Origin of the sequence: Janthinobacterium sp. NKUCC06_STL (assembly GCF_019345455.1) — a bacterium.
GTDB classification, from domain to species: Bacteria; Pseudomonadota; Gammaproteobacteria; order Burkholderiales; family Burkholderiaceae_D; genus Janthinobacterium; species Janthinobacterium rivuli.
The window spans coordinates 113999-228076 of record NZ_JAHKQY010000001.1 but is presented as its reverse complement, the minus strand read 5'-3'; the positions used below and the strand labels follow the sequence as shown (position 1 = coordinate 228076).

The 114078-nt window shown below is 63.6% G+C and carries 104 protein-coding genes and 4 tRNA genes (2 of these 108 only partly in view); 66 read left to right on the top strand and 42 right to left on the bottom strand.

Annotation, left to right across the window (positions count from 1 at the left end):
• The 3 genes in view from KO539_RS01050 to KO539_RS01040 are tightly spaced (at most 2 nt apart) and all read right to left on the bottom strand, a layout consistent with a single transcriptional unit that may run on beyond the window.
• On the bottom strand, window positions 1–1248 hold the 5' portion of the coding sequence (locus tag KO539_RS01050) for an Hsp70 family protein (RefSeq protein WP_219306958.1). 1524 nt of this gene lie to the left of the window's left edge; 1248 of the gene's 2772 nt are visible here — the first part of the coding sequence; it begins with the start codon at window positions 1246–1248; its stop codon lies off the left edge, out of view.
• Between the two features lie 2 nt (window positions 1249–1250).
• Entirely contained in the window at window positions 1251–3122 is a 1872-nt protein-coding gene (locus tag KO539_RS01045) for an Hsp70 family protein (RefSeq protein ID WP_219306957.1), read from the bottom strand.
• Window positions 3119–3706, bottom strand: coding sequence for a DUF2760 domain-containing protein (locus tag KO539_RS01040; RefSeq protein ID WP_219306956.1), 588 nt, complete (start codon window positions 3704–3706; stop codon window positions 3119–3121). The genes KO539_RS01045 and KO539_RS01040 overlap by 4 nt, the downstream gene beginning before the upstream one ends.
• A gap of 265 nt (window positions 3707–3971) precedes the next feature.
• Here KO539_RS01040 and KO539_RS01035 point away from each other — a divergent pair, with 265 nt between their 5' ends.
• The 7 genes from KO539_RS01035 to urtE all read left to right on the top strand — a co-directional run bounded on the left by KO539_RS01035 (window position 3972) and on the right by urtE (window position 11253).
• The gene (locus KO539_RS01035) at window positions 3972–4583 is read left to right on the top strand and encodes a transglutaminase family protein (RefSeq protein ID WP_219306955.1); all 612 of its coding nucleotides are present in this window, start codon (window positions 3972–3974) and stop codon (window positions 4581–4583) included.
• A 16-nt stretch (window positions 4584–4599) separates the two neighbouring features.
• Window positions 4600–5388, top strand: coding sequence for a DUF4349 domain-containing protein (locus tag KO539_RS01030; protein ID WP_219306954.1), 789 nt, complete (start codon window positions 4600–4602; stop codon window positions 5386–5388).
• Window positions 5389–5586: 198 nt separating this feature from the next.
• Entirely contained in the window at window positions 5587–6840 is a 1254-nt protein-coding gene (gene urtA / locus KO539_RS01025) for an urea ABC transporter substrate-binding protein (protein WP_070305111.1), read from the top strand.
• 176 nt (window positions 6841–7016) lie between these two features.
• The gene (urtB, locus tag KO539_RS01020; protein WP_219306953.1) at window positions 7017–8603 is read left to right on the top strand and encodes an urea ABC transporter permease subunit UrtB; all 1587 of its coding nucleotides are present in this window, start codon (window positions 7017–7019) and stop codon (window positions 8601–8603) included.
• The gene (gene urtC / locus KO539_RS01015; RefSeq protein ID WP_219306952.1) at window positions 8600–9721 is read left to right on the top strand and encodes an urea ABC transporter permease subunit UrtC; all 1122 of its coding nucleotides are present in this window, start codon (window positions 8600–8602) and stop codon (window positions 9719–9721) included. The genes urtB and urtC overlap by 4 nt, the downstream gene beginning before the upstream one ends.
• Window positions 9718–10548, top strand: coding sequence for an urea ABC transporter ATP-binding protein UrtD (urtD, locus tag KO539_RS01010; RefSeq protein WP_219306951.1), 831 nt, complete (start codon window positions 9718–9720; stop codon window positions 10546–10548). Before urtC ends, urtD begins: the two co-directional genes overlap by 4 nt.
• A gap of 6 nt (window positions 10549–10554) precedes the next feature.
• The gene (gene urtE / locus KO539_RS01005) at window positions 10555–11253 is read left to right on the top strand and encodes an urea ABC transporter ATP-binding subunit UrtE (protein ID WP_219306950.1); all 699 of its coding nucleotides are present in this window, start codon (window positions 10555–10557) and stop codon (window positions 11251–11253) included.
• A gap of 1 nt (window position 11254) precedes the next feature.
• Here urtE and KO539_RS01000 read toward each other — a convergent pair whose 3' ends face one another.
• Both KO539_RS01000 and KO539_RS00995 read right to left on the bottom strand, forming a co-directional pair.
• The gene (locus KO539_RS01000; RefSeq protein ID WP_219306949.1) at window positions 11255–11839 is read right to left on the bottom strand and encodes a chromate transporter; all 585 of its coding nucleotides are present in this window, start codon (window positions 11837–11839) and stop codon (window positions 11255–11257) included.
• Complete coding sequence (locus KO539_RS00995) at window positions 11836–12423, bottom strand: chromate transporter (RefSeq protein ID WP_219306948.1); 588 nt, start codon at window positions 12421–12423, stop codon at window positions 11836–11838. The genes KO539_RS01000 and KO539_RS00995 overlap by 4 nt, the downstream gene beginning before the upstream one ends.
• Before the next feature lie 245 nt (window positions 12424–12668).
• Here KO539_RS00995 and KO539_RS00990 point away from each other — a divergent pair, with 245 nt between their 5' ends.
• Complete coding sequence (locus tag KO539_RS00990; protein WP_255206156.1) at window positions 12669–12863, top strand: hypothetical protein; 195 nt, start codon at window positions 12669–12671, stop codon at window positions 12861–12863.
• Between the two features lie 418 nt (window positions 12864–13281).
• Here the strand turns inward: KO539_RS00990 and KO539_RS00985 are convergent, their stop codons facing one another.
• Entirely contained in the window at window positions 13282–13881 is a 600-nt protein-coding gene (locus KO539_RS00985) for a response regulator (protein WP_225241816.1), read from the bottom strand.
• Window positions 13882–14243: 362 nt separating this feature from the next.
• Window positions 14244–14792: a phosphohydrolase gene (locus tag KO539_RS00980; protein WP_099400530.1), complete on the bottom strand. Its 549-nt coding sequence runs from the start codon at window positions 14790–14792 to the stop codon at window positions 14244–14246.
• A gap of 199 nt (window positions 14793–14991) precedes the next feature.
• Here KO539_RS00980 and KO539_RS00975 point away from each other — a divergent pair, with 199 nt between their 5' ends.
• The gene (locus KO539_RS00975) at window positions 14992–18147 is read left to right on the top strand and encodes an NAD(P)-binding protein (protein WP_257626073.1); all 3156 of its coding nucleotides are present in this window, start codon (window positions 14992–14994) and stop codon (window positions 18145–18147) included.
• The gene (locus tag KO539_RS00970; protein ID WP_219306947.1) at window positions 18144–19055 is read left to right on the top strand and encodes an alpha/beta hydrolase; all 912 of its coding nucleotides are present in this window, start codon (window positions 18144–18146) and stop codon (window positions 19053–19055) included. Before KO539_RS00975 ends, KO539_RS00970 begins: the two co-directional genes overlap by 4 nt.
• Here KO539_RS00970 and KO539_RS00965 read toward each other — a convergent pair.
• Window positions 19040–21931 carry a hybrid sensor histidine kinase/response regulator gene (locus KO539_RS00965; RefSeq protein ID WP_257626072.1) on the bottom strand — a complete coding sequence of 964 codons (2892 nt, stop codon included), beginning with the start codon at window positions 21929–21931 and terminating at the stop codon, window positions 19040–19042. The two genes, KO539_RS00970 and KO539_RS00965, sit on opposite strands and share 16 nt — an antisense overlap.
• A gap of 155 nt (window positions 21932–22086) precedes the next feature.
• Here KO539_RS00965 and KO539_RS00960 point away from each other — a divergent pair, with 155 nt between their 5' ends.
• On the top strand, window positions 22087–22716 hold the full coding sequence (locus KO539_RS00960) for a LysE family translocator (protein WP_034754929.1): 630 nt from the start codon (window positions 22087–22089) through the stop codon (window positions 22714–22716).
• On the opposite strand, the gene KO539_RS00955 is transcribed toward KO539_RS00960, so the two are convergent.
• Window positions 22679–23401, bottom strand: a complete 723-nt coding sequence (locus KO539_RS00955) for a YceI family protein (protein ID WP_257626071.1) — start codon at window positions 23399–23401, stop codon at window positions 22679–22681. The two genes, KO539_RS00960 and KO539_RS00955, sit on opposite strands and share 38 nt — an antisense overlap.
• A gap of 550 nt (window positions 23402–23951) precedes the next feature.
• Window positions 23952–26645, bottom strand: coding sequence for a M1 family metallopeptidase (locus KO539_RS00950; RefSeq protein ID WP_219306946.1), 2694 nt, complete (start codon window positions 26643–26645; stop codon window positions 23952–23954).
• A 253-nt stretch (window positions 26646–26898) separates the two neighbouring features.
• Between KO539_RS00950 and KO539_RS00945 the strand changes: the two genes are divergently transcribed.
• Window positions 26899–27522 (top strand): glutathione S-transferase family protein, encoded by a 624-nt coding sequence (locus KO539_RS00945; RefSeq protein WP_035827701.1) that lies wholly within the window; start codon window positions 26899–26901, stop codon window positions 27520–27522.
• A gap of 270 nt (window positions 27523–27792) precedes the next feature.
• On the opposite strand, the gene KO539_RS00940 is transcribed toward KO539_RS00945, so the two are convergent.
• From KO539_RS00940 to KO539_RS00925, 4 genes are all read right to left on the bottom strand, one after another.
• Window positions 27793–29904, bottom strand: a complete 2112-nt coding sequence (locus KO539_RS00940; protein ID WP_257626070.1) for a prolyl oligopeptidase family protein — start codon at window positions 29902–29904, stop codon at window positions 27793–27795.
• Between the two features lie 178 nt (window positions 29905–30082).
• The gene (locus tag KO539_RS00935) at window positions 30083–30742 is read right to left on the bottom strand and encodes a hypothetical protein (RefSeq protein WP_219306944.1); all 660 of its coding nucleotides are present in this window, start codon (window positions 30740–30742) and stop codon (window positions 30083–30085) included.
• A complete protein-coding gene (locus tag KO539_RS00930; protein ID WP_219306943.1) occupies window positions 30735–31370 on the bottom strand; it encodes a DUF4304 domain-containing protein in 636 nt (211 codons plus the stop codon). The genes KO539_RS00935 and KO539_RS00930 overlap by 8 nt, the downstream gene beginning before the upstream one ends.
• A gap of 126 nt (window positions 31371–31496) precedes the next feature.
• Entirely contained in the window at window positions 31497–31892 is a 396-nt protein-coding gene (locus KO539_RS00925) for a RidA family protein (RefSeq protein WP_099400537.1), read from the bottom strand.
• Between the two features lie 127 nt (window positions 31893–32019).
• Here KO539_RS00925 and KO539_RS00920 point away from each other — a divergent pair, with 127 nt between their 5' ends.
• Window positions 32020–32952 carry a LysR family transcriptional regulator gene (locus KO539_RS00920; RefSeq protein WP_219306942.1) on the top strand — a complete coding sequence of 311 codons (933 nt, stop codon included), beginning with the start codon at window positions 32020–32022 and terminating at the stop codon, window positions 32950–32952.
• Here KO539_RS00920 and KO539_RS00915 read toward each other — a convergent pair.
• Window positions 32936–34558 (bottom strand): CehA/McbA family metallohydrolase, encoded by a 1623-nt coding sequence (locus KO539_RS00915; protein ID WP_257626069.1) that lies wholly within the window; start codon window positions 34556–34558, stop codon window positions 32936–32938. The genes KO539_RS00920 and KO539_RS00915 overlap by 17 nt on opposite strands.
• Before the next feature lie 420 nt (window positions 34559–34978).
• On the opposite strand from KO539_RS00915, the gene KO539_RS00910 reads away from it, so the two are divergent.
• The 7 genes from KO539_RS00910 to KO539_RS00880 all read left to right on the top strand — a co-directional run bounded on the left by KO539_RS00910 (window position 34979) and on the right by KO539_RS00880 (window position 45710).
• Complete coding sequence (locus KO539_RS00910) at window positions 34979–36289, top strand: MFS transporter (protein ID WP_219306940.1); 1311 nt, start codon at window positions 34979–34981, stop codon at window positions 36287–36289.
• A 10-nt stretch (window positions 36290–36299) separates the two neighbouring features.
• Entirely contained in the window at window positions 36300–38852 is a 2553-nt protein-coding gene (nirB, locus tag KO539_RS00905) for a nitrite reductase large subunit NirB (protein WP_219306939.1), read from the top strand.
• A 12-nt stretch (window positions 38853–38864) separates the two neighbouring features.
• Entirely contained in the window at window positions 38865–39218 is a 354-nt protein-coding gene (nirD, locus tag KO539_RS00900) for a nitrite reductase small subunit NirD (protein WP_219308525.1), read from the top strand.
• Window positions 39215–40441: an NAD(P)/FAD-dependent oxidoreductase gene (locus tag KO539_RS00895; protein ID WP_219306938.1), complete on the top strand. Its 1227-nt coding sequence runs from the start codon at window positions 39215–39217 to the stop codon at window positions 40439–40441. Before nirD ends, KO539_RS00895 begins: the two co-directional genes overlap by 4 nt.
• Before the next feature lie 12 nt (window positions 40442–40453).
• On the top strand, window positions 40454–43123 hold the full coding sequence (locus tag KO539_RS00890; RefSeq protein WP_219306937.1) for a nitrate reductase: 2670 nt from the start codon (window positions 40454–40456) through the stop codon (window positions 43121–43123).
• A 62-nt stretch (window positions 43124–43185) separates the two neighbouring features.
• The gene (gene cysC, locus KO539_RS00885) at window positions 43186–43716 is read left to right on the top strand and encodes an adenylyl-sulfate kinase (protein ID WP_219306936.1); all 531 of its coding nucleotides are present in this window, start codon (window positions 43186–43188) and stop codon (window positions 43714–43716) included.
• Window positions 43713–45710 (top strand): diguanylate cyclase domain-containing protein, encoded by a 1998-nt coding sequence (locus KO539_RS00880; RefSeq protein WP_219306935.1) that lies wholly within the window; start codon window positions 43713–43715, stop codon window positions 45708–45710. The genes cysC and KO539_RS00880 overlap by 4 nt, the downstream gene beginning before the upstream one ends.
• Here the strand turns inward: KO539_RS00880 and KO539_RS00875 are convergent, their stop codons facing one another.
• From KO539_RS00875 to KO539_RS00865, 3 genes are all read right to left on the bottom strand, one after another.
• Window positions 45711–46628 carry a pyridoxal-phosphate dependent enzyme gene (locus KO539_RS00875; RefSeq protein WP_219306934.1) on the bottom strand — a complete coding sequence of 306 codons (918 nt, stop codon included), beginning with the start codon at window positions 46626–46628 and terminating at the stop codon, window positions 45711–45713.
• A gap of 78 nt (window positions 46629–46706) precedes the next feature.
• Window positions 46707–47210, bottom strand: a complete 504-nt coding sequence (locus tag KO539_RS00870; RefSeq protein ID WP_051958782.1) for a MarR family winged helix-turn-helix transcriptional regulator — start codon at window positions 47208–47210, stop codon at window positions 46707–46709.
• A 355-nt stretch (window positions 47211–47565) separates the two neighbouring features.
• Window positions 47566–48324, bottom strand: coding sequence for a DeoR/GlpR family DNA-binding transcription regulator (locus KO539_RS00865; protein ID WP_219306933.1), 759 nt, complete (start codon window positions 48322–48324; stop codon window positions 47566–47568).
• Between the two features lie 191 nt (window positions 48325–48515).
• Here KO539_RS00865 and glpD point away from each other — a divergent pair, with 191 nt between their 5' ends.
• The 8 genes from glpD to glpK all read left to right on the top strand — a co-directional run bounded on the left by glpD (window position 48516) and on the right by glpK (window position 57828).
• Complete coding sequence (gene glpD, locus KO539_RS00860; protein WP_257626067.1) at window positions 48516–50072, top strand: glycerol-3-phosphate dehydrogenase; 1557 nt, start codon at window positions 48516–48518, stop codon at window positions 50070–50072.
• 74 nt (window positions 50073–50146) lie between these two features.
• Window positions 50147–51241, top strand: coding sequence for an ABC transporter ATP-binding protein (locus KO539_RS00855; protein WP_219306932.1), 1095 nt, complete (start codon window positions 50147–50149; stop codon window positions 51239–51241).
• A 1-nt stretch (window position 51242) separates the two neighbouring features.
• The gene (locus tag KO539_RS00850; protein ID WP_219306931.1) at window positions 51243–52334 is read left to right on the top strand and encodes an ABC transporter ATP-binding protein; all 1092 of its coding nucleotides are present in this window, start codon (window positions 51243–51245) and stop codon (window positions 52332–52334) included.
• Complete coding sequence (locus KO539_RS00845; RefSeq protein ID WP_034754965.1) at window positions 52334–53218, top strand: carbohydrate ABC transporter permease; 885 nt, start codon at window positions 52334–52336, stop codon at window positions 53216–53218. The genes KO539_RS00850 and KO539_RS00845 overlap by 1 nt, the downstream gene beginning before the upstream one ends.
• Window positions 53215–54021 carry a carbohydrate ABC transporter permease gene (locus KO539_RS00840; RefSeq protein WP_099400550.1) on the top strand — a complete coding sequence of 269 codons (807 nt, stop codon included), beginning with the start codon at window positions 53215–53217 and terminating at the stop codon, window positions 54019–54021. The genes KO539_RS00845 and KO539_RS00840 overlap by 4 nt, the downstream gene beginning before the upstream one ends.
• A 1-nt stretch (window position 54022) precedes the next feature.
• Window positions 54023–54325, top strand: coding sequence for a DUF2160 domain-containing protein (locus KO539_RS00835; protein ID WP_369811512.1), 303 nt, complete (start codon window positions 54023–54025; stop codon window positions 54323–54325).
• A gap of 206 nt (window positions 54326–54531) precedes the next feature.
• Entirely contained in the window at window positions 54532–56259 is a 1728-nt protein-coding gene (locus KO539_RS00830; RefSeq protein ID WP_034779106.1) for an ABC transporter substrate-binding protein, read from the top strand.
• A gap of 75 nt (window positions 56260–56334) precedes the next feature.
• Window positions 56335–57828 (top strand): glycerol kinase GlpK, encoded by a 1494-nt coding sequence (glpK, locus tag KO539_RS00825; protein WP_219306930.1) that lies wholly within the window; start codon window positions 56335–56337, stop codon window positions 57826–57828.
• Between the two features lie 7 nt (window positions 57829–57835).
• Here the strand turns inward: glpK and KO539_RS00820 are convergent, their stop codons facing one another.
• Both KO539_RS00820 and KO539_RS00815 read right to left on the bottom strand, forming a co-directional pair.
• Window positions 57836–58396 carry a YdcF family protein gene (locus KO539_RS00820; RefSeq protein ID WP_219306929.1) on the bottom strand — a complete coding sequence of 187 codons (561 nt, stop codon included), beginning with the start codon at window positions 58394–58396 and terminating at the stop codon, window positions 57836–57838.
• Between the two features lie 54 nt (window positions 58397–58450).
• A complete protein-coding gene (locus KO539_RS00815; RefSeq protein WP_219306928.1) occupies window positions 58451–59089 on the bottom strand; it encodes a cysteine hydrolase family protein in 639 nt (212 codons plus the stop codon).
• Window positions 59090–59201: 112 nt separating this feature from the next.
• On the opposite strand from KO539_RS00815, the gene KO539_RS00810 reads away from it, so the two are divergent.
• Complete coding sequence (locus KO539_RS00810) at window positions 59202–60194, top strand: GlxA family transcriptional regulator (protein WP_219306927.1); 993 nt, start codon at window positions 59202–59204, stop codon at window positions 60192–60194.
• Here KO539_RS00810 and KO539_RS00805 read toward each other — a convergent pair.
• The 3 genes from KO539_RS00805 to KO539_RS00795 all read right to left on the bottom strand — a co-directional run bounded on the left by KO539_RS00805 (window position 60177) and on the right by KO539_RS00795 (window position 62099).
• Window positions 60177–61037 (bottom strand): tetratricopeptide repeat protein, encoded by an 861-nt coding sequence (locus KO539_RS00805; RefSeq protein ID WP_219306926.1) that lies wholly within the window; start codon window positions 61035–61037, stop codon window positions 60177–60179. The genes KO539_RS00810 and KO539_RS00805 overlap by 18 nt on opposite strands.
• A 65-nt stretch (window positions 61038–61102) precedes the next feature.
• Window positions 61103–61450: a hypothetical protein gene (locus KO539_RS00800; protein ID WP_035820081.1), complete on the bottom strand. Its 348-nt coding sequence runs from the start codon at window positions 61448–61450 to the stop codon at window positions 61103–61105.
• A 148-nt stretch (window positions 61451–61598) separates the two neighbouring features.
• Window positions 61599–62099 (bottom strand): Lrp/AsnC ligand binding domain-containing protein, encoded by a 501-nt coding sequence (locus KO539_RS00795; RefSeq protein ID WP_034754979.1) that lies wholly within the window; start codon window positions 62097–62099, stop codon window positions 61599–61601.
• Window positions 62100–62204: 105 nt separating this feature from the next.
• On the opposite strand from KO539_RS00795, the gene KO539_RS00790 reads away from it, so the two are divergent.
• The 15 genes from KO539_RS00790 (at window position 62205) to KO539_RS00720 (ending at window position 77219) form a co-directional block, all read left to right on the top strand.
• Window positions 62205–63494 (top strand): D-amino acid dehydrogenase, encoded by a 1290-nt coding sequence (locus KO539_RS00790; RefSeq protein ID WP_219306925.1) that lies wholly within the window; start codon window positions 62205–62207, stop codon window positions 63492–63494.
• A gap of 13 nt (window positions 63495–63507) precedes the next feature.
• Window positions 63508–64623, top strand: a complete 1116-nt coding sequence (alr, locus tag KO539_RS00785) for an alanine racemase (RefSeq protein WP_257626066.1) — start codon at window positions 63508–63510, stop codon at window positions 64621–64623.
• 88 nt (window positions 64624–64711) lie between these two features.
• Window positions 64712–65269, top strand: a complete 558-nt coding sequence (locus KO539_RS00780; RefSeq protein WP_219306923.1) for an NADPH-dependent FMN reductase — start codon at window positions 64712–64714, stop codon at window positions 65267–65269.
• A 142-nt stretch (window positions 65270–65411) separates the two neighbouring features.
• Window positions 65412–66995: a sensor domain-containing diguanylate cyclase gene (locus KO539_RS00775; protein ID WP_219306922.1), complete on the top strand. Its 1584-nt coding sequence runs from the start codon at window positions 65412–65414 to the stop codon at window positions 66993–66995.
• A gap of 117 nt (window positions 66996–67112) precedes the next feature.
• A complete protein-coding gene (locus KO539_RS00770) occupies window positions 67113–67649 on the top strand; it encodes a hypothetical protein (RefSeq protein ID WP_219306921.1) in 537 nt (178 codons plus the stop codon).
• Between the two features lie 41 nt (window positions 67650–67690).
• Window positions 67691–68107, top strand: a complete 417-nt coding sequence (locus KO539_RS00765) for a hypothetical protein (protein WP_219306920.1) — start codon at window positions 67691–67693, stop codon at window positions 68105–68107.
• Window positions 68108–68227: 120 nt separating this feature from the next.
• On the top strand, window positions 68228–68572 hold the full coding sequence (locus KO539_RS00760) for a hypothetical protein (RefSeq protein ID WP_219306919.1): 345 nt from the start codon (window positions 68228–68230) through the stop codon (window positions 68570–68572).
• Between the two features lies 1 nt (window position 68573).
• Window positions 68574–69932, top strand: a complete 1359-nt coding sequence (locus KO539_RS00755; protein ID WP_257626065.1) for a TolC family protein — start codon at window positions 68574–68576, stop codon at window positions 69930–69932.
• Window positions 69933–69934: 2 nt separating this feature from the next.
• Window positions 69935–71317 carry a multicopper oxidase family protein gene (locus tag KO539_RS00750; RefSeq protein WP_219306917.1) on the top strand — a complete coding sequence of 461 codons (1383 nt, stop codon included), beginning with the start codon at window positions 69935–69937 and terminating at the stop codon, window positions 71315–71317.
• Between the two features lie 173 nt (window positions 71318–71490).
• The gene (locus KO539_RS30550) at window positions 71491–73146 is read left to right on the top strand and encodes a methyl-accepting chemotaxis protein (RefSeq protein ID WP_176388480.1); all 1656 of its coding nucleotides are present in this window, start codon (window positions 71491–71493) and stop codon (window positions 73144–73146) included.
• A 78-nt stretch (window positions 73147–73224) separates the two neighbouring features.
• Window positions 73225–73989 carry a transporter gene (locus KO539_RS00740; RefSeq protein ID WP_257626064.1) on the top strand — a complete coding sequence of 255 codons (765 nt, stop codon included), beginning with the start codon at window positions 73225–73227 and terminating at the stop codon, window positions 73987–73989.
• A gap of 93 nt (window positions 73990–74082) precedes the next feature.
• Complete coding sequence (locus KO539_RS00735; RefSeq protein WP_219306916.1) at window positions 74083–74586, top strand: hypothetical protein; 504 nt, start codon at window positions 74083–74085, stop codon at window positions 74584–74586.
• 15 nt (window positions 74587–74601) lie between these two features.
• Window positions 74602–75900, top strand: coding sequence for an NAD(P)/FAD-dependent oxidoreductase (locus KO539_RS00730; RefSeq protein ID WP_219306915.1), 1299 nt, complete (start codon window positions 74602–74604; stop codon window positions 75898–75900).
• A 138-nt stretch (window positions 75901–76038) separates the two neighbouring features.
• Window positions 76039–76599: a peptidase inhibitor family I36 protein gene (locus KO539_RS00725; protein WP_176388482.1), complete on the top strand. Its 561-nt coding sequence runs from the start codon at window positions 76039–76041 to the stop codon at window positions 76597–76599.
• A gap of 125 nt (window positions 76600–76724) precedes the next feature.
• Window positions 76725–77219 carry a hypothetical protein gene (locus tag KO539_RS00720; protein WP_219306914.1) on the top strand — a complete coding sequence of 165 codons (495 nt, stop codon included), beginning with the start codon at window positions 76725–76727 and terminating at the stop codon, window positions 77217–77219.
• 51 nt (window positions 77220–77270) lie between these two features.
• Here KO539_RS00720 and KO539_RS00715 read toward each other — a convergent pair whose 3' ends face one another.
• Together KO539_RS00715 and KO539_RS00710 are read right to left on the bottom strand one after the other, a co-directional pair.
• On the bottom strand, window positions 77271–77786 hold the full coding sequence (locus KO539_RS00715; RefSeq protein WP_176388484.1) for a DUF6265 family protein: 516 nt from the start codon (window positions 77784–77786) through the stop codon (window positions 77271–77273).
• A 77-nt stretch (window positions 77787–77863) separates the two neighbouring features.
• On the bottom strand, window positions 77864–78577 hold the full coding sequence (locus tag KO539_RS00710) for a sensor histidine kinase (RefSeq protein ID WP_219306913.1): 714 nt from the start codon (window positions 78575–78577) through the stop codon (window positions 77864–77866).
• A 282-nt stretch (window positions 78578–78859) separates the two neighbouring features.
• Here KO539_RS00710 and KO539_RS00705 point away from each other — a divergent pair, with 282 nt between their 5' ends.
• Entirely contained in the window at window positions 78860–79255 is a 396-nt protein-coding gene (locus tag KO539_RS00705; RefSeq protein WP_219306912.1) for a hypothetical protein, read from the top strand.
• Window positions 79256–79329: 74 nt separating this feature from the next.
• Here KO539_RS00705 and KO539_RS00700 read toward each other — a convergent pair whose 3' ends face one another.
• Both KO539_RS00700 and KO539_RS00695 read right to left on the bottom strand, forming a co-directional pair.
• A complete protein-coding gene (locus tag KO539_RS00700; protein WP_035820059.1) occupies window positions 79330–80313 on the bottom strand; it encodes a diguanylate cyclase domain-containing protein in 984 nt (327 codons plus the stop codon).
• 316 nt (window positions 80314–80629) lie between these two features.
• Window positions 80630–83122 (bottom strand): ATP-binding protein, encoded by a 2493-nt coding sequence (locus tag KO539_RS00695; protein ID WP_219306911.1) that lies wholly within the window; start codon window positions 83120–83122, stop codon window positions 80630–80632.
• Window positions 83123–83551: 429 nt separating this feature from the next.
• On the opposite strand from KO539_RS00695, the gene KO539_RS00690 reads away from it, so the two are divergent.
• From KO539_RS00690 to KO539_RS00680, 3 genes are all read left to right on the top strand, one after another.
• A tRNA-Arg gene (locus tag KO539_RS00690) sits at window positions 83552–83628 on the top strand.
• Between the two features lie 82 nt (window positions 83629–83710).
• Window positions 83711–83787, top strand: a tRNA-Arg gene (locus KO539_RS00685).
• Between the two features lie 78 nt (window positions 83788–83865).
• A tRNA-Arg gene (locus tag KO539_RS00680) sits at window positions 83866–83942 on the top strand.
• Between the two features lie 69 nt (window positions 83943–84011).
• On the opposite strand, the gene KO539_RS00675 is transcribed toward KO539_RS00680, so the two are convergent.
• A complete protein-coding gene (locus KO539_RS00675; protein WP_219306910.1) occupies window positions 84012–85157 on the bottom strand; it encodes a NosD domain-containing protein in 1146 nt (381 codons plus the stop codon).
• Between the two features lie 344 nt (window positions 85158–85501).
• Between KO539_RS00675 and KO539_RS00670 the strand changes: the two genes are divergently transcribed.
• Window positions 85502–85578: transfer RNA gene (locus tag KO539_RS00670), tRNA-Arg, on the top strand.
• Between the two features lie 55 nt (window positions 85579–85633).
• Here KO539_RS00670 and KO539_RS00665 read toward each other — a convergent pair.
• Window positions 85634–86509: an AraC family transcriptional regulator gene (locus KO539_RS00665; RefSeq protein WP_219306909.1), complete on the bottom strand. Its 876-nt coding sequence runs from the start codon at window positions 86507–86509 to the stop codon at window positions 85634–85636.
• Between the two features lie 115 nt (window positions 86510–86624).
• On the opposite strand from KO539_RS00665, the gene KO539_RS00660 reads away from it, so the two are divergent.
• Both KO539_RS00660 and KO539_RS00655 read left to right on the top strand, forming a co-directional pair.
• Complete coding sequence (locus tag KO539_RS00660) at window positions 86625–87584, top strand: phytanoyl-CoA dioxygenase family protein (RefSeq protein WP_219306908.1); 960 nt, start codon at window positions 86625–86627, stop codon at window positions 87582–87584.
• Window positions 87585–87666: 82 nt separating this feature from the next.
• Window positions 87667–88812 (top strand): alpha-hydroxy acid oxidase, encoded by a 1146-nt coding sequence (locus tag KO539_RS00655; RefSeq protein WP_176376047.1) that lies wholly within the window; start codon window positions 87667–87669, stop codon window positions 88810–88812.
• Here KO539_RS00655 and KO539_RS00650 read toward each other — a convergent pair.
• From KO539_RS00650 to KO539_RS00635, 4 genes are all read right to left on the bottom strand, one after another.
• Window positions 88809–89315 (bottom strand): ATP-binding protein, encoded by a 507-nt coding sequence (locus KO539_RS00650; RefSeq protein WP_219306907.1) that lies wholly within the window; start codon window positions 89313–89315, stop codon window positions 88809–88811. The genes KO539_RS00655 and KO539_RS00650 overlap by 4 nt on opposite strands.
• A gap of 191 nt (window positions 89316–89506) precedes the next feature.
• Window positions 89507–90154 (bottom strand): hypothetical protein, encoded by a 648-nt coding sequence (locus tag KO539_RS00645; protein WP_219306906.1) that lies wholly within the window; start codon window positions 90152–90154, stop codon window positions 89507–89509.
• Window positions 90155–90163: 9 nt separating this feature from the next.
• On the bottom strand, window positions 90164–90925 hold the full coding sequence (locus KO539_RS00640; protein WP_219306905.1) for a CPBP family intramembrane glutamic endopeptidase: 762 nt from the start codon (window positions 90923–90925) through the stop codon (window positions 90164–90166).
• 8 nt (window positions 90926–90933) lie between these two features.
• Window positions 90934–92517, bottom strand: coding sequence for a sensor domain-containing diguanylate cyclase (locus tag KO539_RS00635; RefSeq protein WP_219306904.1), 1584 nt, complete (start codon window positions 92515–92517; stop codon window positions 90934–90936).
• 141 nt (window positions 92518–92658) lie between these two features.
• On the opposite strand from KO539_RS00635, the gene KO539_RS00630 reads away from it, so the two are divergent.
• The 8 genes from KO539_RS00630 (at window position 92659) to KO539_RS00595 (ending at window position 98046) form a co-directional block, all read left to right on the top strand.
• Complete coding sequence (locus KO539_RS00630) at window positions 92659–93222, top strand: GNAT family N-acetyltransferase (RefSeq protein WP_219306903.1); 564 nt, start codon at window positions 92659–92661, stop codon at window positions 93220–93222.
• The gene (locus KO539_RS00625) at window positions 93219–93563 is read left to right on the top strand and encodes an SMI1/KNR4 family protein (protein WP_219306902.1); all 345 of its coding nucleotides are present in this window, start codon (window positions 93219–93221) and stop codon (window positions 93561–93563) included. Before KO539_RS00630 ends, KO539_RS00625 begins: the two co-directional genes overlap by 4 nt.
• Before the next feature lie 15 nt (window positions 93564–93578).
• Window positions 93579–94115 (top strand): GNAT family N-acetyltransferase, encoded by a 537-nt coding sequence (locus KO539_RS00620; RefSeq protein ID WP_219306901.1) that lies wholly within the window; start codon window positions 93579–93581, stop codon window positions 94113–94115.
• The gene (locus tag KO539_RS00615) at window positions 94115–94819 is read left to right on the top strand and encodes a response regulator transcription factor (protein WP_219306900.1); all 705 of its coding nucleotides are present in this window, start codon (window positions 94115–94117) and stop codon (window positions 94817–94819) included. The genes KO539_RS00620 and KO539_RS00615 overlap by 1 nt, the downstream gene beginning before the upstream one ends.
• Window positions 94812–96035 (top strand): HAMP domain-containing sensor histidine kinase, encoded by a 1224-nt coding sequence (locus KO539_RS00610; protein WP_219306899.1) that lies wholly within the window; start codon window positions 94812–94814, stop codon window positions 96033–96035. Before KO539_RS00615 ends, KO539_RS00610 begins: the two co-directional genes overlap by 8 nt.
• Before the next feature lie 72 nt (window positions 96036–96107).
• Window positions 96108–96983, top strand: coding sequence for a PHB depolymerase family esterase (locus KO539_RS00605; protein ID WP_219306898.1), 876 nt, complete (start codon window positions 96108–96110; stop codon window positions 96981–96983).
• Window positions 96984–97072: 89 nt separating this feature from the next.
• Entirely contained in the window at window positions 97073–97537 is a 465-nt protein-coding gene (locus KO539_RS00600; protein WP_219306897.1) for a hypothetical protein, read from the top strand.
• The gene (locus KO539_RS00595) at window positions 97534–98046 is read left to right on the top strand and encodes a DUF1993 domain-containing protein (RefSeq protein WP_257626062.1); all 513 of its coding nucleotides are present in this window, start codon (window positions 97534–97536) and stop codon (window positions 98044–98046) included. Before KO539_RS00600 ends, KO539_RS00595 begins: the two co-directional genes overlap by 4 nt.
• Window positions 98047–98049: 3 nt before the next feature.
• Here the strand turns inward: KO539_RS00595 and KO539_RS00590 are convergent, their stop codons facing one another.
• Genes KO539_RS00590 through KO539_RS00580 form a run of 3 tightly spaced genes read right to left on the bottom strand, consistent with a single transcriptional unit; the run spans window position 98050 to window position 100438 of the window.
• Entirely contained in the window at window positions 98050–98505 is a 456-nt protein-coding gene (locus KO539_RS00590) for a hypothetical protein (RefSeq protein ID WP_219306896.1), read from the bottom strand.
• Window positions 98502–99479 (bottom strand): D-2-hydroxyacid dehydrogenase, encoded by a 978-nt coding sequence (locus tag KO539_RS00585; RefSeq protein WP_219306895.1) that lies wholly within the window; start codon window positions 99477–99479, stop codon window positions 98502–98504. The genes KO539_RS00590 and KO539_RS00585 overlap by 4 nt, the downstream gene beginning before the upstream one ends.
• Window positions 99476–100438 carry a LysR family transcriptional regulator gene (locus tag KO539_RS00580; protein WP_219306894.1) on the bottom strand — a complete coding sequence of 321 codons (963 nt, stop codon included), beginning with the start codon at window positions 100436–100438 and terminating at the stop codon, window positions 99476–99478. The genes KO539_RS00585 and KO539_RS00580 overlap by 4 nt, the downstream gene beginning before the upstream one ends.
• 175 nt (window positions 100439–100613) lie before the next feature.
• On the opposite strand from KO539_RS00580, the gene KO539_RS00575 reads away from it, so the two are divergent.
• The 6 genes from KO539_RS00575 (at window position 100614) to KO539_RS00550 (ending at window position 108573) form a co-directional block, all read left to right on the top strand.
• The gene (locus tag KO539_RS00575) at window positions 100614–100799 is read left to right on the top strand and encodes a hypothetical protein (RefSeq protein WP_219306893.1); all 186 of its coding nucleotides are present in this window, start codon (window positions 100614–100616) and stop codon (window positions 100797–100799) included.
• Window positions 100796–101656: an alpha/beta hydrolase gene (locus tag KO539_RS00570; RefSeq protein ID WP_219306892.1), complete on the top strand. Its 861-nt coding sequence runs from the start codon at window positions 100796–100798 to the stop codon at window positions 101654–101656. The genes KO539_RS00575 and KO539_RS00570 overlap by 4 nt, the downstream gene beginning before the upstream one ends.
• 271 nt (window positions 101657–101927) lie before the next feature.
• Window positions 101928–103172 (top strand): efflux RND transporter periplasmic adaptor subunit, encoded by a 1245-nt coding sequence (locus KO539_RS00565; RefSeq protein WP_176388503.1) that lies wholly within the window; start codon window positions 101928–101930, stop codon window positions 103170–103172.
• 2 nt (window positions 103173–103174) lie between these two features.
• Complete coding sequence (locus tag KO539_RS00560; RefSeq protein WP_035820025.1) at window positions 103175–106375, top strand: efflux RND transporter permease subunit; 3201 nt, start codon at window positions 103175–103177, stop codon at window positions 106373–106375.
• A 44-nt stretch (window positions 106376–106419) separates the two neighbouring features.
• Window positions 106420–107865 carry an efflux transporter outer membrane subunit gene (locus KO539_RS00555; protein WP_219308521.1) on the top strand — a complete coding sequence of 482 codons (1446 nt, stop codon included), beginning with the start codon at window positions 106420–106422 and terminating at the stop codon, window positions 107863–107865.
• Between the two features lie 150 nt (window positions 107866–108015).
• Window positions 108016–108573, top strand: a complete 558-nt coding sequence (locus KO539_RS00550; RefSeq protein ID WP_219306891.1) for a fasciclin domain-containing protein — start codon at window positions 108016–108018, stop codon at window positions 108571–108573.
• Window positions 108574–108634: 61 nt separating this feature from the next.
• Here the strand turns inward: KO539_RS00550 and KO539_RS00545 are convergent, their stop codons facing one another.
• From KO539_RS00545 to KO539_RS00520, 6 genes are all read right to left on the bottom strand, one after another.
• Window positions 108635–108889, bottom strand: a complete 255-nt coding sequence (locus KO539_RS00545; RefSeq protein WP_219306890.1) for a hypothetical protein — start codon at window positions 108887–108889, stop codon at window positions 108635–108637.
• A 45-nt stretch (window positions 108890–108934) separates the two neighbouring features.
• A complete protein-coding gene (locus KO539_RS00540) occupies window positions 108935–109276 on the bottom strand; it encodes a hypothetical protein (RefSeq protein ID WP_035820017.1) in 342 nt (113 codons plus the stop codon).
• Between the two features lie 115 nt (window positions 109277–109391).
• Window positions 109392–110405 carry a serine hydrolase gene (locus KO539_RS00535; protein WP_219306889.1) on the bottom strand — a complete coding sequence of 338 codons (1014 nt, stop codon included), beginning with the start codon at window positions 110403–110405 and terminating at the stop codon, window positions 109392–109394.
• 201 nt (window positions 110406–110606) lie between these two features.
• A complete protein-coding gene (locus tag KO539_RS00530; RefSeq protein ID WP_219306888.1) occupies window positions 110607–110948 on the bottom strand; it encodes a hypothetical protein in 342 nt (113 codons plus the stop codon).
• A gap of 39 nt (window positions 110949–110987) precedes the next feature.
• A complete protein-coding gene (locus tag KO539_RS00525; protein ID WP_219306887.1) occupies window positions 110988–111350 on the bottom strand; it encodes a hypothetical protein in 363 nt (120 codons plus the stop codon).
• A 222-nt stretch (window positions 111351–111572) separates the two neighbouring features.
• Window positions 111573–111896 carry a hypothetical protein gene (locus KO539_RS00520; protein ID WP_219306886.1) on the bottom strand — a complete coding sequence of 108 codons (324 nt, stop codon included), beginning with the start codon at window positions 111894–111896 and terminating at the stop codon, window positions 111573–111575.
• A gap of 213 nt (window positions 111897–112109) precedes the next feature.
• Here KO539_RS00520 and ligD point away from each other — a divergent pair, with 213 nt between their 5' ends.
• Window positions 112110–114078 carry the 5' portion of a DNA ligase D gene (gene ligD / locus KO539_RS00515; protein ID WP_219306885.1) on the top strand. Its footprint extends 521 nt past the window's final position, so the window shows 1969 of its 2490 coding nt (coding positions 1–1969); it begins with the start codon at window positions 112110–112112; the stop codon falls past the right edge of the window.

The window sequence follows — 114078 nt, the reverse complement described above, 5'->3', positions numbered from 1 at the left end:
CAGGCGGCGCGCCAGCGCGTCGGCGCGGAACACGCCGCCGTTCAGCAGCAGGGTATCGGGCAGTGCCCCTTGATGCTGTTGTAAAAAGCTGGCCAGGTGGCGCGTGATGGCCGCATCCTGTGCATACGGCAGGCCGAATTCGACGATGCCGGCACGCCCCTTTTTTGCTACATCGTTCAGTTCCACCTTCGGGAAGAAGCCGTCGACCACCATGGCCGCCACTTCCTCGCGCGTGACGTCGGCGGAACGGCTGGCGCCAATCAGGCGCGAGCCTGCACCCAGCAGGGTGACGGCAGCCTTGTCGGGTGCGTCGCTGGAGAGCAGCAATTCCTTGGCGGCGCGGCAGCGCTCCATCAGCTGCGACAAGCGCGCGGCCGATAGCTTCATGCCGCCTTCGCTGCCAGCGGCCATGCGCGTTTCCACCAGGTGGGCCAGCGCCAGGTCCATATTGTCGCCGCCCAGTATCAAATGGTTGCCCACGCTGCTGCGCGTGAGCTGCGGTTCGCGGTCGTCATCGAAGGCCACGTCGATCAGGCTGAAATCGGTGGTGCCGCCGCCCACGTCGCAGACTAAAATGCGGCGCGTGTCGGCCAGGTCGTCGCGCAGGGTGGCGCGCCGGCGCTGCAGGAAATCGTAGAAGGCCGCCTGCGGTTCTTCCACCAGCCGCACCGTGGGCAATCCCGCCATGCGCGCCGCTTCCAAAGTAAGTGCGCGCGCACCCTCGTCGAACGAGGCGGGGATGGTCAGCACCAGTTCCTGCTCTTCGAGCGGAGCATGCGGGAAGCGGTGATGCCACGCGGCGCGCACGTAGGCCAGGTAGCTGGCGCTGGCCGCCACGGGCGACACCTTGGCCACGTCGGCATCGGCGCCCCACGGCAAAATCGGCGCCTGGCGGTCCACGTTCGCGTGCGACAGCCAGCTCTTCGCGCTGGAAACGAGCCGGCCCGGCACCTGGGCACCGAGCTGGCGCGCCAGGGCGCCCAGTACTGCATGGTCGACGCTCGCTACGTCTTGCTGCGGCCAAGGCAACTGCAAGTCGCCCGCCGCCAGTTCGCCGGCGGCAGGGTGGTAGCGCAGGGAGGGCAGCAAGGGGCGTGCGCCCACTTCGCCTGGCGCGACCAGCTGCTCGATGGGGAGCAGGTTTATTTCAGTCTGCGCATCGCCAGCCGCCGCATACGCCACCACCGTGTTGGTGGTGCCCAGGTCGATGCCGACCAGGAAGGCCGGCTGCACCTTCGCGCCGCGCATGCTTATGGCTGCGGCGTGCCGCGCACGTCGAATTCCACTTTCCAGCGCTCGGCGCCGTCAGGGGACACGGCCAGCAGTTCCAGGGTGCCCGCTTCCGTCACGCGCGCGTGCAGTTTGACCTGCACCACGTCGCCGGCCGACCGGCCTTCGGCAGATAACGTCGCCTGGATTTCGCTCAGCTCCTGCAATTCATCGGGGCCCCAGAAGTCGAGCAAGTCGCCGATCTGGTCGTTGCGGCGCGTGGACGAGGCGAAGAAGCGGAAGTGCACGGGCTCGCCCACGACGAGGCCGAATTGCTGGCCCGGCAGTTCCAGTTCGCTGCCTTCTTCCATGCCGAACGGCGCCACGCACAGGGCCTGGATCGGCGGTTCCATGCCGGGGATGGCCGGCATGGCCGATTCGATGGCGACATAAAAGGCGCTGGCCGTGCCGCCGCGGATGCGCACACCATGGCCGCGCCGCACGTAGCTGTAGTAGGCCGCACCGCGCGCCACGGCCAGGTCCAGGTCGGCCCCGGCCAGCATGCGGGCCGGTTCCGCGCCTTCCATGTACAGCCAGTCGTTGACGGTCGCCATGATGCGCTGGACCAGCAAGTCCGACTTGAAGACACCGCCGTTGAACAGCACGGCCGTCGGGTGCAAAAAGCTGGCGCCGTCCGCCTGGCGGCCGGCAAAGCCTTCCAGCTCGCTGGTGGCCGCCACTTGCCGGCCCAAAAACGCCGCCAGGTGGCGCGTGATGGCCGCGTCCTGCGCATACGGCAAGCCCAGTTGCGTCAGGCCCGCGCGCGTGCGCACGGCAGGGCGGCTCGATGCTTCCACCTGCGGGAAGAAGCCGTCGAGGATGAAGGTGGATACTTCCGCGCGCGTCAGTTCCGTGCGGATGGAGCCGCCGATCAGTTTCGAGCCGCGGCTCGGCACGACGATCGGCGCCGTTTCCATGCCGCTGTCGGCCAGCAGGCTTTCTTTGGCGCTGCGGCAGCCATAGGTCAGCGCACGCATCTGCCAGGCGTCGAGCTGGGTGCCGTTGGCGGCCAGCTTGCGGGCCACCAGGTGGGCCAAGGCGAGGTCCATATTGTCGCCACCGAGCAGGATGTGTTCACCGACTGCCACGCGATGCGGTTCCAGCACGCCGTCGCGTTCGAGCACGGCGATCAGCGAAAAGTCGCTGGTGCCGCCGCCCACGTCGACCACCAGGATGATGTCGCCCGGCTTGACTTCCTTGCGCCAGCGTCCTTCGCTCGTCTGGATCCAGCTGTACAGGGCCGCTTGCGGCTCTTCCAGCAAGGTCAATGAGGTGTAGCCGGCCGCCTGCGCCGCTTCCATCGTCAGCTCGCGCGCGGCCGGGTCGAAGGATGCCGGAATCGTGACCGTGATTTCCTGCTGCGCGAACGGCGCTTGCGGGTGGGCGTTGTCCCAGGCCTGGCGCAAGTGCGTCAGGTAGCGCGTGGCGGCCGTGATGGGCGAAATGCGCGCGACTTCGGCCGGCGCATCGTTCGGCAGGATGGCTGCGCGGCGGTCCACGCCCGGGTGGCACAGCCAGCTTTTCGCGCTCGACACCAGACGGATCGGCGTGGTGGCGCCGCGGCTGCGGGCCATTTCGCCAACGACGAACGGCGCTTGCGCTTCCTCGGTGACCCAGGGTAGGGCCAGGTCGCCGGCCGCCACTTCATCGGCGTGCGGCAGGTAGACGAACGACGGCAGCAAGGAAAGCTCTTCGACGGTGCCCGGCGCTGACAGTTGCGGCACTTTCAGCACGCCGTGGCTGGATTGCTCGCCGTCGCTCTCGACCAGGTTCACATACGACAGGGCGCTGTGGGTGGTGCCCAGGTCGATGCCGATGGCGTAGCGCGGGGTGTTGTTCGTTGTGTCGTTCACAGTTCCACCTCGGCCGGTGCCAGGATGGTGGCGTCGTGCTGCTCGCTCAGTTTCGGCAGGCGCACGCTGGACGCCCGCCAGCCGCGATGGCTGAGGGTACCCGTGAAGGGCGCGGAACCGACGACGTTGCCCGTCAGGCGTACTTGCGCGCTGTCAAAACCTTCCTGCAGCACGATGCGGCTGCCCTCGGCTTCCTGGCGCACGGCGTCGATGGTGAAGTATTCGCGCATGACCTTGGCGCAGCCTTCATGCACGACTCGGGCGGCCGCGCCGATGTCGGCATCGGCATGGCTGCCCAGGTTTTCCTGGGTGAAGTCGATCAGGCGCGCTTCGCGTTGCAGCAGGGCCAGCAATTGCAGGGCGGCGTCTGGCGTCGCTTCTTTCAAAATGACGGGTGCGGCGGCCGGCGTCGGCACGGGGGCTGGCGCCGGGGCCGCGGCCACTGGCGCGACGGGAGCGGCCTCGGGCAGGGACAGCTTTTCCACGCGGGCCGCATAGGCGGCGTCCGACAGGGTGCTGAAGAAGGCGCCGAAGGCCAGCGGGACACGGCGCCAGAACGATGGGTGGGACGATGATGTGCTCATAGGGAACTCGTTTCTCTGATCTGTAGGGTGGCGTCGGCGGCGCGCCCGGTGGCGGGGCCGCTTCGCAGGGTAGTGCTTGTGCCGGGCCTATGTGGCCGGCTGCGTTTGCCCGCATGATACCAGCTACCGGGCCGGCGCCAAAGTCGCCGCCCCCCGCGCAGAGAGCCTGACGCGTGGATTTTCTTTGTTCCTGCGCAAGGAAACGCTCGATTTCATGCTGTTTCGTCTAGAATCGCGCATTATCTTTTTGCATGACCTGGATGCCATGTCTACCGACTTTTCCCCCGACTTTTCCATATATCTAGCCAGCAGCCTGTATATCGACAGCGACCATCCGGCCGTGCGCGCCAAGGCAGCCGCATTGGCGGCAGGCGCGGTGGGCGACGCCGCCATCGCTGCCCGCTGCTTTGCCTTTGTGCGCGACGAGGTGGCCCACAGCTGGGACTACCAGCGCAATCCCGTCACTTGCCGCGCTTCCGATGTCTTGCAGCATGGCACGGGATACTGTTATGCGAAGAGCCATTTGCTGGCCGCATTGCTGCGCGCCAACGGCATTCCTGCCGGCCTGTGCTACCAGCGCCTGGCCGTCGGCGAAGTGGGGCCGCCGTTTTGTCTGCATGGCTTGAATGCCGTGTATCTGCAGGAGTTTGGCTGGTACCGCATCGATGCGCGCGGCAACAAGCCCGGCGTCGATGCCGCCTTCACGCCGCCACGCGAGCAGCTGGCCTTTCCCGTGCTGGCGCCCGAGGAACGCGACTTGCCGGAAATCTGGCCGGCACCGTTGCCGCAGGTGGTGGCGTCCCTGACCGGCCATGCGACGGTGCAGGACGTGGCGGCGAACTTGCCCGATATTGAATTATTGCCTCTGCAAAAATAATCCAAAGAAAGAAACCATGAAAAAAATCTGTATTGGCCTGATCGGCCTGATGTTGCTGGCCGGTTGCGGCAGCAAGGGCGAGAGCGGTGGGCAGTCGAGCGCCGCGCGCCTTGAGGGCAAGGAAAAGGGCAGCGAGTTTCTTGCCTATGAGCATAATGTCAGCGTCGATACGCACGAGGCGCAAGTGCGGCCCCTGTATGAAAAAGTGGTCGCCGCCTGCAAGGCCGACACGGAAAACGGCTGCCTGCTGCTCGACTCCAGCGTCGACAGCGGCCGCTACGTGCATGCGCGCATCAGCATGCGCGCCAAGCCGGCCGGCATCAAGAAGCTCGTCGCGCTGGTCGCGGCCGAAGGCGACGTCACCAGCCAGGGCACCAAGGTGGAAGACCTGGGCCGTCCCGTGCTCGACAGCAAGAAACGCCTGGAGATGCTCAAGCAATACCAGGCGCAATTGCAAGACCTGGAAAAGCGTTCGGGTACGAACGTCGATGCTCTCATCAAGGTGAGCAAGGAACTGGCCACCGTGCAAGTGGAGCTGGAACAGGCGACGGCGGCCAACGCGCTGTTGATGCAGCGCATCGATACGGACTTGCTGAACGTCGTCATCAGTGCCGAAGGCAAGCAATCGTTCTGGCGGCCCGTCAAGCGTGCGCTGGGCAATTTCACGGAAAACCTGTCGGAAGGCGTGGCCAACGCCATCACGGCCATGGCCTATATCCTGCCGTGGCTGATCGCTTTCGTGCTGCTGTTCCCGCTGGGACGCAAGGGCTGGCGCCGCCTGCGTGGAGTTCCTCGCAAGGATTGATGCCGGGATTGTTGCGTCCGGCGCACCGTTTTACGGCAATTTGAAACCTGGCTGCACAGTCCTTGTGCAGCCAGGTTTTTTTTCGTGCGGCAAAAGCCGCGTGCACCATGGCGGACACCTGCTGGTGCTGGCATGCATTCTGCTTTAACAACATCGCAGGCCCAGCTCGATCCCCACGAACCCATCACAGGAGTCCCCATGTCACGACGCATCATCCTGAAAGCGGCCGCCGCCGGCGCACTGGCCCTGGCCACGTCCACTTATATGCAGGCAGCCCTGGCCGCCGATACGATCAAGGTGGGCATTTTGCACTCCCTGTCGGGCACCATGGCCATTTCCGAAACGTCGCTCAAGGATGTGGCGCTGATGACGATTGCCGAGATCAATGCCAAGGGTGGCGTGCTGGGCAAGAAGCTGGAAGCCGTCGTCGTCGACCCCGCATCGAACTGGCCTTTGTTCGCGGAAAAAGCGCGCCAGCTGGTGGCGCAGGATAAAGTAGCTGTCGTGTTTGGCTGCTGGACATCCGTGTCGCGCAAGTCGGTTTTACCCGTGTTCAAGGAACTCAACAGTCTGCTGTTTTACCCGGTGCAATACGAGGGCGAGGAACTGGAAAAGAATGTGTTTTATACGGGTGCGGCACCGAACCAGCAGGCGATTCCCGCCGTCGAATACCTGATGAGCAAGGATGGCGGCGGCGCCAAGCGCTTCGTGCTGCTGGGCACGGATTACGTGTATCCGCGCACCACCAACAAGATCCTGCGCGCCTTCCTGAAAAGCAAGGGAGTCAAGGATAGCGATATCAGCGAGGTCTACACGCCGTTCGGCCATGCCGATTATCAAACCATCGTCGCCAACATCAAGAAGTTTTCCACGGGCGGCAAGACGGCCGTCATTTCCACCATTAATGGCGATTCGAACGTGCCGTTCTACAAGGAACTGGGCAATGCCGGCTTGAAAGCCACGGACGTGCCCGTCGTTGCGTTTTCCGTGGGCGAGGAAGAGTTGCGCGGTATCGATACCAAGCCCTTGCTGGGCCATCTGGCGGCATGGAATTACTTTGAATCCGTCAAGAACCCCGTGAATACCGCCTTCATCAAGCAGTGGAAGGCCTATGCCGTGGCGCAAAAGCTGCCGAACGCGGGTTCGGTCGTGACGAACGACCCGATGGAAGCGACCTATGTCGGCATCCACATGTGGGCGCAAGCCGTGGAAAAGGCGAAATCGACGGACACGGACAAGGTGATCGCCGCCATGGCCGGCCAGAGCGTCAAGGCGCCGTCGGGCTTCACCCTGACCATGGATGCGACCAATCACCACCTGCACAAGCCCGTGATGATCGGCGAGATCAAGGCCGATGGGCAATTCAATGTCGTGTGGAAAACAAAGGAACCGATACGTGCACAGCCGTGGAGCCCGTTTATCAAGGGGAATGAGGGCAAGCAGAAGTTGTAGAAGCTTGCGCGTCGAATCGTCATCGCAACCCCAGGCAAAGAGCTGGGGTCAGTAGCCTCGCGATCGGAATGCGGCCCCATTGGGGCGCATTCCCCCGCCGGGTCTGACCCCTGTCCTTGTCTTTGGGGGAAGGATACCTATCAAGACATCGGCTTTACTACATGGAATCCATGCACATGCAGCTTTTCCCCAAACTGCTGGTCCTCGCCTGCCTGCTGTTCTCCCCGTTGGCGCAGGCAGCCATCCCTGTCGATCTGCTGAAGCCCCTCTCCGGCGACGACCCCGACGCCAGGGTCGCCGCCGTCGCCCAGATCGCCGCCCTGGCCACGCCCGAGGCTGCCAAGGTGCTGCAAGCCTTGCAGGACGATCAGTTATATGCCGCGCCCGACGGCAAGGTGTATATCGTCGATGGCGAGCAGGCGGTTGACCCGGCAAGCGGCCAGAACGTGCCGATGCCGGAAGGCATCGATGGCGTGATGGTCAACAACCGCTTGCGCTCGGCCGTGGCGGGCGCCTTGTCGGGCTTGCAGCTGCTGGCGCCGGAGCGGGCCACGCGCCTGGCTGCCGCGCAAGCCTTGCAAAAGGCGGTCGATCCCGCGCAAATCCCCTTGATCCGCACGGCGCTGGGGCGGGAAAACGATGCTGAAATTAAACAACTATTGCAAGTGCTGATCGCCAGCGCCAACCTGCATGCGCCCGATGCGGCCACACGCAAGCAAGCTGTGCAGGCGCTGGCCGGCAGCAGCGATGCGCGCTTGCTGCCCGTGCTGCAAGCCATGCTGGAGAAAGGGGGCGAGCCGGACGAAGCCGTGCAACTGGCCGCCATCGAGACCATGCGCCAGATCAAGGGACGGGTGGCGCGCATGGAGTTCGCCGGCAATGTGTTCTACGGCATCTCGCTGGGCAGTGTGCTGCTGCTGGCCGCGCTGGGGCTGGCCATCACCTTTGGCTTGATGGGCATCATCAACATGGCGCACGGCGAATTGCTGATGATAGGCGCTTACACGACCTATCTGTGCCAGCTGTTCTTCCGCAACTTCCTGCCTGGCCTGCAGGATGCGTACCTGCTGGCGGCGCTACCGGCCGCCTTCCTCGTCGCCGGGCTGGTGGGCGTGGCGCTCGAGCGCACGGTGATCCGCTGGCTGTATGGCCGGCCGCTGGAAACCCTGCTGGCCACCTGGGGCATCAGCCTGATCCTCATGCAGGCCGTGCGCACGATCTTTGGCGCGCAAAACGTGGAAGTGGCCAATCCGGCCTGGATGTCGGGCGGCGTCACCGTGCTGGGCGGCCTCGTGCTGCCGTATAACCGCCTCGCCATCATCGGCTTTGCCGTCGTTGTCGTGGTGGCCGTGTGGTTGATTTTGAACAAGACACGGCTGGGCCTGTTCGTGCGGGCCGTCACGCAAAACCGCCGCATGGCCGATTGCGTGGGCGTGGCTACGGGCAAGGTCGACATGCTGACCTTCGGCCTCGGTTGCGGCATCGCCGGGCTCGGCGGCGTGGCCCTGTCGCAGCTGGGCAACGTGGGGCCGGACCTCGGCCAAAGCTACATCGTCGATTCCTTCATGGTGGTGGTGCTCGGTGGCGTGGGCCAGCTGGCCGGCACCGTGATCGCCGCGCTGGGCCTGGGTGAAGTGAACAAATTCCTCGAACCGGTGGCGGGCGCCGTGCTGGCGAAGATCGCCATTCTCGTGTTCATCATCATTTTCATCCAGCGCCGGCCGCAGGGCCTGTTTGCCATGAAGGGACGCAGCGTCGAATGACTTCCTCCTATCCAATAAAGCAGGGCCTGTTCACGCGGCCCGTCTGGCTGGCCATTGCCGCCTGCACGCTGCTGGCGGCGCTATTGCCGATGTTTAACCTGGCGTTTGCCGAAGGCCATGCCTTGCACGTGTCCGCCTATACGGTGGCGCTGGTGGGCAAGTTCATGTGCTACGCGTTGGCCGCGCTGGCGCTGGACCTCGTCTGGGGCTACACGGGGATCTTGTCCCTGGGCCATGGCGTGTTCTTTGCGCTGGGCGCGTATGCCCACGGCATGTATCTGATGCGCGCCATCGGCGACCAGGGCCAGTACCACAGCAGCTTGCCCGACTTCATGGTCTTTCTCGACTGGAAAACCTATCCCTGGTACTGGGCATTTACGGAACACTTCTGGTATTGCATGGCCCTCGTTGTGCTGGTTCCCGGCGTGCTGGCTTTTGTCTTCGGCTATTTTGCGTTTCGCTCGCGCATCAAGGGCGTGTATTTTTCCATCATCACGCAAGCGATGACGTATGCCTTCATGCTCTTGTTCTTCCGCAATGACACCGGCTTTGGCGGCAACAACGGGTTCACGGATTTCAAGACCATCCTTGGCCATGACATCACGGCGCCCGCCACCCGGGCCGTGCTGTTCCTGCTGACCCTGGCCTTCCTGCTGGCCGCCTTGATCGGCGCGCGCGCCATCGTCCGCTCGAAACTGGGCCGGGTGCTGCAGGGCGTGCGTGACAGCGAAGCGAGGCTGATGTTCCTCGGCTACAACCCGCTGTGGTTCAAGCTGTTCGTCTGGACCTTGTCTGCCATGCTGTGCGGCATCGCCGGCGCCCTGTACGTGCCGCAGGTGGGCATCATCAACCCGTCCGAAATGTCGCCGGCCAATTCCATCGAAATGGTCGTATGGGTGGCCGTCGGTGGACGCGGTACCTTGCTCGGCCCCATCCTGGGCGCGTTCACCGTCAACGGCTTGAAAAGCTGGTTCACGGCCGCCTTGCCGGAACTGTGGTTGTTCGCGCTGGGCTTGCTGTTCATCGTCGTGACCCTGTTCATGCAGCAGGGCATGCTCGGTGTGTTGAGCAAGCTTAAACGCAAAAAAATGGCCGTCGTGGCAGAGGAGGCCGCATGAGCATCCGCATGTTGCCCGGCATGGCCGGCACGGAGACTGGCGCCGGCTATGCGCGCGTCAAAGGCGAGGGCGTCGATACGACGCATGGCGCCATCCTCTACCTGGAAGACATCAGCGTGTCGTTCGACGGCTTCAAGGCCATCAACAAGCTCAGTCTCGATATTTCCGTCGGTGAATTGCGCTGCATCATTGGTCCGAATGGCGCGGGCAAGACGACGATGATGGATGTGATCACCGGCAAGACGCGGCCCACGTCCGGCACGGCCTGGTTTGGCCAAACCATGAATCTGGCCACCATGACGGAAGCGCAGATTGCCCACGCGGGCATCGGCCGCAAGTTCCAGCGCCCCACCGTGTTCGAGCAGCACACGGTGTTCGACAACCTGGAACTGGCGATGAAAATGGACAAGCGCGTGGCGCCCACCCTGTTTGCACGTTTAAGCTCGGAGCAGGCAGGCAAGATCGAAGCCATCTTGCGCCTGATACGCCTGAATGGCCACGAGGCGCGGCCGGCCGGTTTGCTGTCGCACGGGCAAAAGCAGTGGCTGGAAATCGGCATGCTCTTGATGCAGGAGCCGCAGCTGATTCTATTGGACGAACCGGTGGCCGGCATGTCGGATGCGGAAACGGCGCGCACGGCGGAATTGCTCAATGAATTGCGCGGCAAGCATTCCATCATGGTGGTCGAGCACGACATGGGTTTCGTCACGGACATTGCCCAGCAAGGCATCGTCACCGTGCTGCATGAAGGGTCCGTGCTGGCGCAGGGCCGCATGGACGAAGTGCAGGCCGACGAGCGGGTCATCGAAGTCTATCTGGGAAGGTGAACACATATGCTGGAAGTCGAGCAATTGAATCAATACTATGGCTCCTCGCACACCTTGCGCGGCATCAGTTTGTCGGCGCGCAAGGGCGAATGCCTGGCCTTGCTGGGCAGGAATGGCGTGGGCAAGACGACCTTGTTGAAATGCCTGATGGGCGTGCTGCCCGTGGCGCAGGGCACGGTGGTGTTCCAAGGGCGCGACATCACGCGATTGACGCCGCACGCGCGCGCCAAGCTGGGCATCGCTTACGTGCCGCAGGGGCGCGACATCTTTGCGCGCCTGACGGTCGAGGAAAACTTGCTGATGGGCATGGCGGTGAAGCGGGGCAAACAAGCGTCGCGCATCGATCCCCACGTGTATGAATTGTTTCCGGTGCTTAAAGAGATGCTGCAGCGGCGCGGCGGCGATTTGTCCGGCGGGCAACAGCAGCAACTGGCCATCGCCCGCGCCCTGCTGGCCGAGCCGCAATTAATCATCTTTGACGAGCCGACGGAGGGTATTCAGCCCTCCGTCATCAAGGATATCGGCAGGGTCATTTCCTTGCTGAAACAGCGCGGCGACATGGCCATCGTGCTATGCGAACAATATTTCGATTTTGCCCGCGAGCTGGCCGACGAATTCATCGTCCTGTCGCGCGGCAGCGTCGTCGCCAGCGGACTGGCTGCGCAGATGGATGGCGACGACGTGAAGCGGCACCTGGCCGTGTAGCTTAAACCAGCTGGAGCCAGCCCAGCACGGCGCCGGCCGCCAGCAGCCACAATAAATGGATCTTCGTGCGCCAGATGATGAGGCCAGCCACGATGGACAGGCTCCACAGGGGCCAGTCCATGCGGAGGTCATGGTTGGCGCCGCCCAAAATCATGCCCGTGGAAATCAGCAGGGCGACGACGATGGGCGCCATGCCTTGCTTGAAGGCGCGCACGGGGAGCAGGTCGCGGTTGCGGTAGCCCCACTGGGCCGCCACGTAGGTAAGGGTGGTGCTGGGCAGCATGATGCCCACCATCGTGATGAACACGCCCAGGTAGGCGGCCGTGTAGCTGCCCGCGTTCATGCCCACGTTCCAGCCCATCAGGGCGACGAACAGCACGTTCGGGCCGGGCGCGGCCTGGGCGATGGCGATCGATTCATTGAATTGCGCCTGCGTCAGCCAGCCGTGCTGCTCGACGAGGAAACGGTGCATTTCGGAGGTGGTGGAAATGGCGCCGCCGATCGACATCAGCGACAGCATCAGGTAGTGGCCGAACAGGTTCAGCCAGTCGCCCGTGCTCAACACCAGTTGCAGGGGCGGATTCATGCGGACAGCTTTCGATAGGTGAGCAGGCAGCCGATGCCGCCCAGGCCCAGCAGGATATACAGCAGGGGCCAGCGCAAGATCGCCACCATCAGCACGCCCAGCACGGTGATGGACAAGGTCAGCCACAGCGGCAGCGGATGCTTGGTCAGCGCGGTCGCCAGTTTCACGCCCGTGGCGGCGATCATGCCGGCCGACACGGCCGCCATGCCGCGCAAAGCGCCCGCCATCTGCGGATTGTCGCCAAAGCGCGTGTACAGCACACCCAGCACCAGCACGATGATGAGGGGCGCGGCCAGCATGCCGGCCAGCGCCGTCAGCGCGCCCTTCAAGCCGAAATAGCGCCCGCCCACCATCAGCGACAGGTTGACGACATTTGGCCCGGGCATGATTTGCGCCACGGCCCAGTCTTCCAGGAATTCCTCCTGCGTCAGCCAGCGCTTGCGCTCGACCATCTCGCGCTGGATCACGGCCAGCACGCCGCCAAAGCCTTGCAGGGCCAGCCAGGTGAACGAGAAGAACAGGTCGGCAAGCGAGGCGGGCTGTGGACGGGGCAGGTCGGGCGGAAGGGAGGACGGTGAGGGCATAGCTGATTATCGCCGTGGCCGTTCGCGCTTGTCCATCGCTTTCGGCAGCGCTTGTGCCTGCAAGAAAAAAACCGTGGCTCATGTTTCCCTGCCATTGACATCGAGAGTTTATCGGCAATACTTTTAGCGGCAACACGAGCACTGTCCCTTTCCGCGCTGTCGCGGTTCGCACCGCTACGCCGTCTCCCCCTCCGTCCCCTTCGCAGGAGTTGTCCATCATGCCTCATTCCACAGAAACGCTGCATATGCCTGCCATACCAGTGGTGCGCCATGTGCGCATCGACCAGAAGATGTGCGATATCGTCAATCTGGGCATCGCCGTGCAGGCCGCCTTCAGCACCTTGTGCGCGCTGGAATACCTGAAGTCATACAATGTCGCCCCCGAACTGATCGAGCGCGTACTGCTGCACCCGGAGCAGCGCCGCCAGAGCCTGCATTGAATATCCGCACGGCAACTGTGTTGCCGGCAGCGTTAGCCTGGTGTTGTCGCTTTGATCATTACGGCTCAGTTATGCACAAATGATGGGATAACGAAATTGACGAAATAATTTTCCTGTGATTATGTGTGAGTTTGTAAGTGTTTGATTTTAATGGATTTTATTTTTGCTGTTTGATTGGGCAGTTTATTGAAAGCCGCATGGGCTGTGGCTTTGAAGGCTGTCAATAGGCCCTTATCCACAAAGATATCCACAGTCCGTGTGGATATCTGAAAAAGCGCTTAACAATCCGCCACTTAGGAAATTGGCGCCGCTCGGCACACGCCATCGGCGGGAAAAAGGGGCCAAAATGGGGCATGCCGCAAGCCTGTATGCCTATCCAGTGTTCTTGTTTTTTATGACTGAAAGTAGCGGCCGATGCTCAGGGCGTGCCGCCGGCTGGCGCCGCTGGCGTGTCACCGCACTGGGCCAGGGCGGCGGCCAGCTCGGCGACCTGCTGCTGTGCTTCGCGCAAGGTGGCATAGGTGCGCAGCGAGGCGATCACGGTGGTGAACAACTTGCGCGTGGTGAGGTCGGTCTTGCACCAGAAATCGTTGATGTCGTAGTCGATGATGATGCGGTGCTCGAGCGCCTGGCCGGGCTGGCCCGTGCGCAGGATGATGCGCACGGCGCTGTTGTGCAATTCTTCGCGGACCTGGCGCGCCACTTGCAGGCCGGCATCCTGGGTTTCCATGATCACATCGAGCAGCACGACGGCGATATCGGGCGTGCCGCGCAGCAAAGCCAGCGCCTCGGCACCTGAATACGCGTGCAAAAAGCTCAGCCGGCGCCCCTGGAAGCTGGCCTGGCTGAGGGCGAACTTGGTGACCACATGCACGTCGACATCGTCATCGACGATCAGCACGCGCCATGGCGCCGCGGTGGCAGGCTCTGCCGTCGCGTCTGTCCGTCCCAGTGGCTCATCGACCAGCCAGTCCGGTTCGTCCGCCCCCTTGGCGGCGCTATCGCTATCCATGTTCATGCGTTTATCCACCGTTGATCGTGCTCGCCACTCCACACTATGCCAGTCTGCGGGGTTTGTCAAAACAATGCGGTTCAAGCAAGACGCCGTGTCGCCAGGAATGCTTATGCACAGAAAAATATATTTTCATGGGGGCAGAGCAAGTTTGCTCAAGCGCAAATTCATGATTGCAAGTCATTGATTTCATTGGGGTAAAAAATTGCCTGTGAAATCAGCAAATTGTTGAAACCCGCATCAATGCTGGTGTTGCGGCTTGTCAAGAGGGGCTTATCAACAACTTTATCCACAGTTGCTGTGGATATCTAAAAAAGCCGTGCAAAAACCGGAGCTTAGCGCCCGTCCGTGCGGCAGGGTGCAGGGCTTCAGGCAGCGAGGCCAAGCCCGCCCAGCTGGGCAAACGCATGCAGGAAGCGCTGCTTGGCTTCGGCCGGACCCATGGCTTCGATTATACCGGGCAAGGGGGCGATGCCGTCAAGGTAAGCCCAGCGCTCGGCCGAGTGCGGCATCAGGTCGCGCTTTTCTGTCGCCAGCGCGATCAGGTCGGCCTGCTTGATGGGCGCGTAATCGGAAAAGTCCAGGCCATAGGTGGCGGCGATGATGGCGCTGACCTTGTCTTCCAGCACGGCAAACTCCGGCAGCAGCACTTTCAAGGGCTTGACCATGTCGCCCAGGTAGGCTTCGGCCGCGTCGTGCAGCAGGGCGGCCAGGCGCAAATGGGGGGGCACAAGTTCGGCGACGATCAGGCTGTGCTGGGCGACCGAGTAAAACACTTGCGTCTGTCCATTGAAGCGGCACTGGTAAGCGAGGCCGTGGGCGATGTCCTCGATGGCGACCTTGTCGATATGCGGGCGCAAGGGATAAAAACGGTTGCCTGAATAAGTGGAAACGTAGTCGGTGGTAATCATTGCCATGGCATGGTGCTCGTAACGCTCAAGATGCTTCATCGTACACCCGATGGCATGGACTTGCCCCGGCCGTCGTGCGCAGGCAGCTTTCCGGATGAGCCTATGCATCTTGGCAAATCCTTTAATTTATTTCATATCATTCATTGATCTTTCTCAAATACACTGTAGAAATCTTGTTTGACTGAAACTTAAAGGGGACAGGGCAATGACGGCGACACCTTCGGCAAGACCTTCGTATATCTATCAGGGCGGTTCGGTGATGATGCATGCGCCGCTGCAATTGAAACAGTCGGAAATGTACGGCTATTTCGTCCGGGGCGACCTGGCGAAACTGCAAGCGACCGTGAATACCACCCTGAACCAGGTGGCGGGCAGCAAGATGACCCTGAAAGCCCTGTCGCCGTATGTGATGCTGACCTTTACGCGCGTCAACCATGCGGACTCCGCCAATCCCGTCGACCAGGCCAAGGGCTGGATCACGGAAGTCGACATCGTCACCTGGATCATGGTCGGCCAGATGGATGACGCGGGCAAGCTCGCGCATGTCTATTGGTACCCGTGCCATATTTTCGTCGATGACGCGATGGCCCTGATTAACGGGCGCGAACTGTTTGGCTATCCGAAATACCTGTGCGACTACGAAATTCCCGCCGCCGGCAGCGAGCCGCTGCGCTGCTCCGTGGCCGCCAAGGGCTTCCAGCATTTTTCGCCGGAAACAAAACTGGCGCTGCACCCGTTGCTGGAAGTCAACGCTACCGTGCAGACGGGGCCGCACAAACCCGTCAACAGTTTCCTGGAACTCATCGAGCAGGCGTTCCAGATTTTCCTCTCCATCCCGGATTTCTTCGACATGGACCAGGCCGGTTGGGCCGATATTCTGTCCTTGCTGCGCAACCCGCGCATCGACCAGATTTTCCTTAAACAATTCCCCGACAGCGCGGGCGTGAAAGCCGTGTACCAGGCCCTCGTGGCCGCGCCGGCCGAGATCAACCGCCTGCACAGCGCGCGCCTGCTCGGCTATGAATACGAATGTACCTTGCACGCGTTCGACAGCTTCCCGCTGGACCAGACCCTGGGATTGCAACTGGGGCCGCAGGCGGCGATTTTGCCGTTCAATGTGAACTTCGATTTCACGGCCATGCCGGGCGAGGAACTGGTCGACAATTCCCGCATCGCACCGGAAAAGATCGCCATCCTCGGCGGCGGCGTGGCGGCCATGACCACCGCGTATTATTTGACGAACCAGCCGGGCTGGCAAAACCGGCACGCCATCACCGTCTACCAGCTGGGCTGGCGCCTGGGCGGCAAGGGCGCCAGCGGGCGCAATGCGCAAGTGGGCCAGCGCATCGAGGAGCACGGCTTGCACATCTGGTTCGGCTTCTACGCGAACGCTTTCAAGATGATCAAGGAAGCGTATGCCAGCCTGGAGCGTCCGCCCGGTGCGCCGCTGGCCACCTGGCGCGACGCTTTCAAGCAACACGATTACGTGGCCTTGTCGGAAGACGTCAAGGGCAAGTGGCGCAACTGGTCCATCGTCTTTCCCACCTTGCCGGGCGAGCCGGGCGAGGGCGGCGAAGACGTCACCCTGTGGCAGATGGCCATCGCCATGGTGGGCTGGATCGAGCAGTGGATACGCCAGATCCGGCAAGTGGCGGACGCCGACGCGCGCATCGAGCGTGCCAGTGCCAGCGCCAGCGCCTCGCAGGGAGAGGGCGTGTGGCCGGGCTGGCTGCGCCGCCTGGCCGATGAAGTGGTGGGGCAGGCCGATGAACTGGGGCTGGACGTGGGCTTGTCCGTGGGCGCCCTGGCGGCCTTGGTGGCGGACCTGGCGCCCGACTCCACGCGCCACGACCAGGCGCGCCACCAGCTGCTGGCCAGCACCCTGAACGGCATTCGCGCGTGGCTGCGCCTGCGCTACCGTGCCCTGATCGATGGCGACGATGAATTGCGCCGCCTGTTCATTTGCCTGGACCTGGGCATCACGGTCATGAAGGGCATGTTCGAGGATGGCGTGTTCAAGCACGGCTTTGACGTCATCAACGACATCGATTTCCGCGCCTGGCTGAAAAAGCATGGCGGCGACGAGCAGTTCAGCGTCAACTCGGCGCCCGTGCGTGGCTTTTACGACCTGGTGTTTGCCTACGAGGGCGGCGATTTCTCCAAACCGAACATCGAGGCGGGGACGCTCTTGCGCTCGATGGCGCGCATCGGCCTGGCCTACAAGGGCGGCATCATGTTCAAGATGCAGGCCGGCATGGGCGACACGATTTTTACGCCGCTGTACCAAGTGCTCGCCAAGCGGGGCGTGGAATTCAAATTCTTCCAGCGCGTGGAAGAACTGGTGCCGGGCGCGGGCGACATAGCCAGCATCCGCATCACGCAGCAGGTGCAATTGAAGGACCCGGCCGCCGGCTACGCGCCGCTGGTGGACGTCAAGGGCCTGGCTTGCTGGCCCAGCGCGCCCGATTACGCGCAGATCGAACCGGCCCAGGCCGCGCTGCTGCAGGCGCAGGACGTCAACCTGGAATCGTACTGGAGCGGCTGGCCGCAGCAGTACCAGCAGGCGTTCGGCCGCGCGCTGCCCGCCACGGTGTTGAAGAAGGGCGTCGATTTCGACAAGGTGGTGTTCGGTATTTCCATCGGTTCGCTGCAAGCCCTGTGCCCGCAACTGCTGGCGCAAAGCCCGGCCCTGCAACTGGCGGCCGACAAGGTGAAAACCGTCGCCACGCAGGCCTATCAGGTGTGGCTCAACAAGAACCTGGCGCAGATGGGCTGGACCACGCAGCCCAAGGGCCAGCAGCCGGTGCTGTCGGCTTTTACTGAGCCGTACGACACCTGGGCGCCGATGGACCAGTTATTGGCGCACGAGGACTGGCCGGCGGGGCTGGAGCCAAAAAACGTCTCCTACTTTTGCAGCGCCTTCCCCGTCGACAGCTACCCGCCCGTCACCGACACGGATTTCCCCGCCCGCTGCGCGGCCAGGGCGAAACAGGGCGCGCTGCACCAACTGGAACGCGAAATTGGCGCGCTGTGGCCCGAGGCGGGCGCGCCGGGCGCGTTTCCGTGGCAATGGCTGGTCGACGCGAAGGAGGGGGCGGGGCCGGCCCGCTTCGACAGCCAGTACTGGCGCGCCAACGTCGACCCGTCCGAGCGTTACGTGATGTCGGTGGTGGGTAGCACGCAGTACCGGCTGGCCACCGACCAGTCGGGCTTTTCCAACCTGTTCCTGACGGGCGACTGGATCAGGACGGGCCTCAACGCGGGCTGCGTGGAAGCGGCCGTGATGGCCGGCATGCAGACGTCGCGCGCGATGACCGGGTATCCGGCCGTGATCCAGGGCGAGACGGATTTCAAGGCATGAAACGCCTGATGCTGGTGTGCCTGGTCCTGCTCCACCTGCACGCGGGCGCCGCGCCTGCCGGCGCACTATTCCTGTGGCCCGGCGCGCCGCCCGGTGGCGCGGCGCCGGGGCCGCAGCACGACAGCGCCAAAGGCTCCATCACGCAGGTGGAACAACCGTATCTGATCGCGCATCGCCCGGCGCAGCCGAACGGTATCGCCATGCTCGTGGTCAGCGGCGGCGGCTATGCGCATATCGAGGCGGGCAAGGAGAGCGGCCCCACGGCCAACTGGCTGCAGGCGCACGGCGTCACGGCGTTTGAACTCGTGTACCGCTTGCCGCAGGAGGGCGGTGGCGTCAGCGCGCCATTCCAGGATGGCCAGCGGGCCATGCGCGTGATCCGTGCGCGCGCGGCTGAATGGGGCATCGACCCGGCGCGCATCGGCATGCTGGGCTTTTCCGCCGGCGCGCACCTGGCCGGCATGACGGCCGTCCTGCGGGACGCGCCCCGCTATGCGCCCGTCGATGCGATTGATGGCATATCGGCGCGGCCCGATTTTGCCGTGCTGCTGTACCCCGTGCTGACCATGCAAGCGCCATTCGACACGACGCATGCGAAAAAGCAGCTGCTGGGCGCCCACCCCGCGCAGGCGGCCCGTGACGCCTTGTCGGTGGAATTGCACGTCGATGCGCGCACGCCGCCCACCTTCATCGCGCAGGCGCTCGACGACCGCGTGTCGCCGCCCGAAAACAGTACATTGATGGCGGCCGCCCTGCGCCGCGCGGGCGTGCCCGTCGAGCTGCACCAGTTCCAGAGCGGCGGCCATGGCTGGGGACTGGGCAAGCCGGGCAGCGAACCGGCCGCCTGGCCGCAACTGCTGTTGGCGTGGCTGCAAGCGCAGGGCTGGATGGCTCAGCCGGCGGGCTGAGCTTCCAGGTCGCGCCGCGCCGAATCGAGCGCTGCCTGCAGCTGCGGCAGGAACTGCTCCACGTTGTCGAGCTGGCCGTTCGACGCCAGGGTTTCCATCTGGTGGCACAGGCCGTGCAGGGTGGGGCGGCTCAGGTAGCCGGCGCTGCCCTTCAAGGCGTGGAAGGCGGCAGCGGCCGCGCTGGCGTTCCCATCGCGCACGGCGTGGCAGGCCAGGTCCAGGCGCCGCGGTGCTTCCGTCAGGAACGCTTGCGCGATGCGTTGCAAGTGCTGCGGCGACAGGCCTGCCAGCGGCACAATGTGCACGGGCGCCGTCATGGGATCGGCCGGCGCGGGCGGCTCGTCGTTGGCGTCGTCCAGGCCGAACTGGCGCGCCAGGGCGTCATCTTCGACGGGCGCTGCCCGCGGCAGCGCTTGGCCGCGCGCCAGCAGCAGGTCGATGAGGGCGTCGATTTTTTCGAACAGCAGCGCTTCGTCGACGGGTTTGCTGAGGAAATCGTCCATGCCGCAAGCGAGGTAGCGTTGCCGGTCATGTTCGCTGGCGTTGGCCGTCAGCGCGAGGATGGGGATGTGCGCGTCGGGAATGGGGAATTGCGCGTTGCCGCCGTCGCGGATCAGGCGCGCGGCCTGTTCGCCATCCATCAGCGGCATGCGGCCATCCATCAGCACGCAATCGTAGGGTTCCGTGCCCAGCGCGCGCAGCGCCTGTTCTCCGTTTTCCACGATGGTCACGGCATGCCCCATGCTTTCGAGCAGGGTGCCGATGATGATCTGGTTGGTGCGCACGTCTTCGGCGCACAGGATGCGCAGGCGGCAGGCGTGGCGCGCGTGGCGTGCCGGCCGGCGCGCGTCGGCCGCCGGCGCGCTGCCCGGCGTCAGCGGCAAGGTGAAATGGAAGCGCGAGCCGATGCCGATCCGGCTTTCCACGCCGATCGTGCCTTGCATCAGTTCGACCAGTTCCTTGCAGATGGCCAGGCCCAGGCCCGTGCCGCCGTAGCGGCGCGTGGTGGAGTGGTCGGCCTGTTCGAATTTCTGGAACAGGCGCGGCAAGGTGTCCGCGTCGATGCCGGGGCCCGTATCGCTGATGATGAATTCAATCTCGCTGCAGCCGTCGCGGCGCGGCGGCGTGCGGGCGCGCCGCACTTCCAGCAGCACTTCGCCATTTGCCGTGAATTTCAGCGCGTTCCCCAGCAGGTTGATGAGGATTTGCCGCAGGCGCGTGGGGTCGGCACGCACGTAGCGCGGCAGGTCCAGCGCCAGTTCGCGGCGCAGCAGCAGGCTCTTGGCGTCGGCCTGGCCCTGCACGATGCCGGCCGCGTCGCCGATCAGCGCCAGCAGGTCGAAGTCCACGGTTTCCAGGGTCAGCTTGCCCGCGTCGATCTTCGAGAAATCGAGGATGTCATTGAGAATGGTCAACAGCGATACGCCATTGTGCAGGCCGATGCGCAGGTACTCCTGCGTGCGGCCCTTGACTGACTGGTCGCGCAAGGCGAATTTCAGCATGCCGATCACGCCGGCCAGCGGCGTGCGGATGTCGTGGCTCATGGCGGACAGAAAATCGATGCGGTGGCGGCTGACCACTTCCGCGTGCTCCTTGGCCTTCAGCAGGGCGTCGTTGCTGAGGGTGAGCGCCAGGGTGCGTTCCTGCACGCGCTGTTCCAGGTTGTTGCGCAGCAATCGGATCTGGTCGGCCAGGGCAAATGCCAGCAGCAAGCCGTCGAGCGTGCCGCCCAGCAGTGTCACCAGCTGGGCGTTGGCCACCATGGCCGGCATCAGGCCCAGGTTGGCCGGCAGGATCAGAAAGCCTGGCAGCATCAGGGCGACGAAGGCCAGCACGAAGAAGCGCGCCGGCTGGTAGCCGCGGCGCCAGACGACGATGCCGCAGACGAGCGCCAGCAGCATCCAGATGCTGATGACGATGGTGGCCAGGGTGTGCGCATACGACAGGGCGAAGAAGCAGCTGGGTAGCAGCAGCAGGGGCAGCGCCAGGTTGACCTGGCTGATGCGGTACAGCCGGGGCGAATAGTCGCGCAGGCGCAGGAAGTGCATGTAGAACAGGGTGCTGAAGACGGGCAGCAGGAAAAACGGCACGTAATGCAGCTGCAGCAGATGCCAGTCGAACAGGTCGGCAAAGACGTGGAAAGTCATGGCCCAGGCCAGGCCATAGGTCAGCACGTACAGCGCGTAATAGGCCGAGGCTTTTTCCAGGGTGATGGAAAAGATGAAGAAATTGAACAGGCCCAGCGCCAGCAGGGCGCCGATGGAAGCGACCATCAGGAAGTTTTCCTTGCCTACCAGCTTGCGGTAGTCTTGCTGCGTCTTCACGCCGAACAGGGGCGCGCGCGCGTAATACGGGCTGGAAAAGCGGATCAGGATGTCATACGTGGCGCCTGGCGCCAGTTGTACGTTCCTGCCGTAGTGCAACAAATATTCGTGCGGACGCTGGTAGCCCGTCAGCAAGGTTTGCGGCGCCGCGTGCGGCCCGGGGCCGTACACGTGCAGGTCGACCAGGTCGATCAGGGTGTCGTTCGGGTCAATGACCCAGGCCGTTTCGCTGCTGTCGTTGCGCACCTGCGCATGCAGCCAGTAGGCGCCGCCGAACAGGTCGACTTGTGCGGCTGGACGCTGGCGTGCCAGCCAGGCGGGCAGGGCGGCCGCATCGGCAGGCGCGGCCTCATTTCCGGCGAGAAATAGTTGCCCGCCCTTGCCCAGGTGCTGGATGCCTTGCGTGCTCAGGGGCAAGGGCGCCGCCTGCGCCGCGCCCGCCAGCCCCAGCAGGCCAAACAGCAGACTGAGCAGGAGCGGCCAGCCGCATAGCCAGGCGCAGACGCGGGAGCTGGAAGCGCGGTGGCGGGAAGGGGGCGGGTGGGCTGGCATCGATGGGTTGGGTGATGGTCGCGCGGGAACCGGCGGCAACGCCGTTTGCTGTGGAGTGCCCATTTTAATCGACTCTCGGTGACATACGGCAATTTCATGTCCTGCAGGCATGGCGCCCGCTCCGGTATCATGGCGCCTTTGCCCGCGAGATCTTCATGCTCAGTCCCGACCAGTTCCTGGCCTTCCTGGCCGCCGCCGTCCTCATTACCGCCAGTCCCGGCCCCGACAACCTGATGGTGCTGGGCGTGGGCATGTCGCGCGGGCGCCGCCAGGGCATGGCGTTCGGCCTGGGCTGCGCCCTTGGCTGCCTCACGCACACCGTGCTGGCGACCATCGGCGTGTCCGCCCTGCTGGCCGCCTCGCCCACCGCATTTACCGCGCTGAAAGTGGCTGGCGGGCTATATCTGGTGTGGCTGGGCATCGGCGCCTTGCGCAGCCGTGGCGGCGCCAGAGTCGATGGCGCGGCCGCCTTGCCGGACGAGTCCTTGCTGCGCCTGTTCGGCAAGGGCTTGTTTGCCAACAGTATCAATCCGAAAGTCGTGCTGTTTTTTCTCTCGTTCCTGCCGCAGTTCATCGTCGCGGGCCAGGGCAATGCCAGCTGGCAGACGGCGCAACTGGGCCTGGTCTTCACGGCGCAGGCTTGCGTGCTGTTCGGCCTGCTCGGCTATTTTTCCGGCGCCGTCGGCCTGTGGCTCAACCGCCGCCCGCGCGCCGGCCTGTGGCTGGACCGGGTGGCCGGCACCATTTTCATCGGCCTGGGCTTGCGCCTGATCCTGGCGCGCTGACCTCCTGCCGGGCGGTGATGCGAAATGCCAGTTCCATCTGATCCTGCACGGCCATGGCGCCGCCCAGGACGGCAAACGGCACGATGCCGAAGTCGCTCTGTTTCAGCAGCAGGCTGCCGCTGGCCTGCAGGCGGCGTCCATCGGCCGCTTGCTCGATCCGCACCGGCAGCTGCACCGTGCGCGTCACGCCATGCAGGGTGATGTCGGCGTCAAACACCTCCTTGTCGCCCGTGCGGCGCGCGTCGATGCTCACCCACGGATAGCGTTCCGCCTCGAGCACGCGCACCAGCATGTTGTGGCGCGTGCCAGCGATGGCGTCGGCCGACGGCGTCGTCGTCAGGCCGGCGGCCTGGCGCAGGCTTGCTTCATCCACACGCAGCTCGTCGAGCCGGAAGCGGAACTGCGCACGTCCCAGCGCGGGCGCCACCACGCCTTGCAGGCTGCGGCTGGCCACCACGTGGTCATGCCCGAGCCGCGCCAGCGCGCCGCCGCGGCGCACGGTGATGGTCAGCAGGGATTCTTCGGGCGCGATGTGCAGCAGGTGCACGCCTTGCCGCTGCCACGCTGGCGCGGGGATGGTGGCAGGAGCGGCCGGTGCAGGAGTTGGTGTGTGCGGCAAGGGCGTGCAAGCGGCCAGCACGGCGCAGGCAAGCAGAAAAACGGTGCGAAGGTTCTGGCTGAACATGGGGCAGACGGGGCAAGGGCGATGGGGGAATAGTACGCGATCCGCACGGCGGCGCGCGTGCAATGTTAGAGCTGCGTCATAAGGCGGTCATATGGCGCTGTTATGATGCTTTTGTTGGCACACAGCATGCGGTGCGCAAATCACTACGTTCCGGGAGCGATAGGATGCAGGCATGACTCAACAGCTTAGCCGGTGAGCTCAACCATCGGCACCAGACAGGCTGGCGCGGCAGGAAATATTGCCACGCGGGCAAGCAAAGCGGGGAAAAACAGGAAACGGCCAGCGATTTAATGAAGTCCTAAGCCTGCCCGAGGGAAGGACTGGCATAGTGGATACATGGCGCACGGAAACCCCGGGCGCAAGGTTGCCGGACACCTCAATGACCGGCACGATTTCCACTTTTTCATGTGTTTTCCGTTTTATCCCTGCGCTCTGAAACAGCGTTTCAACCGGCTACCGCACTTTGCGAAGCCGGTTTTTTTTGCCCGGATTTTCGTACTGGGCTGGAAAATGCCCGGCGGCGCCGTCCTGCGGCGCCGGGCGCGGGCGCTTAGCCCGTTTGCTTGGCCAGCCACGCATCGACGGCCGGCAGGCGCTCGGCGCGCACCTTGATGCGGTACTTGATGCCGGCCACGGAACTGTCGGCGTCGCCGCGCGCGCTGGCCGGCAGGTTGGCCTGCGCATATGCTTCCAGCTTGGCGATCATGTCCGGCTGCGCCGAACCGGCCGCCAGGCGCGGGAAGTAGCGGCTGCGCGAACTGGCGTCGACGCGCGCATTGACTTGCTCCAGGTGCGCCAGCGCGAAGTCGAAGGCCAGTTCCGGATGCCTGCGCGACACGCGCGAGATCATGGCCGGGCTGTTGGTCACGCCTGGTTCATCTGTCAGCGCCAGCGCCAGCGCGCGCTGCGCCAGGGCGGCATCGTCGGTCGACGCCAGCAGGTCGTACAGCTGGTTCTTGACCAGCGGCGTCTTTTCCTGCTGCGCCTTGGCGTGCAGCTGCTCCCAGGTGGCGGCATCCGCATGCTGGGCCACGACGCCCAGGATGGTGCGGCGCAGCGGCGCGGGCATGGCGGAGGGATCCTGTTCGCTGGCCGCGTAGCGGCGGCGCGCTTCCGCGATCACGCCCGGTTCGCCCATGTCGCCAAGGATGGCAATCAGGCGCCCGCGCAGGGTCGCCACGCTGGACGCTTCGCCGGCACGCGCTTCCCAGCCCGTCTGCGCCATCATCGGTGCCAGGCGGGCCATGGCGAAGCGGCCAAAAGCCTGCTGGCGCGCAGGGTCGCCCGCGTACTGCTCATACAGGCCGTTCAGCGATGCGGCCACCCGGCCCAGCACTTGCGGGTCGGCCGACAGCGGCGTGGCCTTCACCAGTTCCAGGAAGCCGGCCGGGTCCTGCAAGCCCGCCATGCCCAGCGACTGGCTGTCCGCCAGCAAGCCCAGTTGGTCGATCGGCGCCAGGCGCGCGAAGCTGCCCGCCAGCGCGCGCGTGCCGGTGGGCGCATACAGGGTGCGGTAGTAGCCGCTCTGGCCCGCGTTCACCAGCAAGGCGCCGCAACCGGGCACGTTCAGGGTCGCTTTGCCATCCTTGAGCACCACCTTGGCCAGCTTGCCGTTGCCGACCGTCGAGGCGATCACCGGCACTTTCCACGACAGCGGCTTCTTGTCCGGCTGGTCCTTGGAAAACTCCGTCTGCGTCAAGGTCACGCGCGTATTGCCCTTGCTGCATACGGCGTCGCTCACGGTGATCATCGGCACGCCCGGCTGCAGGGTGAAATCATGGGCGATGGCGCTGACGGGCTTGCCGGCGGCCGCATCGACTTCGCGCCACAGGTCGTCCGACACCGTATTGCCATACGCATGCTTGCGCATGTAGTTGCGCACGGCCGTGCGCCACGTGTCGGCGCCGACATACGCTTCGAGCATGCGGATCACCGCTTCGCCTTTTTGATAGGTGATGCCGTCGAAGGCCTGGCTGGCCTGTTCCACGGTGGCGATGCGCTGCACCACCGGGTGCGTGGTGCGCAGCGCATCCTGGCTCATGGCCGATTCGCGCCCGCCGACGTTGGACAGGGCCGTGTTCCACTCGGGGTGCAGACGCTCCGTCGTGCGGCTTTCCATCCACGACGCAAAGCCTTCGTTGAGCCACAGGTCGTCCCACCAGCGCATGGTGACCAGGTCGCCGAACCACTGGTGCGCCATTTCATGCGACAGGGTGGTGTAGATGTTTTCCTTGTCGGTCTGCGTCGAGATGGTCGGGTCGAGCAGCAGGCCGTATTCGAAGGTGAAGACGGCGCCCCAGTTTTCCATGGCGCCGAAGAACTGGCTGCGGCCCGGCGCGGCGATGTTGTCGAGCTTGGGCAGCGGGTAGCGCACGCCGAAATAATCGTTGTATTCGCGCAGCAGGGCGGCTGATTCGTCGAGCGCGAAGCGGCTTTGCGCCAGCGCGCCCTTCTTCGTGATGACGCCTATTTCCGTGCCGTCGCTCATGGCCGTGGCGCGCTCGAAGTCGCCCAGGCCGAAGAACAGCAGATACGTCGACATGCGCGGCGTGGTGGCGAAGCGCACGTGCTTGGTGCCATTGCCCAGGTCTTCGCTGCTGGCGACCGGCATGTTGCCGACGGCCATCTGGCTGCTCGGGACGATCACGTCCAGCGCGAAGGTGGCCTTGTAGTCCGGTTCATCCCACGACGGCAGCATGCTGCGCGCGTCCGAATTTTCGAACTGCGTGTACAGCGCGCGCTGGCGTCCTTGCGGCGTATCGTAGTCGAGCGAGAACAGGCCCGTGGCCTGCGTGCCGATCTTGCCGCTGTAGTCGATGCGCAACAGGTACTCGCCCTTGGCCAGCGGCTGGGCGAAATGCACGGTGGCCGTCTGCTTGTCCGCATCGATATCGATCTTGCGCATCACCTGCTTGCTGCCGCCCGCGCCTTCGATGGCGGCGCCGGAAAACGCCAGGTTCAGGGCATTGAAGGTGATGCTGCTGGTCGGCGCGTCGACGGCGACCTTGATGGCGGCTGCGCCCTTGAAGGTCGAGGCGGCGGCATCCGGCGTGATCGACAGCGCATAGTGCAAGGGCGTGACGCCGCGCGGCAGCTGCGTGGTGGTGCCGAGGGCGTGGCTGGCCGAGGCGTATTTGGCGGCGGGGGCGGCGTGGCCCGTGGTAAAGGCGGTAACGGCGGTCAGTGCCAGGACGGCGGCGGCCAGTTGGCTGCGGCGGAAACGCGGAGTCGGTGTGCGATGCATGGTATGCCCTTCGTTCATGGGTAAAACGCCCGCCAGCCAGGTAGGCCGCGAGCGTGGATGGCGGTAGCGGGACATCGCTGAACTGACAGCCAGCGTTCCCGTACAGCAATCTAAGTGGAAACGGGGGCAAAGTCAACGCGCCAGGGATGCCGCACCATGGCGGTGCGCTGGTATGATGGGCGCCTGGCTGCATTGCCACAGGCTGGTGCCGCAGCCGATAGTCCAACACCATAACGAGACGAGACCCAAGCACATGAAACTGACCATCAGCCCCCGCACGCCCAATCCGCGCCGCGTCACCATGTTCATCGCCGAGAAGGGCATCACCGGCATCGAGGAAGTGGCGCTCGACCTGATGGCGGGCCAGCACCGCGATCCCGCCTTCCTGGCGAAAAACCCGCTGGGCCGCGTGCCCGTGCTGGAACTGGACGATGGGCGCGTGCTGACCGAGACGCGCGCCATCTGCACTTACCTGGAAGGCTTGCAGCCGCAGCCGAATCTGATGGGCGAAGGCTTCGAGGAGCGCGCGTTTATCGAGATGGCCGACCGCCGCGTGGAGCTGCATTTGTTCAGCGCCGCCGCCAACTGGGTGCGCCACGGCCATCCGGCCCTGGTGGCGCTGGAAAACCCGCAGTTTCCCGATTTCGCCACGGCGCAAGCGGGCAAGCTGCGCGAGACGGCGCAATGGCTGGACCAGGTGCTGGCGCAACAGCCGTACATCGCCGGCGAGCGTTTCACGATTGCCGACATCACGGCCTTCTGCGCGCTGGAATTCGCGCGCGGCCTGATGAAGTACCGGCCCGGCGCGGAAGGCTTGCAGAACTTGCAGGCCTACCGCGACCGCATCGCGGAACGCCCCAGCGCGCAGGCGAAGTAAGGATATTTTGGCACCGGCCCAAGTCAACAATGTTTGTCGGGTTACGCCCGGTGGGCTAACCCGACCTACGGCTTTGACGGCCGATATGCCGGGTAGGTCGGATTAGAGCGTGAGCGCGTAATCCGACACCACCACGGACGCAAGCCAACAATGTTGTCGGCTTACGCCCTTTGGGCTAACCCGACCTACGGCTTTGACGGCCGATATGCCGGGCAGGTCGGATTAGCGGGGCCGCCGAGGCGCGTGAGCGCGTAATCCGACACCACCACTTTACTTCAGCTGCTCCAGCAGGAAGGTGTAGGTCAGCGCCCACATCAGTGCCTGCTGGTCGTTGTTGGCCGCGCCCGCATGGCCGCCTTCCGTGTTTTCCCAGTACAGCACGTCGTGGCCTTGCTCTTCCATCTTCGCCACCATCTTGCGCGCATGGCCGGGGTGGACCCGGTCGTCACGCGTCGAGGTGGTAAACAGCACGCGCGGATATTTCTTGTCCTTGAAGACGTTCTGGTACGGCGAGTACTTGCTGATGTAGGCCCATTGCTCCGCCACGTCCGGGTCGCCGTATTCTCCCATCCACGAGGCGCCCGCCAGCATCTTGTTATAGCGGCGCATGTCAAGCAGCGGCACCTGGCTGACGACGGCGTTGAACAGGTCGGGACGCTGCACCAGCACGGCGCCCGTCAGCAGGCCGCCATTGCTGCCGCCCATGATGCCCAGGTGGCGAGGGCTGGTGACCTTGCGCTTGATCAGATCCTGCGCCACCGAGATGAAATCGTCATACGCGCGCTGGCGGTTTTCCTTCAATGCTGCCTGGTGCCAGCGGGGACCGAACTCGCCGCCGCCGCGGATATTCGCCAGCACGTACACGCCGCCTTTTTCCAGCCACGCCACGCCCGTGGTGCCGCTGTAGCTCGGTTTCAGCGACACTTCGAAGCCGCCATAGCCATACAGCACGGTGGGGTTGCTGCCATCGAACTTGGTCTTCTTGCCCATGATGGCGAAATACGGCACCTTCGTGCCATCCTTCGACGTCGATTCGAACTGCTCCACCTTGTATGGCGCCGCGTCGTAGTAGGCGGGCAGCGACTTGATTTTCGTGCGCTTGTCGCTTTGCGCCGTGGCCAGGTAGAGGGTGGTCGGGTTGAGGAAGTCGGTCACCGTCAGGAAGTACTGGTCCGATTCGACCGGGTCGAGCGCGCTGACGGCCAGGGTGCCCAGCTTCGGCGCATCGACGGCGCGGCGCTGCCACTTGCCGTTCACGTGGCGCAGTTCCGTCAGGCGGTTTTTCACTTTGTCCAGGGTGGTCACGAGGATGGCCGACTTGGTCGCCGTGACATTGTCCAGCGACGACGTGGCCGTGGGCGCGTACAGCACTTCCAGTTCCTGCTTGCCTTGCATGAAGGCCTTGAAATCCGTGGCCAGCAAGGAGCCTTGCACATAGGTCTTGCCATTGACCTTCCAGTCCGAGCGCAGGGTGATGACCAGCTGGTCGCGCACGGTGAAGGCCGTGGAGTCGTCCGGTTTCGGCACTTTTCTCAATTCGGCGCCGTCGCGCAGGAACATTTCGCCGCTGTAGAAATCGATTTGCCGCTCGATGAACTGGTGTTCGTGGCCGGGCGTGAAATCCTTGTAGGCGCCGGCGCTCAGGTCGTCGGGCTTGGCTTCATACAGCGTTTGCGCCTGCGCCAGCGGCGTGCCGCGCTGCCACTGCTTGATGATGCGCGGGTAGCCGGAGCTGGTCATCGAGCCGGGGCCGAAATCGGTGGAGACGAACAGGGTATCCTGGTCAATCCAGCTGGCGCTGCCCTTCGCTTCGGGCAGGGTGAAGCCGCCGTCGACAAAGGCGCGCTTGGCCACGTCGTATTCGCGCACCACCTTGGCGTCGCCGCCGCCGCGCGACAGGGAAATGAGGCAGCGTTCGCCTTTCGGATACAGGCAGGAGGCGCCGCCCCAGACCCAGTTTTCACTCTCGCCGGCGGCCAGCTGGTCGAGGTCGATCACGGTTTCCCAGGCGGGTTCGGCCAGCTGGTACTGCGCCAGCGTGGTGCGGCGCCAGATGCCGCGCACGTGCTGGGCATCGCGCCAGAAGTTGTAGTAAAACTCGCCTTCCTTGCTGACGTAGGGAATGCGTTCCTTCGAGTTGAGGATGGTTTTCAGGCGCGCCTGCAGGGCCGGGAAGCCGGGCTGGGCCTCCAGCTCTTTGGTGGCGACGGCGTTGTGCTGCCTGACCCAGGCCAGCGGCTTGTCGCCGAGGACTTCTTCCAGCCACAAATGGGGATCGGCCGGAGCAGCGGCGGCGGCGGGGGAAGGAGCTTGCGCATGGGCAATGCCCGCTGCGGCCAGGCCGAGCAGCATGCTGCCGGCGAGAGTGCGATATGACGACATAGAGGGTTCCTGGTTGGTCCGATGGAGGCCGCGTTGCAGGCAAAGCGGCGCATCCATGGTGCCATGGATTGCTGCGGGGAACCAGTGTCTATGAACGACTATTTAAAAAATAACATGTTTTTCAAATATTGTTTGCTGGAATGGAGGCAGGCCGCAGAATCTGCGGCGTGTTGCGCCCTCAAGGGGCGCCAGGCCCGAGCAATGCACTCACTGTGAGCCGCGTCCTGTCGACATCGCCGCCGTCAGGGTGATAAATCCACAATGTATCGTTGTCGCGGCTGTCGATGAACAGGATGCGCGTGGCTTCCTCGCCGATGGCCAGGCAAGCCGCCAGCTCGGCAGGACTGAATGGTGCCGCCTGCTTCGAAGCCGTTCCCGCCGCTTGCGCCAGGGCCAGCGCAAAGCCTGCCAGCTGCCGGACTGCCAGATACTTGGTTCCATCCACCTCGACGTCCTGACACAGCTGGTCCAGTCTGTACAGCGTGAAGTGATCTTCATCCGTGAAAATCGCCACATCGGAACGCGATTTTCCACTGCGCAGGTGCTCGAGATAGGCCAGGGGCAGGGCCACTTTTTCCCTTGCCAGCAATTTTTCCAGCTGCTTGCCGCTTTTCTTCGCTACCCGCGCGGCCTTCGGCGCGACCGCCTCGCAAGCCTGCGCCGTCCAGGCGACGGGATTGAACTGGAACATCCTTGCACATGCGGGGCAGTGCAGGAACATGAAGGTCATTTTTTTGGCGATGGCCGTTGTTAAAAACGCGCCATCCGCGGCATCCATTGCGCTGGGGGCGAAGCGGCGCCCGCAGTCGCCGTCGTAGGGGCACGTGATTTCAGGCATGGACGTATTTCTCCATCCGCAAAGCGATCTCCTCTTTTTCTTGCGGATAAGATGCCTTGGGGTTTCTTTCCCAGTAGGCAATGCCTTCGTTCAAGGCCCACAAGGCTTGTTCCTGCTTGCCGGCCATCAGATAAAAATCGCAGGCTCTGGCATGCGAGTCATGCGCTTCGACCAGGGCCAGGGCGGCATTTTCCCAGTTGGAATGGTGGTCTAGCCAGGGAAGGGCCAACTCCAGCAGATTGTCCCGCAGGCAGGCCATGACTGTTGCCCGATGGGCCGGATCGACGAGCTGGTGTTCTTTGTCCTGTTTGCCATCGATGACAGGGAATTGCCAGTTTTTGATATTCCAGTCCGCCACCTCGCCAACGATATTGTTGACAGGTTCATAGCCGTAACGCGCCTTGTGCCAGCTTGTACAGGCTCTGGACGAGACCTGATAGTGGCTCCAGAATGCTGCGCAGACATCCTCTTCGTTATGGCGGTTGGCCTGGAAATGGATGGCCTGGACGAATTCGTCCTGTGCTCGCTTGAAGGTCAGCTGGCTAGGCGAGAACTTGAAGCCAGCTGCGCTCAGCGGCTCCAGCAAGTACGCTTCAATATTGGCGATGATCAGCGCTTTTGGTTTCATTCCATTTCCTGGCATGGGGCGGTTGCGCAATGTTGCCATAGATCAGTGCCAGCGCACCTTGCGGCGGGCAATCGTGCGAGCGAAAACCTGCCGCTATTTCTCCTGCGCGCCTCCGGACGCAGAGTGCTAGCCAGGCAGCTTTGCCACCACCTTGATCTCGAACTGGAAACCATACAGCCACGTCACGCCCACAGCCGTGACCGTCGGGTGCGGCGCCTGGCCCCAATACTCTGCCTGCACGATATCCCAGATGCGCTGGAAGTTAGCTTGCGGGTCGACGATAAAAATGGTCACGTCCTGCACGTCGTCGAAAGTGCAGCCGGCGGCTTGCAAGATGGCGTTCAGGTTGTCGAAGGCGCGCCGGACCTGGGCCTCGAGTCCGGGTTCGGGCGAGCCGTCTTCGCGGCTGCCGACCTGGCCGGAGACAAACAGCAGGCCGTTGGCGCGCACGGCGGGCGAATAACGGTTCTGTTCATACAGGGCTTGGCGGCCCGGAGGGAATACGACGTCGCGTTTCATCAGCTTTCCTTTTTGATGCAGCGAAGTTGCTGCCTGGAGAACACTTTATCTGCTGCCGGCCTGCTGATAAAGCGGCCAGAATCGTCTGCACTGTTTGTATAATCCAAACAATCGAATGGCGGAGGTGCGGATGGACAGGTTTGATGCGATGAAGGCGTTCGTGCGGGTGGTCGAGACAGGCAGTTTTACGCGGGCTGCCGCGACCTTGCACATGAGTCGCACCACGGTGACGCAGCTGGTGCAGCAGCTCGAGGCGCGGCTGCGCCTGAAACTGCTGAACCGCACCACGCGCAAGGTCAATGTGACGGCCGATGGCGCCGCCTACTACGAGCGCATCGTGCAGGTGCTCGATACCCTGGAAGAAATTGAAACGAGCTTGCCGCACGCCGCCGCCTTGCCGCAGGGCCAGTTACGGGTGGACGTGCCCAGTCCGCTCGCCGCCTTGCTGCTGGTGCCGGCGCTGCCCGGGTTTCATGCGCTGTATCCCGATATCGTGCTCGACATGGGCGCCAGCGACCGCATGGTCGACGTGATCGCCGACAATGTCGATTGCGTGATACGCGGCGGTGACATCACCGACCAGTCGCTGATGGCGCGCAAGCTCGCCGACTTGCCGCTGGGCGTGTATGCGGCGCCGGCCTACCTGCAACGGGTGGGCACGCCCTTGCATCCGCTGGACTTGCAGGACAGCGCGCACCGCATCGTGCGCTTTCGCTGGGGGCGCAGCGGCAACGGCTTTCCCTACGTGATGCACCGCGAGGGCCAGAGCGTCAAGATCCATGGCCAGTACGTGCTGTCGATCGACGACGGCAACGCCTACCTGGCGGCCGGGGTGGCGGGGATGGGCGTGCTGTGGCTGCCCGATTATATGGCGCGCCCGCACGTGGCCAGGGGCGAGCTGCTGCCGCTGTTCCCGGCATGGACGGTCGATCCCATGCCGCTATATCTCGCCTATCCGCCGAACCGCCATGTCAGCAAGAAACTGCGCGTCTTTATCGACTGGGTGGCCGAACTGATGGCCCGGCATGCCGCCCGCCCTGCCGCCATCACGGCAACTGATTGACCCACACGGGCGCCGACCAGACGATGTTGCCATCGTCCTGCGTCAGGCGTGCGTAATAGAAATGGGGGCCGGGCGCGGGCGTGACGGTGAGCTCGGCCTGGTCCGAGATGGGGGTAACGGAACCGTTGCCGCCCGGTACGCCGTGGAAGATTGCGACATCGGCCGCTTGCCGTCCCGCGCTGTTGCTGAAATGGATGGCCAGGCGCAAGGGGCCGTGGTTGTCGAAGCGCTCGCCCATCAGCTTGCCGTTGGCCGTGAACAGCAGTTGCGCGTGCTTGTCCATGGTGGCGTAGACGCGGCGCGCGTGCAGCGCGTCGAGGAAGCTGTCGCGTGAAACGGGCATGCCGGCGGCCGGGCTGGCCACCAGCACGGCCGTGCGGTTGCCATACGACGCGCCCCAGTTGGCGCAGTGGTTGTCCTGGTTGCTGCTGAAGGCCACGTGGTAGCCGGCCGCCAGGGCACGGTTGCAGGCCGCCTCGTAATTGCTGCGCCGGTTTTCCGTTTCCTCGTCATTCGTGGAAAACGCGGAGGTGTTCATCACTTCGCACAGCACCATGGCCGCGTCGCCGTCCGGCGTGTAGCCGAGCGGCTGGCCGTTGACGAGAAACTGGCCCGCTGGCGCCGGGTGGTTGAACTGGCCGATCCAGCCCCGTTCGCGCATCAAACGGTACAGGCCCGCGTAATCGCCCTTCGGCGTTTCCACGTCGGCCAGCAATTCGCCGCTGGCATTTTTTTCCCAGCCCAGCAATTGCTCGCTATTGAAAATGTTCAGGTGGCCGCCCTTGTTGATGACGCCCCATTCCATGCCGTACAGGGCCAGAAAGCCGGGGTGGGCGGCCGAATACGCGGCCGCTTCGGCCAGGCCCGTCTGGTACAGGGCTGTCGCTTCGGCAGCAGTGGCAGCGGCGTTGGTGCCGTCGGAACCGTCGTACATATGGTTGTGCTCGGATGTCAGCAGGGCGTCGAGTCCGTGTTCTTGCGCATATTTATAGGCATCGATGGGGCCGAAGGGCGCCGTTTGCGGGTCTTGCGCGCCACGGCAGGCGTCGAGCGCCGCGCCGCCGTCGCTGTGGCGCGTCTGGCTATGCAGGTTGGCGTAGACGATGCGGTAGGCGGGCTGGCCTTCCAGGCTGGGCAGTTGTTGCAGGCCGGCCTGGAAGGCGCTCACCCTGGGCGCCGTGCTGGCGCCACGCTTCACCTGGACGGGCCATTGCTGTTCCACCTGCGCCTCCTGCGGCGTGCCGGCATCGGCCACGGCCAGCAGGCGCAGTTCGTACAAGCCGTCCGGCGCCAGCACCCTGCGTTCGCGCGCATCGGCGTCGGCGCGGCCATCCCAGGGCAAGTTCACGCTTTTGCCTTTGGTCCCCACCTGTTCCGTGCCCGACCAGCGCCGCAGCACGGCCCCTTGAGGGCCGGGGCCGAACAGGGTCAGGCTCCAGCGCACGGCATGGGTGCGGCCTGCGTCAGGATAGGCGAGGCGCAGGACAAATGTGCGCGCCTGCGTGACCCGCTCGCCGCGCGCGGCCTGAAAGGGCGCGACGACGGTGGCATCGAGCTCGCTGTGTTCCTTAGTCTCTTGCGCGGCGGCAGTGTTACTCCACGCCATCAGTAACAGTCCGGCGCACGCACATGCCAGCCATGACGGCCAGGGTGGCCAAGGGAGCGATAAACGACGCCGCAGTGTCTTGACCATCGTGGCCTCCCGCTACTGCTTCAGATAGTACTTAGACAAGAGTTGCCACTTGCTGGTTCCCGCATGCACCAGCAAGTGGCGCGTTTGCACCGTGATTGGCCATGATCTGGCGCAAACCTCGTATCGATAAGGGCGTCTGCCCGTGCGGCAAGCTGGCACGGCGCTTGCTACACAAGAGTTACGGATCAACGGCGATCCCCTGAATAAACGCACAACGGTCCAACGACGGACCACATGGACAACGGCGTCCGCCCAGGCTGATTTTTCATCGGCGGGGGCGGGCGCCGTTTTTGTTTGCATTTTTGTTATTTTCGGGATACTTCGGGAACCTATATGGCCAGCCAAAAAGCAACGCGCATCGCGCTCTTCTCCCTCGCCACGCCGCCCATGCGCGCATTCCACCTGACGTGGATGGCATTCTTCGTGTGTTTCTTCGCCTGGTTCGCCTGCGCTCCCCTGATGCCGGTCATCAAGGGCGAGTTCGGCCTTTCCTTGGCGCAAGTGGCGAACATCAATATCGCGGCCGTCGCCATCACCATCCTCGTGCGTCTGATCGTCGGGCCCTTGTGCGACCGCTACGGCCCGCGCAAGACCTACACGGGCTTGCTGCTGCTGGGCGCCATTCCCGTGCTGGGCGTGGCCGCTTCGCAAAGCTATGAAAGCTTTCTGTTCTTCCGCCTGGGCATCGGCGCCGTCGGCGCCAGCTTTGTCATCACGCAATATCACACCTCCGTGATGTTCGCCCCGCGTGTTGTCGGCACGGCCAACGCGGCCGCCGCCGGCTGGGGCAATGCGGGCGGCGGTGCGGCGCAGGCGCTGATGCCGCTGCTGCTCGGTGCCGTAGTCATGCTGGGCGTGTCCGAATCGCTGGGCTGGCGCGTGGCCCTGCTGGTGCCGGGCGTGCTGATGCTGGTGATGGCCGTTCTCTACTGGCGCTATACGCAGGATTGCCCTGAAGGTAATTACTCGGACTTGCGCGCCGCAGGCGTGGCCATCGAAGGTGGCAAGGCCGGACATGCTCCGGCCGGCGGCTGGGACAGTTTCAAGGCGGCCAGTTCCAACTACCGCGTCTGGCTGCTGTTCGTCACCTACGGCGCCTGCTTCGGCATCGAAATCTTCATCCACAACATCGCCGCCGTGTATTACGTCGACCATTTCGGCCTGTCCCTGAAATCGGCCGGCCTGGCCGCCGGCAGCTTCGGCTTGCTGGCCCTGTTTGCCCGTGCCTTGGGCGGCTGGATGTCCGACAAGCTGGCCTTGCGCGGCAACCTGAACAGCCGCGTCACCCTGCTGTTCATGCTGATGATCGGCGAAGGCGTGGGCCTGCTGTGGTTTGCCAAGGTTGACAGCGTCACCTGGGCCGTCATCGCCATGCTGGTCTTCGGCCTGTTCACCCACATGGCGTGCGGCGCGACCTACGCGCTGGTGCCTTTCATCGACAGCAAGGCACTGGGCGGCGTGGCCGGCATCATCGGCGCCGGCGGCAACGTGGGCGCAGTGGCGGCCGGATTCCTGATGAAGGGCACGGGCGACATCCGCCAGACCCTGATCATCCTGAGCGCCTTGGTCGTGATCTCGGCCCTGTGCGCCATCGCCGTGCGCTTTACCCGTGTAGCGGCCGAACCGAACATGGCCGCGGCCTGAGGAGACAAGCATGAACCACCCCTTGAACATCGTCGTCCTTGGCCATGGCATGGTCGGACATAAATTCCTTGAACGGCTGGCGCTGGAAAACAATACGCGCCTGTCCGTGACGGTCTTGTGCGAAGAGCCGCGCCCCGCCTACGACAGGGTGCATTTGTCCGAATTTTTCAGCGGCAAATCGGCCGAGGACCTGTCCCTGGTGGCGCCCGGCTTTTTCGACAAGGGCAACGTTGTCCTGAAACTCAATGCGCGCGCCGTGTCCATCGACCGCGTGGCGAAAACCGTCACCGTCAGCACCGGTGAAGTGCTGGCCTACGACAAACTGGTGTTCGCCACCGGCTCGACGCCGTTCGTGCCGCCGCTGCCCGGCAAGGAGAGGGATGGCTGCTTCGTCTACCGCACCATCGAAGACCTGGAAGCCATGCTGGCCTGGGGTGGAAAGTCCAAAACGGGCGTGGTGATCGGCGGGGGATTGCTGGGCCTTGAATGCGCGAAAGCCTTGCGCGATTTGAAGCTGGACACCCACGTGGTGGAATTCGCGCCGCGCCTGATGGCCGTGCAGGTCGACGAGGGCGGCGCGCGTGTCCTGCGCCGCAAGATCGAAGAGCTGGGCGTGACCGTGCACACGCAAAAAAATACCCTGGCCATCGTCGATGGCGAGGCGGCCACGCACCGCATGCAGTTCGCCGACGGCAGCCACCTGGAAGCGGACATGATCGTCTTCTCGGCAGGCATCCGCCCGCGCGACGAACTGGCGCGCGCCTGCGGCCTGGAGGTGGGACCGCGCGGCGGCATCGCCATTGACGACAGCTGCGTCACCTCCGACCCCGATATCTATGCGATCGGTGAATGCGCGCTGTGGGGCGGCCTGGTCTTCGGCCTGGTGGCGCCCGGCTACGAAATGGCCCGCATCGCGGCGCGCCATGTGCTCCAGGAAGAGGGTGAAGCCACGTTCAAGGGCGCCGACATGAGCACCAAGCTCAAACTGATGGGTGTGGACGTGGCCAGCCTGGGCGACCCGCACGGCAATGCGCCGGGCAGCCGCTCCTACCAGTTCATGGATGAACGCAAGCAGATCTACAAGAAAATCGTCGTCTCCGATTGCGGCAAATACCTGCTCGGCGGCGTGATGGTGGGCGACGCCAGCGAATACGGCACCTTGCTGCAGATGATGCTGAATAAAATCGAGCTGCCCGAGTTCCCCGAATTTCTCATTCTGCCGCAGGCCGATGGCCAGCAAAAGGTGGGCCTGGGCGTGGACGCCTTGCCCGAGTCGGCGCAAATCTGCTCGTGCAACGACGTGTCAAAGGGCGCGCTGTGCGCGGCCGTCGCCGATGGCGCCACGACCATAGCCGCCTTGAAAAGCTGCACGAAAGCGGGCACCGCGTGCGGCGGCTGCGTGCCTTTGGTCACGCAGATCATGAAGGCGGAAATGCAGAAGCAGGGCCTGATGGTGAACAATCACGTGTGCGAGCACTTTGCGTACTCGCGCCAGGAATTGCACCACCTGGTACGCGTCGGCAAAATCCGCAGCTTCGGCGAACTCCTGGGCGCGCATGGCCAGGGCCTTGGTTGCGACGTGTGCAAGCCCGTGGCGGCGAATATCCTCGCTTCGTGCTGGAACGATTTCGTGCTGTCGCCCGTACACGCCAGCCTGCAGGACAGTAACGATTACTTCCTCGGCAATATCCAGAAGGATGGCACGTACTCGGTGGTGCCGCGCATGCCGGGCGGCGAAGTGACGGCCGACGGCTTGATCGCCGTGGGCATGGTGGCGAAAAAATATGGTCTCTATACGAAGATCACGGGCGGCCAGCGGGTCGACCTGTTCGGCGCAAGAGTCGATCAGTTGCCGGCCATATGGGAAGAGCTGATCGCGGCCGGTTTCGAGTCGGGCCACGCTTACGGCAAGTCGCTGCGCACGGTCAAATCGTGCGTCGGCTCCACCTGGTGCCGCTATGGCGTGGCCGACAGCGTGGGTTTTGCCATCCAGCTGGAAAACCGCTACAAGGGCTTGCGCACGCCGCACAAGATCAAGTTCGGCGTCTCCGGCTGCACGCGCGAATGCGCCGAGGCGCAGGGCAAGGACATCGGCCTGATCGCCACGGAAAAGGGCTGGAATTTGTACGTCTGCGGCAATGGCGGCATGAAGCCGCGCCATGCGGAGCTGCTGGCGTCCGATCTTGATGAAGCCACCCTGGTGCGCTATGTCGACCGCTTCCTGATGTTTTACGTGCGCACGGCCGACCGCCTGCAGCGCACCAGCGTGTGGCGCGACAATCTGGAAGGCGGTCTCGATTATCTCAAGCGCGTCATCATCGACGACAGCCTGGGCATGGCGGCGGAACTGGAAGCGGACATGCAGCACGTGGTCGACACCTACGCCTGCGAATGGAAGGAAGCCGTGTCCAACCCCGCCGTGCGCCAGCGCTTCCGCCATTTCGTCAACAGCGAGAAGAACGATGAAAACGTGGTGTTCGTCGAAGAGCGGGGCCAGATCCGGCCCGCTACCGAGATGGAACGCCGCAGCACCGTGATCCCCATCCTTGCCGTGGAGGCGTGAAGCATGAACGCGATGAATGAACTTTCCGGCGCCAGCGCCGACAACTGGGTCTCCATCTGCCCCTTGGCTGACATCGTGCCCGACACGGGTGTGTGTGCGCTGCTGAATGGGCGCCACGTGGCCGTCTTCCGCGTCGGCGATGCCGCGCCGCGCGTGTACGCCATCGACAATGTCGACCCGAACGCGGGTGCTTCCGTGCTGTCGCGCGGCCTGGTCGGCAGCATCGGCGAGCGCGTCGTCGTGGCCTCGCCCATCTACAAGCAGCACTTCGACCTGGCCAGCGGCGAGTGCATCGAAGCGCCTGAACACTCGGTTGCCGCCTGGCCCGCGCGCGTGTTTGCCGACATGGTGTGGGTGGCCATATGAACACCGCCGCGCGGCCGTCTTTAGTCGTGGTTGGCAACGGCATGGCCGGCATGCGCACGGTCGAGGAACTGTTGAAACTCGCGCCGGACCTGTACGACATCACCGTATTCGGCGCCGAACCGCACGGCAATTACAACCGCATCCTGCTCTCCCCGGTGCTGGCCGGCGAAAAGTCGGTGGACGACATCATGCTGCACACGCGCGACTGGTATGCGCACAACGGCATCACCCTGCATGCGGGCGACCCCGTGGTGCGCATCGACCGCCAGGCGCGCACCGTGCAAGCGCTGTCCGGCATTACGGTCGCCTATGACCGCCTGCTGCTGGCCACCGGCTCCACGCCCTTCATCGTGCCCGTGCCGGGCCATGCGCTGCCAGGCGTGATCGGTTTTCGCGATATCAGCGACGTCGATACCATGCTGCAGGCGGCGCGCACGCACCGCCATGCGGTGGTCATCGGCGGCGGCTTGCTGGGACTGGAAGCGGCCAACGGCTTGCAGCGCCAGGGCATGGACGTCACCGTCGTGCACATGAGCGGCGCCCTGATGAACCAGCAGCTGGACGCACCCGCGTCGATGCTGCTAAAAACGGCGCTGGAAGCGCGCGGCCTGCGTTTTTTGATGCACGCGCAAACGGCGGAAATCCTCGGCAGCGACCGCGTGCGGGGCGTGCGTTTTGCCGATGGCACGTCGATCCCCGCCGACCTGGTGGTGATGACGGCCGGCGTGCGCCCCAATATCGCGCTGGCGCAAGCGGCCGGCCTGCACTGCGAACGGGCCATCGTCGTTGACGATTGTCTGCAAAGCTACGACCCGCGCGTGTACGCGGTGGGCGAATGCGTGCAGCACCGGCGCGCCACGTTTGGCCTGGTCGCGCCGATCTGGGAGCAGGCGCGCGTGTGCGGCGCCCACCTGGCCGGCGCGGGCCACCGCCGCTACGTGCAGCAGGCCAGCGCCACCAAATTGAAAGTGACGGGCATCGACCTGTACTCGGCCGGCGACATCATCGGCGGCGAGGGCAGCGAAGACCTGGTGCTGCGCGATCCGCGCCGCGGCGTCTACAAGCGCCTGGTGGTGCAGGGCAGCCGCCTGGCTGGCGCCGTGCTGTATGGCGACGTGCAGGACGGTCCCTGGTATTTCGACCTGATCCAGCAGCGCCGCGACATCAGCAAGCTGCGCGCCCATTTATTGTTTGGCCAGGCGCTGTGCGCCCAGGCCGCCTGACAGGACCTCCCCATGACAAGCTGCACGCCCGTAAAAACCACTTGCCCGTATTGCGGCGTCGGCTGCGGCGTGGAAGCGACACGCCTGCCCGACGGCGCCATCCGCATCGCCGGCGACACCAACCATCCAGCCAACGAGGGCCGCCTGTGCGTGAAAGGCTCGGCCCTCGGCGACACCCTGGACCTCGACAAACGCCTGCTGCAGCCGCAGGTGCGCGTCGATGGCGTCCTGCGGCGCGCTTCCTGGGATGCCGCGCTGGACAAGGTGGCCGGCGGCTTGCGCGCCATCATCGCCGAGCATGGCCCCGACGCCGTCGCCCTGTACGTCTCGGGCCAGCTGCTGACGGAAGACTATTACGTCGCCAATAAATTCATGAAGGGCTATGTGGGTAGCGCGAATATCGACACCAATTCGCGCCTGTGCATGTCGTCGGCCGTGGCGGGCCACAAGCGCGCGTTCGGCGAGGATATCGTGCCGGGCTGCTATGAAGACCTGGAACTGGCCGACATGGTCGTGCTGGTGGGCTCGAACACGGCCTGGTGCCACCCGATCCTGTTCCAGCGCATCACGCGTATCAAGGAAAGCCGGCCGCACATGAAACTGGTGGTGATCGACCCGCGCCGCACGGCCACCTGCGAGCTGGCCGATTTGCACCTGCCCGTGAAACCGGGCACCGACGTGTGGCTGTTCAACGGCTTGCTGTGCTATCTGGCGAAGGAAGGCGTGATCGCCGATGATTTCGTCACGCGTCACAGCTCGGGACTGGACGAAGCGCTGGCCGCCGCCCATGTGGATTGCAGCGATCCCTTGCAGGTGGCGGCCATCTGCAAGGTTGACCCGCAAGCCTTGCTGGCGTTTTACCAGGCATTTGCCGCCACGCGCAAGGTCGTCACGGCCTTTTCGCAGGGCGTGAACCAGTCGTCTTCCGGCACGGACAAGGTCAACAGCATCATCAACTGCCATCTGGCGACGGGGCGCATCGGCCAGCCCGGCATGGGACCGTTTTCCCTCACGGGCCAGCCGAACGCCATGGGCGGGCGCGAAGTGGGCGGCCTGGCCAATATGCTGGCGGCGCACCTGGATCTCGAAAAACCGCTGCACCGCGAGGCCGTGCAAACCTTCTGGGACTCGCCGCGCATCGCCAGCCAGCCCGGCTTGAAGGCGGTCGACCTGTTCCACGCCATCGAGGTGGGTAAAGTCAAAGCCGTGTGGATCATCGCCACCAATCCGCTGGTCAGCATGCCGGACGCCGACCAGGTGCGCCGCGCGCTGGCCAGGTGCGAACTGGTGGTGGTGTCGGACATCAGCGCCGGGTCGGACACGAACGCGCATGCCGACGTGCTGCTGCCAGCCCTGGGCTGGGGTGAAAAGGATGGCACGGTGACCAATTCCGAGCGCCGCATCTCGCGCCAGCGGGCCTTTTTGCCGGCGCCCGGCGAAGCGCGCGCCGACTGGGACGTGCTGTGCGACGTGGCGCGGCGCATGGGGTATGCCGGCTTCGATTTCACGTCGCCGCAAGCCATCTTCGATGAACATGTGCGCCTGTCCGCCTTCCGCAACGGCGGGGACACAAAGCGCCTGTTCAATCTGGGCCACCTGGCCGGCCTGGATGCGGCGCGCTACGATGCCCTGGCGCCGCAGCAGTGGCCGCAGGGCCAGGCGCGCCTGTTCAGCGATGGTCGCTTCGCGCATGCCGATGGGCGCGCGCGTTTCGTGCCGACGGCGCCGCGCGCGCCGCGCAACATGCCCGACGAGGACTATCCGCTCATCCTCAATACGGGCCGGGTGCGCGACCAGTGGCATACTATGACGCGCACGGGCAAGGCGGCGAAACTGTCGGGCCATATCGCCGAAGCATTCATCGACCTCCACCCGCAGGATGCGCTGCTGTACAGCGTGCGCGAAGGCGAGCTGGCGCGCATTTCCAGCGCCTGGGGCGCGATGGTGGCGCGGGTCGTGCATGGCGGCGGCATCGCGCGCGGCCAGGTCTTCGTGCCGATCCACTGGAGCGACGCGAATGCGTCCGACGCGCGCGTTGGCGCCGTCGTCAACCCCGTCGTCGACCCCGTCTCGGGCGAACCGGAATTCAAGCACACGCCCGTGCGCATCGAGCAGTTCCGCGTGCACTGGCATGCGTTTGTGCTCAGCCGCACGCCCTTGAATCTGGACGGCGTGGCGCACTGGACGCGCATCCAGGGCGAGCAGTTCCTGCGCTACGAGCTGGCCGGCCGCCAGCGTATCGGGGATCTGGGCGCCTGGGCACGCGCGCTGCTCGGCGTCACGGACGACAATGCCGACTGGCTCGATTACGCGGACGCCAGCGCCGGCGTGTACCGCGCCGTGCACCTGGACGAGGGGCGCATCGCGCAATGCGTGTATGTCTCGCCGCGTCCCGACCTGCCGTCGCGCAGCTGGCTGGCGGGCCTGTTCGCGCACGCGCAAATGGATACGGCGGACCGCGCCGGCGTGCTGCTGGGCCAGCCCATCGGCAAGGGCATGGACGCCGGTCCCACCGTGTGTTCGTGCTTTGGCGTGGGGCGCAACACCATTTGCGCCGCCATTCAGGCGCAAAAACTGACGACGACGGCGCAGGTGACGGCCTGCGTCAAGGCGGGCGGCAATTGCGGCTCCTGCGTGCCCGAGATACGACAGTTGCTGCTGGAGGCGCGCAGCGCAGCCTGATAATCTGTCCTTTCCTGCGCGGCTTTGTTATATTGCCAGCTCTACAAAAGAGAGGCAGTGTGATGACAGCAGGACAACACCCCACGGTCTGGCTGACGGGCTTGAGCGGCGCCGGCAAGACCAGTATCGCCCTGTCGCTGGCGCAGGCGCTCAAGGCGCAGGGCCGCGCCGTGACGGTGCTCGACGGCGATCAGCTGCGCCATGGCTTGAACCGCGACCTCGGTTTTACGCCCGAAGACCGGCATGAAAACATCCGCCGCACGGCCGAAGTGGCGCGCCTGATGAACGGGGCGGGCTTGATCGTCATCGCCGCCTTCATCTCGCCCAGCCGCGCCGACCGGGCCATGGCCGCCGCCATCATCGGTGCGGCGCATTTCATCGAAGTCCACGTCAGCACGCCGCTGGCCGTGTGCGAGGCGCGCGACGTCAAGGGCCTGTACGCGAAGGCGCGCGCGGGGCGGATCGCCGAATTCACGGGCGTGTCGGCCCCCTATGAAGCGCCGCTGGCGGCTGCGCTGACCCTGGACACTGGCACCCTGGCGCTGGAAGAATCGGTCGAGCGCCTGTGCCGGCATTTGCAGCAGCTGCCGTGACGACCTGGCGCACATGGCTGCGCCGGCACCTGCCCGCCAGTCTGAAGGCGCGCATGAGCGTGGTCGTCTTCCTGCTCGTGCTGGGCGCGGTGGCCTCGCTGGCGCTGGCCACCCTGGCCGTGGCCGAGCGCGGCATGCGTGACGTGACGGGGCGCCAGCAGTACGTATCGCTGTCCAGCGCCGCCGTCTTCATCGATGAAGAACTTGACGCCAAGCGCAATGTGCTGCGCGCGATGGCGGACAGCCTGGCGGCCGGCGGCGCGCACGACGGCGCCAGCCTGCAGCGTTTCCTGGCCGCGCAAACGGTGCTGGGCACGGAGTTTTATTCGGCCGGCGTGGTCGGCCTCGACGGCGTCGTCCTGGCCAGCGTGAGTCCCTTCAAGCCGCAGGCGGGGCTGAACGTGAAGGGCCGTCCTTACTTTGAACAGACGCTGAAGACGCGGCGCTCGGTGATTTCCGCGCCGCTCAACGGCAGCATTTCCGGCATGCCCATCGTGGTGGTGACGCAGCCCGTGTTCGACGCGCAGGGCGCCGTGCGCTATGTGCTGGCGGCCAGCGTCAACCTGCGCCAGCCCGATTTCCTGGGCCGTCTGGGCGCCCTCAAGCCGGGCCCGGGCGGCTACCTGTACATCATGACCAGCACCGGCGTGATCGTCGAGCACCCCGACAAGTCGCGCATCATGCAGCATATCGAAGCGCATGGCCCCGTCAGCGTGCCCACGCGGCGCGCCATGCAGGGCTACGAGGGCTGGCTGACGGGCACCACCACGCAAGGCGTCGACGCGCTGTTTGCCTATCACCGCATCGCCTCGACGGGCTGGATACTGGCGTCCGTGTATCCGATGAGCGACGCGTTCGCGCCGCTGCACGCCATCCGCAGCAAGATCCTGCTGGCCGCCGTGCTGCTGGCGGCGCTGGCGGGCCTGGCCGGCTGGCGCGTGGTGCTGCGCCTGTTGCAGCCTTTGGCGCGCTTGCGCCACCAGGTGCATGAGATTCGCCGTCATCGCCTGGGTATCGATGTGCTGCAAATCGGGCGGCGCGACGAGATCGGCGACTTGAGCCGCGATTTCCATTCGCTGGTGGCCGAGCGTGAAATCGCCGAGGCGCAGACACGCGACAGCGAGCGGCGCTTGAAACTGCTGACGGACCATGTGCCCGTGGTGATCGTCTACATCGACCGCGAGCACCGCTACCAGTTCATCAACGCGACGTTTGAAAAGTGGTTCGGCGTTTCGGCCAAGGAGAGCCTGATGCATTCCATGCGCGAAGTGCTGGGCGAGGAAGCCTACCAGCTGCGCGAGCAACACCTGCTGCGCGCCTTCGCGGGCGAGGAAGTCGACTATGAATTCACGGTCGACAACGAGGCGGGGGAGCGCACTTTCCATACCAGCTACGTGCCCGATGTGGGCGAGAGCGGCGCGGTGGAAGGCGTGTATGGCCTGATCCACGAAATCACCAAGACCAAGGCGGTGCACACGGCGCTGCAGTTTGCCGCCGCCACCGACACCCTGACGGGCATCGCCAACCGGCGCCGCTTCGACGAACAGCTGGCGCAAAGCATGCAGCGCACGCGGGCCGCGCGCGCGCCGATGGCGCTGGCCTATCTCGACATCGACCGCTTCAAGGCCATCAACGACAGCCTGGGACACAAGGCGGGCGACGAGGTGCTGAAGGAGTTCGCCGCGCGCCTGGTGCGCAGCGTGCGCGCCAGCGATCTGGTGGCGCGCCTGGCCGGCGATGAATTCGTGATCATTCTCGAAGGCGTGAACGGCGCGGCCGAAGTGCGCCAGGTCGGCGCCAAGATCATCGACGCCATCCGCCAGCCGTTCGCGCTGGCCAGCGGCCCGTTGGCCGTGACGACCAGCATCGGCATCGCCATCTTCCGCGAAGGCGCGCTGACGCCGGCGCAGCTGCTGGACCTGGCCGACCAGGCTTTGTATGCCGCCAAGGGGCAGGGCCGCGATGGCGTGGCCCTGCTCGAGGCGGCGCCCTAGCTACAGGGTGGCGCTCCAGTGGTCGAGCTGCTGCGTGGTGGCTGTCACGCCGCCGCAGACGATGACGAGTACATTGCGGTAGGGCGCCAGTGCCGGTACTTTGCCGTAGACGGCGGCCAGCGCCGCGCCGCAGGCCGGCTCCACCACCAGGCGCTGGTCGGTAATAAAACGCTGGCAGGCGTCGACGGCGGCCCGGTCCGACACCACCACGCTGTGCAGCAGGCGCGTCTGGCTGATGGCAAACGCCTGCGCGCACACCTGGCGCGCGGCCAGCGAGGTGGCGATGCTCGTCACGGCCGGCAGGGCCACGTGTTCATGCGCGGCCACGGCGGCCGCCAGCGAGGCCGCGCCTTGCGTTTCCACGGCCACGATGGCCACGTCATCCCAGCCGTTGCGCTGCAAGCCTTCGGCCACGCCGGCCAGCAGGCCGCCGCCACCCACCGACAGCACCACGGCGTCCGGCTTCAGGCCCGCGCTGGCCACTTCATCGATCATGCCGGCGTGGCCCTGCCACAGCAGCGGATCGTCGAATGGGTGCAAAAAGGCGTCTTGCGGCGTGAGCATCGATTGCGCCAGCGCGTTCGCTTCCTGCCACGCGGCGCCGTGCACGATCACTTCGGCGCCTTCCTGCGCGATCAGGGCCCTGGCCCGTTCGCTGGTCGTTTCCGGTACGACGACGATGACGGGAATGCCCAGCTGGCGTCCCGCATAGGCGACGGCGATGCCGGCATTGCCGCCGGAAGAGGAGATGAAACGGCTGGCGCCGCGCCGCGCGTATTCTTCGCAGGCGAGGCCGATGCCGCGGATCTTGAAGGAGCCGGGCGGTTGCAAGGCTTCGAGCTTGAGCCAGATGGCGCGTTCGCTGTGCAGGCTCAGGGCGCGCGAGTTGAGCAAGGGAGTTTCGATGTGCAGGGCCATGCGTGTTCCTGGTAAACAGTCAGGCCAGCATCATAGCCGAAGCGCCCGCGCCAGCGTGTCACCCTTGCCAGGATTGCCTTAGTTCAGGGGCGCGCTCTTGAGCTGATGCGTGCGCGCCACTTCCTTCATCGCTTCGAGCAGGTCGTCGCGCAGCTGGCGCGGCAGCTTGCCGAAGAATTCCTCATCGTTCTGGTCTGCCATCCCGGCCAGCACGGGCACCAGCGCCTCGCCTTCCGTGGTCAGCTCGATCGAATGCTGGCGGCGGTCGGCCAGCAGGATCGATTTGCTGACCATGCCCTTGCTTTCCAGACGGTCGATCAGTTTCGAGACGGCGCCCTTGCTCATGCCGGACACTTGCGCCAGTACCGTGGGCGAGGTGCAGCCCAGGCGGAACATTTCGCGCAGCACCACCCATTCGGAGACCGTCACGCCATTGGCTTCGGCTTTTTTCTGGAAGCTGTGGGAAACGTGGTTGGAAACGAAACGCAGCCAGTAACCGAGGTGGGCTTCCAGCTCGCTGACGGGGACGCTGTTGGGATGGGCGGCTTGCGGCATGGCGGCCGTTTCAAAATTATGGCTCATTTCTTTTCCTTCACTGGGCGGCGTTGCCGGCATGGTTAAGGCCTTCACGCTTGCTGTCGAGTGGTTTGTTTGGGAACTATCATCGTGCTTGAGGTAGTTTTAACACTGTTTTCACAGGAAATCACTTACCGGCAAAGAGTTTTTCCTTTTTTCTTGCTCTGGATAGATAAAAAGCAATAACAAGCCAATAATCGTATTGCCGGAGAGGAAGATTAAAAAAATAACTCTTGTTGCATCAATGGTAACAGCATTTTTGCCGAATTGATAAATATTTCATATCATTGCGTGTGCTTGCCCACACACGGCGTATTGCCCGCGCGACAGTGCGAGGTTTTCATGCAGAAACGTGGTCCGCTCAGGCCAGCACCACCTTCACGCCCGCTTCGCGCAATACTTCGGCAAAGCGGGGCGGTGGCGGCGCATCCGTAAACAAGACGTCGATTTGCGACAAGTCGGCCAGCCGCACCAGCGCCTTGCGGCCGAACTTATGCTGGTCGGCCACCAGCCACACTTCGCGCGACTGCTCGATGATGGCTTGCGCCACCTTCACTTCGCGCGCATCGAAGTCGCGCAGGCTGCCGTCTTCGTCGATGCTGGAAATGCCGATGATGCCGATGTCGACCTTGAACTGGCGGATGAAGTCGATCGTCGCTTCGCCGACGATGCCGCGATCGCGCCCGCGCACCACGCCGCCGGCCACGATGACTTCGCAGGCGGCGTTGTCGGCCAGGATGGCGGCCACGTTCAGGTTGTTCGTCACCACGTGCAAGCCCGTGTGCCGGCCCAGCGCGCGCGCCACTTCCTCGGTCGTCGTGCCGATATTGATCAGCAGCGAACAGCCGTGCGGCACTTGCGCGGCGACGGCGGCGGCGATGCGCCGCTTGGCGTCGCTGTTGAACACTTGGCGCTGGCTGTAATCGATGTTTTCCACGGACGAGGGCAAGCCGACGCCGCCGTGGTAGCGGGCCAGCAGGCGCGCTTCCTCCATCTGCTTGACGTCGCGGCGCACGGTTTGCGGCGTCACGTCCAGCTGCTGGGCCAGCTCTTCGACGGACATGGTGACCTTCTGGCGCACCACTTCGAGCAGGCGGCGCTGGCGGGGATTCAGGATCATGGTGCTCTCTTTAAAAATCAAAACGAACAGAAACGAACAAATAGTACTAAAAATATGTTGCTATGAGTTCGTATTCTGGCGTAACCTTATTCATATTGTATTCGTATTAGCTAAGTATTGATCTTAACGACAGTCGCCGGCGATGCCTAGTCTTTCCTCGCCGGCGTGTCCCCGACAGACACGGAGTCCCGATGACCGTAGCACAGCAGGGTGTGGAGACAGCGATGGCATGCGACGTGCTGGTGGTGGGCGGCGGCATCAATGGCGCCGGCATCGCGCGCGACGCGGCGGGCCGCGGCCTGTCCGTGCTGCTGTGCGAAAAGGACGACCTTGCCGCGCACACTTCATCGGCATCGACCAAGCTGATACATGGCGGCCTGCGCTATCTCGAATACTATGAATTCGGCCTCGTGCGCAAGGCGCTGATCGAGCGCGAAGTGCTGCTGCGCTCGGCGCCGCACATCATGTGGCCCTTGCGCTTCGTCATGCCGCACGCCAAGGGCCAGCGCCCGGCCTGGCTGATACGCGCCGGCTTGTTCCTCTACGATATGCTGGCGAAGCGGGAAATCCTGCCGGCCTCCAGCGGCATCGACCTGACCCGCCACGCTGCCGGACAACCGTTAAAACCCGAGTTCAAGCGCGGCTTCGTGTATTCCGACGGCTGGGTTGACGACGCGCGCCTGGTGGTGCTGAACGCCATCGATGCGGCGGACAAGGGCGCGCACGTGCTGACGCGCACGCGCTGCACGATGCTGGCGCGCGAAGGCGAGGGGGAGGGCGCTTCCTGGCTGGCCACCTTGCAGCACGCCAGCGGCAGGCAGACGACCGTGCGGGCGCGCAGCGTCGTCAATGCGGCCGGGCCGTGGACGGCCGAGTTCCTGCAGCAGGCGGCGCCCGGTGGACAGGGACGCCATTTGCGCCTGATCAAGGGTAGCCATATCGTCGTCAAGCGTCTGTTCGAGCATGATCACGCGTATATCTTCCAGCATCCGGACGGGCGCATCGTGTTTGCCATTCCGTATGAGCACGATTTCACCCTGATCGGCACCACCGACCTCGACTACCAAGGCGACCGTGGCAAGGTGGAAATCGATGACGAGGAAATTCGTTACTTGTGCGAGCTTTCCAGTTACTATTTCAGCAAGCCCATCGTGCCGGCCGACGTGGTGTGGACGTATGCGGGCGTGCGTCCGCTGGTGGAAGACGCGGCGGCCGACGCCAAGGCCGTCACGCGCGATTACCGTTTCGAGCTGGACCGGGAAGGTGCGCCGCTGCTGAGTGTTTTCGGCGGCAAGATCACCACGTTTCGCAAGCTGGCCGAGGAAGCGATGGACATGCTGGCGCCCTTGCTGGGCAATACGCTACCGGCCTGGACAGCCAGTGCCTGCCTGCCTGGCGGCGACGTGTACGGCAGCGCACCGCAGAACCGGTCCGTGCGCGAGTTCGGCCAGTTCGTGCAAGGCTTGCAGCGTGAGTATGCGTGGCTGCCGGCGGCGCTGGTGGCGCGCTATGCACGCGCCTACGGCACGCGCATCCACGTGCTGCTCGCCGGGCGGGCGGACGTGGCGGCCATGGGCGAGGAAATCGCCGCCGGCCTGTACGCGGCGGAAGTTGACTATGTGCGGCGCCATGAATGGGCCGTCAGCGCGGCCGACATCCTGTGGCGGCGCTCGAAGCTGGGCCTGCACCTGCCGCGCGAGACGGCGGACAGGCTCGATGCCTGGCTGTTGCAGCATCCGTTGTCATAAGTAGCACACGTTGGCGACCGCACCCCGCAGAGGGTGCGGCGAAAAATAAGAAACCATCACTGGAGGAGAAGCGCGTGCAACTGGTACTGGACAAGATCAGCAGGAAGCAGGGGGCTGACGACTTTTTATATCCGATGTCGCTGGCCCTCGTGCCGGGCGCCATCAACGTCTTGCTGGGCACCACGCGTGCCGGCAAGACGACCCTGATGCGCGTGATGGCGGGCCTGGACAAGCCCAGCGGGGGCACCGTGACGGCCGATGGCGTCGACGTGACGGGCGTGCCCGTCAGCAAACGCAACCTGGCCATGGTGTACCAGCAATTCATCAACTATCCGGCCTTCACCGTCTACGACAATATCGCTTCGCCCTTGCGCCTGCGCAAGGAACCCGAGGAACAGATACGTACCAAGGTGCTGGCGCTGGCCGAGCGCCTGCACATCACGCCGTATCTGCAGCGCACGCCCGGAGAATTGTCCGGCGGACAGCAGCAGCGTACGGCGCTGGGGCGCGCGCTGATCAAGGATGCGTCCTTGCTGCTGCTCGACGAGCCATTGGTGAATCTCGACTACAAACTGCGTGAGGAATTGCGCCGCGAATTGACGGAACTGTTTTCCAGCGGCAGCACGACGGTCGTGTACGCCACCACGGAACCGCTGGAAGCGCTGCAGCTGGGCGGCCACGTGGCCGTGCTGCACGAGGGACGTTTGCTGCAGCAGGGGCCGACCCTGGACGTCTTCAACGCGCCCAATTCCATCGACGTGGCGCGCACCTTCAGCGACCCGCCCATCAACCTGATCCCCGCCCGCGTCGATGCTGCCGGCGTGGCGCAGGCGGCCGATGGCCTGGCCATCCGCCTGAGCGGCGCACAGCGCGCCCGCCTGGGTGGCAGCACGGAGGTGATCCTCGGCGTGCGCGCGCACAGCCTGCATTTGTCACCGCAGTCCGATGGCGACGTGGCCATCGCAGCTACGGTGGACCTGGCCGAAATCAGCGGCTCGGAAACCTATGTGCATGCGCGCCGCGGCGACCTGGCCCTGGTGGCGCAGCTCGGTGGCGTGCACAACCTGGAGATCGGCAGCGCCTGTACCGTGTATTGCCAGCCGCATGCCTTGCTAATCTTCGCGCAAGACGGTGGGCTGCTGTTTGCTCCTGCGCAAGGAGGGGTGTGACATGGCGCGCATCGAACTGGTCGACCTGGCCCACGCCTACAAACCCAATCCTTCCGCACCCGCCGACTATGCGCTGCGGCCCATGAGCATGGAATGGCATGACGGCGGCGCCTACGCCTTGCTGGGGCCGTCCGGCTGCGGCAAGACGACCTTGCTCAACATTATCTCCGGCCTGGTAAAACCGTCGCATGGCAAGGTGCTGTTCGATGGCAGGGACGTGACGCAGCTGCCCACGGAAGCACGCAATATCGCGCAAGTGTTCCAGTTTCCCGTCATTTACGACACCATGACCGTGCACGACAACCTGGCGTTTCCGCTGCGTAATCGCGGCTGGAAAGAGATCGAGGTGAAAAAGCGCGTGCAGCAAGTGGCGCAGATGCTGGAATTGACGGGCGACCTGAAGCTGCGCGCCAGCGGCTTGTCCGTGGACGCCAAGCAAAAGATTTCGCTGGGCCGCGGCCTCGTGCGTCCCGACGTGGCGGCCGTGCTGTTCGACGAACCGCTGACGGTGATCGACCCGCATCTGAAATGGCTGCTGCGCAGAAAGTTGAAGGAAATCCACCACGAACTGAAATTGTCCCTGATCTACGTCACCCACGACCAAGTGGAAGCGTTGACCTTTGCCGACCAGGTGGTCGTCATGACGCAGGGCGAAGTGGTGCAGACGGGCAGCGCGCAAGCGCTGTTCGAGGAACCGGAACACACGTTTGTCGGCTACTTCATTGGCAATCCGGGCATGAACTTGCTCGATTGCACCCTGGACGATGGCGGCGTGCGCGTGGCGGGACAGCTGCTGGCCGTGTCCGCTGCCGCGCGCGCGGCGCTGTCTGGTGCGCAAGGGAAAATTACGGTGGGCGTGCGGCCGGAATTCGTCGAATGCGTGAAAGCGGGCGAGGGTGGCGACCATTGCCTGGACGCCACGGTCACGGCCGTGCGCAACATGGGCACGCATTACCTGGCGGAATTCCAGCTGGGCGGCGCGACGGTGGCGGCCAAGCTGCGCGCCATCGATGCCGTCGCCGGGAATGCTGTGCGGCTGCGCTTTCCGCCGCAACGCACCTTGTTCTATGTCAACGATAAGCGGGTGGCCTGATGATACATAACGGTAAAACCGACAACAACCGCCGCGCCTGGCTATTGATCCTGCCCGTGCTGCTGTGCGTGGCCTTTTCCGCCATCCTGCCCCTGATGACGGTGGTGAACTATTCCGTGCAGGATATCCTGAGCCCCACGCAAAAGGTCTTCGTGGGTACCGAATGGTTCCGCATGGTCATGCTGGACGGCGACTTGCATAGCGCCTTGCTGCGCCAGCTGCTGTTTTCCGGCTCCGTGCTGGCGATCCAGATTCCGCTGGGCATCTTGATTGCCCTGTGCATGCCGGCCGATGGCTGGAAGGCGTCCCTCGCCTTGGTGCTGATCGCGCTGCCCCTTTTGATTCCCTGGAACGTGGTGGGCACCATCTGGCAAATCTTTGGCCGCGGCGATATCGGCCTGATGGGCTACACCTTGAACCAGCTGGGCTTTGACTACAACTACAACGGCAATTCGCTCGACGCCTGGCTGACGGTGATGGTGATGGATATCTGGCACTGGACGCCCCTCGTCGTGCTGCTGTGCTATGCGGGTTTGCGTGCCATTCCCGACGCGTATTACCAGGCGGCCCGCATCGACGGCGCCTCGCGCCTGGCCGTGTTCCGCTACATCCAGCTGCCGAAACTGCGCAATGTGCTGATGATCGCTGTCTTGCTGCGCTTCATGGACAGTTTCATGATCTATACGGAACCGTTCGTGCTGACGGGCGGCGGACCGGGCAATGCCACCACGTTCCTGTCGCAATACCTGACGCAAAAGGCCGTGGGCCAGTTCGACCTGGGGCCGGCGTCCGCGTTTTCCCTGATCTATTTCCTCATCATCCTGCTGTTCTGCTTTGTGCTGTACACGTGGATGCAGCGCGTTGGCACGGGAGACCAGAAATGATGCACAAGAAAATGAGCAGCGCCATCCTCGTCGTCTTCCTGCTCGCGTCATTGTTGCCCATCTACTGGATGCTCAACATGTCGCTCAAGACCAACGAGGAAATCGTCGGGGTCCTGAGCCTGTGGCCGCAGCAACTGACGTTTGCCAATTACCACACGATTTTTACGGACCGCTCCTGGTACAGCGGCTACATCAATTCCATGATTTATGTGGCCTTGAACATGGTGATGTCGGTCACGGTCGCCTTGCCGGCCGCGTATGCTTTCTCGCGCTACAACTTCGTCGGCGACAAGCACTTGTTCTTCTGGCTCTTGACCAACCGCATGACGCCGCCCGCCGTCTTCCTCGTGCCGTTCTTCCAGCTGTATTCCACCGTTGGTCTGATGGATACGCATCTGGCCGTGGCGCTGGCGCACATGGTTTTCAACGTGCCGCTGGCCGTGTGGATACTGGAAGGCTTCATGTCCGGCGTGCCGAAGGAAATCGACGAGACGGCGTATATCGACGGCTACAGTTTCCCGCGTTTCTTCATCCGCATCTTCTTGCCGATGATCAAGTCAGGCGTGGGCGTGACGGCGTTCTTTTGCTTCATGTTCAGCTGGGTCGAATTGCTGCTGGCGCGCACCTTGACTTCCGTCAATGCCAAGCCGATTGCCGCCACCATGACGCGCACGGTGTCGGCGGCCGGCATGGACTGGGGCGTGCTGGCGGCCGCCGGGGTGCTGACCATCGTGCCCGGCGCGCTGGTGATCTGGTTCGTGCGGCATTACATTGCCAAGGGTTTCGCGATGGGGAGGGTGTGACATGGAAAATACCGATAGCACAGCCAGCCTGTTCGGCTGGATGGCTTGGACGCCGGAAGTGGCCATCTTCTTCATTTGCATCGGCTTGATGCTCGCTGGCATGACGGTGTGGCAAATCCGTTCGCCCAGCATCGAGCGCAAGGGTTTCCTGCCCATGCCGACCACGCGCGGCGACCGCCTGTTCATTGGTTTACTGACGGCCGCGTATGTCAACCTGGCGTGGGCGGGGTTTACGGAAATGCAGCAGGCGATAGGTGCCGGCATCAGTTTTGTAGTGTTGTTAGTGGTAATGCGTTGGGGGTGAGAGCATCTGACATAAGCTACTGCGCGGCGCGCTTTGCGGCCGGCGATGCTCACCGTACTAAAGTACGGTTGCGCTTCTCGGCCACAAATCACTGCCGCTCGCTACGCTTCTGTCAGGTGCGTTAAGTTAGTTGGGTGTGTTAAATCGTAGATGAAAAAGCGGCCAGCCTCCGGCAGGCCGGATGACAACTATAAGGGAGATTCACGATGAAATTGAAGTTCACGGTCTTCGCGGCTGCGGCCATGCTCGTGTCGAATGCGGCCCTGGCCGACGCCAAGCAGGCGCAAACCTGGATCGACAAGGAATTCCAGCCATCCAGCCTGAGCAAGCAGCAACAGCTTGCTGAAATGAAATGGTTCATCGATGCGGCGGCCAAGCTGAAAGCCAAGGGCATCAAGGAAATTTCCGTTGTCTCGGAAACCATCGACACCCACGTCTACGAATCGAAGACCCTGGCCAAGGCCTTCGAGGAAATCACGGGCATCAAGGTGCGCCACGACATCATCCAGGAAGGCGACGTGGTGGAAAAGCTGCAGACCTCCATGCAGTCCGGCAAGAGCATCTATGACGGCTGGATTTCCGACTCCGACCTGATCGGCACCCACTACCGCTATGGCGCCGTCGAGCCGCTGTCCGACTACATGGCCGCCAAGGGCAAGGAATTTACGAATCCCGGCCTGGACCTGAAAGATTTCATCGGCATCAGTTTTACCACGGCGCCGGATGGCAAGGTGTATCAGCTGCCCGACCAGCAGTTCGCCAACCTGTACTGGTTCCGCGCCGACTGGTTCGCGCGCAAGGATTTGCAAGCCAAGTTCAAGGCCAAGTATGGCTACGAGCTGGGCGTGCCGCAGAACTGGTCCGCCTATGAAGACATCGCCGATTTCTTCACGAATGACGTGAAGGAACTGGACGGCAAGAAAGTCTATGGCCACATGGATTACGGCAAGAAAGATCCGTCGCTGGGCTGGCGCTTCACGGATGCGTGGCTGTCGATGGCTGGCGCGGCCGACAAGGGTATTCCGAACGGCATGCCTGTCGACGAATGGGGCATCAAGGTGGCGGCCGACAAGTGCACGCCAGTGGGCGCCTCGATGTCGCGTGGCGGCGCCACCAATTCGCCGGCGGCCGTCTTTGCGCTGACGAAATATATCGACTGGATGAAGAAATACGCGCCGCCGCAGGCGAACGGCATGAATTTCTCGGAATCGGGCCCCGTGCCGGCGCAGGGCGAAATCGCCCAGCAAATCTTCTGGTACACGGCGTTTACGGCCGGCATGACGAAACCGGGCTTGCCAGTGGTCAACAAGGATGGCACGCCAAAATGGCGCATGGCGCCGTCGCCGCACGGCCCGTACTGGAAAGAGGGCATGCAGAACGGCTACCAGGACGTCGGTTCCTGGTTCCTGTTCAAGTCCACGCCGGACGACCGCAAGGCCGCCGCTTGGCTGTACGCGCAATTCGTTACGTCGAAAACCGTGTCGCTGAAGAAATCGATCGTCGGCCTGACCTTCATCCGCGATTCCGACATCCGCCACGATTATTTTACGAAACACGCGAACGAATACGGCGGCTTGATCGAGTTCTACCGCAGCCCCGCCCGCGTGGCGTGGACGCCGACCGGCAACAACGTGCCCGACTATCCGAAGCTGGCGCAGTTGTGGTGGAAGAACGTGGCCACGGCCATCACGGCGGAAAAAACGCCGCAAGCCGCCATGGATAACCTGGCCGAGGAAATGGACCAGGTCATGGCTCGCTTGCAGCGGGCCGGCATGAAGGCCTGCGCACCCAAGCTCAATCCGAAGGTCGATCCGAACCAGTATCTGTCGGACCAGCACGCTCCATGGAAAAAGCTGGCGAATGAAAAACCGAAGGGTGAAACGATTGCCTACGACAAGTTGCTGCAAGCCTGGAAAGAAGGCAAGGTAAGGTAAACTGCCGCCGCAGTTCTGAGGGCACGGAGCTTGATGGCTCCGTGCCTGTTTTTACCCGATTTGCACCACCAGACAATGACCAAATACATACTTGCTTTAGATCAGGGCACCACCAGTTCGCGCGCCATCCTGTTCGACCATGCGGGCCGGCCGCACGCCAGCGCGCAGCGCGAGTTCCGCCAGATTTTCCCGCAGCCGGGCTGGGTCGAGCATGACGCGAACGAAATCTGGGCCTCGCAAGAGGGCGTGCTGCAGCAGGTGCTGCACGACAGCGGCGTGGCGGCAAGCGATGTGGCCGCCATCGGCGTGACCAATCAGCGCGAAACGACGGTGCTGTGGGACCGCGCCACGGGCGAACCCGTCGCCAACGCCATCGTCTGGCAAGACCGCAGAAATGCCGCCTATTGCGAGCAACTGGTCGAGCAGGGCAAGGCGGACTTGATCCAGCAAAAGACGGGCCTCGTGCTGGACGCCTATTTTTCCGCCACCAAACTCAAATGGCTGCTCGACAACGTTGCCGGCGCCCGCGCGCGCGCCGAACGGGGCGAGCTGGCCTTCGGCACCGTCGACAGCTGGCTGATCTACAAGATGAGCGGCGCCCACTTGACGGACACGAGCAACGCGTCGCGCACCATGCTGTTCAATATCCACACCCTGCAATGGGACACGGACCTGCTGGCGCTGCTCGACATCCCCGCTTCCTTGCTGCCCGATGTCGTACCATCGAGCGGCGTGGCCGCGCACACGCACGCTGACCTGCTGGGCGTGTCCGTGCCGATCGCCGGCATCGCGGGCGACCAGCAGGCCGCCACGTTCGGCCAGGCGTGCCTGAAACCGGGTATGGCGAAGAATACCTACGGCACGGGTTGCTTCATGCTGATGAACGTGGGCAAGCGCCCCTTGCCATCGAAAAACCGGCTGTTGACGACAGTGGGCTGGAGCCTGGGCGCCGGCAGCGACAAGACCGATTATTTGCTCGAAGGCAGCGCCTTTATCGCCGGCGCGGCCGTGCAGTGGATGCGCGACGGCATCGGCATCATCCGCGACTCGTCCGAAGTGGAAGCGCTGGCCACCAGCGTGCCCGATTCGGGCGGCCTGGTCTTCGTGCCCGCGTTCGCGGGTCTGGGCGCGCCGTACTGGGACCCATATGCGCGCGGCACCCTGATCGGCATCACGCGCGGCACGGGCAAGGCGCACATCGCGCGCGCGGCGCTGGAGGGCGTGGCGTACCAGAACGTCGATGTGTTGTCCGCCATGCAGGACGACGCGGGCATCGCGCTTTCCGAATTGCGCGTGGACGGTGGCGCGGCCCGCAACGACATGCTGATGCAGTTCCAGGCCGACATATTGAATGTGCCCGTGGTGCGTCCCGTCGTGACGGAAACGACGGCCCTGGGCGCCGCCTATCTGGCGGGCCTGGCCGTGGGTTTCTGGGAATCGCAGGAAGAAATCGCCGCCCAATGGCAGGTGGGACGCCGTTTCGAACCGGCCATGGCGGCCGATGAACGCTTGAGCCGGCTGCACAAGTGGCAGCGGGCCGTGGAGCGCTCGCGCGACTGGAGCGAGTGAACTGGTATCAATGGCGCATGAAATACACGGCGTAACCTACCGTTTCGCGCGGCACGGAATACAGGTCGCGCAGCTCGAAGTAGGGCGCGTGCACCTGGCCGCTGACGGTGATGCCGGCCCGCTCCAAAGCCAGCCGGAAGCGCGGTACATGAAAATATTGCGTGGCGACCATGGCTGTCTGCCAGCCGTGCTGGCGCATGAGAAGCGCCGTGTTGCGGGCCGTGGCGTCCGTGGTCCAGCCTTGATTATCCTCAAGGATGGCGCTGGCTGGCACGCCGCGCGATTGCAGGTAGCGGGCCATGGACGCGGCCTCGTCAAAACCTTCCTTGCCCGTTGCCCCGCTGACGAGGATATGCGGCGCCCTGTGTTCCTGGAACTGCTTGAGCGCCGCGTCGAGCCGCGCCTGCAGGCGTGGGCTGGGCATGCCGTCAGGCAGGATCGTATTGCCGGGCACGACGATCACGTCGGCGGGGGGCTGCTTGTCGTTGAGTCCATCGAGCACCAGCGCGGCCGTGGCCAGCAGGAACAAGCCAACAGCGCTTGAACCGAGCACAGTTATTTTTCGCATCGTTCATCATCAAATAGGGAATGGACGCATGATACCCGTCCATTCCCGCCGGCGTCAGTTCACCTGCGCCTTGCGCGCGCGCTGGTTCGACAGATAGATATTGTCTATTTCCAGCGGTTTGCCTTCGCGCACGGCATCAAGCCAGTCCTGCGTGCTGGCGACGGCGGCAAAGTTCGAATGGAATACGGCGCTGAAGACGCGGTGGATTTCTTCGGCGCTGGCCGTGCCGCCCGCGTTGGCGTAGGGCAGGGTGCCGGTGGCGTCCTGCAGGAACTCGACTTGCAAGCCGTCATGCGCGGCGTGGTAGATGGTGGCCGCGTCGCAATTGTGCGTCATGTAGCCGATCACGCTCAAGGTGTCGATGCCGTGGCTATCGAGCCAGGCGCGCAGATCCGTGCCCGCAAAGGCGCTGCCCATGCTCTTGTTGATGCGGTGGTCGGCGGCAAAGGCGGCCACTTGCGGATGCAGCTGCCAGCCGTCGCTGCCCTTGGCGAAGATGGGCGAGGCTTCCGGCGCATCGTGCTGGACGACGATCACGGGCACGCCGGCGGCGCGGGCGGCGGCCATGGCGGTGACGATATTCGGCAGGGAGATGTCGACGGACGGGTATTCGATGGGCATGTCGCCCGTGAAGTATTCATTTTGCACGTCGATGACGAGCAGGGCGCGGCGTGGTGCGGTAGTGTTGGACATGCGTGACTCCTGAATGGTTGAAAGGGGAAGGACTTCCCCGATACAGCCATTGTCAAGCCGCGCGATGCAAATAAAAAGTGGCCCGAAGGCCCATGTGCGATAAAATCGGGCCATGACTACTTCTCTTGCCCATGCCGCTCCTCTGACGGTAGCCGTGATCGCCTTTGACGGCATGACGCCATTTCACTTGTCCGTGCCTTGCCTCGTGTTTGGCGCCCAGACGGACGAGGCCGATCTGCCGCCTTTCCACGTGCGCGTCTGCGCCGCCGATCCCGCGCCCTTGCGCACGGCGGCCGGCTTCGGCATCACGCCCGAGTTCGGCCTGGAAGGGCTGGCGGGAGCCGATATCGTCATCATGCCGGCCTGGCACGACGATTGCCGTGATGCGGCGGCGCCGCTGGTCGCGGCGTTGCAGGCGGCCAGCCGGCGCGGCGCGCGCATGGTGGGCCTGTGCCTGGGCGCGTTTCCCCTGGCGCAGGCGGGCTTGTTGGATGGCAAGAGCGCGGCCACGCACTGGGGTATGGCGGACCGGCTGGCGGTCCGCTATCCCAAGGTCAGGGTGGACCGGGAAGTGCTGTACGTGGACGATGGCGGCGTGCTGACGTCGGCCGGCGTGGCGGCCGGCCTCGATTGCTGCCTGTATTTGCTGCGCCAGCTGGCGGGCGCCGAAGTGGCGAACCGGGTGGCGCGCCGGTTGCTGGTGGCGCCGCACCGCCAAGGCGGGCAGGCGCAATTCATCGAGCGCCCGCTGCCCGTGTCCGGCAGCGAAGGGCGTTTTGCCGACGTGCTGGCCAGCGTGACGGCCAGCCTGGGCCAGGCGCACAGCATCGACGCGCTGGCCGAACGTGCCGCCATGAGCCGGCGCAATTTCACGCGTCACTTTCGCCAGGCGACGGGTACGTCGTTCAAGCAGTGGCTGCTGAACCAGCGCCTGGCGCATGCACAAGGCATGCTGGAAAAGAGCGCGGCCTCGATCGATGTCGTGGCGCAAGAGGCCGGCTTCGGCACGGCCCTGTCGCTGCGCCAGCATTTCCGTACCAGCCTGCAGACGTCGCCCTCGGCGTACCGCAAGCTGTTCCGGCAGCAGCTAGGCCAGGTCGCCTGACCATAGCGTGGCAGGGTCGCGGCTGCCCTGCGGCAGCATCGCGCTGACGGCGATTTGCCGCCCGATGAAAGCGCTGGCATCGAAGCCATAGCGTTCCTGGAAAGACACGGTTTCCGCGCTCATCAATTCGGCATACGTTTGCATCAGGGTCGAGGCGCCAACATGGTTGTCTTGCGCCAGGTAGCTGGCGATGGCGGTCATTAGCACGGGGTAATCTGCATTCTCCTTGCTGCCGCCAAAGTGGAACGACAATTGCCCGCAGGCGCGCCAGACGGGGTCAATTTCCCCGTCCGGCACCGGCTGCGCGCGCAGCCATTGCAAGGCTTTCAGGGGCGGGCCGCCAAAGGACGGTGGCGAGATGATGGCCTGGATGGCCACCCTGATGGCATCATCGGTTCTTCCCGCGCGCACATACTGGCCATGCAGCAGCACCAGGGCGTCCGTATATTCGGGCACGATGGCCAGCGCCGCTTCCAGCAGGGCGATGGCCGCCTCCGGCTTGCGCTGCGCGATCTGTTCCTTGGCTTCCAGGAACGCGGCGCGAGGCGAGGCGGGGTCGTCGGCCAGGGTCGGCGTGCCGACATACTCGTCTTCCGCTGCCGCGTGGGCTTGCAGGAAGGCCGCCAGGCTGGAAAAGTGCGGCTGGATGCGCCACTCGTCGTGCCAGGTTTCGACGACGATGGGTTCGGACGCTTCGCGGCCGATGGGCCAATACAGGCCGAAGGTGTCGCCATTGCCCAGCGCGCCTTCAGAGAAGGGAATAAAACCGAGCGGTGGATACGCTGTCGTGTGTTGCCAGTCTTGTTCCGCCGAGATATGGGCGAGGCTTGCGGGTAATTGCATGGAGGCACCGGAGGATAAAACGCCAGTGTAGAACAAGAGGACGCTGTGGGCGCGTCCGCATGGGCTTACTCGCGCGGCTCGTGGATGCGGAATTTCTTCACGATACCGGCCTGGTCGAACATGACGGCCACTTCGCGCGTGCCTTTTTCGCCCAGCAGGGGAATAAGGCGCGTCACCTTGGGCGCTTGCAGTTGGTTCTTGTAGACCCAGACTTCATAGCCGGGATCGAAGCTGACGACGGTGGCGTTGCCCAGGGCCGCGTCGAGGTCGAGGCGGGTGGTCTTGCCGACCTTGATGTTCTGATAGATGGCGCCATTGTCCGGCGCGCGGTTGACTTTGTATTCACTGGCGGTGCACATGGCCACGGCCAGTCCCGCGAGGCAGGAAGCTGCCAGTTTTATCAATGTGTTCATACGGACTCCCAATGTGCATCACTGCTTCCAATCTCAGAGGGGACGGGCGTGATGTCAGGAGGGCAGTGTGCTTGTGTCGCCCCGAATGTGCTACAAGATTATACAAAGGCGCACGATGCAATCCTGCCGGTACCGGCTGGCGGTACTTTTACCGGCTCTGCAATACGTCGGTCGACAGCGCCAGGGTTTCCTTGATTTCTTCCATCACCACATAGCTTTTCGATTGCGCGGCGCCCGGCAGCTGCAGCAGCATGTCGCCCAGCAATTTGCGGTACTCGGCCATTTCATGGATGCGCGCCTTGATCAGGTAATCGAAGTCGCCCGACACCAGGTGGCATTCCTGCACCTCGGGAATTTGCAGCACTTCGCGGCGGAATTGCTCGAAGGCGGACGCGGATTTTTGATTGAGCGTAATCTCTACAAAGACCAGCAGCTTGGCGCCCAGCGCGGCCGGGTTCACCTTGGCGTGGTAGCCCGTGATGACGCCGTCGCGCTCCATGCGCTTGACCCGCTCGATGCAGGGCGTGATGGACAGTCCCACTTGTTCACCGAGGTCTTTCATCGAGATGCGGCCATCCTGTTGCAGGATGCGCAGGATGTGGCGATCCAGCTTGTCGAGGCCACGTGCCGATTCTTTAAGGATTCTCATGATTTATTGCTGAATATCTCGATTTATACGTGAACAAATACTGGCTCTTTCCCAATATGATAGCGGTTAATCTGGCGTCAGCCTAAAAAATATAATGAGGAAACTATGCGTATCGTGATTCTGGGTAGCGGCGTCATCGGCGTCACCAGTGCTTACTATCTGGCCAAGGCAGGACATGAGGTGACCGTCATCGACCGCCAGCCGGGCCCGGCACTGGAAACCAGCTTCGCGAATGCGGGGCAAATCTCGCCCGGCTACGCTTCGCCATGGGCTGCGCCCGGCATTCCCCTGAAAGCCGTGAAGTGGATGATGCAGCGCCACGCGCCGCTGGCCATCTCGCTCGACGGCAGCGCCGCCCAGCTCAAATGGATGTGGCAGATGTTGCGTAATTGCACACCGGAAGCGTATGCCGTGAACAAGGAACGCATGGTGCGCCTGGCCGAATACAGCCGCGACTGCTTCAAGGTGCTGCGCGCCGAGGCCGGCATCACCTATGAAGGCCGCCAGCAAGGCACGATGCAATTGTTCCGCACTGAAAAGCAATACAACGATGCCGCCAAGGATATCGAAGTATTGAAAGATGCGGGTGTGCCATATGAAGTACTGCAGCGCAACGAGTTGTCGCGCGCCGAGCCGGCACTCGAAGCCGTCAAGGATAAACTATTCGGCGGCTTGCGCCTGCCCAACGATGAAACGGGCGATTGCCAGTTGTTTACCACCCGCCTGTCCGAGATGGCCGTGGCGCTGGGCGTGAAGTTCCGCTATGGCGTGTCCATCGATGCCTTGCTGACGCAGGGCGATGAAATCGCTGGCGTGCAATGTGGCGCGGAAATCGTCAAGGCCGATTCCTATGTCGTGGCGCTTGGTTCCTATTCGACGGGCTTCATGAAGCCGCTGCTGGACATTCCCGTGTATCCATTGAAGGGTTACTCGATCACCGTGCCTATCGTCAACGCGGCCAAGGCGCCCGTGTCGACCATCCTCGATGAAACCTACAAAATTGCCGTCACCCGTTTCGACGACCGCATCCGCGTGGGCGGCATGGCGGAAATCGCCGGCTACAACCTGAACCTGAACCCGCGCCGCCGCGAAACCCTGGAAATGGTCGTCAACGACCTGTTCCCCGGCGGCGGCAACACGGCCGAAGCGACTTTCTGGACGGGCTTGCGCCCGATGACGCCGGACGGCACGCCCATCGTCGGCCGCACGCCGCTGCGCAACCTGTTCCTCAACACGGGCCACGGCACCCTGGGCTGGACCATGTCCTGCGGTTCAGCGCAATTGCTGGCCGACCTGATGTCGTCGAAAAAGCCGGCCATCCTGGCCGACGACCTGTCCGTCAGCCGCTACAGCGGCGCGCAGGGCCAGGGCAAACTGCAACACGTGGCGGCCTGAGATGGCGGCCTGCATGCCTCCCAAGGAACGTAGCGGCGCCATCCTGACGGTGGACCTGGACGCCGTGCGCGCCAACTACCGCTTGCTGCGCGACAAGGCGCACCCGGCCGCTTGCTCGGCCGTCGTGAAGTCCGACGCGTATGGCCTGGGCGCCGCGCAAGTGGGTGCGGCCCTGTATGAAGAAGGTTGCCGGCACTTTTTTGTGGCGCACCTGGAAGAGGGCATCAGCCTGCGCCCGCACGTGGCGCCCGACGCGGCCATCTTCGTGCTGCACGGCCCGCCTGTCGGCACGGAAGGCGAATTCACGGCCCATGGCCTGATCCCCGTGCTCAACAGCGAGCCGCAGGTAGCTGGCTGGCGCGCGCATGCGCAGGCGCTGGGCAAAACCTTGGAAGCGAATGTGCAGGTCGACACGGGCATGTCGCGCATGGGCCTGTCGCCGCGGGAAGTCGACGCCTGGCTGCTGGACCCGCACTTTCTCGACGGCATCAAGGTGCGCTACATCATGAGCCATCTGGCGTGCGCCGACGAGCGCGGCAACCCCATGAATGGCGAGCAGCTGGCCCGTTTCATCGCCATCCGCGCCCGTTTGCCGCAGTACCGCGCCAGCCTGGCCAATTCCTCGGGCATCTTCTTGTCGCCCGATTATCACTTTGACCTGGTGCGCCCCGGCGCGGCCCTGTACGGCATCGGGCCGCAGGGTGGCGAACCGAATCCCCTGCGCTCCGTGGTGCGCCTGCAAGGCAAGGTGCTGCAGACGCGCACGATTGCCGCCGGCGACCATGTTGGCTACAGCCGCCGCTACACGGCCAGCGAGCCGCGCCAGGTGGCGACGGTGTCCGTCGGTTATGCCGATGGCTGGCTGCGCAGCATGAGCAACCAGGGCCTGGCCATCGTCGACGGCGTGAAAGTGCCGCAGATCGGCGCCATCTCGATGGATTCCATCACGCTCGACGTGAGCGCCATCGCCGAAGAGCGCGTCGCGCCGGGCAGCCTGGTCGACCTGATCTGCGCGGAACACCCGGTCGATGCCGTGGCGGCCATGGCCAATACCATCGGCTACGAGGTACTGACCAATTTGGGCGGGCGTTACTACCGCGAGTACCAAGGGCTTGCCGGCGCACGTTAAGCAGCGCGAAACCGATGATTGTGTGGCAAGATAGCCCTGGCGTGAGCTTCACTCCAGGGCTTTCTATTAACCAAGATCGGGGATTTATATGAGTCAATATAACGTTGCTATCATCGTCGGCAGCCTGCGCAAGGATTCCTTCAACCGCAAGCTGGCCGATGCGCTCGTCAAGCTGGCGCCGCCCGAGTTTTCCTTCAAGCACATCGACATCGGCGACTTGCCGCTGTACAACCAGGATGACGATGGCGCGCAGTCCGAGCAGGTGCTGCGCCTCAAATCCGACATTTCCGCTTCGCAAGCCTTGCTCTTCCTTACCCCCGAATACAACCGCTCGATCCCCGGCGTGCTGAAAAACGCCCTCGACCACGGTTCGCGTCCGTATGGCCAGAGCGTGTGGGGCGGCAAGCCGGGCGCCGTGCTGGGCGTTTCCGTTGGCGCCACGGGCACGGCCCTGGCGCAGCAGCATTTGCGCAATGTGCTCGCCTACCTGGACGTGCCGCTGCTGAACCAGCCTGAAATGTTTATCCAGGCCAAGGAGGGCCTGTTCGACGAGCATGGCGGCATCGGACCGGCCAGCCTGGGCTTTTTCCAGGGCTGGATGCAGCGTTACGTGGACTGGGTCCGCAAGCACGCCATCCACGCTTGATGCATATCAAGGCGGCAGCGCTCTGCGTTGCCGCTTGTACACTTTCTTTGACCATGGATGCCAAGATTTCAATATTGGCACGGGTGTCTCGGTATAATGCGCTCTTTCTTTAGTGCAATACTTTCCAAATCTTGCCGACTCCATGTGGACTAAACCTGTTCTGCGCATGAATTTGCGCCGTTTGATCGTGCTCGTGGCCTTTGCCAGCGCCCTGGTGTCCCTGGCCAATACCTTCTATGCCAGCTACAGCGTGCAGCGCCAGCTGCTGATCGACACCACCCTGGAAGCGAACCACGCGTATGCAAGCAAGCTTGCCAGCACGGCCGAGGATTTCCTGCAGTCGGCGCGCCAGCAGCTGGCCTACAGTGCCGGCCGCCTGCCATCGCGCATGGGCGACGAGCAATGGCTGACGGACGAGGCGCAGCGCCTGCGCCTGCAAACGAACAGCTTCAATTCCGTGCTCATCGTCGATGCCCAGGGCAAGGTGCTGGGCGTGTCGCCGGAAACGCTGGCCCTGAAAAACCGCACGCTCGATTCGGCCGGCGCCGTGCAGGCGCTGCGCGAACGGCGTCCGCTGGTGACACAATCCTATGTATCGTCTGCCGGCAACCTGGTGGTCTTCATTTCGCATCCCATCCTTGGCGAGGATGGCCGCTACCTCGGCTATGTGGGCGGCAGCATTTACCTGAAACAGAAAAACATCCTCTACACCATGCTGGGCCAGCATTACTACCGCGATGGCTCCTACCTGTACGTGGTTGACCGGAACCGGCGCCTGCTGTACCACCCGGACCCCGAACGCCTGGGCGACGTGGCCGGCAAGAATGACGTCATCGACACCATCATCGCGCAGCAGGGCGGCGGCAACCGGCGCATGCACAACAGCCTGGGCGTGGACATGCTGGCTGGCTATGCCGTTATGCCGTCGACGGGCTGGGGCATCGTGGCGCAGCGCCCGACTGCCATGACCCTGGCCCCGCTGAACCAGCTGATGGCCAACACGCTATGGCATTCGCTGCCGATCGCCTTGCTGAGCCTGCCATTCATCTGGTGGCTGGCCAGCCTGATTTCGCGGCCGCTGGTGCAACTGGCCGAGGGCGCGCGACGCATGGATGCGCCCGGCACGGCCGAGCACATCGGCGCCATCCGCGCCTGGTATGTGGAGGCGGCGCAGATCAAGAGGGCCTTGCTGAAGGGCTTGGCATTGCTGCAGAACAAGATCGGCAAGCTGAAGACTGACGTGGAGACGGACCCGCTGACGGGCCTGTCGAACCGGCGCGGCATGGCGGCGGCGCTCGATGCGTGGCAGGCGCAGGCGCGGCCGTTCTCCGTCATCGCCATCGACATCGACCATTTCAAGCAAGTCAACGACCGCTGGGGCCATGCCGTGGGCGACGAAGTCATCCTGCGCCTGGCGCAGCTGATGCGCGCCTGTTCGCGCGATGCCGACGTGCTGTGCCGTACTGGCGGCGATGAATTCATCATGCTGCTGCCCGATGCCGACCTGGACGTGGCCATGCAGGTGGCCGAACGCTTGCGCGCCAAGGTGGCCGCCGCCGTGATTCCCGGCGCGGGCGCCATCACGGTCTCGCTGGGCGTCGTGTCGTCGGAGCAGGAAGCGGGCAAGGTCGGCGGTGCGGACGCCGTGCTGCTGGCAGCCGATGCGGCCCTGTACGTGGCCAAGGAAAACGGGCGCAATTGCGTGGGCATCACGGAGCCTGCCTGATAAACTGATCCGCTATTTTCTGTTGTATCTGAGCCTGTCCCGTTTGCCCGCCAGCGCTTACCATGTGACCCTGATCAGCTACAACGAGGACAACGGGCATGGCAGGGATGGATATTGATGACGTTTGAGCAAGCACCTGGCATCCGCTGCGACGTCGATGGCCGGCCGCACCCGCTGGCTTATCTGGGCTGCCGCGGACTCAACTATGGCCAGCACAGCGTGCTGCCGCTGCATCCGTTTCGCCTGAGCGTGCCGGAAACGGCGCTGGCCGATTTGCTCGACGAGCCGTTCAACAGTTTTATCCAGACTTGCCGCGAGGATGACCTGCAGGACGAGGAAAGCGACTTGCCCGAGCTGATGCAGGCCGGCTATCCCGACATCACGGCCATGCTGGCGGGCCACCGGCCGCTGCTGGCCGACATGCTGTATGACTTCATGATCAGCGATTTGATGGACGCGATCGGGCGAGCCAGCGGCTACCGGAGCCAGGTTCCACGCTACTGGGGCGACGTGGAGGCGGCGGACAACCGCGCGTATTTCATCGTCAATAAAGTGGAGACAATCTCCTTCGCCGACGGCCAGGTCATATTCGAAGGGCAGGGCTACTACGGTGTCTACGTCATCTGGCTGACGCACGGCTACGTGCGCAAATAGGGACTTGACCTTCCTCATGTGGGAAGGTTTATAGTTGTGCCATGAACCGTGCCTTTTCCCGCTTTCTCGCCCGCTCGCTGCTCTGGCTGCTGGCCGTCACGCTGCCCTTGCAGGGCTTTGCGTCGGCCATGCGCAGCTGCTGCGTGGACGAGCTGGCGGTCGTCGTCACCGTCACGGCTGTCGCAACCGAGGCGCCCCCGTGCCACGACATGGCCGACATGCGGATGGCGGACCAGCCGATGAAAATGGCCATGGACGATGGCGGCGCCACCCATCACGGCCACGATTGCAGCAACCATGGCGCCTGCACCGTGGGCGCCACGGCGCCGCCCGGCATGCCCGCCTTGCACGCCTTGACTCTGCGCGCGCCGCCTCCGGCGCTGGCGCCCGATTCCCTGTTCGCCGGGCATATACCGCCTGGTCCCGAACGTCCCCCGAGAAGCACGCGCTCCGCCTGACCGCCCGTTGAACCTGGCGGTGCCGCCGTCGCACGTCCCAGCATCCTGAGCCTTGCACCGGCCGCGCCAGCGTTCCAGTCGCGCGCCCGCCGCGCCATACCCTGTCATTCAAGGAATACCATGAAATATCTGTTCAGCCTCGCGCTGGCTGTACTGCCGCTGGCCGCCGCAGCGCAGTCCCCGTCCGCCCCGCAAGAGGCGCAAGCATCCGTGCCGGCCACCACTTACCGTTCCGCCTTTGCCGGCTACCGTCCCGCCGCCGAGGAAGACGCCACGCCCGACCAGACCTGGCGCGCCGTCAACGACAAAGTCGGCAAGGCCGGTGGCCACATGGGCATGATGAAAATGGATGGCCACAAGATGGAAGGGCACAAGATGCCGATGGCCCAGCCCAGCCCCAAGCCGGATGCCAAGCCCGCCCCGCAACATCAGCACCACCAGCACCACCAGCATGAAGGACACTGACATGGCCCGCTTCACACAATCAACTTGCCTGACGCCGCTGGCCCTGGCGGCCGTCTTGCTGCTCAGCGGCTGCGCCAGCTTCAGCCAGGATGGCGGCATGCGGACGGTGTCCACACTGGCCGACGTCCGCACGGGCGCCCCCGCTGCGCTGGCCGGCGAGGGGGGCGAGGAAAAACTGGCTGCCTTGCTGGCCCAGCCCCTGGATGCCGACAGCGCCGTGCGCATCGCCCTGATGAACAACCATGGCATGAAAGTGGCGCTGGCCGAGCTGGGCGCGTCCGAAGCGGACCTCGTGCAGGCGGGGCGCTTGCGCAATCCCGGCTTGTCGTTCGGCCGCTCGCACGGCAGCCACGGCAACGAAATCGACCGCGGCGTCAGCTTCGACCTGGCCGGCCTGCTGACCATGCCGATGCGCGTCAACATCGAGCGGGGCCGTTTCGAGCAAGCCAAGCTGCAAGCCGCCAGCAGCGCCGTGCAACTGGCGGCCGACACCCGTCGTGCCTATTTCAATGCGGTCGCCGCCGTGCAGACGGAAGCGTTCATGCAGCGCGCGCTGCTGTCGGCCGAGGCGGGCGCCGAACTGGCCACGCGCTTGCGGCAGGCGGGCAACTGGAGCCGTCTCGACCAGGCGCGCCAGCAAGTGTTTTACGCGGACGCCGTCAGCGACCTGGCCCGCGCCCGCCACCAGGCATTGGTGACGCGCGAGCACCTGACGCGCTTGCTGGGCCTGTGGGGCAAGCAGACCAGTTTTACTTTGCCGCCGCGCCTGCCCGACTTGCCGGCCCAGGCGGAGGAGGCGGGCAATATCGAGGCGCAGGCGATGGAACAGCGGCTCGACGTGCAAAAAGCGAAACTCGACGCGCACGCCACGGCCAGCGCGCTGGGCTTGTCGAAGGTGACGGGCTTCCTCAACGTGCTCGACGTGGGCTACACCAACAAGAGCAGCAGCGAGGCGCCGCGCGAAAACGGCTATGAAGTCTCGCTGGAACTGCCCCTGTTCGACTGGGGTTCGGCGCGCAATGCCAAGGCGCAAGCGCTGTACGAGCAGTCGCTGCAGCGCACGGCGGGCACGGCGGTGCGGGCCCGCTCGGAAGTGCGCGAGGCGTATTCCAGCTACCGCACGGCCTACGACCTGGCGCGCCACTACCGCGATGAAGTTGTGCCGCTGCGCAAGACGATCTCGCACGAGGTGCTGCTGCGCTACAACGGCATGCTGGCCAGCGTATTCGAGCTGCTGGCCGACGCGCGCGAGCAGGTCGCCAGCGTCAACAGCGCCATCGAAACCCAGCGCGATTTCTGGATCGCGCAAACCGAATTGCAGTCAGCCATCAATGGCAGCGGCCCAGCCGAGAAGGAATAATGATGATTACACGTAGAAACTTTTTCATGAATGCGGGCGCCGTCGCCCTGAGTGCGGCGGCCGTCAGCCGAGTCGGTGCGGCCTCGTTGCCGGAAGCCGTCAGCATGGCCGGCGCCGACACCAAGGCGCCGCCACCACCGCCGAACGGGCGTCCATACAACCCCGTCGTCACCCTGAACGGCTGGTCCTTGCCCTGGCGCATGAACAACAACGTCAAGGAATTCCATCTGGTGGCCGAACCCGTCGTGCGCGAACTGGCGCCCGGCATGATGGCCAATTTGTGGGGCTACAACGGCCAGTCGCCAGGTCCGACGATTGAAGTGGTGGAGGGCGACCGCGTGCGCATCTTCGTCACGAACAAATTGCCGGAACACACGAGCGTGCACTGGCATGGCCAGCGCTTGCCCAACGGCATGGATGGCGTCACGGGCCTGACCCAGCCCGGCATCGCCCCCGGTAAAACTTTTGTGTATGAATTCGTCGCCAAGCGCCCCGGCACCTTCATGTATCACCCGCATGCCGATGAAATGACGCAAATGGCCATGGGCATGATGGGTTTCTGGGTGACGCATCCGAAAGACCCGAACTTCATGAAGGTGGACCGCGATTTCGTCTTCTTGCTGAGCAACTATGACATCGATCCGGGCAGCTACACGCCGAAGATCATGACCATGACGGATTTCAATTTGTTCACCTTCAACAGCCGCGTCTTCCCCGGCATCGACCCCATGGTCGTGCGCCAGGGCGACAAGGTGCGCGTGCGCGTGGGCAATCTGACCATGACGAATCACCCGATCCACATGCATGGCCATGAATTCGAGGTGACGGGCACGGACGGCGGCTGGACACGCCCCGAATCGCGCTGGCCCGAGGTCACCACGGACGTGGCCGTGGGCCAGATGCGCGCCGTGGAGTTTACCGCCACGGACCTCGGTGACTGGGCTTTCCACTGCCACAAGTCGCACCACACGATGAATGCCATGGGGCACGACGTGCCCACCATGATCGGCGTCGACCACCAGGGTGTGGCGGCGAAGATCAACCAGCTCGTGCCCGGCTACATGGTGATGGGCGAGCGCGGCATGGCCGACATGGGCGACATGCAGATGCCGATCCCCGACAATACCCTGCCGATGATGGCGGGCGACGGTCCGTTCGGCGCCATCGGCATGGGCGGCATGTTTACGACAGTCAAGGTGCGCAAGGACCAGAAACCGGGCGACTACCGCGATCCGGGCTGGTACAAGCACCCGGCCGGCAGCGTGGCTTATGAATGGACGGGCGCCTTGCCGGAACCCGTGCGCGGCCAGGGCAGGGGCAAGCTGCCGGCCAAGGGTGGCGTGGAAATGACGGTGCGCAAGCCAGGCGGGCACAGCGGGCATTGACGCTCCCCCCCACCCCCCCCTCGGGGCTTGCTAGCACGGCAAGCTCCGGGGTATGTTGCTTTAAATCAAGGAATTGTTGCTTAGTGACAATCCGAGCATTTTAGTGGCCGTTTTTTCCTTATATTCAAGTCATACGCTTAAATTATTGGCTATCGTCTTGTCTAGGAGGAAACATGTTGAATCAAATGAAAGTGGGGACGCGCCTGCTCGCGGCCTTCTTTTGCGTGGCGCTGATGGGGGCCATCGTGGCCGGCATCGGCATCTTCAACATGGGCAAGATCGACACCATGGCGGGGCAGATGTACAACCATGAGTTGCTGGGGCTGTCGTACATCAAGGAAGCCAATATCGCCCTCATCAAGGTGGGCCGCGCGCGCAGCAATTTCCTGCTGGCGACCACCAGCGAAGAGCGCGCGGGGCGCCAGGCCGATATCGCCAAATACCTGGAAGAGAACAAGAGCAACCTGGCCAAGGCCCAGCCGCTGTTCGTCACGCCGGCCGCCAAGGAGCTGTTTGCCCGCTTCGCCACCGTTGAAGCCGAGTATGTGAGCACCTTGCAGCAGTCGCTGGCGCTGGCGGCGGCCGAGCCGCTGGCGCAGCGCAGCGCGCAGCTGACGGCGCTGCTGGCCAAGACGCGCCAGCATGCCGACGAGCTCGACGGCGTACTCGATAAATTGTCATTGCAGAAGGAAGCGCGGGCCAAGGCGGCTGCCGAGCAGGCATCCGGCGTGTACCAGGCCAGCCGCAGTTTCATGATCGCGCTGGTGCTTGGCAGCGTGGCGGCCGGACTGGCGCTGGGGGCGCTGATCACGCGCGGACTGACGCGCCAGCTCGGTGGCGAACCGGCGTATGCCGTCCGGATCGCCGGCGCCATCGCCGAGGGCGACCTTACCGTCGACATCCGCACGGCCAGCCACGACAGCGCCAGCCTGCTGTTTGCCATGAAAACCATGCGCGACAAGCTCGTGGGCATCGTCAGCCAGGTGCGTTCGGGCACGGATACCATCAATACGGCCTCGGGTGAAATCGCCCAGGGCAACCTCGACTTGTCGTCCCGCACGGAAGAGCAGGCCAGTTCTCTGGAAGAAACGGCGTCGTCGATGGAGCAGCTGACGTCGGCCGTGCGGCAGAATGCGGACAATGCGCGCCAGGCCAATGCGCTTGCCGGCGCCGCATCCGACGTGGCCGGCAAGGGCGGCGCCGTGGTGGGGCAGGTGGTGCAGACGATGGAATCGATCAATGCCTCCTCGCGCAAGATCGTCGACATCATCAGCGTCATCGACAGCATCGCCTTCCAGACGAATATCCTCGCCTTGAACGCGGCCGTCGAGGCGGCCAGGGCGGGCGAGGAGGGACGCGGTTTCGCCGTCGTCGCGTCCGAAGTGCGCAACCTGGCGCAACGTTCTGCCAGTGCCGCCAAGGAAATCAAGACCCTGATCGGCGACTCCGTCGAGCAGGTGGAAATCGGTTCCAGGCTCGTGCATGACGCGGGCAAGACGATGGATGAAGTGGTCGCCAGCGTGCGCCAGGTGGCCGACATCATGCAGGAAATCACGGCCGCCAGCGCCGAGCAAAGTGCCGGCATCGAGCAAGTCAACCAGGCCGTGCTGCAGATGGACCAGGTGACGCAGCAAAACGCGGCCTTGGTGGAAGAGGCGGCTGCGGCGGCCGAATCGCTGCAGGACCAAGCGCAGACCCTGACGGAACTGGTGGGCGTATTCCGCTTGCATGCCCAGGCGCAACAGATGGCCGTGCCAGCGTCCAGCAACGTCACGCCGTTGCGCCGGGCAGCGCCAGCCGCCAGGCAGGACGTGCGGCGCCTGGCCTGAAACGGGGCTGGCTCGGGCGCAATCGGCGCGGCGGTGGTAGGCTGTCGTTATTGCGCGTTTACTACTTCCGGGTCTTTCATGTTATTTCCCCGCTTGCTTTGCTTATCCCTGCTGCTGTCCCTGGTGCCTGTGGCGCAGGCGCAGCAGGGCGATCCCGTCCTGCCTTACCGTCCTTCCGTGGCCAGTCCCGCCCAGTTGCCCGTGCCGGGTCAGCTGGAATTCGAGGCCGGTGGCCTGCTGTCGAAAACGGACGACACGCGCCGCGCCAGTCTGCCATATACCTTCAAACTGGCGTTCACGCCCGAGTGGGGCGTGCTGCTCGAAGGCGAGGGTGTGGTGCGCGCACGCGATGACACGGGCCGGCGCGACACGGGCGTGGGCGATACGACGGTCGTGCTCAAGCGCGCCTTTTTGCTTGACAGCGCCACGGCGCTGGGCCTGGAACTGGGCTGGAAGTTGCCCACAGCCAAAGACAGCATCGGCAGCGGCAAGAGCGACGTGTCGCTCAATGGCATTTTCAGCCGCGACTTGGGCGCCGTGCACCTGGACGCCAACCTGAACGCCACGCGCCTGGGGTCCTCCGACCCTGGTACGGGCAGGGTGCAAGCGGGCTGGGCCACTTCCTTTTCCACACCCGTCAGCGAGCGCTGGGGCGCCACGGCGGAAGTATCGGGCACGCGCCTGCGCGGCGCGCCGGCCACGGCGCAATTGCTGCTGGCCGCGACCTACAGTCCCACGCCACGGCTGGCCATCGACATCGGCATGGCGCGCGGCTTGACGGCGGCGTCGCCGGACTGGTCGCTGTTTAGTGGCCTGGTCGTGCCATTGGGCAAACTGTGGTGAGATTGCCACGGCAATCCTTATGTGTCCTTGCGAACAAACAGTTGGTCACACAAGGTCTACAATTGCGGCATAACTGATAAAAGGAGTGTCCCCATGAAAACCCTGATTCTTGCCGCCGTCTTGCTGTCGGCAGCTACCGCTGCCGTCGCCCAGGTCGGCGTCTCCGTCACCGTCGGCCAGCCAGGCTTTTACGGACGTCTCGACATAGGCGACTATCCCGCGCCGCAATTGATCTATGCCCAGCCCGTCATTGTGCAGCGCCCGCAATACTATTCGGCCCGTCCGATTTACCTGCGCGTGCCGCCCGGCCATGCCAAACACTGGTCCAAGCACTGCCGCAAGTATAATGCCTGTAACCAAGAGGTATATTTCGTTCAAGATAGTTGGTATAACAACCAATATGTGCCCCGTTACCGCCAGCAGCATGGCGACCATGGCCGTCCCGATTACGGCGACCGCGGCCGTCATGACAACAAGCATGACAAGCACTTTGACAAGCATGATGACAAGCGCGACAAGCATGACAACAAGCCGGGCAAAGGTCATGGCAATGGCAATGGCAATGGTCACGGCAACGGCAACGGGCACAGGGATTAATAAACAGGAGGATCTTTGCATAGTAAAATCGTTATCGTAGGGGGAGGTGCAGGCGGCCTGGAGCTGGCCTGCAAACTCAGCCGCAAGCTCGGCGCCGGCCAGGTCACCCTGGTCGACAGCCGCCTGTACCATATCTGGAAGCCGTCGCTGCATGAAGTGGCGGCCGGCACCCTGGACATTCATCAAGAGGGCCTGTCGTACCAGATGCTGGCGCACGACAATGGTTTTACCTATGTCTATGGTCCTTTGATCGCGCTCGACGCCGCCTCGAACAGCCTCACCGTGGGCGCCATTGCCACGGACAAGGATGAGCAGCTCTTGCCACAGCGCACCGTCAGCTACGACCAGCTGGTGCTGGCCGTGGGCAGCACCTCGAATTACTTCGGTGTGCCCGGCGCCAAGGAAAACACGATTTCCCTGAATGCCACGGAAGACGCCGAACGTTTCCGTCTGACCCTGCTGAAGCTGCTGGCCATGGCCGAGCAGCGCCAGGGCGACGCGGGCCATCCCGGCGTCGACATCGTCATCATCGGCGGCGGCGCCACGGGCGTGGAACTGGCGGCCGAATTGCGCGAAGCGAGTGGCGTGTATGCGGCGTATGGTTTCCAGAATCTCAACGCCATCAAGGATGTGCGCATCACCCTGCTCGAAGGGGCGCCGCGCATCCTGGCGCCGTTGCCCGAGCGCGTGTCGATTGCCGCCTCGAAACTGCTGCACCAGCATGGCATCAGCGTGGTGACTGATACGCGCGTCACCACGATCGAAGCCGACAAGGTGACGGTAGCCAGCGGCACCAGCTATGCGGCCGACATCTGCGTGTGGGCTGCGGGCATCCGCGCGCCGGAATTCCTGGCCACCCTGGGTTTGCCGACCAATCGCGCCGGCCAGCTGGAAGTGACGGGCATGCTCAACGTGCAGGGCCACGCGAATATCTTCGCGCTGGGCGACTGCGCCGCCTGCACGGGGCCCGATGGCAAGCTGGTGCCGCCGCGCGCCCAGGCCGCGCACCAGCAAGCCGATTACCTGCTGAAAACTTTCCTGCTGCAAGCCAAGGGCAAGCTGCCGCAAACCAAGCCCTATGAATACCTGGACTACGGTTCGCTCGTGTCGTTTGGCCGCACCACCTCGGTCGGCACCCTGATGGGTTCGCTGAAGGGCCTGAGCTGGTTCGTCGAAGGCTTTGTCGCGCGCATGATGTATGTCAGCCTGCACTTGATGCACCATAACGCCGTGCTGGGCAGCGTGCGCACGGCCGTCATGGCCATGGGACGTTTCCTGATCAAGCGCAGCACACCACAGGTCAAGCTGCATTAAACAGTTGGTTTGTGCCAGATCAAGAAGGGGCCGCAAGGCCCCTTTTTGTCGTCTGTCCGAGGGAATCTCCCGCTACCTGCCTGTCTAACTGAAGGTGTTTGCATTACCACACGTACCGACTGGAACGGAGGACATGCCATGCCTGCGTATGCATTTGCCAACATTGCCGTCAGCCCCCGCCGCTGGCTTGGCCTGTTCGTCGTTCTGCTGTGCCTGGCTGCCGTGCCGTTTGCCACCGCCGCCTCCCAGGACGACGAGCGGCCGGTGCTTTCCAAGGCCGATATTGCCGCATTTGTCCTTGAGACTGCGTCGGAAGAGGGGGCTGCTGCCCGGCAGGCGGTCACTGCTGACGGCGTTACCATCATCACACTGGCCAATGGCACCGAGCTCAGGATCGCACCGGCCGGTTCAAGCGAAGCCTTGGCCGCCTCCTGCGGCAAGGATCACTTCTGCCTGTGGACGGGCAAGCGCTACAAGGGCGACAAGGTCACGTTTACCCAGTTGGGGCCGACCATTTGCTGGATGCTGCGCAAGGGTCACGTCCTGCCCGTGAAATCGCTGATCGCGGGCAGTCAGCGGGGCGCCACGCTGTGGACCCGGCGGCACTGCAAGGGCACGGCTTCGCCAACCTATGCGCCCGGCGCCAGGGTGCCCGACACCGGCTACAAAAAAGGCTTCCAGATGCGGTCGATACGCTGAACTCCACCACGCCCGCCTGGTCTTATTGGAAGGGTGATCGCGCCAGCGAGGCGAACGCCATGCAGATGAAAATCTTTCCTTGCGATGGCCGGTGGACGGTGCGCGCTCTGGCGGAGGAGGCAGGCATGCCATCACGATTACTGCAAGTCATTGCACTGACTCTGGCCGCTCTGGGCCTCGCGCCAGGTGCCACGCATCTGCTGGAGCTGCCCGTCAAGCTCGGCTATCCGCCTGCCCTGTATGCGCAGGTAACGAGCACCTTGTATGCCCTGTTTGGTCCGGTAGGGGGAGTCGTGCAAATGGCCGCCATGGCGGCCGTTGCCGTGCTGGCTTTTCGCTGCAGGCGCCTGCCCCAGGGCCGCCTGCTGGCCGCGTCGGCAGCCGCACTGCTTGCCTCCTTGCTGCTGTGGGCTTTCCTTGTCGCCCCTGTCAATGCGGAATGGGGGAGTAGCACCGACGTGAGCCAGGCAGAGTTCGCCGCAGCCTATGCGCGCCTGCGTGGGCGCTGGGAGTATGGCCACGTGGCGGCCTTCATTGCCTGGCTTGCGGGCTGGCTGGGCATGGCCGCCGCGTTCACCATGCATCCTCCTGTGGGCGCTGGCGTTCGCGTGTCGCCCTGATGCCGGCAGGGCAGCAGGGCCGGGTCCCGCTTCCTGCTTTGACGTTGATTGTTACTTGCTGCGCGCGAGGGGCGCCGCTTCGCAGCGGCCCCGCGTCATAGGGAAGTCTATGGTGGTGAGCTTGCCCTTCAAGGTGCCGGTAATGCTGGCATGCAAAATGCGTTCGCTGTCATGGCGGTAGATGATGCGGCTGGGGAAGTCATTGTCCAGGTTGGCGAAGATGAATTCATTCGGCTTGTCCTGGCGCAGCAGGTTGAAGATCACGGGCGGCTGGCCCGACGGCTGCACGATGTAGGCCAGCTGGCCCGGGTCGGTGAGGCGAATCTGCACGAATTCAAAGGCCGTCGTCTTGCCGCCCTTGACGGTGCGGCTGGTGCCGAGGAGGGTGCCGCCAGCGGCCGTGCTCCATTGTTCGCCGGAGCCGGGCTCGGCGCCGTCGACGTTCCAGCAGCCGGCCAGCCAGGCCAGCTTGTCCACGGTTTCCGGCGGCGGCACGGCCTTGTCGGCGGCTTGAGCGGCGCCCGTGGCCAGCAGCGCTGCCAGCAGGGTAGGGATGAGTCCTTGCATGCGGTCTCCTGTCGTCGAATCGTTCTGCGGTTCGGGGCGCTCCGGCAGTGTTCTGGCCCGATGCGGCCTGGCAAAGGCTATTCTTTTGGGGTAATGTGCGGCAAGACCACGGTCAGGGCCGTGCCGCCTTGCGGATTGGCTGCCAGGCTCAGGGTGCCTCCCAGGTAATGCACGCGCTCGCGCACGGCGCGCAGGCCGTGCTTGCTCATTTCGACGGGTTCGCTCGCTGGCAGCCCCACGCCGTCATCCTTGACGGTCATCATCAGCGCCTCGTCATTGTCGTCGATGATGATGTCCACCTGCGTGGCGTGGGCGTGCGCGGCGATGTTGCCGAGCGCTTCTTCCAGGGTGCGCAGCAGGGCCACGCCCACGTTGCGCGGGCAAATCAGTTCATCTTCTGGCAGGCTGCAGCGCACGGCGATCTTGTGCTGTTCGGCAAATTGCGCGGCCAGCTCGCCCAGCGCCACGTTCACGCCGAGAAACTCGAGCTTGTCGTTCCACAGCTTCATCTGCATCTGGCGGTTGGTTTCGATCACGTTCAGCAGCAATTGCTTCATCGTCGCCGCGCGGTCGAGCAAGGCCGCTTCCTGCGGCATCTTTTGCGTCAGCAGCGACAAGTGCATGGTCAGGGCCGTCAGCGAAGAACCGAGGCTGTCATGCAGCTGGCGCGACAGGGCGCGGCGTTCATTGTCCCAGCTGGTGTTGACATGACCGAGCAACTCGCTGAGATCGGCGGCGCGTTCCGCATCGGCCTGGGCCGTTTCCTTGTTCGGATCTGTTTGTGCGGACATAGCGCCCCGTGAATGGTGAAAGGTGAGGACCAAATTCAAGTTGTGGATCATACATGAGGATTTCATCGCGGGGCGCATGGATGGAAAATTTCTGTCTTTTCGGCAATTTTAATCTCCTTCCATCATTTTTATGTGATAGACAATATTATCGTTTGCGCCAGCAGCTACCGTTCCTGCCGTTACGTACGGCTGCGCACATACCGGGGCGCTCTACGCTGCCATAGTGGGGCTGTGCCTCCCCCATGCAGCACTGGCCCGCTTACCGAAACGAAAGGACATGCCATGAATATCGATACCATCGTCGACAAGGAATACCTCGACAAAAGCTTCCGCGACATCGTCAATGCGCCCATCAGCGCCCTGCGCGGCGTCAGCCCGAAGGACGCCAAGGCCTTGCAGCAAGCGTTTGGCGTGACCACCGTGCGCGAATTGTCCAACCTCAATTTCGTCAAATGGGCCAGCGCGCTGGCCATCCTGGCCGATGAAGAGGGCATGAGCGGCGAAGAGCGGGCCAAGGAAGAATTGCTCGACGACGCCGTGGAAATGACCTTCCCCGCCAGCGACCCGATCTCCGTCGATGCCGGCATCACGCGCATCGAAGTGCCGCCGGAAACCGTTGATGCGCAAACGGACCACCAGCATGCGGGCCAGCATGAAGTGACGGCTGGCAAGAAATAAAGCTTGCTGGACATAAAAAAACCGGCTGGCCGCGAGGCTTGCCGGTTTTGTTACGTGCCGCGCGGAAAGTAAGTTCAGGCGATCGACGGAATACTGCTTTTCTGCATGTTGACCTGCGACGCGATCACTTCGTGCGGCGTGCAGCAAAAGCGGTTCTTGCCGGCGCGCTTGGCTTCATACAGGGCCGTGTCGGCCGCACCCAGCAGGGATTCGACGGTGCTGGCGTCGTCCGGGTAGATGGCGATGCCGATGCTGGTCGACAGGCGCAGGGTCAGGTCGTTGATGAAATACGGTTCGGAAATGACTTCGATCAGCTTGGCCGCCGGTTCGCGCGCGTCGCCCTTGCCGGCCAGGTTGCCCAGCACGATGACGAATTCATCGCCGCCGATGCGCGCCACCGTGTCTTCCTTGCGCGACGCGCCCACCAGGCGTGCCGCCACCATTTTCAGGATGTCGTCACCATAGCCGTGACCGTAGCTGTCGTTGATGGCCTTGAAGCCGTCCAGGTCCAGGTACAGGATGGCCGATTTGCCGCGGCTGCGGGCCGATTGCTGCAAGGTATGCTCGATGCGGTCTTCCAGCAGGCGCCGGTTCGGCAAGCCCGTCAGCGGATCGTGCAGCGCCAGTTCCTGCTGCTGCTTGCTGTATTGCGCCAGTTCCTTGTACAGCAGGCGCACTTCCAGCATGTTGTGGATGCGTTTGTGCACTTCCATCAGGTCGAAAGGCTTGCTGATGAAGTCGCGCGCGCCCGCTTCCAGGGCGGCGATCTTGAAACTCGGTTGCGCCGTCAGGGCCAGCACGGGCAGGTAGCCGCCATGTTCGATTTCCTTCAAGCCTTTCATGACCTGGAAACCATTGAGTTCCGGCATTTGCAGATCCAGCAAGATCAGGTCGTAGCAATGCTCCCGGTGCAGGGGGCAGACCTGTGCCGGCCGCATGGTGGCCGTGACGTCGGTGTAGCCGGCATCGCGCAGGATTTCCAGCATCAGGTCAACATTGTCGGGGGAATCATCGACGACCAAAATTTTGGCTTTCAAAATCTCATCTTGGCTGGGCATGTAGGGTCTCGGTTATACGGTCTATGCAACACGGGCTTCTACCGCAGCCAGGGGCTGACGGCGCGGCTGGCGGCGGTCGGATGATAGTAGCGCCTTGCAACAAGATAGGGCGCACAACAGCGCATGAGCTCGCTTCTGTCGTCCTCGCCGGCCAAGGTCGCCGTCTCCAGCCTGCCGTGCAGGTGTGCTTCTGCATTTCAGTGTAGCAAACTTCAGCATAGTTGCTTGTAGGACAGTGCCGCGTCTGAAAGTAGGAAGGCTAACCCATGAAAATAGTCATTTTGTACTGCACTATGTATTTCTTTGCATCATCTTTTTAGGGCGGTGTTTTGCGCTCCGTGGCAGCGTGCGCAGCGGCCAGTTGCGCCACGGCCGTCACCAGCTCGGCCGGGTCGAGCGGTTTCGAGACCCAGGCCTGGAAGCCGCTGGCCAGCGCCCGCTGGCGATCCTGCGGTTGCGCGAACGCCGTCAGCGCCAGCGCGGGCAGCCGCGCCACATCGGGGGAAGCGTGTGCGCGCACTTGCGCCAGCAAGTCGAAACCGTCGGCGTCGGGCATGCCGATATCGCTGATCAGCACATCGGGGTGCACCTGGTCCAGCAGTTGCAGCGCTTGCGCCACGCTGCCGGCGCCGTGTACATCGGCGTTGTTGTCGCGCAGGATGCGTTCCGTCAGTTCACGCGCATCGGCTTCGTCATCGACCAGCAGCACCGTGACGCCGCGCAAGTCATGGCTGGCGGACGGGGCGTTGCCCGCCTGGCGCGCGGCAGCGGCCGGCGTCCCCAGCGGCAGACGCACGGTAAAGCTGGCGCCCTGCATGTCGCCGGCGCTGCTGACCGCGACCGTGCCGCCATGCTGCTCCACCAGGTGCTTGACGATCGCCAGTCCCAGCCCCAGGCCGCCGTGCCGGCGCGTGGTCGAGGCGTCGGCCTGGCGGAAGCGGTCGAATACGTGGGGCAGGAAGTCTTTCTTGATGCCGACGCCGTTGTCGGCCACCGTGATGGCCAGGCGCGATGCTTCGCGGCGCACGCCGATATCGACCCGGCCCCCTTGCGGCGTGAACTTCAGGGCATTCGACAGCAGGTTCCAGATCACTTGCTGAATACGGCTGGGGTCGCCCGTGATGTTGCCCGCGTCGCTGGCGATGCTGCTGTGGATGGCGATGTGCTTGGCGTCGGCCGCCGGGCGCAGGGTTTCGATGGCCGAGGCGATGATGCTGGCGGGCGCGAGGGTTTGCAGGTCGAGCAATACCTTGTCGGAGGTGATGCGGCTCATGTCGAGCAAGTCTTCGATCAGCTGCGCCTGTGCGCGCGCATTGCGCTCGATGCTTTGCAGGCCGCGGTGCAGGTCGGCCTGGTCGCGCGTGCCGCGCCGCAGCACCTGAGCCCAGCCGAGGATGGCCGACAACGGCGTGCGCAGTTCATGCGACAGGGTGGCGAGAAAATCGTCTTTCAACTGGTTCGTGCGCTCGGCCTCGGCGCGCGCCTCGCGTTCGCTGTCGAGCAGCACCTTGCGCTCTTCGGCGGCGCGCGTGGCAGCCGCGTACAGGCGCGTATTGTCGAGCGCGACGGCGGCCTGGGCCGCGATGGCCGAGACGATGCGTTCGCTGCGCGCACTGAACATGCCCGCCTGCGGATGGCCCAGCAGCAAGCGTCCCAGCATCAGGCCCGAGCGCGAGCTGACGGGCAGGCTCAGGCAACTGCGCAGCGGCGGTGCGCCGTCGGCGCTGGTGTCGGGCGCGGCCAGCAAGTCGTTCTGGCGCATGGGAGGGCCCTGGCGCAGTTCCGTGGCGATGGCCTCGGCCTGGCACAGACTGATGCCGTTGACGGCGCGCGCCGACGGCAGGTGGGCGGCGCCGTCGTGGATCTCGCCCGCATCGTCATAATAAAAGGCGCCGAAGCGCGCGCCGCTGATGCGCGTGGCGGCATCCACGGTTTCCTGCAGCAAGGCCGGCAAGTCCAGGGTGCCGGCCAGGGCCGCGCCCGTATTGTTGAGCAACTCGAGCACGCGCGTTTCATCGCGCAAGGCTTCCTGCGCGCGCTTGACCTGGTCGACGTCGGTGCTCGTGCCGAACCAGCGCAGCAACTGGCCACCGCGGTCGCGCACGGGATTGGCGCGCGTCAGGAACCAGCGGTACTGGCCGTCGGCGCCGCGGATGGGGAATTCCATTTCAAAGGGCGTGCCATCGCGCAAGGCGGCCTTCCACGCATGCAGCATGGGCGGCAAATGCTGCGCGTCATAGGCGATGCTCCAGCCATCGCCCGCCATCTGTTCGGCGCTGGTGCCCGTGTAGTCGTGCCAGCGCTGGTTGTACCAGGCAATGGTGCCGTCGAAGCTGGCGATCCAGGCCAGTTGCGGGATGGAATTGGCCAGCGCGCGCAAGTCTTCCTCGCTGTGGCGCAAGCTTTCCTCGGTCGCCTTGCGCTGGCTGATGTCCTGGATGTACGTGGTCAAGCCGTCGCTGGAAGGGAAGATGCGCACTTCCAGCCAGCGCCCCAGCGGCGGATACAGCAGTTCGAAACTGCAGCTGTGCTGCTGCGCCATGGCGCGCCGGTACTGCGTTTCCAGTTCCGTGCCCTGCAAGGCGGGACAGGCTTGCCACAAATTGTTGCCTGCCAGGCTGGCGCCAGGCGGACGCTGCGGTACAAGCATGTCGGCGCCGCGCGTATTGATATAACGGATGGTCCAGTCGCGGTCGAGCAGGCAGAAGCCGTCGGTGATGCTTTCCAGCAAGTTGGCCAGGCGCTCGTCCGATAGGCTCAGCGGCGCTGATGGAGGCAGCAGATCTTGCGTGCGGTCAGGCTTGGCCATCGGAAATCCTGCAACAGTGAGTCTGCCGCACGGGCTCTTGCCCCACCGGGTCGCCGCCGCTCAGCTCAGTTAAATGGGTCATGAAGGTCTATGCCCGCCGTGATGAATGAGGGGAGGCACAAGCGCCCCTGTCTGGCTGGTATTGTAGCCCCAAGCGGCGCGGCGCCTCCGCACGCTTGCGCGCCACTTGCAGATAGCACTGGACAGGCTGGGAAGCAGTCCCTATAATCCCGCTTCTTTCGAGACAGCAACTTCTCGATTCGCTGGAGGCTCCTGTGAAAGCAGAAGTGTCCATCGATAAAAAGGCGTGTGCTTTTTGGCAGTGAAAAGGTAGTCGATCTTGCGGGGCGGTATTGCAGCAAAATCAGCTAAGCGATTGAAAAATCGAACTTTTCAAAGCGAAATGAATACGCTATAATGTTTGCCTGCGCGGCTGTAGCTCAGCTGGATAGAGTACTTGGCTACGAACCAAGGGGTCGTGGGTTCAATTCCTGCCAGCCGCACCAGAATACTGAAAATCAGACTTTGCCTGGTTTTGTTGTACCAAGTTTCACCTCCATGTTGTTGATGGAATGTTGTAGAAGTTTTGCGGCTGTAGCTCAGCTGGATAGAGTACTTGGCTACGAACCAAGGGGTCGTGGGTTCAATTCCTGCCAGCCGCACCAGTATTGCCAAGATGGAGTTCGCTTCGTCTTGATGAAAGTTTCAAGCTTCGCGCCGTCCGGCGAAGTGTGTCAGAGTTTGCGGCTGTAGCTCAGCTGGATAGAGTACTTGGCTACGAACCAAGGGGTCGTGGGTTCAATTCCTGCCAGCCGCACCAGTATCAGCAGTAAAGAAAAACCCGGAAAGTTCGCTTTCCGGGTTTTTTGCATTTCCGCCCGCGTCGCGCTTATGGCACGACATTGACCAGGTTGGACAGGCTCAGGATTTTACCCAGTGTCGCGCTATTCGCGCTGTGGCTGGGGTCCCTGTTAAGCGACAGGAATTTCCCTTCGTAATTCGAAATGCTGAGCGCTCCCGACATCATGCCGCCCGTCGTCAGCAAGGTTCCCAGCACCGTCGTGTACTTGCCCGCATTGCCCGGCACGCCGCCACCGACGAAGCTGCCTTCGTAAATGCTGCTGCTGATGATGGTATTGCTGTAGGTATTTGCTTTCAGGTTGATGCCATATTGCACCTGTTCGAAACGGGGCGCGATGATCGTGTTGTGGCTGAAATGGTCGACATCGATGCCGTTGAGCAGGCTTTCGAAGCCGATGTTGTAGAACTTGTTGCCGTTGAAGTAATCCGTCTGGTTCGGGCCTTTCTCGGCCCGCAAGCCCGTTTCGCCAGCGATGCGGCCACCTGTGAACGTGTTTTCATTGACCCAGTTCTTGCTGCCCGTGCTTTCCGTCGTCAGGTAGATGCCCACCGCGTTCTGGTACAGATAATTGAATTGCACCTTGTTGTACTGGGACCCCTTGGCGCTGCCATCGCCTGTAACCTTGATGCCATTTCTGAATCCCTCGATCCAGCGTGCATTCAGATTGGTATTGCTGGCATTGAGCAAGGTGACGCCCGAGCCGCTGTAGCTGCTGTAATCGGGCGTGGCGCTGGTCCAGCTCAGGCCGACGATTTTTTCCAGGTACACATCGTGCGTGTTCTCAACGATGAGGCCGTCGCCTGGCCCGAAAAACAGGGTGCCCAGCGACGTCAAGCGGATGCGCTTGTTTGCGGGCAGTCGCAGCGCGCCCTGGAATTTGTACTCGCCGGCATCGATCACCAGTTCCTGGCCGGATTTCAGCTGGCCGATGGCGGCGGTGACGGCCGGGGTATTGTTGTTCGATGCTTCCGACAGGCCGAACCATTTCGCGTGCAAGGCGCCGCTGTAGGCGCGCTTGTAGAGTTTGTTGCCGCTGAGAATAGCCGTGGCGCCGTCGGCATCGGTGGCGGAACCGGTGCCGGACAGGTAAAACAAGCCTTCGCGGCCCGTATCCGAGATGAACACCACGGGCGGCGGCGCCGCATCGCCTTGCAAGGCGCTGATGCTCATCATGGTCTGGGCCTGCACGGCTGGCGTCGCAAAGATTGCGGCGAAGGCGCATGCCGTTGCGAATGTGGAGACGGTAAAGGTAGGGCGCATTATTTCCTCTGCTTTAATGGATGGGGCGGCTGGAGACTGTTTGATTATCTTAAATAGAATACTATTAAATAACAGTGTTATATTTAGATGCTTAAAAAATATTTTCCGTATGCCAGCCAGTCGGTGCAGGTCGCGCGCGCTGTCGCGGCGCCTGGGTGGCGCTATCTCAATGGGTATCTCAGTTGTTATATCAATTGTGAAATATCGCGGCGGCGCCCTTTGCCATTCTGCAAAGCCCTGCTATAATCTTGTCTTAGGCGGCTGTAGCTCAGCTGGATAGAGTACTTGGCTACGAACCAAGGGGTCGTGGGTTCAATTCCTGCCAGCCGCACCAGAATATTGGGGGTCAGATTGTAAAATCTGATCCCCTTTTTCGTTTCCGAATGGATTTACGCTGTGCCTGTGGCGCCGCGCCGGTATTGCAGGCGAAACGCGCGCGGCGTGACGTGCCTGGCGGCGCGGAACTGGCGGTTGAAATGCGCGAGATTGCGGTAGCCCGCCTCTTGCGCGATGACGGCGATGGCAAGATTGCTTTCGATTAGCTGTTGGCAGGCGCGGCCGATGCGCAGCCGCGCCAGGTACTCGCCCGGCGTGCAATGCGCGTGGCGCTTGAAACAGCGATGAAACGCGCCCAGCGACAGGGCCGCCCGCCGCGCCAGCGTTTCCAGCGCAATCTCTTCCCGGAAATGCGCGTGCATGTAGTCCAGCACGATAGCCATGCGCTGTTGCTGCCCATCGGCATGCACCGGCGCCAGCGCTTCCGACGCCAGCGGCTGCGCACTGCCATCGCCGGCCAGGTCCAGCAGTACGTCGAGCAGCAGCGGCAGGCGCTGCGGCACGGGCAGTTCATTGAGTTGCAGCAACCTGGCCGCGCTGCGGGCGCTCGTTGCCGGCGAAAAATGCAGGGCGGGGCCGGCGCGGCGCGCCAGTTGCCGCAAGCTGTGCAATTCCGGAAAGCAGGCCGCCAGCTGCTCCACCCATTCCAGCGAAAACCACACGACGACGGCCAGCATCGGTTGCGTGCTGTCGATGCGCTCGCTGGCCGACCACGTGTGCGGCAGATTCGGCCCCAGCAGCACCAGGTCGCCCGGTTCGAAGTCGCCCAGGTGGTCGCCGATGTAGCGTTGCCCCCGCGCATTGACCGTCAGGGTCAGCTCGAATTGCGGGTGGTAGTGCCAGAGGAAGGGAATCGCCTCGAGTTCGCGCCACAGCAAGCCCCAGGAGTGGCCAGTCGGGATCGTGACTTGTTCGAATAAAGGCGTCATTGTGACGTTTTGAGGTGGTGGATAGTCAGGATAGTATCAGTATTGGTTGCTGCGCACGCATTTTACGCGGCAATGTCGCAGCACAATCTGTCTCACACCAACACAGGAGACAGCGATGCAAGAAGACCGATACCAATACGGCGAAGACCGTCCCGGCAACCCGTCCGTGGCCTATACGGAACAAACCCAGTTGCGCGACATCCAGAAACAGCTGCCCCTGCGCGTGCTGTCCGACAGCGACTTTTTGCACTGGCAAACCTACGGTTACGTCATCGTCAAGGATGCCGTGTCGCCGGAACAGGTGCGCCGCACAACCGATTTCCTGTGGGAATTTCAAGGACTCGACCAGAACGACGCCGCCACCTGGAACCAGGACCAGTTGCGCGACCATGCGATGAAAGAACTCAACGGTTCCGGCATGGTCGAGGCCTACCACAACCAGACCCTGTGGGATAACCGCCAGACTCAGCGCGTGTATGACGCCTTTGTCGACATCTGGGACCGTCAGGATTTGTGGGTGACCATCGACCGCGCCAACCTGAACACGCCGAACAATGGCAAGCGCAAGTTTGGCGGCTTCATCCACTGGGATGCCGATACCACGCTCGACCCGCTGCCCGTCAACGTGCAAGGCGTGCTGGCCCTGTCCGATACGTCGCCCGAGAGCGGCGGTTTTCAATGCTATCCGCAACTGTTCAACAACTTGCTGGCGTGGCGCAAGACGGTGCCGCTGGACCGCAACCCGTGGCAGCCGGACCTGGCGACGGTGCCGTACCCGATGGAATTCATCGCCATGAAGAAAGGGGAGTTGTTGATCTTCAACAGCTTGCTGGCGCACGGCATCCGCCCGAACACGTCGACGGACCAGGTGCGCCTGGCGCAATATATTTCCTTCACGCCCGCCCAGGAAGATAATCAATCCCTGCGCGACTGGCGCGTGCAAAGCTGGCGCGAGCGCAGCGCGCCGCAAGGCTATGCCTTTCCCGGCGACCCCGAGGAAAAGGAAAAGCTGCGCTATCCGCAGGCGCAGTTGACTGAACTGGGCGAGAAAATCCTCGGCGCGCGCGCTTGGTAAGTGTGGCGGCATTGCCTGCCGGATAGACAATTGCAGGCAAATGCACGATCATGGTTCGACTTGCCATCGACCGAGGAAACGCATGAGTATCATCACCTGCATCGAAGACTTGCGCGTGCTGGCCCAGAAACGGGTGCCGCGCATGTTTTACGACTACGCCGATTCCGGCTCCTGGACGGAATCGACGTACCGCGCCAACAACAGCGATTTCGCCAAGATCAAATTCCGCCAGCGCGTGGCCGTCAACCTGGAAAACCGCAGCCTGGCCTCGACCATGGTGGGCCAGCACGTGTCGATGCCGGTGGCCCTGTCGCCCACGGGTTTGACGGGCATGCAGCATGCCGATGGCGAAATCCTCGCGGCCCAGGCGGCCGAGCGCTTCGGCGTGCCGTTCACCCTGTCGACGATGAGCATTTGCTCGATCGAGGACGTGGCGGCGAACACGACGAAACCGTTCTGGTTCCAGCTGTATGTGATGAAGGATCGCGAATTCATCAACCGCCTGATCGACCGCGCCAAGGCGGCGAAATGCGGCGCGTTGGTGTTGACCCTGGACTTGCAGGTGCTGGGCCAGCGCCACAAGGACTTGCGCAACGGCCTGTCGGCGCCGCCGAAATTGACGATTCCCAATATCCTCAACATGGCCACCAAGCCGCGCTGGGTGGCGGGCATGCTGGGCACGAAACGGCGTGGCTTCGGCAACATCGTCGGCCACGCCACGTCCGTGTCCGACATGTCGTCGCTGTCGGCCTGGACGCAGCAGCAGTTCGACCTGAGCTTGTCGTGGGCCGACGTGGAATGGATCAAGCAGCGCTGGGGCGGAAAACTGATCATCAAGGGCATCATGGATCCGGAAGACGCGCGCCTGGCCGTGGAAAGCGGCGCCGATGCGCTGATCGTTTCGAACCACGGCGGGCGCCAGCTCGACGGCGCGCAATCGTCGATCGAAGCCTTGCCGGCCATCGTCGACGCCGTCGGCAGCCAGATCGAAGTGCACATGGACGGCGGCATCCGCTCGGGCCAGGACGTGATCAAGGCCGTGGCGCTGGGCGCGAAAGGCGTGTACATCGGCCGCCCGTTTTTATACGGCCTGGGCGCCATGGGCGGGCCGGGCGTCACCAAATGCCTGGACATCATCCGCAACGAGCTGGACTTGACGATGGCCTTTTGCGGCTTGCGCGACTTGCAGCAGGTGGATAAAAAGATCCTGCTGCCGGGGACGTTTTAAGCGGCAATCCGCACGATATCAAAACCTTCCGAAGAGTCGGGCGGCACGAAGTGGCGCGTGATGGCGTCAAAATCAGCGTCGCTCGTCGAGAACGGGTGTAGCCCGCCGGCATTACGCTGGCGCAGGCGCGCCTTGCATTCCTCGTCCGGCACGTCCAGGTAATGCAGCATGTGCGGCGTGCCCGCCTGCTGGAACAGTTCGCGCATCCAGGCGCGGCTGGCCAACGTATTCGCGGGAAAATCAAGCACGACGGACACGCCCGCCCGCAGCATCTGCAGGGCCAACGGGGCGATGGCCGCGCGCAGCCGCGCGGCGCAGGCCACGTAGTCGGCCAGGCTGGCGATCTGGCCCGGATACAGCTGCGCCAGCAAGCTGTCTTCGCTGATGCGCACGGTGTGCGGCGCCTCCGCAAGGCGGGCGGTCAGGGTGGATTTTCCGGACGCGATCTTGCCGCACACGAGGTGCAGGGTAGGGGAAGCGTTGGTGCTGGAAGTTGGGAACATGGTCGCTCGCTATCAAGAGAAATGAAGCCTGCGAGACGGTTTGACCAGTGACTGCAAATCAAAGCCGCCTCCCGGGCGGCTTTGGCAATCTCACTTCTGCCAAGCCACCATGGTTGGAATGGCGGCAATAATGGACGGGAAAGTGGTGGTCGATTGCATGGTGCAACGATGCCATGGAATGGCTGGCGCTGTCAAATGCCGATGCGCGTCCATGCTTCGCGGAACGTGGCCGCATCGAGCGGCCGCGCATGCGGGTCGCCGGGCTGGAACAGGCCACCGATCAGCATATCCTGGATGGCGCCCGTGAAACCGCCATACGCGGCGCGGCCCCACTGGCGTTGCGTGTGGGCGAAGACGACGGCGTCTTGCCGCGCGGCCAGTTGCGCCAGGGATAGGCGCAGGACGGCGGCCGCATCCGGTCCCATATCCGTGGCGATGGCGCACACCAGGCGCTGGCTGAACTGCAATGTCTTGCCCGCCCGGCCCAGCAGCGATTCATTGGCCAGGGCGAGGAACAGATCGGGCGCCTGGTCGTCTTTTTCGCAGGTCGTCCACGATGGCGCCCAGCCTTCCAGGCTCATGAAGCGCGCTTCCGTCGTGTCCGGCGTGTGCGTCCACCTGGCGTGCGATTTGCCGTCCCAGCCCAGGCGGCCAAAGGCAATCGGTTTGCCCTTGGGATTGTATTGATGGCTGCGTACGCCGGTCTTGCCCCGCGCCTGCGCGATCAGACCATCGAGGCTGGCGGCAAACGGCGTCCATTGTTCCACATCCCAGAGCGGCGCTGCATCGGGCGCGGCCAGCAGCAGGAAGACCTCGTAGTCACGTGAAAAAAACGCCATGCAGATTGCCTATGGTTGCAACAAGGCCGCCCGCTGGCTGGGGCGCAGCAGGTAGACCCCGTACAGGCACAAGGGCAGCACGGCCAGCAGGGCGATAGTCGGCAGGATCGACGCGCCGCCTTCGGCCGGGTTGGGCAAGGTGGCCGTCACCAGCGCGTAGTCCCACAGTCCATGCACGAGCACCATCGGCCATATCGAACGGGTGCGCAGGCGGATGGCCGCATAGCCGACGCCCTGCAAGGTGGCGGCCACGGCTTGCCACAAGGCGCCGCTGACGTCGCCCGTGGCCAGACCGTTGGCCGTATGGGCCAGGCCGAACAGCGCCGAGGACATCAGGACGGCGGGCCAGACGGCGTAGCGGTCCAGCATGCCCTGCAGCAAGATGGCGCGAAACATCAGTTCTTCCGAGATGGCCACCAGCGCCGCATTGCCAGCGACGATCAGCAGCACGCGCGGCTGCGGCCAGCCGCCGGCCCAGGCCAGCAACAGCATCAGCAGCGCATACAGCAGGGGCGGCGAGACGAGCCACACTGTTTTCCATGGCTGCGGCGCGCACAGGCCTGCTGCGCGGGGCCGGCTTGACGCCAGCAGCAGCGCCAGCGCGAACAGGGCGGCCAGCGCCCACGACAGGCCGATACGGCCGGTGACGGCGGCGCCCGGCAAGGCGTAGCCGACCGCTTCCAGCCAGCGGCCGCCCATGCTCAAGCCCAGCCAGACGGCCAGTGCGATGATGGCGACCGGCAAGGTGATGGCGATTCTTTTCCTGGACAAGATTGGCCTCATGCTACGGTTTCGCCGCTGCTGACGCGGTTGCGGCCCGTGTTTTTCGACTGGTACAGCAAGGCATCGGCCTCGCGTATCAGCTCGCTGCTGTCCGTGGGGCGGTCTTGGCCCGGCTGCAGCGTGGCCACGCCCAGGCTGACGGTCACGACACCGTTCGCGCTGGCCGCGTGGGGGATCTGCAGCGCTTCCACGGCTGCCCGGATGGCCTGCGCGACTTCCAGCGCGCCCGCCGCGCCGGTGCCAGGCATGATGACGGCGAACTCTTCGCCGCCGTAGCGGGCCGCCAGGTCTTCGGCCCGGCCGACGCTGCGCGCCACGGCGCCAGAAACCGCCTGCAGGCACGCGTCGCCCGCCACGTGGCCATATTGATCGTTGAATTTCTTGAAGAAATCCACGTCGAGCATGATCAGCGATACCGCGTGCCCGCTGCGCTGGGCGCGCTTGAGTTCATGCGCCAGGGTCTCGTCGAAACAGCGGCGGTTGGCCAGCCCCGTCAAGCCGTCCTGCGCCGCCCGCGCGGCCAGGTCGGCGTTGGCGTGCCGCAGCTCCGTCGTGGCCACGCGCAGGCTCGCTTCGATACGGTCGCGTACGGCAATTTGCCGCATCAGCTTGCGGAACAGGTAGACCAGCGCCGCGCCTGCCGCCAGCGACGCCAGCACGATTTGCATGCTCAAGCGCTGCCACTCGGCGAAGATGTCTTCCTTCGACAAGCCTGCCGCCACGATGACGGGAAAGCGTTCCAGGTGGCGATAGCTGTACAGCCGCTCGATTTCGTCCACCTTTGCCGTCATCATGGCCGTGCCCACGGGCCCTTTTTCGCGGTAGGCGCGCAAGAGTGCGCCCGACGAAATATCCATGCCGATGACATTGGGCTGGAACGGCCGGCGGTAGATCAAGGTGCCGTCGTCGAGGGCAAAGAACGCCGTGCCCGTCTTGCCAAGGTTGAGGCTATCGTAGATGCGTTCGAAGGAGGCCAGCCCCAGGGTGACCAGCACCACGCCGGCAAAGGAACCGTCCGCCGATTCCACCCGGCGCGACACGGGCAAGACCCATTGTCCGCTCGATTTGCTGCGCACGGGCGCGCTGATGCGGCTGCCCAGCTGCGCATGCGTCTGGTGATACGTAAAGTAATCGCGGTCCGCGTTGTTGCCGTCCTGCCCGGCGCCGGACGAGCTGGCCAGCCAATCTCCGCGGCTGTCGAAAATGAAGACGCCGGCAATTTCCACGATATTTTTCGATAGCTGCTGCAGATGCGATTGCAACCGCTCGCCGGTCGCGTCATTATTGCCTTCGTTGCGGATGTGCTCGCTAATATCTTCCAGCATCGCATCGGCAATTTCCAGTTCCATGTACGCTTGCGTCGCCAGGCCGCGCGCCATGTTTTCCGTTGCCGTGCTGGCCTCGCGCAGGCGGACCGCATGCGAAGACCAGACGATCCAGATGGTCATGCCTAGCAGCATGGCGCACATGCAAAAGAAGGCGATGCTGGCCCAGACGACCACCGGCCGTTTGTGCTTGCTCAAGACCTCGGGCTGCGCCGCGATGGCGTCGGTACGTGCTGCGTCCTTTACTGCGTGCATAGGCGAATCATGAAGTTGCATCAATGATATGGTCGAAAATATTGCCATAGTACATTAAAAGCACTGCCACAAAATTGCCACATCGTTATAGTTGCATGGAATAATAAGCATCACCCCTTTTGAACCCTGGATTGGAGTTGCATGGCCTACACGAAAACCCTCACCACTGAACGCCTGATCCTGCGCAAGCCGCAGCCATCGGATGAGGCGGCCCTGTTCGCCGTGCATGCCGATCCTGAAGTGATGCGCTATTTCAGCGAACCACCGTGGACGGATGTCGGCCGCGCCGCGCGCCAGATCGCCGAGGACAGCGCCGCTTTCGAGAAAGAGGAATTCTTCCGTTTCGCCGTCGAGCTGAAGGCGACGGGCGAATACCTGGGCAGCTGCAGCCTGTTTTCCGAGCACCGCCAGAACCGCCGCGCCGAGATCGGCTACGCGCTGGGCCGTCCGTACTGGGGCAAAGGCTATATGCACGAAGCGCTGTCGGCGCTGATCGAGTACGCGTTCATCGAGCGCGACCTGAACCGGCTGGAAGCCGATATCGACCCGCTCAACGCCGGCTCGGCCAACGCGCTCGAACGCCAGGGTTTCAACAAGGAAGGTTTTTTGCCTGAACGCTGGATCGTCGGCGGCCACGTCAGCGACTCGGCCCTGTATGGCTTGCTGCGGCGTACATGGGAAGCACGGCGCAAGGGCGCCGCGTGAGCCAGCAAGTCGAAGCGCTCGAGCGCTGGCTGGGCTACGCCTTGCCGGCGCACTACCGGCGCTTTCTCGGCGACTGGCAAGAGGGGATGCGCGGCGAGCAGGTATTGCTGTATGGCGTGGAAAGCTTGCGGGAACGCAATGAAACGTATGAGACGCAGCAATTTTGCCCCGGCTACATGACCATCGGCGACGACAGCGGCGGGCGCGCTGTCATGCTGGCGCTCGATGGCGGCGAGCGCGCTGTCTACCTGGTGGGGCATGGCTCGATGCAGCGCGACGATTTCGAACTGGCCGCCGATGATTTCGCATCCTGGCTGGCCGCCGATTGCCCGCTCGCCTGAGGAGGATGCAAAGCAATGAAAGTTGTTGATTTACCCGTTTCCGGCCATCCCCTGGTGACCTTGCGCCACCTGGAACGACGCGACGCGCTCGCCTGGTATGCCTACCTGGCCGACCCTGCTGTCGTGGAACACACGAGCTGGAACTTGCGTTGCGTCGACGATCTGCAGGCCAATTTCGATGATTACGCATCGGCCGAAGCGTCTTCCTCCATCCGCCTGGCCGTCGTGCTGCGCGAGGGTGGCCGGCTGGTGGGCACGATCGGTTTCAATGCCATTTCCCCGCAGCATCGCACGGCCGAAATCGCCTATGACCTGGCGCCCGCCGTCTGGGGACAGGGCGTGGCCGCGTCCATCGCCGCGACCGTCGTGGAGTGGGGCTTTCAGCGCCTTGGCTTCCTGCGCATCCAGGCGACTGTGCTCGATAGCAATGAACGTTCGATCCGCGTGCTGGAACGCTGCGCTTTCGAGCGGGAAGGCTATCTGCGCTGCTACCGGCAAATTCGCGGAAGATCCGGCAATTTCTGGCTGTACGCGCGCATTGCCGGCGTGTGATGAATAAACTTTCCTTGAGCATACTGCTGGTGGAAGACCATCTGGCCATCGCGCGCCAGGTGCTCGACTTCCTCGACGGCCTGGGCTGGCAGACGGACCATGCGGGCACGGGCGCGCTGGCAGTGCAATTGGCCACGCGCAACAGCTATGACGTGGTGCTGCTGGACCTGAACCTGCCCGACATCGATGGCTTGCAAGTGTGCCGCGCCATCAAGGCGGGGGCGCCCAGCAATGTGCCGATTTTGATGCTGACGGCGCGCGATGCGTATGAAGACAAGGCGCGCGGATTTCGCGACGGCGCCGACGATTACCTGACCAAGCCGTTCGACTTGCGCGAAGTGGCCTTGCGCTGCGAAGCGCTGGCGCGCCGGCAGCAGCTGCATGTGCACCAGGAAATGCGCGTGGGCCCCTTCACCTTGCAGACGCGCGCAGGGCGCGCCTTGCTCGGCGACGTACCGCTGCCGCTGACGCAGACGGGTTTTAAAATCTTGCTGCTGCTGTGCCGCGAGCATCCGCACGCCGTGTCGCGCTCGGCCTTGCTGCAACAGCTATGGGGTAGCCAGCCGCCTGACAGCGACGCCCTGAAATCGCACATCTATGCGCTGCGCAAGCAATTGGAACTAGCTGGCGCGGCAGGCGCGCTGGTGACCATACCGCAGCTGGGCTACCGCCTTGTCTTCGATGCGGCGGCCAGCGATGGTTAAGTCAATCCGGCAGCGTCTGTTCGCTGCGCTGGCCGGCTTCGCCGTCCTGCTGTGCCTATGCTACACGGGCCTGGTGCTGGTGATCGCCTACGTGACGGAAGACATGCTGGTGCAGCGCCTGCTCGAACGCGAAGCGGCGGCCGTCAGCATGCGCTGGCAGCAGCACGGCAAGCTTACGCCGTCTGGCAGCGACCTCATCACGGTTTATGGCAGTTACCTTGACTTGCCTCAAGCGGTGCGTGCGCAAGTGCCGCCGTCTGCCCCGCGCGGCGAAGTGTTTACCACGACGGGCCAGCATTATCACGTGCTGGCGCTGGACCTCGTTGCCGCTGGCCAGCCCCGGCGCAGCTATCTGCTGGCCGACGTGGCGCCCGTGCTGGTCGTGTCGCGCCTGACGCGGGAAGTGGGTGGTGTCGTCGCTGGCGTGGCCTTGGCGCTGATCGCCCTGGCCTTGCTGCTGGCGTACTGGCTGGCGCGGCGCCTGGTGCTGCCCTTGCAGCGCCTGGCCCAGGAAGCGCGCCAACTGGCGCCCGGCAGCGCCGTCCATTTCAGCGAGCGCGACCGCCCCGACGAGATCGGTTTCCTGGCGCGCCGCCTGGAAACCACCTTTGCCGAACTGCAGGCGGTGTTGCAGCGCGAACAGGCATTCACCCGCGACGTCAGCCATGAATTGCGCACGCCGCTGACCTTGATGCACAACACCCTGGCGCTGGCCAAGGCGCAGCCCCTGGGCGGGCAGGAGCAGGCGCAGCTGCGGCAATCCACGGACGAAATGCGCGCCACCATCGACGTGCTGTTCGCGCTGGCACGGGCGGAACAGTTGCCGGGCGTAGCGGTGGAATTGCGCGGCTGCATCGAGCAATGCCTGTTGCGCCTGCTCGACGACCATCCCTGGGATGCCAGCCTGCTGAGCCTGGACTTGCCCGAGCGGCTGGACGTGGTTGGCAACCCGCAACTGGTCATGTTGCTCATCAATAATTGCCTGGCGAATGCCCTGTTCCATGGCGGTCCAGATTGCCGCATCAGCATTGCGTTTGCGCAAGGTTGCCTCAGCATTGAGAATACCGTGTCGCCGGGACAGCCTCGGCGCATCCACGGTTTCGCGCATGGCCAGAACCTGCTGCTGCGCCTGGCACAAGCCATGCGCTGGGACATTGTTTTCCACCCCGGCGCGACGCGCTACCGTGTCGCCATCCATCCTGTTCAGGCGCAATAAAGTCACGGGATTTCACCGCGATTTCACCTGCCCCTGCTTATGCTGGCTGCTCTTTTACTTGAAGGGAAGCCCATGAAAATCGCCATCAGCCTGTTGCTCCTGTCCTGCCTCTCCACGCCCGTGCTGGCCCAGGTGCAATCGTTGCAGCACAAGGAAGACAAGCGCCGCTACATCGTCTACACGCCGCCGTCTTACCAAAGCCAGCCGCAGCAAGCCTTTCCCGTCGTCTTCAATTTCCATGGCGGCGGCATGAGCATGGCGGAACAAATGCTGTACACACAGATGAACAGGACGGCCGAGCGGCACCAGTTCATCGTTGTATATCCGCAAGGCATCAAGCAGGACTGGAACGTGGGCTTCGGCATGGATTACCTGGCGGGCACGGATGACGTCGGTTTTACGCAAGCGATATTGAGTAAACTCAAGCAGGATTACCGCATCGATGACAAAAGGATCTATGCGACGGGTCTGTCGCGCGGCGGTTTCTTTGCCCTGCGCCTGGCGGCCGAGCTGCCGCAGCAGTTCGCCGCCGTCGCCTCGGTGGGCGCGCCCATGCCGGAACCCGTGGTGCAGCATCACCAGAAAACGGACAAGGTCGGCATGCTGTTGATACAGGGCACGGCCGACAAGGTCGTGCTGTTTGAGGGCAAGGCCGCCAGCTACCTGTCGGCCCAAGGCACCTTCGATTACTGGCGCAAGCACAACGGCATCGACGGCGCCGTGCCACCGGCGCGTCTGATCCCCGCCGTGCCAGGTGACGATACGCAAGTGACGCATATGGCGCAAGGCAATGGCGCGCAGCAGGTGGCCTTGCTCACTGTCAAGGACGGCGGCCACACGTGGCCGGGCGCCGATGCCTTCAATATCGGCCTGCCCATCGGCAAGACCACGCGCGCCATCGATGCGAATGAGGTGATGTGGGCGTTTTTCAGCCGCCATCGGCGCTGACGCCATGCTAGGATGGCGGCGCATGGCGTAACCATCAGGCAACAGGAAAGGCAGGCACAGTGGGATTATCAACAGCAGGTATCGCGGCCATGGCCGAGGCAATCTTCGCCAAGCCCGGCGCGGCCGTGGCAGAAGTGTATTCGGAGGCGGAACGGGAAACGCTGCATTTCCACTCGCCTGCCGAGCTGTGCGCGTATGCGGCCAGGCTGGAAGCGGAAGGGGCTAGCGACGTGCTCCTGGCCGTGCATTACCCGGACATGGCCGGGCACTTTGCCCCGCGCCGTATCGCCCTCGACCCGGCCCAGTGCGGTGGCCTCACGTATCGTTACGTCTGCGAAGGCTGGGGCGTCATCCGCGTGTACCTGCGCTTGTCTAGCGGCAAGGGCCTGGACTCGCATGTGAGCGTCAATTCGCAGAAGCGCGCGGAAAAATGGCAGCGCCATTACCCGGCATTCGGCCCGGCCGACGCCTGGGATTGGGCCGCCGTGGGCCGCCATGAACGCCGGCTGATCCGTGTGCTGAAGAAGGTCGCCGAGCAGGATGGCTTGGCATGATGGACGCGATGCACATCAACCCCGCCGCCATCTTTTGCCGTTCCCTGGCGCAGCTTTCCGCGATGCTCGACAAGACCGGCACGGCGCCGCAACTGCTGGCGGCGCGTTTGCACCCGGACATGCTGCCATTCGCCCAGCAAGTGCGCGCGGCCGTGAGTTTTTCCCTGCGCGGCTGCTGCCCGCTGGCGGGGCTGGAGGTGGCCGATTTCAGCGCCGCCGCCAGTCTGCAGGAGCAGATCGCACAAACCATGCGCTACCTCAAGGACATTCCGGTGGAACGTTTTGACGGGCAGCCCGAACGCATCTGCCGCGACCGCGCCGGCTTTGCCGACATCGCGCTGCCCGCCGACGAGTATTTGAATTTATATATCCTGCCGAATTTCTACTTTCACTTCAGCATGGCGTATGCGATCGCCCGCAGCCAAGGTGCCGCCATCGGCAAGGGCGATTTCGACGGCTATCACGCGTATGCGCCGGGATTCAGCTTTGAGCGGCCTGCCGCGCCGTAGTTCCTACAAGCCCGCTTCCCTCCAAGACGGCAAACCGAGCCGCTTCAATAATCGACCCGACAGCCCGCAGCTCCAGCAACTGATCTGGATTTGGCGCTGCCGCGCCTGGTTCGCATGCCAGGCTTGCCCGGCGTAATCGAGCAACGCCTCGCTGAGCGCAGAGGTGTCGGCCACGGGCGGCAGGCGCGACATCAGTTCGAACACGCCGTACGGCGTCTCCTTTATCTGCAGCAAACCGGCCAGCAGGGCGCGCAGGGCGGCGCCGTCAATGCCGGTGCTCGCTTGCGTGAACCGTTGCTGCCAGGATAGCTCGCGCGCAGGCCACAGCCCCAGCAGCGCCGGCACGTCGGCCGTCCGCAACTGCCCGATCAGCTCGTCCGCTTCGTGAAACAGGTCGAGGCGGTCGTAGTCCTCGTCGTCGCTGCACAGCAGTTCATCGAGTTCCTGCAAGACGCTCATGCCACCACGTTCGTCGGCGCACCGCGTTCGAACGCTTCCACGTTGCCGATCAGGATGTCCGCCAGCTTTTGCATGGCTTCGCCGCTGGCCCAGGCCGTGTGCGGCGTGAGGATGAAGTTGGGCAGGCGCAAATTTAACAGCGGGTTGTCGGGCAGCGGCGGCTCCTTCGATAGCACGTCGAAACCGGCGCCGGCGATCACGCCCTGCGTCAATGCCTGGGCCAGCGCCGCTTCATCGACGAGGCCGCCCCGCGCCGTGTTGATCAACAGCGACGTCGGCTGCATGCGCGCCAGTTCTTGCGCGCCGATGATGTTGCGCGTGGTGTCCGTCAAGGGCAGGTGCAGGCTGAGCACGTCGGAAGTGGCCAGCAATTCATCGAAGCTCACTTGCGTGACGCCGTCCTCATCGATAGGTGAACGGTTGTGGACTTGCACCTGCATGCCGAAGGCGCGCCCCAGCTGGGCAACGGACTTGCCCAGCGCGCCGTAGCCGAGCAAACCCAAACGGCTGCCGGCCAGGTCGCGGATCGGGTGGCCGAACAGGCAAAAGCGGTCCGATGCCTGCCACAGGCCAGCTTCAATATCGGCGCGGTAGGCCACCAGTTGGCGGCGCAGGGCCAGCATCAGGGCCAGTGTATGTTCGGGCACGGTGGCGCGCGCATAGTCGCGGATATTCGCCACGACGATGCCCCGCTCGCGGCAGGCGGCCAGGTCGACAATATCCGTGCCGGTGGCGGCCACGGCGATCATCTGGAGCCTGGGCAGTTGCGCCAGCTCGGCCGCGCGCAACGGTACTTTATTCGTGATGGCGATGGTGGCGTCTTGCAGGCGATCCACCGTCTGTTCGCTGCCCTTGGTGTGCGCATGCTCTTCCCAGCTGTGCGCGAAGGCGGGCGGGCGCACGTTGGCGATCAGGCTGTCACGGTCAAGAAAGACGATGCGGTGCGGGTGCGGCGATGTGCTTGCTACGGTCATGGCTGGACCTCGGTCAGGTTGGCGCGCGCGCTCGCGGGACTGCTCTTGCCCTTGAGCTGCGTGGCCGGGTGGTTGGTAAACATATCGGCGACCCATTCGACAAACACGCGCACCTTGGCGGACAGATGGCGGTTGGGCGGATAGATCACGTGGATGGGCAGCGGGTCGGATTCCCATTCGCCAAGCAATTCCACCATTTTGCCCTGTTCTATCAGCGGCGCAAGCATGAAATGCGTCATTTGCACGATACCCAAGCCCGCCAGGCCGGCGGCCGAGTAGGCATTCGAATCGTTCAGGGCGATATGGCTGGGCATGGCAACCTGGATGCGTTCGCCGGCGCGCGTGAAATCCCAGTCAAATGTTTTACCGGTCTTGGCGGAGAAAAAATTCACGCCGCGGTGGCGGGGCAGGTCGTCCGGATGCAGCGGCGTGCCGTGGTGCGCCAGATAGCCGGGCGAGGCGCACGTCATGAAATGCAGCACGCCGACCCGGCGCGCGATCAGGTTCAGGTCGCCCAATTCGCCGCCGCGCACGGCGCAGTCGACGCCTTCCTCGATCAGATCGACAGGGCGGTCGCTGCAGCCGAGTTCCAGCGAAATGTCCGGGTAGCGGGCAAAAAAATCGGGCAGGGCGGGAATGATCAGTTCGCTGGCCAGGGCCGTGGGCGCATCCACGCGCAGGCGTCCGCTGGGGCTCAATCGCGTGCGCGACAGCGATTCCTCGGCCTCGCGCACGTCCGACAGGATGCGCACACAGCGTTCGTAATAGGCGGCGCCGTCGGACGTGATGCTGACGTGGCGCGTGGTACGGTTGAGCAACTTCACCGACAGGCTCGCTTCCAGCGACTGGATCAGGGTCGATACGGTGGCTTTCGGCAGCTGCATGTTTTCCGCCGCGCGCGTAAAGCCGCCCGCATCGACGACTTGGATGAAAACTTCCATTGCTTGCAGCTTGTTCACTTGAATTCCTATCACTTTATCCGTGATTATTCAGAATCCTGAACAATCAATTCGTCATTGCACTCTTTATCAGATTGTAGATCAAGTCTATAGTTGTTGTACTGCAGCATAAATGTGATGCCGCAGGCAGTACAACAGGAGAAATATCATGGGTCATCGGAATGGAATCTTTGCAGTGCTCGCTCTCGCTATGAGCTCGCTCGCTCTGGCCGCGATGGTATCGACGGATGCATACTCGATGGCGGCGCAAAGCGAAGCCAGCGGGTATAGCGCCCTGACCCATGAAGTGGGCGGCGCCGCCCTGTTGTGCCTGAACGACACGGTACTCGATGTTGCGGTGCAGCCGGTGGTGGCGCAATGAGCGTTGCCGACACCACGGCCGAACTGGCACCTGGCCAGGCGCTGAAGATACGCGACATCCAGGTGCAGGGCGCGCAGGATGCGCTCGGCGCACGCGTCTACACGGCCGGCGTGCCGGGCGCCAGGCAGTCGAGCCTGATCGTCTTCTTCCATGGCGGCGGCTTTGTCGCCGGCGACCTGGACGATGCGGACGACTTCCTGCGCTGCCTCGTGCTGAGCAACCCCGACCACGTGGTGCTGGCCGCGAACTACACCTTGGCGAAGGTGCGGCCATTCCCCGCCGCCGTGGAAGACGCGCATGCCGTGCTGCTGTGGGCAAAAAAGAACAAGTCCAAGCTGGGCTGGACGGGCAAGCAGATGGTGGTGTCGGGCATTGAAGCGGGCGCCAACCTGGCCGCCGTGTGCGCCATGATGTCGCGCGACCGGGGCGGACCGCCCCTCGCGGGCCAGGTGCTGATCATGCCCATGCTCGACCCCGGCCTGTCGACCTGCTCGATGCGCAACTTGCCGACCTGTCCTGACCTGGCGGAAGTGGCGGACCAGTGCGCCGCCGCCTACCGCGGCTACCTGCCGAATGCCGCTGACCGTACCCATCCGTACGCGTCGCCATTGCAGTCGAGCCGTCTGAAGAACCTGCCGCCGGCGCTCATCCTGTCCAGTGAAGACGACCCATTGCGCGACGAGGCTGAACAATACGGCAGCAAATTGATCGCTTGCGGCATCAAGACCACCGTGCGGCGCATGGCCGCCGCGCCGCTGCAAGACGCTACCGCCCGCAATGAGTGTGCCTGCAAAGTGCAGGTATTGAGTGAAATCGCCAGCTTTGTCGCTGGACTGGGGCAGGAGCCCGAGTCATGACGCCGCCATCTGCGGCACTGCAAAAAAACTTACACTAATCAGTTTACTTTTTGAGTTTCGGTTGCTACACTATGCAGTGTAGTTCCCATCTTGCCTGAGTTGTGCGCTCGCACAGCCAGCTTTGTCGTCCCCGTCCGCTTTTAAACAGCTGGCGGCCTGTTTACCTTTGATCGAGCGCCGTCGGGCGCCATGGCACCACCATTCACTTTTTCAGTTGGGTTGCTTCCTGCCGCCCATACCATTAGAAATTTTCATAAAACAGGGAAATAAAATGAAAAACGTTCAACAATTTTCCACTCTGCTGAAGCCCCTGGCTGCCTCGCTCGCGCTGGCCGGACTGGTGGCCGTGAGCTTGGCTGGCTGCGATTCGGCCAATAGCAAGGTGCCCGACGCGCCAGCGGCCGGCGGCCCGCCCATCTCGGCCGCCGCCGTCGTTGAAAAACAGATCACGGAAACGCAGGAATTCTCGGGCCGCCTGGAAGCGATCGAGCGCGTGGAAATCCGCTCGCGCGTCGGCGGCTTCATCACGGCCGTCAACTTCAAGCCGGGCAGCGAAGTGAAAAAGGGCGACGTGCTGTTCGTCATCGATCCGCGCCCATTCCAGGCTGAAGTGTCGCGCGCCGAAGGCACGGCTGCCTCGGCCCGCGCCAAGGCGGAACTGGCCAAGCTGGAACTGTCGCGCGCTGAAAAGCTGCTGGCCGAAAAAGCCATCGCCCAGCGCGAATTCGACGAAAAAGCGTCGGGCCTGAAAGAGCTGGACGCGAATGCACGCTCGGCGCAAGCCGCGTATGAAGCGGCCAAGCTGAACCTGTCGTACACGCAGGTGCAGGCGCCGATCAGCGGCCGCGTCAGCAAGGCGGAAATCACCGTCGGCAACCTGATCGACGCCTCCGCCATTTTGACCTCGGTGGTGTCGACGGACCGCATCTACGCCAGCTTCGACGGCGATGAAGATACGTATCTGCGCGTGGCCGGCACGGCGCAAAAGGGCACGCCCGTCACCGTCAAGGTCGGCCTGGCCAATGAAACGGGCTTCCCGCATGAAGGCAAGCTGGAATTCGTCGACAACCAGCTCGACCCGGCGACGGGCAGCGTGCGCATGCGCGCCACCTTCGCCAACGCCGAGCGCCAGCTGGTGCCGGGCCTATTCGCGCGCATCCAGCTCGATGGCGGCAACGGCCCGCAGGCGCAAAGCACGGCGCTGCTGATCAGCGACCGCGCCGTCGGCACGGATCAGAGTCGCAAATACGTCTACGTGGTGGGCGCCGACAACAAGGCCGAATACCGCGCCGTCAAGCTGGGCCCGACCTCGGACGGCTTGCGCGTGGTGCGCGAAGGCTTGAAGGCGGGCGAGAAGATCGTCGTCAACGGCTTGCAGCGCGTGCGCCCCGGCGCCCCGGTGACGCCGCAGATGGTGGCCATGGATTTCGATCCGACCGCGCCTGCCGCCCCCGCGAAACCTGAAGCAAAAGACGCCAAGATCGCCGCGAAAGCAGCATCGACTTCCAAGGAATAAACATGAACTTTTCCCGCTTTTTCATCGACAAGCCGATTTTTGCGGCGGTGCTGTCGATCGTCATATTCGTGGCCGGGCTGCTGTCGATTTTCGGCCTGCCCATCTCCGAATATCCCGACGTCGTGCCGCCATCCGTGGTGGTGCGCGCGCAGTACCCGGGCGCCAACCCGAAAGTGATCGCCGAAACCGTGGCCGCGCCGCTCGAAGAGCAGATCAACGGCGTCGAGAACATGCTCTACATGTCCTCGCAAAACACGTCCGATGGCGCGATGATGCTGACCGTGACCTTCAAGATCGGCACCAACGTCGAGCAGGCCGAAACGCAGGTGCAGAACCGCGTGCAGCGCGCCTTGCCGCGCCTGCCCGAGGAAGTGCGCCAGATCGGCGTGACGACGGTGAAATCGTCGCCGAATCTGACCATGGTGGTGCACCTGGTCTCGCCCAACAAGCGCTATGATGACATGTATTTGCGTAACTACGCGGTGCTGAACGTCAAGGACCAGCTGGCCCGTTTGCCCGGCATGGGCGACATCCAGATCTTCGGCGCCGGCGACTACGCCATGCGCATCTGGCTCGATCCGCAAAAAGTGGCGGCGCGCGGCATGACGGCCAATGACGTCGTCGACGCGATCCGCGAGCAGAACGTGCAGGTGGCTGCCGGCGTGATCGGCGCCTCGCCAGCGAAGAACTCGGACTTCCAGCTGACCGTCAACACCCAGGGCCGTCTGCAGACGCCCGAGGAATTTGGCGCCATCATCGTGCGCACCAATGCCGACGGCGCCGTGACGCACCTCAAAGACGTGGCGCGCGTGGAAATGGGCGCCAACAGCTACTCGCTGCGTTCGCTGCTGAACAATAATCCGGCCGTCGGCATGGGTATTTTCGAAGCGCCGAACGCCAACGCACTGCAACTGTCTTCCGACGTGCGCTCCAAGATGGACGAACTGAAAAAAGACTTCCCGCAAGGCGTGGAATACCGCATCGAGTACGACCCGACGCAGTTCGTGCGCTCGTCCATCGAAGCCGTGATCCATACCCTGCTCGAAGCGATTGCCCTGGTGGTGCTGGTGGTGATCATCTTCCTGCAAACCTGGCGCGCATCGATCATCCCGCTGCTGGCCGTTCCCGTCTCCATCGTCGGCACTTTTGCCGTGATGCTGGGCTTTGGCTTCTCGATCAACACGCTGTCGCTGTTCGGCCTCGTGCTGGCCATCGGTATCGTCGTCGATGACGCCATCGTGGTGGTGGAAAACGTCGAGCGCAATATCGAGGAAGGCTTGTCACCGCGCGACGCCACCATCCAGGCCATGAAAGAGGTCAGCGGTCCTATCGTCGCCATCGCCCTGGTGCTGTGCGCCGTGTTCGTGCCGATCGCCTTCGTGCCAGGTTTGTCGGGCGAGTTCTATCGCCAGTTCGCGCTGACCATCGCCATTTCGACGGTGATTTCGGCTTTCAGCTCGCTGACCCTGGCGCCAGCCCTGTCGGCCGCGCTGCTCAAACCGCACGACGCGCCGAAAGACGCACTGACGCGCGGCATGGACATGGTCTTCGGCCGCTTCTTCGCCTGGTTCAACCGCTTCTTCGGCCGCGCTTCGCACCGCTATGAAGCGGGCGTAAAAGGCGTGTTGGGCCGCAAGAGCGCTTCGCTGGGCGTGTATGCGCTGCTGGTCGTTGCCGCCATCTTCACCTTCAAGTCCGTGCCGGCCGGCTTCGTGCCAGCGCAGGACAAGCAATACCTGGTGGGTTTTGCGCAATTGCCTGACGCCGCCTCGCTGGACCGCACGGAAGATGTCGTGCGCCGCATGTCGGACGTCATCAAGTCGGTGCCTGGCGTCGAATCGACCATCGCCTTCCCCGGCCTGTCGATCAACGATTTCACCAATGCGCCGAACGCCGGTATCGTCTTCGCCACCCTGAAACCGTTCGACGAGCGTACCAGCAAGGAATTGTCGGGCGGCGCCATCGCGGCCGAGATCAACAAGCGCCTGGGCGGTATCCAGGACGCCTTCATCATGGTCTTCCCGCCACCGCCGGTCAACGGCCTCGGCACCATCGGCGGCTTCAAGATGATGATCGAAGACCGCGGCAACCTCGGTTACGACGCGCTGTACAACGCCACCCAGGCACTGGCCGCGAAAGCGTACCAGACGCCGGAACTGGCGGGCGTGTTCTCGGGTTACCAGATCAACGTGCCGCAGCTGTTCGCCGACGTCGACCGCGTGAAAGCCAAGCAGATGGGCGTGCAGCTGCAAACGATTTACCAGACCTTGCAGATCAACCTCGGTTCGCTGTACGTCAACGACTTCAATCAGTTTGGCCGTACCTACCAGGTGCGCGTGCAGGCCGATGCGGCGTTCCGTTCGCATGCGCAGGATATCGCGCAGCTGAAGGTACGCAATGACAAGGGCGAAATGATCCCGCTGTCGTCGCTGATGCGCGTCAAGGACAGCTATGGTCCTGACCGCGTGCAGCGCTACAACGCGTATGCCGCAGCCGACTTCAATGGCGGCGCAGCACCTGGCGTATCGAGCGGCCAGGCGCAAGCCGCGCTGGAACGCATCGCCAAGGAAGTGCTGCCGCAGGGGATTTCGTATGAGTGGACGGAGCTGACCTACCAGGACATCTTGTCCGGCAATACGATGATCTACGTCTTCCCGCTGTGCGTGCTGCTGGTATTCCTGGTGCTGGCCGCCCAGTACGAAAGCTGGACATTGCCGCTGGCCGTGATCCTGATCGTACCGATGTCGATCCTGTGTGCTCTGTTGGGCGTGAAACTGACGGGCGGCGACAACAACGTGTTTACCCAGATCGCACTGTTCGTGCTGGTGGGGCTGGCGTCGAAGAATGCGATTCTGATCGTGGAATTTGCCCGCGAACTGGAAGAGCATGGCCGCACCGTCGTGCAAGCGGCGCTGGAAGCGTGCCGTCTGCGTCTGCGTCCGATTCTGATGACGTCGATCGCCTTCATCATGGGCGTGGTGCCCCTGGTGTTCTCGAACGGCGCCGGTTCGGAAATGCGCCATGCCATGGGCGTGGCGGTCTTCGCCGGCATGCTGGGCGTGACTTTCTTCGGCCTGTTCCTGACGCCCGTGTTCTACGTACTGCTGCGCACCCTGGCGCAGCGTTTTGAGAAAAAACCAGCCACCGCTGCCGCCAAGCCTGTCGCCGCGCCAGCGCTGGATCTGGAAGGAGATATATATTGAAAACCAAGGAAATCATCTGGCGCGTCAAGCCCGTCTTGAGCGCCATGGCTACCGCAGTCCTGCTGGCCGCCTGCGCGGCGCCGGAGTTCAAACAGCCGCAGATCGAGACGCCGGCCGCGTTCAAGGAAGCGCAAACCTTGCCCGCCGTGCAGACGGCGGCCGATGGCACGCGCTGGAAGCAGGGCGTGCCAGCCGAGCGCCAGGCGCGCGGCGAGTGGTGGCTGGCCTTCAGTGATCCGGCCCTCACGAGCCTGATCAACGAAGCCACGCAAGCGAATGCCAACCTGGCCGTCGCCGCCGCCCGCGTCAAGCAGGCGAGGGCGATTGCCGGCATCGCCGAAGCGGACCGCATCCCGCAAGTGGGCGTGAACGTGGGCGGCCAGCGCAACCGCGCTTCCGCCGTGTCGCTCGGCTTGCCGAACGGCGCGCCGGTGGCGGCGACCAACGTCTACCAGGCCAACCTGACGGCCAGCTACGAAGTCGATCTGTTCGGCAGGGTGGCAGCTAACGTCAGCGCCTCGCGCAGCGATGCGCTGGCCGTGGAAGCGACGTACCGCTCGGTGCTGCTGTCCTTGCAGGCCGACGTGGCGCAGACGTACTTCCAGCTGCGCGCCACGGATGCCGAACTGGCGACACTGGAACAGACGGTGCGCCTGCGCGAGGAAAGCGTGCACGTGAACCAGCGCCGCTATGACCTGGGCGACATCGGCGAGTTCGATTTGTCGCGTGCCCGCACGGAGCTGTCGACCACGCGCGCCGAAGCCATCGGCCTGCAGCGCCAGCGCGCCACCAGCGAACATGCGCTGGCTGTCCTGCTGGGCAAACCGGCCGCCAGCTTCACGGCGACCGTCAACCCGCTGCAGGATAGCGGCTTCCTGCCCGTGATCCCGGCCGGCATGCCGTCGTCCCTGCTGGAACGCCGTCCCGACATCGCGTCGGCGCAGCGCACCATGGAAGCGTCGAATGCGCGCATCGGCGTGGCGAAATCGGCCATGTTCCCGGCCTTGAGCCTGAACGCTTCCGGCGGCGGCGCGTCCGATACCTTCTCGGACATCTTCAAGTGGAGCAGCCGCTCCTGGCTGCTGGGCGCTTTGATGTCGATGCCGATCATCGACGGTGGCCGCAACAAGGCAGCCGTGAGCCGCAGCGAAGCGCAGCTGGAAGAATCGGTGGCGACGTATCGCCAGAGCGTGCTGGTGGCCTTCGCCGAGGTGGAAGACAACCTGGCCGGCTTGCGCATCCTGTCGGGCCAGACGCAGCAGATCGACGAAGCCGTCGTCTCGGCGCGCCGCTCGGCCGACCTGGCGCAAAAGCTGTACGACGCGGGCCGTTCCAGCTACTTGGACCTGCTCGACGCGCAGCGCAACCTGGCGGCCATCGAGCGTAACGCCGTGCAGCTGCGCGGCAACCGCGCCGTCACCACGGTGGCGTTGATCCGCGCCCTGGGCGGCGGCTGGGGCGAAACGGAGCCGCAGGTCGCGGCCAACTAGTTTCCTGCCTTCGGCGATAAGCCTGTCGAAAACGGCGTCGTGCTTTGCACGGCGCCGTTTTTTTGTTTTCAGCGAGTTGAATCCGTTTGCGGACCGGCTGCGTAAATACTCCTGCAATCACGCAAACGCCGTCATCCAGGAGATACCATCATGCGCACCTTCGTTCCCGCAGCACTGTTCATTACATCCATGCTGGCCGCCAGCGCCCCGTTTGCCGCCGACATGGCGACCATGGTCGGTGGCCAGAGCATGTATCCGTCCAAGGACATCGTCGACAACGCCGTCAATTCGGCCGACCACACGACCCTGGTCGCTGCCGTCAAGGCGGCCGGCCTGGTCGATACCCTGAAAGGCAAGGGCCCATTTACCGTGTTCGCGCCGACGAATGCGGCCTTCGGCAAGCTGCCGGCCGGCACCGTCGAGACCCTGGTCAAGCCGGAAAGCAAGGCGACCCTGACGAAAATTCTCACCTACCACGTGGTGCCCGGCAAATACGACTTCAAGGCGTTGGCCAGGGAAATCAAGATGCATGACGGTAAAGCCACCTTGCCCACGGCCAGCGGCGGCAAGCTGATGTTCGCCATGAACGGCATGCATAACATCGTGGTGATGGACGAGGGCGGCAACAGCGCCAACATCAGCACCTATGACGTGTACCAGTCGAATGGCGTGATCAATGTCATCGACTCGGTGCTGATGCCAAAATAAGCGAACACGGGCGAAAAAAAAGACAGGGAAAACCCTGTCTTTTCATGTTGCATCGTGCTGATTACTTGGCTGGCGTTGCTGGTTCTGCAGGTGTGGCCGGTGCTGCTTTTTCTGCTGGAGCGGCTTTCTTCGCCTTGTGATGCTTGGCTTTCTTGTGCGCCGCTGGCTTGACTGCTGCCGCTGGCGCTTCGGCCTTGACGACAGGGGCGACGACAGGAATCGGTGCCACTGGAGCGACTGGCGCGACGGCTGGCGTCTGGGCGAAAGCGGCGGTGGCGAACAGGCTGGCGATCAGGGTGGCGATGACTTTTTTCATGATGATATCCTTGGTGTTTTTTCGGGTTGATGCAGTGAAAATGAATTACTTGGCTGCTGCAGGTGCGGCTTCAGCGGTGGCCGATGCCAGCTTTTCGTCAGCCTTGGCCTTGGTTTTCTTGGCCTTGTGATGTGCCTTGGCTTTTGTGGTGGCCGCTTCCGCTTTGGCGCTGGCGACTTCCGTTTTCGCGGCGACGACTGCTTTCGCTTCTTTGGCATCCGCTTTGACGACGGCTTGCGCTTCCTTGGCGTCCGCTTTCACGACGGCCTTGGTGTGGGCCGCTTCCACTTTGGCGGGTACCGAAGCTGCCGCAGGTGCTGCCGGGGTTTGGGCGAAGGCTGCGGTTGCGAACAGGCCGGCGATCAGGGTAGCAATTACTTTTTTCATGGTGCAGTCCTCAGTGGTGGTTTGTCTGGTATGTCTGTTGGTGCCGGGATGATTCCCGTATCACTGAGCATAAAACGCGCCCCGGGACGCATGCGTTGACGGCCATTACAAACGCTTACATCTGCGTGGCATCCGCTTTCAGAATCGCCTTCAGGATGTCTTCCGAACGGCGCTGCCCATAAGCCTTGCCATACGCGCTGGAGGCGATGCTCACCACCATGCGGCGCGCGGGTATCACATAGATCTTGTTGCCGCCATTGCCCGAGGCGAAATGCACGGCGATCTTTTGTCCTGCGATGTCCTGCGTCTTCGCATACCAGAAATAGCCGTAGCTGTCGGCGTAGCGATCCACGGCGCCGATGGCCACGCGCGGCGCCAGCGCGGCGTGCAGCCAGGCCGCGTCGATCACCCTCTTGCCGTCAACTACGCCATCGTCGAGCACCATCTGGCCGATTTTCGCCGTGTCGCGCGCGCGCAGCGACAGATTGCCCTGGCCTTTCGGATGGTGTGCCACGTCGCGGCCCCAGCTCCAGCGGGTGATGACCAGTGGCGCAAACAGTACCTTGGCGGCGACATCTTCCAGATCGGCGCCGCTGGCGTTTTCCACCACGCGTCCGGCGATGTACGACCCCAGCGAGTTGTAGCGGTAGATGCTGCCCGGCTTTGTTGCAGCCGGCACGCCACGCACGAAGGCGGCGGGGTCAGATGCCTCATCGAGCTTGTCTTCATTGCCCGGCGACTGCTCGTCCTCATCGAAGGCGGCCAGGCCCGAACGCATGGTCAGCAAGTCGTCGAGGACAACCTTGCCCGCCGGGCTGCCGGCGACTTCGGTCCAGTAGGCGCCCACCGTTTTTGTTGTCGCCAGCTGGCCGCGCGCCACGGCCGCGCCCACCAGCAGGGCGGTGATGCTCTTGCCGGCCGAGCGGATGTCGTGCAGGGTATCGGCCGTCTCGCCGTTGTAATAGCGTTCGGCGACGATGGCGCCATTGCGCAGCACGACGACGGCGCGCAAGTCGCCATGGCTGTCATGGTCCTGGGCGAGCAGGACTTGCTCGAGGGCGGTGGGGGCGTTTTGCGCATTGGCGGCGCAAGGCAGGGACAGGGCGGTAATCAGCAGCAGGTGGCGCATGGAATAGGCTTCGCGGCGATGGTTGGAGTGCCAGTGTCCACCATCTGCGCCGCTTTGTCGTGCACAAGCTGCTTTGTTCGCTGAAGTTTGCATGAAGGCGCGCCATGCAAAAAGGACAGCCGAAGCTGTCCCTGGGAATGCGGGCGAAGTGGCCACGCAAGCGCAGACCCGGCGGATGCGCTTGCGTGGCGTCGTTCGCGCTTACTTCGCTGGCGCTGCCGGTGCTGCCGGAACGGTTTCCGCCGCTTTCGCCGCATCCGCTTTTACTTTCGCCTTGTTTGCCTTGTGATGGGCCTTGGCCTTGGTGACTTTGGCGTCGGCCTTGGCGCTGGCCACGTCTGCTTTTGCATCGGCGACGACGGCCGCTTCTTTTGCATCGGCTTTCACGACGGCCTTGGTTTCCTTGGCTTCAGCCTTGACCACGGCTTTCGTGTGGGCAGCTTCCGCCTTGGCTGGAACCGATGCTGTCGGAGCGGCAGGGGTTTGGGCGAAGGCTGCGGTTGCGAACAGGCCGGCGATGAGGGTGGCGATAACTTTTTTCATTGTGTTTTCCTGGCGAATGATAAGCGATTGTGTGGGGAATTACTTGGCTGCTGCTGGTGCTGCTTCGGCGGTGGCCGATGCCAGCTTTTCGTCAGCCTTGGCCTTGGTTTTCTTGGCCTTGTGGCGTGCCTTGGCTTTCGTGGTAGCCGCTTCCGCTTTGGCGCTGGCCACGTCCGTTTTTGCGGCGACGACTGCTTTCGCTTCTTTGGCATCCGCTTTGACGACGGCTTGCGCTTCCTTGGCGTCCGCTTTCACGACAGCCTTGGTGTGGGCCGCTTCCACTTTGGCAGGAACCGAGGCTGCAGGAGCGGCCGCAGGTGCTGCCGGGGTTTGGGCAAAGGCTGCGGTTGCGAACAGGCCGGCGATCAGGGTAGCGCTCAGGTTGAAAATGCGTTTTTTCATGGTGCAGTCCTCAGTGGTGGTTTGTCTGGTATGTCTGTTGGTGCAGGGATGATTCCCGTGTCACTGAGCATAAAACGCGGCCCGGAAGGTTACCGTTGACCTTGTTTACACTTTCTTACAATCGGCTGATTTAAGCGACGTTAATTGAAGAAGGCGGCGTAAAAATGCAAAAAGACAGCCGAAGCTGTCTTTTTGCATGGCGCATGAAACGCGCTGTAGGGATTATTTGGCTGCTGCCGCGGTCGCTTCAGTTTTGGCTTCGTCAGCCTTGGCCTTGGCTTTTTTCGCTTTGTGATGGGCCTTTTCCTTGGTGACTTTGGCGTCGGCCTTGGCGCTGGCAACATCGGCTTTCGCATCGGCGACGACGGCCGCTTCCTTGGCATCGGCTTTGACTACGGCCTTGGTTTCCTTGGCTTCCGCTTTTGCCACTTCCTTGGTGTGCTTGGCTTCGGCCTTGGCAGGCGCGGCTGGCGTTTGAGCAAAGGCTGCGGTAGCGAACAAGCCGGCGATCAGAGTAGCAGTCAGGTTGACAATGCGTTTTTTCATGATGCAGTTCCTCGAGAAGTGGGGTTGTAGTTCAGGAGATGTATTTCCCCTGTCACTGAGGCAAAAACGCGCCGTACGGCAATAGCGTTGACAGCGATTCGATCTAATTACAAACACTTACATTTGCCGGGGCAGGCACTCTGTTAGCTGGCGTACCGCGCCAGGGACCGCAGCGGCCTAGACTCAAGGCCATCGTTACCGCATGGGTCCGCCATGAAAGCCGCCTTGAAAACCTATCAAGCCAAGCGCAATTTCGCCGTCACGCCCGAGCCTGCGGATGGCGGCGAGGAAGCGGGCGAGGCGCTCACCTTCGTCATCCAGAAGCACTGGGCCAGCCGTCTGCACTATGATTTTCGCCTGGAACTCGATGGCACGATGAAAAGCTGGGCCGTGCCGAAAGGGCCCAGCTACGACCCGCGCGACAAGCGCATGGCCGTGCAGGTGGAAGACCATCCCATTGCATATGCGAGCTTTGAAGGCACGATCCCCGAAAAACAGTATGGCGCGGGCAAGGTCATCATCTGGGATAAAGGAACGTGGCAGCCCCAGCCGGCCACGCCCGATGCGCGCAAGGCGCTGGCGGCCGGCGAATTGAAATTCACCCTGCATGGCCACAAGATGCACGGCAAGTGGGTGCTGGTGCGCATGAAGGGTAAGGGCGACAAACGCAGCGAAAAGCAGCCTGCCTGGCTGCTGATCAAGGAAAAAGACGACTATGCCCGTCCGGCAGCGGAATTCTCTGTCGTGGGCGAGTTCCCCGACAGCGTCAGGAACAAGGCCATGCCCAAGCGCAAGGTGGCCGCCGCGCCGCCTGATGCCGATTTGCCCGCCACCCTGTCGCCCCAGCTGGCCACCCTCGTCGATGCACCGCCACCGGATGCGCAAGAGTGGATTTTCGAAGTCAAATTCGACGGTTACCGCATCCTCGCGCGTTGCGATGGCGAGCAGGTCAGCTTGATGACGCGCAATGGCAACGACTGGACGGCGAAACTGCCGAAGCTGCGGCGGTCGCTGGAAAAACTGGGCTTGCCGCCAGGCTGGTATGACGGTGAAATCGTCGTCAACGACGCCGGCGGCCACCCGGATTTCGGCGCCTTGCAGCGCGCGTTCGATGCGGAAACGAGCAGCGAGATCGTGTATTACCTGTTTGACGTGCCGTATTTCGATGGCCACGATCTGCGCGGCCAGCCTGTCGAGGCGCGCAGGGCGCTGCTGCAACAGTTGCTGCAGAGCTTGCCCGCGTCGCCCCTGGTGCGCTTCAGCGACGCGCTCGACGCCGCACCGCAGCGGCTGCTGGCCCACGCCTGCCGGCTGGGACTGGAAGGGGTGATCGGCAAGCGGCGCGGTTCACCCTACGTCACGCGCCGCTCGGGCGACTGGATCAAGCTCAAATGCGGCTTGCGCCAGGAATTCGTCATCGGCGGTTATACGGCGCCGCAGGGCGCGCGCGAAGGGATCGGTTCGCTGTTGCTGGGCGTGCATGATGCGCAGGGCAAGCTGCGCTATGCGGGCAATGTGGGCAGCGGCTTTGACGATGCGGCCTTGCGCGACTTGCGGCGCCGCCTCGACGCCTTGGCCATTGAAACGAGTCCGTTTGAAGGCAAGGCGGGCGGCGTGCGCCAGCCTATCTGGGTCCAGCCGCAGCTGGTGGCCGAAGTGAGTTTTGCGCAATGGACCAGTGGCGGGGCCGTGCGCCACGCCGTGTTTCACGGCTTGCGCGAGGATAAACAGCCGGCCGCCATCGTGCGCGAGCGGGCACGGCACATCGACAGGGAGAAGACCATGGAGAGCAAATCCATGCCGGACAGCGTCTTGCCGGCCAGTTTCAAGGTCAGCCATGCGGACCGGGTGATCGACAAGGACAGCGGCGCCAGGAAGATCGACCTGGTGTGCTATTACGCGCTGGTGGGCAAGTTGATGCTCGCGCACTTGCGCGGCCGGCCCGTGTCGCTGGTGCGCGCGCCGGCCGGCGTGGGAGGCGAGCTGTTTTTCCAGAAGCATGCCGATACGTCGACCATGCCCGGCGTCAGACAGCTCGATGCACGGCTGGACCCGGAACACCCGCCCATGCTGGAAGTAGCCAGCCTGCAGGGGCTGCTGTCGGCGGCGCAGTGGAATGTGGTGGAATTTCACACGCAAAACGCGGTGGCCCGCGCCTACGACACGCCGAACCGCCTGGTGT

Coding starts and splice junctions, on each gene's coding strand:
- urtA (WP_070305111.1), top strand. CDS start 5,587: ATGTCACGACGCATCATCCTGAAAGCGGCCGCCGCCGGCGCACTGGCC.
- KO539_RS00975 (WP_257626073.1), top strand. CDS start 14,992: ATGACGGCGACACCTTCGGCAAGACCTTCGTATATCTATCAGGGCGGT.
- KO539_RS00840 (WP_099400550.1), top strand. CDS start 53,215: ATGATGCACAAGAAAATGAGCAGCGCCATCCTCGTCGTCTTCCTGCTC.
- KO539_RS00870 (WP_051958782.1), bottom strand. CDS start 47,210: ATGAGCCATAATTTTGAAACGGCCGCCATGCCGCAAGCCGCCCATCCC.
- KO539_RS00940 (WP_257626070.1), bottom strand. CDS start 29,904: ATGTCGTCATATCGCACTCTCGCCGGCAGCATGCTGCTCGGCCTGGCC.
- KO539_RS00560 (WP_035820025.1), top strand. CDS start 103,175: ATGAACTTTTCCCGCTTTTTCATCGACAAGCCGATTTTTGCGGCGGTG.
- KO539_RS00920 (WP_219306942.1), top strand. CDS start 32,020: ATGGACAGGTTTGATGCGATGAAGGCGTTCGTGCGGGTGGTCGAGACA.
- urtD (WP_219306951.1), top strand. CDS start 9,718: ATGAGCATCCGCATGTTGCCCGGCATGGCCGGCACGGAGACTGGCGCC.
- KO539_RS00600 (WP_219306897.1), top strand. CDS start 97,073: ATGGCCGAGGCAATCTTCGCCAAGCCCGGCGCGGCCGTGGCAGAAGTG.
- cysC (WP_219306936.1), top strand. CDS start 43,186: ATGACAGCAGGACAACACCCCACGGTCTGGCTGACGGGCTTGAGCGGC.
- KO539_RS00765 (WP_219306920.1), top strand. CDS start 67,691: ATGAACCGTGCCTTTTCCCGCTTTCTCGCCCGCTCGCTGCTCTGGCTG.
- KO539_RS00795 (WP_034754979.1), bottom strand. CDS start 62,099: ATGAGAATCCTTAAAGAATCGGCACGTGGCCTCGACAAGCTGGATCGC.
- KO539_RS00760 (WP_219306919.1), top strand. CDS start 68,228: ATGAAATATCTGTTCAGCCTCGCGCTGGCTGTACTGCCGCTGGCCGCC.
- KO539_RS00875 (WP_219306934.1), bottom strand. CDS start 46,628: ATGGCCCTGCACATCGAAACTCCCTTGCTCAACTCGCGCGCCCTGAGC.
- KO539_RS00830 (WP_034779106.1), top strand. CDS start 54,532: ATGAAATTGAAGTTCACGGTCTTCGCGGCTGCGGCCATGCTCGTGTCG.
- KO539_RS00750 (WP_219306917.1), top strand. CDS start 69,935: ATGATTACACGTAGAAACTTTTTCATGAATGCGGGCGCCGTCGCCCTG.
- KO539_RS00705 (WP_219306912.1), top strand. CDS start 78,860: ATGAATATCGATACCATCGTCGACAAGGAATACCTCGACAAAAGCTTC.
- KO539_RS00775 (WP_219306922.1), top strand. CDS start 65,412: ATGTGGACTAAACCTGTTCTGCGCATGAATTTGCGCCGTTTGATCGTG.
- KO539_RS00790 (WP_219306925.1), top strand. CDS start 62,205: ATGCGTATCGTGATTCTGGGTAGCGGCGTCATCGGCGTCACCAGTGCT.
- KO539_RS00595 (WP_257626062.1), top strand. CDS start 97,534: ATGATGGACGCGATGCACATCAACCCCGCCGCCATCTTTTGCCGTTCC.
- KO539_RS00570 (WP_219306892.1), top strand. CDS start 100,796: ATGAGCGTTGCCGACACCACGGCCGAACTGGCACCTGGCCAGGCGCTG.
- KO539_RS00540 (WP_035820017.1), bottom strand. CDS start 109,276: ATGAAAAAAGTAATTGCTACCCTGATCGCCGGCCTGTTCGCAACCGCA.
- KO539_RS00945 (WP_035827701.1), top strand. CDS start 26,899: ATGAAACTGACCATCAGCCCCCGCACGCCCAATCCGCGCCGCGTCACC.
- nirD (WP_219308525.1), top strand. CDS start 38,865: ATGAATGAACTTTCCGGCGCCAGCGCCGACAACTGGGTCTCCATCTGC.
- KO539_RS00535 (WP_219306889.1), bottom strand. CDS start 110,405: ATGCGCCACCTGCTGCTGATTACCGCCCTGTCCCTGCCTTGCGCCGCC.
- KO539_RS00915 (WP_257626069.1), bottom strand. CDS start 34,558: ATGGCGTGGAGTAACACTGCCGCCGCGCAAGAGACTAAGGAACACAGC.
- KO539_RS00565 (WP_176388503.1), top strand. CDS start 101,928: ATGAAAAACGTTCAACAATTTTCCACTCTGCTGAAGCCCCTGGCTGCC.
- KO539_RS00675 (WP_219306910.1), bottom strand. CDS start 85,157: ATGATGAGCATCAGCGCCTTGCAAGGCGATGCGGCGCCGCCGCCCGTG.
- KO539_RS01035 (WP_219306955.1), top strand. CDS start 3,972: ATGTCTACCGACTTTTCCCCCGACTTTTCCATATATCTAGCCAGCAGC.
- KO539_RS00525 (WP_219306887.1), bottom strand. CDS start 111,350: ATGAAAAAACGCATTTTCAACCTGAGCGCTACCCTGATCGCCGGCCTG.
- KO539_RS00585 (WP_219306895.1), bottom strand. CDS start 99,479: ATGACCGTAGCAAGCACATCGCCGCACCCGCACCGCATCGTCTTTCTT.
- KO539_RS00655 (WP_176376047.1), top strand. CDS start 87,667: ATGAGTATCATCACCTGCATCGAAGACTTGCGCGTGCTGGCCCAGAAA.
- KO539_RS00550 (WP_219306891.1), top strand. CDS start 108,016: ATGCGCACCTTCGTTCCCGCAGCACTGTTCATTACATCCATGCTGGCC.
- KO539_RS00955 (WP_257626071.1), bottom strand. CDS start 23,401: ATGTTCAGCCAGAACCTTCGCACCGTTTTTCTGCTTGCCTGCGCCGTG.
- urtE (WP_219306950.1), top strand. CDS start 10,555: ATGCTGGAAGTCGAGCAATTGAATCAATACTATGGCTCCTCGCACACC.
- KO539_RS01000 (WP_219306949.1), bottom strand. CDS start 11,839: ATGAATCCGCCCCTGCAACTGGTGTTGAGCACGGGCGACTGGCTGAAC.
- KO539_RS00995 (WP_219306948.1), bottom strand. CDS start 12,423: ATGCCCTCACCGTCCTCCCTTCCGCCCGACCTGCCCCGTCCACAGCCC.
- alr (WP_257626066.1), top strand. CDS start 63,508: ATGCCTCCCAAGGAACGTAGCGGCGCCATCCTGACGGTGGACCTGGAC.
- KO539_RS00895 (WP_219306938.1), top strand. CDS start 39,215: ATGAACACCGCCGCGCGGCCGTCTTTAGTCGTGGTTGGCAACGGCATG.
- nirB (WP_219306939.1), top strand. CDS start 36,300: ATGAACCACCCCTTGAACATCGTCGTCCTTGGCCATGGCATGGTCGGA.
- KO539_RS00930 (WP_219306943.1), bottom strand. CDS start 31,370: ATGAAACCAAAAGCGCTGATCATCGCCAATATTGAAGCGTACTTGCTG.
- KO539_RS00810 (WP_219306927.1), top strand. CDS start 59,202: ATGACTACTTCTCTTGCCCATGCCGCTCCTCTGACGGTAGCCGTGATC.
- KO539_RS00700 (WP_035820059.1), bottom strand. CDS start 80,313: ATGCCCAGCCAAGATGAGATTTTGAAAGCCAAAATTTTGGTCGTCGAT.
- KO539_RS00970 (WP_219306947.1), top strand. CDS start 18,144: ATGAAACGCCTGATGCTGGTGTGCCTGGTCCTGCTCCACCTGCACGCG.
- KO539_RS00965 (WP_257626072.1), bottom strand. CDS start 21,931: ATGCCAGCCCACCCGCCCCCTTCCCGCCACCGCGCTTCCAGCTCCCGC.
- KO539_RS00645 (WP_219306906.1), bottom strand. CDS start 90,154: ATGGCGTTTTTTTCACGTGACTACGAGGTCTTCCTGCTGCTGGCCGCG.
- KO539_RS00555 (WP_219308521.1), top strand. CDS start 106,420: ATGGCTACCGCAGTCCTGCTGGCCGCCTGCGCGGCGCCGGAGTTCAAA.
- KO539_RS00755 (WP_257626065.1), top strand. CDS start 68,574: ATGGCCCGCTTCACACAATCAACTTGCCTGACGCCGCTGGCCCTGGCG.
- KO539_RS00815 (WP_219306928.1), bottom strand. CDS start 59,089: ATGTCCAACACTACCGCACCACGCCGCGCCCTGCTCGTCATCGACGTG.
- KO539_RS00695 (WP_219306911.1), bottom strand. CDS start 83,122: ATGGCCAAGCCTGACCGCACGCAAGATCTGCTGCCTCCATCAGCGCCG.
- KO539_RS00950 (WP_219306946.1), bottom strand. CDS start 26,645: ATGCATCGCACACCGACTCCGCGTTTCCGCCGCAGCCAACTGGCCGCC.
- KO539_RS00850 (WP_219306931.1), top strand. CDS start 51,243: ATGGCGCGCATCGAACTGGTCGACCTGGCCCACGCCTACAAACCCAAT.
- KO539_RS00960 (WP_034754929.1), top strand. CDS start 22,087: ATGCTCAGTCCCGACCAGTTCCTGGCCTTCCTGGCCGCCGCCGTCCTC.
- KO539_RS01030 (WP_219306954.1), top strand. CDS start 4,600: ATGAAAAAAATCTGTATTGGCCTGATCGGCCTGATGTTGCTGGCCGGT.
- KO539_RS01040 (WP_219306956.1), bottom strand. CDS start 3,706: ATGAGCACATCATCGTCCCACCCATCGTTCTGGCGCCGTGTCCCGCTG.
- KO539_RS00980 (WP_099400530.1), bottom strand. CDS start 14,792: ATGGCAATGATTACCACCGACTACGTTTCCACTTATTCAGGCAACCGT.
- KO539_RS00590 (WP_219306896.1), bottom strand. CDS start 98,505: ATGAGCGTCTTGCAGGAACTCGATGAACTGCTGTGCAGCGACGACGAG.
- KO539_RS00800 (WP_035820081.1), bottom strand. CDS start 61,450: ATGAACACATTGATAAAACTGGCAGCTTCCTGCCTCGCGGGACTGGCC.
- KO539_RS00990 (WP_255206156.1), top strand. CDS start 12,669: ATGCCTGCCATACCAGTGGTGCGCCATGTGCGCATCGACCAGAAGATG.
- KO539_RS00660 (WP_219306908.1), top strand. CDS start 86,625: ATGCAAGAAGACCGATACCAATACGGCGAAGACCGTCCCGGCAACCCG.
- KO539_RS00740 (WP_257626064.1), top strand. CDS start 73,225: ATGTTATTTCCCCGCTTGCTTTGCTTATCCCTGCTGCTGTCCCTGGTG.
- KO539_RS00910 (WP_219306940.1), top strand. CDS start 34,979: ATGGCCAGCCAAAAAGCAACGCGCATCGCGCTCTTCTCCCTCGCCACG.
- KO539_RS00650 (WP_219306907.1), bottom strand. CDS start 89,315: ATGTTCCCAACTTCCAGCACCAACGCTTCCCCTACCCTGCACCTCGTG.
- KO539_RS00615 (WP_219306900.1), top strand. CDS start 94,115: ATGAATAAACTTTCCTTGAGCATACTGCTGGTGGAAGACCATCTGGCC.
- KO539_RS00865 (WP_219306933.1), bottom strand. CDS start 48,324: ATGATCCTGAATCCCCGCCAGCGCCGCCTGCTCGAAGTGGTGCGCCAG.
- KO539_RS00935 (WP_219306944.1), bottom strand. CDS start 30,742: ATGCCTGAAATCACGTGCCCCTACGACGGCGACTGCGGGCGCCGCTTC.
- KO539_RS00630 (WP_219306903.1), top strand. CDS start 92,659: ATGGCCTACACGAAAACCCTCACCACTGAACGCCTGATCCTGCGCAAG.
- KO539_RS30550 (WP_176388480.1), top strand. CDS start 71,491: ATGTTGAATCAAATGAAAGTGGGGACGCGCCTGCTCGCGGCCTTCTTT.
- KO539_RS00890 (WP_219306937.1), top strand. CDS start 40,454: ATGACAAGCTGCACGCCCGTAAAAACCACTTGCCCGTATTGCGGCGTC.
- KO539_RS00725 (WP_176388482.1), top strand. CDS start 76,039: ATGCCTGCGTATGCATTTGCCAACATTGCCGTCAGCCCCCGCCGCTGG.
- KO539_RS00820 (WP_219306929.1), bottom strand. CDS start 58,396: ATGCGAAAAATAACTGTGCTCGGTTCAAGCGCTGTTGGCTTGTTCCTG.
- KO539_RS00845 (WP_034754965.1), top strand. CDS start 52,334: ATGATACATAACGGTAAAACCGACAACAACCGCCGCGCCTGGCTATTG.
- KO539_RS00530 (WP_219306888.1), bottom strand. CDS start 110,948: ATGAAAAAAGTTATCGCCACCCTCATCGCCGGCCTGTTCGCAACCGCA.
- KO539_RS00985 (WP_225241816.1), bottom strand. CDS start 13,881: ATGAACATGGATAGCGATAGCGCCGCCAAGGGGGCGGACGAACCGGAC.
- KO539_RS00665 (WP_219306909.1), bottom strand. CDS start 86,509: ATGACGCCTTTATTCGAACAAGTCACGATCCCGACTGGCCACTCCTGG.
- urtB (WP_219306953.1), top strand. CDS start 7,017: ATGCAGCTTTTCCCCAAACTGCTGGTCCTCGCCTGCCTGCTGTTCTCC.
- KO539_RS00620 (WP_219306901.1), top strand. CDS start 93,579: ATGAAAGTTGTTGATTTACCCGTTTCCGGCCATCCCCTGGTGACCTTG.
- KO539_RS00605 (WP_219306898.1), top strand. CDS start 96,108: ATGAAAATCGCCATCAGCCTGTTGCTCCTGTCCTGCCTCTCCACGCCC.
- KO539_RS00780 (WP_219306923.1), top strand. CDS start 64,712: ATGAGTCAATATAACGTTGCTATCATCGTCGGCAGCCTGCGCAAGGAT.
- KO539_RS00805 (WP_219306926.1), bottom strand. CDS start 61,037: ATGCAATTACCCGCAAGCCTCGCCCATATCTCGGCGGAACAAGACTGG.
- KO539_RS00710 (WP_219306913.1), bottom strand. CDS start 78,577: ATGTCCGCACAAACAGATCCGAACAAGGAAACGGCCCAGGCCGATGCG.
- KO539_RS00770 (WP_219306921.1), top strand. CDS start 67,113: ATGACGTTTGAGCAAGCACCTGGCATCCGCTGCGACGTCGATGGCCGG.
- KO539_RS00735 (WP_219306916.1), top strand. CDS start 74,083: ATGAAAACCCTGATTCTTGCCGCCGTCTTGCTGTCGGCAGCTACCGCT.
- KO539_RS00520 (WP_219306886.1), bottom strand. CDS start 111,896: ATGAAAAAACGCATTGTCAACCTGACTGCTACTCTGATCGCCGGCTTG.
- glpD (WP_257626067.1), top strand. CDS start 48,516: ATGACCGTAGCACAGCAGGGTGTGGAGACAGCGATGGCATGCGACGTG.
- KO539_RS00545 (WP_219306890.1), bottom strand. CDS start 108,889: ATGAAAAAAGTCATCGCCACCCTGATCGCCAGCCTGTTCGCCACCGCC.
- KO539_RS00715 (WP_176388484.1), bottom strand. CDS start 77,786: ATGCAAGGACTCATCCCTACCCTGCTGGCAGCGCTGCTGGCCACGGGC.
- glpK (WP_219306930.1), top strand. CDS start 56,335: ATGACCAAATACATACTTGCTTTAGATCAGGGCACCACCAGTTCGCGC.
- urtC (WP_219306952.1), top strand. CDS start 8,600: ATGACTTCCTCCTATCCAATAAAGCAGGGCCTGTTCACGCGGCCCGTC.
- KO539_RS00635 (WP_219306904.1), bottom strand. CDS start 92,517: ATGCACGCAGTAAAGGACGCAGCACGTACCGACGCCATCGCGGCGCAG.
- KO539_RS00610 (WP_219306899.1), top strand. CDS start 94,812: ATGGTTAAGTCAATCCGGCAGCGTCTGTTCGCTGCGCTGGCCGGCTTC.
- KO539_RS00835 (WP_369811512.1), top strand. CDS start 54,023: ATGGAAAATACCGATAGCACAGCCAGCCTGTTCGGCTGGATGGCTTGG.
- KO539_RS00720 (WP_219306914.1), top strand. CDS start 76,725: ATGCCATCACGATTACTGCAAGTCATTGCACTGACTCTGGCCGCTCTG.